We start from the raw sequence: 112,193 nt of genomic DNA, 5'->3' as shown, positions 1-112,193 counted from the left end.
CGCCGTTTCCTGCTTCTTGTCCGCCTTCTTCTTGTCGGTCGGCATGTCGGCGGTCTTCGGCTGGTCGGGGGTCTTTTCCGGCGGCTTTTCGGCGGGCTTCTGCGGTTCCGGCGGCTTCACCTGCGGCTTGGCGACGGGGGTCGGCACATTGTCCGGCAGTGCCTCGGCCTCCGGCTTCGGCGGTTCCTCAGGCTTGGCCTGCTCTTCCGGCGGCTTTTCCTCCGGCTTCGGCGGCGTCACTTCGACGGGCTTCGGCGGCGGTATGGAAGCGACCTCCTTCGGCTGCTCGACTTCCGTTTCCTCCTTGACGATGTCCTTGACGTCGTTCGGCTTCGGATCGGTCTTCGGCATCGGCTTTTCGCTCGAATTCGCCGCGGCGGCCTCGCTGTTGCTCGGCTTGGCGTTCGGCACCGGCGGCGTCTTCAGGTCGACATTGTTGTCGCCGGCATTCTCGGCCGGCTGTGCGATCGGCGGACGTGTCGTCGGTACCGGCGCAGACGTCTCCTTCTTCGGAGCCTTCTTGTCGCCCTGCTGCATCTGGGTAATGGATTCCACCGGCACGAGATCGACCGGCATCGCCTCGAAATCCTCCACCTTGAAGGATTCCGGGGCGCTAAGCGACACCATCGCCCAGGTAAGCACCAGGCAGTGCAGAACAGCAGATGTGACGACGCTGGTCTTCATCTTGAACGCTATTGGTCCTTCTTCTGCTGCGTCACGAGGCCGATATTCTTGAAGCCTGCGCCCTGAATACGGGCCATGACGTCGGCGATGACGCCATAAGGCGCTGTCGCGTCACCACGCACGAAGATCCGTTCGTTATAGCCTGTGGTGGCGATCGCCTCGAGCTTGGCGGCAATCTCGGCGGCCGGGATCGGCGTTTCCTGCAGGAACACTTCGCCGTCGTTCTTGACGGAGATGGTGATCGGCTGCGTCTCGGAATTCAGCGCCTTGGCCTGCGTTTCCGGCAGGTCGATCGGCACGCCGACGGTCATCATCGGTGCCGCGACCATAAAGATGATCAAAAGCACCAGCATGACGTCGACGAGCGGCGTCACGTTGATTTCGGAAATCACGGCCCTGTTCCGACCGCCGCGACGGCGGCGTCCGCCGCCCCCGCCGCCATTGCCTCCAACAGCCATACCCATGTCAGTATACTCCGCTGGTTACTGAGCTGCAGCGCGCGGCTGCAGCTTCTCGTCGATCTGGCGCGAAAGTATGGCGGAGAATTCATCCGCGAAACCTTCCATGCGGCCCGAGAGCTTGCCGGCATCGGCAGAGAACTTGTTGTAGGCGATAACCGCCGGAATAGCGGCAACGAGGCCGATGGCGGTTGCAAGCAGCGCTTCGGCGATACCGGGCGCAACGACCGCAAGATTGGTCGACTTCGAACCAGCGATCGCCTGGAACGAGGTCATGATGCCGACGACCGTGCCGAAGAGGCCGATGAACGGACCGGCCGAACCGATCGTCGCCAGCGATCCGAGGCGAGCGCCGAGAAATTCCGATTCGCGTGAAAGCGTCACGTCCATCGCCCGGTCGATACGCATCTGCAGGCCGATCGGCGAACGGGCGCCGCGCTCGAAGGATTTCTTCCACTCGCGCATCGCGGCCACGAAAATCGCCGCCAGCCCCGTATTGTTGCGTTCCGACAGCGAGCGATAGAGTTCTTCCAGCGACTGGCCCGACCAGAACACCTGCTCGAACTTGTCGAACTGGCGCCGTGCGCGGCCATAGGCCAGGTATTTGTCGATGACGATCGCCCAGGTCCACACCGAAGCGGCGATAAGCCCGAGCATGACGAGCTTGACGACGATACCGGCCTGCATGAAAAGCGACCAGAGGCTGACGTCCGTCGTTGCTGCTGCCAATCCTACTTGTTCCATTGATCCAAAATCCCCGAATCCAAACGCCCGGTGCTGGACCGGGCGGCACAAAGTGATCTCGCAAGAAGTGTCCGGCGGCCGCCGCCCAAAGCCCTGGTCAAACTTCCAAGCTCATCTTCCGCCTTCTTGCCGTCAAATTTGGTCAAAGGAAGGCGTGCACCGCACAAACTCCGACTTTCCCAGTAAGACACTATTATGGTTAATAGATCGTTAGTGCCTGACTGTGACAGTAAGCCTGTGTTTGGAAGATTTCGTTCCATGGTTTACTTGACCGGAGTAAGATCCGGCTGCCGAAAGAGCGCTCATCCTGCAGCGCGGGAATTCCTTCACATAAAGCTCAAGTTTTGACAAGCCTGAATTCCGCGCGATTCGCGCCTATAGCGGCGTGCTGCCTTCCAGGAATTTCGCCGCCAGCGTTTCCGGCAGCCGCCGCGGCCGCCCCTTGGCGTTGATGACGGCGATGATCACCTTGGCTGATATCAGCAGCGTTTCGCCCGAGCGGATCTGCTGATTGAGCACCATCTTGGCACCGCCGGCTTTTTCCGTGTGGGTCAGGATGGTCAGCACGTCGTCCATGCGCGCCGGGCTCTTGAAGTCGATCTCCATGCGGTGGACGACGAAGACGAGGCCCTCCTCGTCGGCGCTGACGAGTTCGCGCTGCTCCACGCCGAGGCAACGCAGATAATCGGTGCGGCCGCGCTCGAGGAAATGCAGGTAGCGGGCGTGGTAGACCAGACCGGAGAAGTCGGTATCTTCATAATAGACCCGTTGCACGAGGCGGTGTCCGGCCTCGGTCAGCTCCCCCGAAATGGAAAATGGGCGCTCCGTCATAATTTTCTCCAAACTGCGGTGCCCTCTTTGGCGCAACGCTTCCCGACAGGCAAGCACTGAATGACCGGTAGGCAGGCATTGAATGCCCCGCCGGTAGGCATTGAATGATTGTCATAATTCCTAACTATTCCCGATATTGAGCGACAGATCAGGAGACGATGTGATGAAGATTGCGGTTATGGGCGGAGACGGTTTCATTGGCTGGCCAACGTCGCTGCACCTCTCCGATGCCGGGCATGACGTTCATATCCTCGACAATCTCTCACGCCGCTGGATCGACACGGAACTTGGCGTTCAGTCGCTGACACCGATGGATTCGATCCAGGAGCGCACCCGCATCTGGCATGCCGAAACCGGGCGCCGCATCCACTTCAACCTGATCGATCTCGCCAAGGACTATGAACTACTGAAGAACTGGCTTTCCGAACACCGCCCGGATGCTGTCATCCATTTCGCCGAGCAGCGGGCCGCGCCCTATTCCATGAAAAGCGACCGCCACAAGAATTACACTGTTAATAACAACGTCAGCGCCACCCACAACCTCTTAAATGCGCTGACCGAGCTCAATCTCGACGCCCATCTCATCCACCTCGGCACCATGGGCGTCTACGGCTATTCGACGGTGGGCGCAGCAATCCCCGAAGGCTACCTGCCGGTCGGCATCGAAACCGCGGCCGGCGAGACGGTCAGCCAGGAGATCCTCTATCCCTCCAATCCCGGCTCGATCTACCACATGACCAAGTGCCTGGATCAGCTTCTCTTCCAGTTCTACGCCAAGAATGACGGGTTGAGGATCACCGACTTGCACCAGGGCATCGTCTGGGGCACGCATACCGAGCAGACGCGCCGCCATGCGCAGTTGATCAACCGCTTCGATTACGACGGCGATTACGGCACGGTGCTGAACCGCTTCCTTATCCAGGCGGCGATCGGCTATCCCTTGACGGTACATGGCACCGGCGGCCAGACCCGCGCCTTCATCCATATCCAGGATTCGGTGCGCTGCATCGAACTGGCGCTGAAAAACCCGCCCGCCCGCGGCGCCCGTGTCGAAATCTTCAACCAGATGACGGAAACCCACCGGGTGCGCGACCTTGCCCAGATGATCGCGGGGATAAGCGGCGCCGACATCGCCTGGCTGCCCAACCCGCGCAAGGAAGCCGCCGAGAACGAGCTGATCGTTCAGAACGAGAAATTCCGCATTCTCGGCCTCGAACCGATCACGCTGGAAGCAGGCCTTCTCGGCGAGATCGTCGACGTGGCGAAGAAATTCGCCTATCGCGTCGACCGCTCGCGCGTGCCGGCCGTCTCCGCCTGGACCAAGGACATCGCCGCGACGATCAACCACGATCCGGAAGGCAAGCGACTGAAGTCAGTGTCATGAGTGATGGTTTGCTATTGAGGCGCCACCAGTCCAACGATCTCTCCCTCATTCCTGTGCTTGTCACAGGAATCCAGCGCGCCCAAGTCTTTGGGCGCTGGAGAATCATTCACGGCGCGGACGGGCCGTGGCTGGATTCCTGTGACAAGCACAGGAATGAGGGCGTGCAAGGAAGTCGCCGGCGCCGATGACCTCTACCTCAAACCTCGCCTATGTCACCCTCGTCACCAATCCCGACTACGCCATGGGCGCCACCGCCCTGGCGAATTCTCTCCGTCGCACCGATACCAGCGCCGACATCGTCGTCCTCCACACCGGCGGCGTCGATGCAACCGCCCTCGCCCCGCTTGAAACTCTCGGCTGCCGCCTCATCGAGGTCGAGCACCTGCCGCTCTCCGATGCCTTCAACGAACGCCACGCCCGCGGCCAACTCCATTCCGCCGCCCCCTTCACCAAGGGCCGCAAGCCGGACTTCCATTCGCCGCTCGACAATTTCTGCAAGCTCAGGCTGTGGCAGCTCGTCGAATACGAACGCTGCGTCTTCATCGACGCCGATGCCCTCGTGCTGAAGAACGTCGACAGGCTTTTCCTCTATCCGGAATTCTCAGCCGCGCCCAATGTCTATGAAAGCCTTGCCGACTTCCGCCGCATGAATTCCGGCGTCTTCGTCGCCACCCCATCGCATGACACATTCCGGCACATGCTCGAAAGCCTCGACAGGCCGGGCGCCTTCTGGCGGCGCACCGACCAGACCTTTCTCGAGACGTTCTTCCCGGATTGGCACGGCCTGCCGGTCTATTTCAACATGCTGCAATATGTATGGTTCACCATGCCGGAGCTTTGGGACTGGAAGAGCGTTTCGATCCTGCACTACCAATATGAAAAGCCGTGGGAAAAGGATCATCCGAAGGCAGCGCGGCTACAACCTTTGATCGATTTGTGGCACCGTTTCCACGATGGCGGCGATCCGCCCGAGATCGCGGCGCTGGCCAATCCGGAAGGAGCAGCATGAAGGTACTGGTATCCGGCGGAACGGGTCTCGTCGGCCGCTATGTCGTCGAGGAACTTTTGAGCGCCGGTTATCAGGTGATCGTCGGCGGGCGCCGTGCGCCGCCACCTCGTCTCTTCTCCCGCCCGGTTGAGTTCGCGGCACTTTCGCTCGATCCCAATAAGGATCAGATCGACATTTTCGACGACGCCTATTTCTTCGTCCACGCCGCCTTCAACCATGTTCCGGGCAAATATCGCGGCGGCGAAGGCGACGATCCAAAGAGTTTCCACAGGTTGAACCTCGACGGCACCGTCCGCCTTTTCGACGCCGCCAAACGCGCCGGCACGCGCCGCTGCATCTTCCTCTCCAGCCGCGCCGCCTATGGCGAACATTCTGAGGGAACCGAGCTCGCGGAAACGATGCTGGCCAAGCCGGAAACGCTCTACGGCCAGGTCAAGCTGGATGCCGAACGCGCGCTTGCCCACCTCTCCACTCCAGGTTTTGCCGGCGTAAGCCTGAGGGCGACCGGCGTCTACGGAGATCTCTCGCCGAACAAGTGGGACGGCCTCATCGCCGATTACCTCGCCGGCCGGCCGGTGGTTTCGCGTGTGGGGACGGAAGTTCACGGCCACGACCTCGGGCGTGCGGTACGGCTGATGCTGGAGACGGAAAGCACCCGCATCTCCGGCGAGGTCTTCAACGTCTCGGACATATCAGTCGACACGCGCGACATCCTTTCAGCCATCCGACGCGAGACCGGCTGTCGGCACGTGCTGCCGCCACTCGCCGACAGGGCGGCGCTCAATCCCATGAGCACGGCGAAAATCCGCGCGCTCGGCTGGATGCCGGGCGGAGCCCCGCTGTTCGAGGAAACGATGCAACGGCTCGCCGCGGCGCTGCCGGCGGCCCCGGAACACAGGTCCACGCAAGTCTGACGTTGCAGAATGCGCCGAATTGCAATCGGGGACCCGGACTGTCGGGAATTGTCCATGCAGGTCGCAACCACCTCTGCCTCCAACATCTTGCGCGGCACGTCTTCAGCAACGGTCATCTCTGCTGCCGGAGACGAGAGCGATCAGAGTGTGCTGAAACTACAACGTAGCACCCAGACGCTGCAGCAGATGCGGCAGACTCTGGCGAATTCCGGGGACGAAGCCAAGACGAAGGCAGAACGCAAGCTCGAAGAGGCGAAGCAGCAATTGGAAATGCTGCGCAGCTCCAACATGCCGCCCGAGGTGGTCGCCCGTCTGGCCGCTGAACTCGCGCGCAAGCTCGGCACCGTCGCCTCCGAATTCGCATCGACCGTCGCGACTGGCAGCCCGGCAGCAGTCGCTTCAATGGATACAACCACGGATACAACGGCCGCCGCGACGAGTGGGATCGAGGCTGCGCCGGCGGATGCCTCAGAAAAAACCGCGGACGAAGAGACCGGCTCGCAAGAGCCGGACGACGCCGCCAACGCCCGCAAGGCCTATCAGAGTGTTGCCGAGGACACCCCACAATTCTCGGGCATCTCGGCCGATGATCGAGAAACCATGGAGGATTTCAAGGCGGTCGTGCGCGAACTCAAGCAGTTGCTCGAAAACGCAATGCACGATCTGCGGCAGCAGAACCGGCAGGCCGGGGCGAACGCCGTTCCTGACATGGCAGCCTTCTCCATCGCCACCACGACAATACCGACAAGCATCGTCGTCTGACCTTCGGCCGCATCCCGCGACAGGGCGTGAAACGGGCGCAGTGCTGTCGCATCCGGCATTTGCATCGGACACCCAGCCGTCTATGCTCGCTCGACCTTTTCCATATCCGGCGGATGGAATGACCGTGAAAGACCTGAAAGCGCAGCTGCGCAACGAACGACTGTCGGCACGCGACGCCATGTCTCCTGAGAACCGCGCCTCCAAAAGCCTTGCGATGGCCGATCATGCCGGCGAGGCGGTTGGCTTTGCGCTGGGCACAATTGTCTCCGGCTTCCTGCCGATCCGTTCGGAAGCAGATCTCAGGCCGCTGATGGCGCGCTTTGCCGTGCGCGGTGCGCGGCTCTGCGTGCCGGCGATCCTCGACCGGCAGACCATCGTCTTTCGCGAGCTCGCGGAGGACGCCCCGCTTGTCGATACCGGTTTCGGCACGGTCGGCCCTTCGGCGGATGCCGCTATTCTCGATCCGGAAATCATGCTGGTGCCGCTTTCAGCTTTCGATGACCGCGGCCACCGCATCGGCTACGGCGCCGGCCATTATGACCGCGCCATCAGCCGGCTGAGGCAAAAAGGCCTGCATCCGAAGCTGATCGGCATTGCATTCGACTGCCAGGAAGTGGCACATGTGCCCGACGAGCCGCATGACATAAGCCTGGATGCCATCCTGACAGAAAGCGGCCTTCGCTTTTTTGCCTCTTGGATTGGATAGGGAATGCGGCTGCTTTTTCTGGGTGACATGGTCGGCAAGACGGGACGCTCGGCGGTCTGGGACCGCCTTCCCGGCCTGATCTCCGACCTCAAACTCGATTTCGTCATCGTCAACGGCGAGAATGCCGCCGGCGGGTTCGGCATCACCGAGGACATCTTTCTGGAAACGATCAATGCCGGCGCCGATGTGGTGACGACGGGCAATCACGTCTGGGACCAGAAGGAAGCCGTGGCTTTTGCTGGGCGCCACGATCAATTCCTGCGGCCGGCCAACTATCCGCAAGGCACGCCCGGTCGCGGCTCCGGGCTGTTCTATGCCAGGAACGGCGCGCGCGTGCTCGTCGCCAATGTCATGGGCCGGGTCTTCATGCATCCGGAACTCGACGATCCGTTCAAATCGGCGGAAGTGATCCTCGACGCCTGCCCGCTGAAGGAGCAGGCCGATGCGATCATCTTCGATTTTCATGCGGAAGCGACCAGCGAGAAGCAGTGCTTCGGACATTTCGTTGATGGCCGCGCCAGTTTCGTCGTCGGCACCCACACGCATGTGCCGACGGCCGACGCGCAGATCCTGAACGGCGGCACCGCCTATATGTCGGATGCCGGCATGTGCGGCGACTACGACTCCTCCCTCGGCATGGACAAGGAAGAGCCGCTCAACCGCTTCATCTCCAAGATGCCGAAGGGCCGCATGGAAGCCGCCAGCGGGCCGGCGACGATCTGCGGCGTCGGCGTGGAGATTTCCGACAGCACGGGCTTGGCCGAAAAGATCGCGCCGCTCAGGCTCGGACCGCGGCTGGCCGAGACAGTGCCGGAGTTCTGGCGCTAGCCTCTACCCACCGCCAACACGCAATCGTGAGCATCCCTCGTCTGGACCGCTGCGACCTCATGCCGCATCCTCCCGCCGCTACTTTCAAAGTGGTAGAGCGCCGGAGGGCCGGTATGAAGCCGCAATATCTCGTCCTCGCTATCGCGTGCCTTACGGCCTTCGCTGCGGCAGATCCTGCCGGAGCGCAGGAACAGCGAACACCCGTCAGCCACTGCCAGGCAATCGCTAAGAATATCCCCAAGGTCACCTTCGCCAGCTTTTCCGGCGCCGCGCCGCTGACGCCTGCCGTCTCCGAGGGAGAAGAGGTCAAATTCACCTTCCTCGGCCATTCCACCTTCGAGATCGACACCCCTGGCGGCATCGTCATCGCGACAGACTATAATGGCTGGTACAGGCCGGCGACGATGCCGGATGTCGTGACCATGAACAAGGCGCACACGACCCACTTCACCTTGGCGCCCGATCCAGGCATCAAACATGTACTGCATGGCTGGAGCGATATTCCGGGCGAGAAGGCCAACATCAATCTCGTCGTGGGCGATGCCTATATCCGCAATGTCCCCACGGATATCCGCTTCAGCTACGGCCTCGGCGGAGCGCATGAGAATGGCAATTCGATCTTCATTTTCGAGATCGCAGGTCTGTGCATCGGCCATCTCGGCCACCTGCACTACGAACTGACAGATGTCCAATATACGGAGATCGGCCGCCTCGACGTCGTCATGGTTCCTGTCGATGGCGGTCTGACCATGGGCGCCGACAGCATGAGCCGCGTCATCAAGCGGCTGCGCTCTTCACTTATCCTGCCGATGCACCGGCGCGGCCCGCCGGTCGAAGCATTCGTCTCGATGTTCGGCAAGGATTTCGACGTCGCCTATGCCCCTGACGACAGCGTCACCGTCTCCATGCGGACGCTACCGAAAAGCCCGCTGATCTATGTGCTGAAGGGTGTGCAGTAAAAAGCCCGGCGGTTTGCTTCCGGGCTTCGGCGCGTTAGGCGAATTGCAGGTGACGCTTGATGCCGACATCAGGCACCTTGTCGTCATCGAGATTGGCCTTGGCAATCTCCCAACCGAATTTCAGCTTGTTGCCCGTCGAGACCCATATCTCGGCATCGTCGACATGCAAAGCAAGCATGGTGAGCTTCGGATCCTTCTTGCCACCATCATACCAGGCAGCGACGATCGAACTCCAATATTCCTCAATCTTGGCAGGGTCGGGACGCACATCGATCACACCGGCAAGGCAGGCGTGATAATCGTGATCCTTGCCGATGACGCAGAAATGCGCGCGGCTGCCGGGCTTGATGGCGCGGACGATATCGGCATCGGTCTTGGTGTAGAACCAAATCGTATTGGTGGTGGGATCGGCATGCGGCGCCATCGGCTGCATGTGCATGTCGAGCCCGGAAATTCCGAGCATGCCGGCATGAACATCGTTGACCTGATCCCAGAGCTGACGTGCTGGCTGTTCCTGCGCATCGCTGAGACTTGCCATGACCGTTCCTTTCCGTTGGATGGAGTTCTTGAAACGTCATCCCCTCACCTTTGTTCCAAACTGCTTTTTCCTTGAAAGGGCGCGGTTTCGCTCTTATAAGGCGGCCCATTCCGAACAATGAGACGTGAACAGGGGTGCCATGGCTGGCCATTCACAGTTTAAAAACATCATGCACCGCAAGGGCCGTCAGGATGCCGTGCGGTCGAAAATGTTCTCCAAGCTTGCGCGCGAAATCACCGTAGCCGCCAAGGCCGGCCTGCCCGACCCGATGATGAACGCCCGTCTTCGCCTGGCGATCCAGAACGCCAAGGCCCAGTCCATGCCGAAGGACAACATCGACCGCGCCATCAAGAAGGCAGCTGGCGCCGACGGCGAAAACTATGACGAAGTCCGCTATGAGGGTTACGGCCCCGGCGGCACGGCGATCATCGTCGAGGCCCTGACCGACAATCGCAACCGCACCGCTTCCAACGTCCGCTCGATCTTCACCAAGGCCGGCGGCGCTCTTGGCGAAACCGGTTCCGTTTCCTTCTCCTTCGACCATGTCGGCGAAATCACCTACAAGCTTTCCGTCGGCGACGCCGACAAGGTGATGGAAGCCGCGATCGAAGCCGGCGCCGATGATGTCGAGACCGACGAAGAGGGCCACTACATCACCTGCGCCTTCGAAGCCCTTGGTGAGGTCTCGAAAGCGCTGGAATCCGGCCTCGGCGAAGCTGAAACCGTCAAGGCAGTCTGGCGCGCTCAGAACAATGTGCCGGTGGACGAAGAAAAGGCCCAGTCGCTGATGAAGCTCATCGACAGCCTGGAAGACGATGACGACGTGCAGAACGTCTATTCCAACTTCGAGGTCTCGGAAGAAGTGCTGGCCAAGCTCTCCGCCTGATTCTCTTAAAACGATCTTGTATGGAAAACCCGGCGGTGACGCCGGGTTTTTTGTGCCAAGGCGCTCGTTGCGAACCTATGCGGCCACCCGCATGAAGTTGCCGAGGCCCGCGAACAGTTCCACCGATCTCAGCCGCGTCTCGATATCATGGATCGGCATGGAGATGATCACCTCGTCGGCCTGTGTTTCCTTGAGAAACGTCGTCAGTTTCGCCTCCGCCGTCGTCGGCGAGCCGACCACGGCACAACGCAGGGTGTGTTCGACATTCATCTTCTCCATCGGCGACCAGAAGCCCTCCATATCGGCCAGCGGACGCGGGAACGGGCCGCGGACATTGCGGCGCAAGTTGACGAATTGCTGCTCGGCGGAGGTGAAATGATAGCGCGCCTCCTCATCCGTCGCCGCCACCGAGCCCATGACGCCGACCATCACATAGGGCTTGTCGAGCGTCGCCGAAGGCTGGAAGCGGTCGCGGTAGATCGCGATCGCGTCGAGCAGCATGTCGGGCGCGAAATGCGAGGCGAAGGCATAGGGGAGCCCAAGCATCGCGGCAAGCTGGGCGCTGTAGAGGCTGGAGCCGAGCAGCCAGATCGGGATATGCGATGAATTCCCGGGAACCGCGAGGATCGCCTGGTTCTCGACCGGCGTGCCGAGCAGTTGCTGCAGTTCCACCACATCGTTCGGAAAGCTGTTGGCGGCGGCCTCGAGGTTGCGACGCAGCGCCTGCGCCGTGCGCATATCCGTTCCCGGCGCGCGCCCGAGGCCGAGATCGACGCGGCCGGGAAGAGCGCCTCAAGCGTGCCGAACTGCTCGGCGATGACGAGCGGCGAATGATTGGGCAGCATGATGCCGCCAGAACCGATGCGAATGCGCTTGGTGGCGGCGCCGACATGGCCGATGACGACTGATGTGGCCGCACTGGCGATCCCCGGCATGCCGTGATGTTCGGCGAGCCAGAAGCGCTTGTAACCGAATTCCTCGGCCTTGCGAGCCATCCGCGCCGAACTCTCGAGCGACTGGCTAACGGTGCTGCCGTCGGCAACGGGGGAAAGGTCGAGTATGGAGAAGGGAACCATGGGAAACCTGCCGGCCAGTTGAAGGATGCAGCCTATGTAGGTTCGCGCCCGCACCATTCCAAACCGTGCGTGCAAAGAAAAAGGGCCGCGCCAGCGCGACCCTTTTGCCATACCGTCAGATAGTGGTTACCGGTCAGATAGTGGTTACCGGTGACGCCGCAGCACGTGCACCTCGGCGCTGGACTGGTGGTGGCCAGACGGCAGCGTGAAATTGCCGAGCTGGCGGTCCATTTCCAGGGCTTCCGTCGCCAGCCTGTGGATCGCCGCCGTCGTTTCCTCGACCATCGAGGCATTCTGCTGCGTCATCGCGTCGAGTTCGGCCACAGCGCTGTTGATCTCCCGCAGCGTATCGGCCTCCTCGCGGGTCGCACCCATGATGTCGTGGATCTGCCCGTTGATCGCCTCGACATGGGCGCCGATTCCGGTCAGCGCCACTCCAGCCCTTTCCACAAGCGCCACACCGCTTTCGACCTCATGCGTCGATTTCTGCAGCAGGCTGGAGATCTCCTTGGCCGCGCTCGACGAGCGCTGGGCGAGTTCGCGCACTTCCATGGCGACGACAGCGAAGCCCTTGCCCGATTCACCGGCGCGCGCTGCCTCGACGCCGGCATTGAGCGCCAGGAGGTTGGTCTGGAAGGCGATGTCGTCGATCACCGAGATGATCGTGTTGATCTGGCGCGAGGAGGCCTGGATCGCCTCCATCGCCGCAATCGTCTCGCGCATGATCTGGCCGGAGCCGGTCGTCTCCTTCTTGGCGTCGCGGGCGATGCGCTCGGCCTGTTCGGCCCGCTCGATCTGCCGCCGGACGGACTGGGTGATGGCGCTGATCGCATTCGCCGTCTCGGTGATCGAGCCGGCCTGGCGCTCGGTGCGCCCCGCGAGCTCGTCGGCGCCGGTGCGCATTTCCTCGGAGCCGGCGCGCACCGCCATCGAATTTCCACCGATGGCCGTCATGGTTTCGCTGAGCGTCGCGAGCGCCTCGTTGAAATTGATGCGCAGGCTTTCGAGCTCGTTCGGGAAGCGCGTATCGATCTGATAGGCAAGATCGCCGCTGGCCAGATGATGCAGGCCTTCGTCGATCGCTTCGACCACCTGCTGCAGCGTCTTTGCCTCGGCCTCGCGCTCGGCCAGATTCTGCTGGCGATCCTGCTCGGCCTGCAGGCGCGTCTCTTCGCTGGCGGCTTCCAGTTCGCGGCTTTCGATCAGCGACTGCCGGAAGCGGGCGAGCGCATTCGCCATCGTGCCGATCTCGTCCTTGCGGTTCAGGCTGCCGATCTCGCTGTCGAGCTTGCCGTCGGCGACGTCGCGGGTCACACCGGCAAGCCGCGCAAGCGGCGAGAACAGGAAATTGGTGACCAGCCCGGTGGCGACTGCCATGACGACGAGCACGCCGATGCCGATCATGGTTAGCAAAGTGGCGATCTCGATCGAACCGGCATTGAGCTCACTGAGCAGCACGCTCTCGACGACAAGGAAACGGTCGCCGCGATAGTCAATACCGCGGACATAGGCGCGGGCCGCCCCATCCGCTCGGCTGAAATCGGCAACCGTCATCGCCGAACTGGCAAGCGCGTCCTTGATGAAAGTGAAGGGTGTCGCGTCGAGCGTCGCAAGCCTGCCGTTCGCGTCGAGCCCGATGGCCGACCCATCGCCGGAAACTATCGCCGCCCGCGCCGTGCTGCCCTGGACGATGCCTTTGGCAAGGATGCCGGTGACGATGTCGTCGCGCACCTTGAACAGGATGATGCCCTTGGCCGCCCCGAGCTTGACGATCGGCACGGCATAGAAGATCGCCGAATTGCCGCTGGCGGCATCGACGCGAAGGCCGGAAAAACCTGTCGGTGCGGCGTCATCGGTCGCTTTGGCGGTATTCTCGATTGCCTTGGCGAAAGCGATACCGGCGCCGGTTGGCTTCCACGCGTCCGTCTTCAGATTCTCGGCGAAGTCGTCTTGCTTCTTGTAGGAATAGAGGACGGTGCCGTCGAGATCGGCGATCAGCAGATCGCTGAAGGCGGTATCTGCGAGGTCGCGGGCGACTTCGCCCTGCGTCTTCTCGTGGTTCGAATAATAAAAGCCGCTCGGCCCTTCCGGCTTCATCAGTTTCTCGCGCTGATCCGCCGGGTTGGGATTGCTGGAGATGAAAATCTTCTTCAACTCGGCGCGGGCATCGCCGGAGGTCTTCTCGATCGTCTTCCAACCGCTTTTCAGGCTGGTGATCGACATCTGCAGCGCTTCGATGCGCGCAATCGACGTTGCCTGGTTTTCAAGCTGCGTCAGTTGATCCTGCAGCATGTCACCGCGAAAGATCAGCACGCTCTCCTTGGCTTTCAGCGCCTGCTCGTCGGAGATCCGGCTGCTGGCGAAATAGGCAAGCACGTCGATTACTGCGATCGACAGCACCGTCAGCAGAATGAATGTGGCGATGACCTTGAAGGACAGGGATTGAAATCTCTGTGCCATGTACGACGAACCCCTCTGAACACGCCTGCCGGCGTTGGCACGCAGCGCATGCCTGATCGACCGATCTTTTAAACAGAACATCGGGGCTCCTTGCGACACGAGACCCCCTTCGTATTTGACACTAGAATTCAAGCATCTGTTTTAATTCGCGGTAAATGGACCGGCTTAAAACCGAGAATGTTTTTGTTTTGTTCACATATCGGTGGCAGTTATTTCGTAGTCGCTATAGGTTGAAGCATGCAAAATACGATTCGCATCGTCGGCATCGATCCCGGCCTTCGCCGCACCGGCTGGGGAATCATCGACACACTTGGCAATTCCCTGCGCTTTGTCGCCTCCGGAACCGTGACATCCGACGGTGACATGGACCTTGCCTCTCGCCTCTGCCAGCTGCATGACGGCTTGGCGGAGGTCGTCCACACTTACAAGCCGGATGAAGCCGCCGTCGAACAGACCTTCGTCAACAAGGATGCGGTGGCGACCCTGAAGCTTGGCCAGGCCCGCGGCATTGCCATGCTGGTGCCGGCCCGCGCCGGTCTGCGGGTCTCCGAATATGCTCCGAACGCCGTGAAGAAGGCCGTCATCGGCGTCGGCCACGGCGAAAAGCACCAGATCCACATGATGTTGAAGATCCTGATGCCGAAGGTCGAATTCAAAGGCGATGACGCTGCCGACGCCCTGGCGATCGCCATTTGCCATGCCCACAATCGCGGCAGCAACCGGATGCGGGAAGCGCTGGCCGGCTAATCTGTTCTTGACTTGTTCCAACAGTAAGGATAATTCTTACTTCGAAGGAGCAGCAAGATGCGCGTGACGTCCAAAGGCCAGGTCACCATTCCTCGCGATCTTAGAGAGCTTGCGGGCATCAAGGCCAACAGCGAGGTCATCTTCTCGATCGAGAACGGCAAGCTCGTTCTCTCGCCGAAGAACGGCAAGCAGGAGATCGAGGATCGGGGCCGGCTGGACCGTTTCCTGCAGACGATCCGTCGGCTCGAGGGAACTGGCGATCAGGCGATTGATGCCGAAGACCTCATGTCGATGACCCGTGATCGCTGATGGCGACGCTTGTCGATACAAACATACTCGTCGACCTGGCTGTGGCCGGTTCGGACTGGCACGGTTGGTCGCGTCGGAAAATGCTCGACGTCTTTAAAGATGGACCGGTCCTCATAAATCCGATCATCTATTCCGAGTTTTGCGTTCGCTACGACGATATGGATGAAGTCGACCAACTGCTTCCGCAGGATGAATTTCGCCGCGAGAACCTGCCTTGGCCGGCTGCCTTCGCCGCGGCGCAAGTCTTCCGGCTTTACCGTCACGCCGGCGGCGGACGCGAACAGATATTGCCTAACTTCTTCATCGGCGCCCATGCGGCGATAAGGGGCTACAAGATTTTGACCCGCGACCCCAGCGGATACCGATCTTATTTTCCCTCCGTTGAACTTATCACGCCCGAAACCCACCCTTGAGAGACCGCGCCCTATGATCGGCAAGCTGAAAGGCACAATAGACGAGATCGGCGAAGACTATGTGCTCGTCGATGTGCACGGCGTTTGCTACGTCGCCCATTGCTCGGCCCGCACCCTGTCCAAGCTTGGCTCGGCCGGTGAGGCCTGCGTACTGTTCATCGAAACCTATGTGCGCGAGGACCAGTTGAAGCTGTTCGGCTTCATGACCGCCTTGGAGCGGGAATGGTTCAATCTGCTCCAGAGCGTCCAGGGCGTCGGCGCCAAGGTGGCGCTCGCGGTGCTCTCGACGCTGACGCCGGGCGAACTCGCCAATGCGATCGCCCTGCAGGACCGCGCCGCCGTCTCCCGCGCGCCGGGCGTCGGCCCGAAAGTGGCCATGCGTCTCGTCACCGAACTCAAGAACCGGGCGCCGGCCTTTGCCGGAGAAGCGATCAACATCGCCCTCAAGCAGGAGCTCGGCGAAGGTGTCGCGGCCGCACCCGTTGCCGACGCGGTTTCCGCCCTGACCAACCTCGGCTACAGCAGAGACCAGGCGGCAAATGCGGTTGCCGCGGCGATGAAGACGGCCGGCGAAAACGCCGATAGCGCCAAGCTGATCAGGTTGGGCTTGAAAGAACTGGCGCGGTGAAGCCAGGAAAACCGATGATAGGATGTCGAGGCGGCCGATTTTTGGTGTATTGCTGTGACAGGTTTCAAAACGGAATGAGAGCATGAGCGAACCCGCCCGCCTGATATCGCCGGAAAAGCGGGGCGAAGATCTCGACATCACCCTGCGCCCGCAATCGCTGGACGAATTCACCGGCCAGGCCGAAGCCCGCGCCAATCTCAAGGTCTTCATCGAGGCGGCGAAGAACCGCGGCGAGGCACTGGACCATGTGCTCTTCGTCGGTCCGCCCGGCCTCGGCAAGACGACGTTGGCGCAGATCATGGCGAAGGAACTCGGCGTCAATTTCCGCTCGACGTCAGGCCCTGTGATTGCCAAGGCCGGCGATCTCGCCGCCCTCCTCACCAATCTCGAGGAGCGAGACGTGCTCTTCATCGACGAGATCCATCGCCTCAACCCGGCCGTCGAGGAAATCCTCTATCCCGCCATGGAAGATTTCCAGCTCGACCTGATAATCGGCGAAGGCCCTGCCGCCCGCTCGGTAAAAATCGATCTCTCGAAATTCACCCTGGTGGCGGCTACCACCCGTCTCGGTCTGTTGACGACGCCGCTGCGTGACCGCTTCGGCATCCCGGTGCGCCTGAGCTTCTACACCGTCGAGGAGTTGGAACTGATCGTGCGCCGCGGCGCGCGGCTGATGAACCTGCCGATGACCGAAGAGGGCGCTCGCGAAATAGCAAGACGCGCCCGCGGCACGCCGCGCATCGCGGGTCGGCTGCTGCGGCGCGTGCGCGACTTCGCCGAGGTGGCAAGGGCCGAGGCGGTGACGCGTGAGATCGCCGACGAGGCACTGACTCGCTTGCTCGTCGACAATGTCGGCTTCGACCAGCTCGACAAACGTTACCTCAACATGATCGCCGTCAATTTCGGCGGCGGCCCGGTCGGCATCGAGACCATCGCCGCCGGCCTTTCCGAGCCGCGCGACGCGATCGAGGACATCATCGAGCCTTACATGATCCAGCAGGGTTTCATTCAGCGTACACCGCGCGGCCGTGTTCTGACCGCAATCGCGTGGAAACATCTCGGAATGCAACCGCCCAAGGAAATGGAGGCTGCGCAGTTCCGGCTGTTCCAGGAGGACAACTGAGTGATTACCCGCCGCGGATTTTTCAAGGTTCTTGGCGGCGGCATTGCAGGCGTCATGTCGCTTGGTGGGTACGCCTTCGCTTATGAACCGCTGGCGCGGCTCGGCATTGCCCGTTACCGGTTGACGCCGCCGGGGTGGACACCAGGGCTGAAGCTCCGCGTCGTCGCGCTCGCCGATATCCATGCCTGCGAACCCTGGATGTCGGCAAGCCGCATTGCCGCGATCTGCCACAGGGCCAACGAGCTCGAAGGCGACGTCACCCTCCTTCTCGGCGATTACGCCGCCGGCATGAATATGGTGACGCAATATGTGCATTCGAGCCAATGGTCGAAGGCGCTCGCCACCCTGCAGGCCCCCCTCGGCGTCCATGCGATCATGGGCAACCACGACTGGTGGGAGGACAGGACCGCCCAGAAGAACGGCGGAATGGAGACATTCGGGCACCGGGCGCTTGGCGATGTCGGTATCCCTGTCTACGGCAACCGCGCCGTCCGGCTCGAAAAGGATGGCCGCGGCTTCTGGCTCGCAGGCCTCGAAGATCAGCTGGCGCTATTGCCCGGAAGGAGATGGGGCCGCACGCATATGCTCGGCCTCGATGACCTCGAGGGAACGCTGACTCAAGTGACCGACGATGCCCCCGTCATCCTGCTCGCCCATGAGCCCGACATCTTTCCGCGCGTGCCCGAGCGGGTGTCCCTGACGCTGTCTGGCCACACCCATGGCGGCCAGATCCGCTTCCTCGGCCGTTCGCCGATGGTCCCCTCGCGTTACGGCAATCGCTATGCTTATGGCCATATTGTCGAGGAGGGCCGCAATATCATCGTCTCCGGCGGCCTCGGCTGCTCCATCGCACCGGTGCGCTTCGGCGTGCCGCCGGAAATCGTCGTGATCGATCTCGGATAGAATGACATGAGCAAGCGCACTCTCATCCGCCTGACGGCAGGCGCTGAGCGTTTCAATTACCGTATCGCCGGCCTCGGCTTTCGCGATGGCCACGTGCTCGTTCATCGCGCCGTGCATGAGCCTTTCTGGACCTTTCCGGGCGGCAGGGCGGAAATCGGCGAGACGTCGGAGGAAACGCTGAAACGGGAGATGGTGGAAGAACTCGGCCTCGAAGTCACCGTCTCCCGCCTGCTCTGGGTCGTCGAGAACTTTTTCCGCTATGAACAACGCGACTGGCACGAACTCGGCCTCTATTACCTGATGGACATCCCCCCGGAATTCCCCTTTCAGCCGGGTGAAATCATCCACCGCGTCGAAGACGGTGACAACCACCTCGAATTCAAATGGGTGCTTGCGACGCGCCAGGCCCTGACCGACCTCGACATCCCGCCCTATTTCATCGCCGATGAGATCGAGAATCTGCCTGTCGCCCCCCGTCATCTCGTCTGGCGGGACGGCAATCTCGATGAGAAAAACTGACGCAAGCCAGTCCGAAAGCACGCGAAGAGGAGATGCGCCGATGCCGACCTTCGATCCCATCAGGTCATTTCGCAAGCTCGCCTATAACAACGCCCTTGCCAACCACCGTCTGCTTCAGGCCTGCACGGCATTGAAGCCTGGTGAATTCGAAGCGCCGCGCACCAGCTTCTTCCCCTCGATCAAGGAAACCTTGAACCACATCATCACGGTCGACTGGTTCTATGTCGACGGCCTGGAAGGCGGCACGCTCGGCTACCAAGCCTTCGAGATGGACGAACCGTTCGATGATATTTCATCGCTGGCGCAAGCTCAGGCCAGGGTCGATCAGCGCCTGGTCGCACTTTGCGAGGCTCTAACGCCGGAAAGGCTAGTGTCGGCCGTCCGCCTCCATCGCGGCGACCGCATCCAGGAAGAGCGGATGGACGACGTCCTCGCCCATCTCTTCCAGCACCAGACGCATCATCGCGGCCAGGTGCATGCAATGCTCTCCGGCACCAGCGTGGCTCCGCCGCAGCTCGACGAATTCATTGTCGCCGGCGACGCGCGGTTCCGCGGTGAGGAACTCGCCGAGCTCGGATGGAGCGAAGAAATGCTGATGCGTTAGAGCCTTTCCTGGTCAGATTGAAGCATTCTGTTGGCTCAAACGGAGTCGGATGGTCGACCGGCCGGCGCGTCGTAGCAAAGCTCCACGGCCAAGCCGGCCGGTCGATCAGCCGGCCCGTTTCAGCCAGCCCTCCCGCAGATTTGCCAGGCAAATCTGCAAGACTTGGGAATCGCCGGACGCACTTATCGCTTCGCCACGGCGAATCGGTGCGGTCGGTGGGCCGGGCATCTCTCCGCCAGGATCAGAGGCGATCGGCTCGAGCGTACCAACGGGTATGCCCTTCGCCAATCGCCTCTGCCCTGACGAAAACCGGCTCCGGCAGAATGCTTCAATCTGACCAGGAAAGGTTCTAATTCCGCAGCCGCTTTTTCAGTCCGTCGATGATCGTCTTGGTGAGAAGATCGTAATTCTCGTCGAAGTGATGGTCGCCGGGCAGTTCGACCACCTCCGCGCCGCTATCTTTCACCGCCGGACAGGCGACATCGTCATCGTCGTCCTTGCCATAGATGCATTGCACAAGTTTCGGATCGATATTCTTCAGATCGGCGACGGGATCGCCTCCAGCCCCTTCCGTCTTCTGGCCAAGCCAGCCGAGAACGGAGATGACGTAGTCGACCTGGTGCGAGAGCGACAGCAGCGACAATTGCGCCACCGCCGACTTTTCGGCCGGCTTGAGGAGCTGATAGGTGGCAGGCACAACGTCCGCGCCGAAGGAATAACCGACGAGCAGCACATGCTTCACCTTCCACTGCTTCCGGTAGAAATCGATGATCTTCGAAAGATCGGTGGCCGTCTCCTCCGGCTTGCGCTCCGACCAGAAATAATGAAGCGAATCGACGCCGACGACCGGAATGCCTTCCTTCTGCAGCGTGCCGCCGACCTCCTTGTCGATGTCGCGCCAGCCGCCGTCGCCGGAATAGATCACCGCCATCGTATCGAGGGCAGGCGTCGCCTCCAGGATCGCCAGCGGCAGTCCGAGCGGATTGCCGAAGGCGCCGGAGGCGGTAACGAGATCGTCAAGCGTATCGGCAAGCACCGTCTGCGCGTCGTCGGTGGAATCGCGAATTTCGATTGCGGAATGGGTCTTCTTCAGTGCCTCGACATGCGCCCGGCCGTCCTTGTCGGCCTTGGGCGTGAAGACTGACACAACAGGATCCGGCAGAGGCCCCTCGCTGAGGCCATACACCGTGCGTTGGCCGACCACCTGCTTGGAAGCCGGCGTGCAAAGCTCCTTGGCAAGCGGAATGCCGGCGGCCGGATCGACGGCAAGCGTTTGGCCGATCGTCGCATCCGGCGTCTGCGCGGCGATCGCCAGCGCCAGGGCTCCGCCCTCGCCGATGCCGGCAACGATCGGCAAGTGATAGGCGTTGTTGCCGGTCGCACGCTGCACCTGCTGGCTCAGCGATTCGATATCCGAAACCATGTAGAGACAGCCGTCATTGAGGCCGACATCGTAGCGGTCAAGCGCCTGGATATAGGAGGGAAAATCGACGCCGATGACGACGGCGCCTTCAGCGACCAGCCTGTCGGCCTCCCCCTTCTCATAGTCGCCCCAGCCGGCGGCATCCGAGATCAGCATCACCGTGCCCTTCACCTCTCCTTCCGGCAGGAAGATGTGCGGCGACGGGATGAGCCCGGTTTCGAAGCTCTGCGTGGTCTCCTCGGCGGCATCAGCCGATGCGGCCGCGAGCATGCAGACGCATGCCGTGGCAAGTAGGATTGTCCTGATCATTTTCTCACTACCCCTTTCAATCCGCCCCCGATCAGAAATGTCGCGTCCATCAACGCGATCATCGGATTGCCCCCTCCGGAGACCGCAAGATAGCGCGGTTGCCAGTGCGGATGAAATTTTGATTTGAATGCCCGAAGGCCTTTGAAGTTGTAGAAGCGCTCGCCGTGTTCGAAAACGGTGCTGCCGATGCGGTCCCAGACGGGCGCCGCCTCGCGTTTCGACATGCCGGAGAGAGGCGCCATGCCGAGATTGAAGTGGGTGAAACCCTGGCCGCGCAGATATTCCATGATCTGCACGAAGAGAAAGTCCATCGAGCCCTTCGGCGCGTCCGGCGAAAAGCGCATGAGATCGATCGTGCCCTCCTGCCTGGATTCGGTGACGAGGATATTGGCGAAGGCGACTATCCTGCCGTCCTTTTTCAGAATGCCGACCGGCTGGGAACAGACGTAATTGGGATCGAAGGCGCCGAGCGAAAAACCCTTTTCCTTTGCGTTGTGATGCTCGAGCCAGGCCGTCGAAACGGCGGAGAGATCATCGATGACCGAGGGCACGTCCTCAGGTTCGACAACGGCAAATTCCAGCCCGTCGCGCTGGGCGCGGCTCGCCGTCTGGCGAAGGTTTGCCCATTTGCCCCCCTTCATCTCGAAGGTTCGAAGATCGGTCACGGCCAGTTCGCCGAGCTTGAAGGCGCGCAGGCCGGCATCGGCGCAATGGGAAAGCAGCGACGGCGAGATCTGATAGAACACGGCCCGGCAGCCGGCGGCGCGCGCTGCTTCGACGAAACGCCAGACAAGCTCCTGCCCGGCGCGATGTTCGCCGACCGGGTCGAATAGCGCGATCCAGGAACGGCCCTGCCGGCCGTACATGATGAAGGCGTCGCCCTTTTCCGAGAACATGATGCTCTTGTCGCCCATGCGCACCAGATTGGCGTCGGCATTGCCCTGCTTGCCGACGATCTCGACGGCACGCGCCAGCGCCTCCTCCGTCGCCGGTTCCGGCCGGAATGTCGCCGGCCGGAGCAGGCTGAAGATGGCGATCGCCGACGAGATGATGGTGATGCCGAGGACGGCGCGTAGGCCCCGCGGCGCTTCGGCGGTGAACTCGAACTGCCACCAGAGCTGGTTGCTGTATTCGACATCGCGATAGACGAAGAGCAGGATGACGACGGCGCCGACGACGATGACCGCGATCGCCATCAGCCAGGACGCCGTGAGCGCCTGGTTGAGCAGCGAGGCATGGCGGGTAAAGAGCCGCCGGCTGACGAAGAGCCCGAAGATGAGGAAGGCAAGAAAGGCGGCTTCGACGAGCGCGATCGCTTTCAAGAGCGACAAAGTCAGCGCCGCAAGGGCCGAAAATACCGCCACCCACCAGGCGCCGTCGAGTCGCTGGCCGAGGCCGCGCGCAGCAACGACGAGCGCGAGCCCGAGCAGGCTGGAAAGGAAATGCGCCCCTTCCACCATCGGCAGTGGCAGATAGTTGGAGAGGAATTCGAGGTTCTGGTCCGGTGTCGGCGTGACGCTCGAAAAGATCAGCATGACGCCGAGCAGCAGCGCAAGCGCCGATAGCAGCTGCGGCATCAGTCGTCCGCCGATGCGCCGGACGCTGGAGGCGGCCGGATGGTCGACGAAACGGCGCAGCTCCGTCGCCGAAACCGCAAGCACGGCGATCAGCAGCGGCAGCACATGATAGATCAGCCGGTAGAGCACTAGCGATCCGAGCACCGCATCAATGTTCACCGCGCTGCCGAGCGAGGCGATGATCACGGTTTCGAACACGCCGAGCCCGGCCGGAACGTGGCTGAGTACGCCGAGACCGACGGCGATCGCATAGACGGCCAGGAAGACCGGCCAGCCGATGGCCGTCTGCGGCAGCAGCACGTAAAGCACGGACGCCGAGGCGGCGATATCGAAGGCGGTGACGAGGAACTGCCGTGACCAGGTGCGCGAATCCGGCAGGCGGATTGCCACAGGGCCGAGATCGAGTACGTGGCCATCACGGCCGATGATCATCACTGCACTCAGAATGGCAACGATCGAGCCGGCGATCAACCGCAGCAGGAAGGGGCTGACACCGATTAGCGGGCCGATCTCGTCGGCGATGATGATGAGGGCGATCGCGCCGACTCCGGCAAGCCCGAGACCGAAGGAAAGCGTGACGAAGGCGATGATGCGGCCGATATCTTCGGGCGAAAGCCCGAGACGCGTATAGGCGCGGTAGCGGATCGCGCCACCCGAAAGCGCACCGAAGCCGGCGGTATTGCCAACCGCATAGGCACTGAACGCCGTCAGCGCCACATGCGGAAAGGGCAGCTTCTTGCCGATATATTCGATGGCGTTGAGATCGTAGAAAACCAGCGAGAGGAAGCTGAGTGCGGTGAAGAACAGGGCAAGCAGGATGGCGCTCGGCCTGGTCGCCGCCAGCGCATCGACGACATCGTCATAGCGCACTTCGTTGGTGAGCTGCATGATCGCGTAGCCGACGAGGCAGAAGACCACGAGTGTCGCCGCTGCCGTCAGCGGTGTCCTGTAACGTCTGAACAAACCACGAAAAGAAAATCCTTCCGCGTCTTCGATCTCTTTCAAATTGTCGTGACCCGACATCTCTTATCCTGCTGCAATTGCCAGCTCGGCGGGAATCATTTTGAAAGACGTAACATGAGAGGCATACAAGCTCTATGAAGACATGCCGCCGCAACCCCAGCCCGCCGCTCGGGCCTCCATCACTCTCAATTGGGGCGAATTTGCGCAGGTGAGCGTAACGGCGCATTGCATTTTCGTAAGCTTCGGACGAGCTTTACCCGCGACGGCGAATTGAAACACAGGAGAACGGTTCGATATGCAGGATGGTCCGGCTCTGATGATGATCGTCCTCGGCCGCCTGTTGCTGGGCGGCCTCTATGTCGCTGGCGGCATTCATCATTTTTTCGTCATCGTGCCGCTGACCGATGCGATCGAAGCCCGCGGCATCCCTTTTGCGAAATGGGTACTGCTTTCCGGCAGCATGTTCCAGGTCCTGGCCGGCACGCAGCTGATGTTAGGGCTCTTCGTGACCGCAGCGGCATTCGGTCTTATCCTCTTCACCCTTGCCGCCACTATCATGCTGCTGAATTTCTGGGACATGCAGGGAACGGCCCGCGAAAGCGCGATCAATACCTGGAAAACCAACATGGCGATCATCGGCGGTCTGCTGATCGCCGCCGCCGGCCCGATGTGAAGCGGCTTATGCCGCCGGTTCGCCATTCGCCCGCGCATGGGCGGCGTAGCGCGCCACGGCGGCATCCACCTCCGCATCGCGATCACCCGCCACCTGCACTGTCGGCACGGCGAATTCGATGCCGTTTTCCTTGAAGGCGTTGCGGATCATCGCCAGCGCATTGCGGCGGATGACGAATTGCTCGCCGGGCTTCGTCATCATCGACAGCCGGATTTCGATCGCGAATTCGCCGAACTGCTCGACACCCTTCATCTTCAGCGTCTCGATGATATGAGGGCCGAATTCTGGATTTTCGAGCAGCGTCTGGCCGATTTGCTTGATCACCTTCTTCGCCTTGACGAGATCGGTGTCGTATTTGACGTTGAGGCTGATCTTGTCGATCGTCCAGTCGCGGTTGAGGTTCTTCACCGCGCCGAGTTCGCCGAACGGCACCGTCGTCAGCGGCCCGCGATGATGCCTGAGCTTCACCGAGCGCAGGCTGAAAGCCTCGACCACGCCCTTGTGGCTGCCGCTTTCGATATATTCGCCGATACGGAAAGCATCATCCCAGAGATAGAACATGCCGCTGATGACGTCCTTGACTATCGTCTGCGCGCCGAAACCGACCGCCACGCCGACGACACCGGCACCGGCGATCAGTGGCCCGATCTCGATGCCGAGGCCGGAGAGCACCATCAAAACGGCGATGACGGCGATGACGACGGCCAGGATATTGCGGAAGATCGGCAACAGCGTCTGTATCCGTGCGCGTCTGGCCCTCTCCTCATCCGTTGCTCCGCCATCCACGGAAGAATCGAGTAGCTTGCCGTCGATATAGGCTTTGACGACATGCCAGAGCAGATCGGCGGCCAGCAGGATGACGATGCCGCCGATGACACCGCGGGCGATCTTGTCCACCATGGTCTCGCCGGCGGCCATCGTATCGGCGCCGACGCCGAGCATATGCCCGAGCCAGATGGCAGCAACGGCAATGATCAGCGCCCGCACACCCCGGTCGAGAAGCACGGTCGCAATGCGGCGCGTCGCCAGGAAGCTCGCTTCAGTCTGCTGCAGCGATTTCACCGCAATCGTCGAAACGGCAAGCACGCGCGGCAGCAGCAGTACGTAGATGCCGAGCCAGAGCAGCCAGTTGAAGCCTGCGACCCAAAGGCTCCAAAGCAATAGGAAATAAACGGTGAGCGCCCAGGAGGTCCCGTGACCGCGCTTCTCGTCCTTGTGCGGCCGCGACCAGACCGCTTCGATCGCAATCAGCAGCAGGCCGATACCGAGGATGTAGCCGACGAGGAGCCGCGCACTCGGGGAATAGCCAAGCGGCTCCATCGACTGGATCGCCGCCCAGCCAAGCATGAAATAGATGACGAAGATCGCGCAGCGGCGGTACCAGAAGAGTGCAACGACATGCCCTGGCATGGTGGGAGCGGTGATGCCCTGCCTCTCCTCCTCGGTCCGCGCCAGCCCGATGAGATCGACCAGCACACCGCCGAGGCAAATGGTGAAGCGTTGGACGATGAGCGCGACGACGCAGACGATCGCGATACTCTGGCTGAGCGGCGGCCAGCCGAGGCTCAGAAGCGCAAGCACCGTTGACGCCGCGAAGATCAGCGCCGGTATGACCCGCGGCGCCAGATGCATGCCGGCCATCTCGGCCAGTCGACGACGGCGGCGGCGGAAGGCATAACGGGCAAGGCTTTCGACAATCGCGCCGAGCAGGAAGATGGCCAGGAACTGCGCCACCATGCGCGGCCAGCCGTTCGCGGCGATTTCACCTAGCAACAGCGAGGACGCATTGCCGATCTGAAAGGGCAGCGTCATCGCCGCATCTGAGACCATCGCGACGTGCCGGCGGGCATGCTGCAGCAGGCCTGACAGCACCGACATCTGATCCGCAGCCGCCGAACCGCCCGCAGGTGCCGTCGCCATCTGGGTCGACATCCACTGCTTGACTTCGGGCGTCTGCATGAGCTGCATCATCTCACGCACCTGCGCCGGAGGAGCGGCCGCGGCCGGGACTTGCGCCGGCGATGTCTGGGCAAAGCTTGGCGAGATCACCCCGAAGAAGTACGATGAGTGCCAATATTCCCGATATGGCGGCCTTCAAGACCCCTGCCCCGTCACGCTCCATCACCGCCCTCCAATGGAGTGTCGGCCGCTTGGACGAAGCAGCCCCGACATTTCCCGTTCGGCAATGGATACTCGCGACCGCTGCCGCCAGCAAGCGGTAGGAACCCCATACCGATGGCTAGAGCCTTTCCTGGTCTGGAAGGCGCCGAAAGCCTCTGGCCTTCAGGATTTCGGAGCCGGCTTTTCCACGTGGCCGCCAAAGCCCGCCCGCATCGCCGACAGAACCTTATTGGCGAATTCGTCGTTGTCGCGCGAGGAGAAGCGGCCGTAGAGTGCGGCACTCAGCACCGGCGTCGGCACGCTTTCGTCGATTGCCGCCATGATCGTCCAGCGCCCTTCGCCGCTATCGGAGACACGCCCGGCATATTTCGCCAGCGCCGGATCGGCATGCAGTGCATCGGCCGTCAGATCGAGCAGCCAGGAGGTGATGACGCTGCCGCGGCGCCAGACTTCGGCGACGTCCTGCAGATTGAAGTCGTATTGAAAATGTTCAGGATGGGCGAGCGGCGCGGTTTCCGCGTCAGCCTCATGCGAGGCTGCTCCGATATTGGCATGTTTCAGGATGTTGATGCCCTCGGCATAGGCGGCCATGAGACCGTATTCGATGCCGTTGTGCACCATCTTGACGAAATGGCCGGCGCCATGCGGGCCGCAATGCAGGTAGCCCTGTTCGGCGGTGCTCGCCGCAGCCGCTTCGGCGGTGCGGTTCGGCGAGGCTTCCGTTGTGCCGGCGCCGGGCGCCAGTGTTGCGAAAATCGGCGAAAGGTGCTGAACGGTGCCCTTCTCGCCGCCGATCATCAGGCAGTAGCCGCGCTCCAGGCCGAACACGCCGCCACTGGTGCCGACATCGACATAGTGGATGCCCTTGGTGATAAGGTCGGCGCCGCGGCGGATATCGTCGTGGTAATAGGAATTGCCGCCGTCGATGACGATGTCGCCATTCTCAAGCAGCGGCACCAGGTTCGCGAGCACCTTGTCGACGATCGCCGCCGGCAGCATCAGCCAGATCGCCCGCGGATGCGAGAGCTTCGAGACGAACTCTTCGAGCGAAGCACTGCCGGTCGCACCGAGGCCTGCGAGTTCGGCAACGCTTTCCGGCCTGGCGTCGTAGACGACGCATTCGTGACCGCCCCGCATCAGGCGCTGGACCATGTAATTGCCCATGCGGCCCAAACCAACCATGCCAAGCTGCATAATGAAATCTCCTGGAAATCGAGATGAAGTGTCGATTCCGGAAACTAGCACCCGCAGTGTGACAGGCAAGCGAACTCTCGCTACTCTTGGCGAATGCGACGATTACGCCGCCGATCTCCTTGAAGCCGACTTGCCGGTCAGGCGTCCGGCGCGCTGGCCGGCTCTCCCTTCATTTCGCTGAGGAACATGCCCTCGCGCAGATTGATGCCGTATTCGACGAAAGCCTTCATGCAGCAGAGCATCTGCGTCCAGCCTTCACAGTTGAGATAGGTGCCGCGCCGGCCGGCATCGTCCTCACGCCAGCCGCTCTCGGCGATGGTCACCAGCGTGCCGCCATCTTCGAGCGGCTTGAAGTTCATCTCCACCGACGTCTTATAGGTCTTCTTGTCGTCGCCCGTGCCGCCATCCCAGCTGAGCACGATGCGACTTTCCGGCACGAGTTCGACCACCTCCACCTGGGCGTCCTTCCACCAGGTCACAGTGGTGCCCTTGACCAGCGGCGCGCTCGCCCCGCCGATCGTGGTGAAATAGCTGCTGAGCTTCTTCGGGTTGACGACAGCGTCGAATACCTCTGCGACGGGTCGGCCGATACGGCCTGAAACGCGGATTCCGAGAGACATGGTCCTTCTCCTCTTCTCCATTGTGTGAGTTTCCATTGTACTCGGCGCCATTATGTTATAAAAATATAACATGTCAAGCGAATCGACCGACGACCCCGTTTTCAAGGCGCTGGCGCATCATCGCCGGCGCGAAATTCTCGACCTGCTCAAGGATGCCCCCCGCACGACGGGGGCGCTTTGCGAAATGTTTCCGCAGATGGACCGCTGCACCGTGATGCAGCATCTGAAAGTGCTGGAAGAGGCCGATCTGGTCATCGCCAGGAAGGAGGGCCGCGAACGCTGGAACCACCTGAACAGCCTGCCGATCAAGCACATCCATGACCGCTGGATCAGCGCCTATGCCGGACACGCTCTATCGATCCTCGACCGGTTGAAAAACGATCTCGAAGGCCAGCCGGAACAATGATCCGGCCTGCAGCTTTCCTGCACCCCCATGCATAATTTATGCGTTGCCTGGCAATCCCGGCCTTTATAGCCTCCGGCGCCGAAACACTGAAGAGGCGGTGCGATGACGATACTGGTGACGGGAAGCGCTGGCCATCTCGGCGAGGCGCTGATGCGTAGCCTGAGAGGTGAAGGCCGGCCGGCGCGCGGCATCGATGTCAAGCCGTCGGCTTTCACCGACATGGTCGGCTCGATCGGCGATCGTGCTTTTGTCAGACAGGCGATGTCGGACATTCGCCACGTCGTCCATGCCGCGACCCTGCACAAGCCGCATGTGGCGACCCATGGAAATTGCGATTTCCTAGACACCAATGTCGGCGGCACGCTGAACCTGCTCGAAGAGGCGATCGCCGCGGACGTTGCAAGCTTCGTCTTCACCAGCACCACCAGCACCTTCGGTGCGGCATTGACGCCGGCCGCGGGCCAGCCGGCCGCATGGATCACCGAGGAGGTACTGCCGGTTGCCAAAAACATCTACGGCGTGACGAAACTCGCTGCCGAAGGCCTGTGCGAACTCTTCGCCCGCAAATCCCGCCTGCCGGTCGTCATTCTCAGGACCTCGCGTTTCTTCCCCGAACGCGACGATGATCCTGATATTCGCGGCGGCTATTCGGCAGAGAATGCACAAGCCAACGAGCTTCTTCACCGCCGCGTCGACATCGCCGATGTGGCCGGCGCCCATCTGCTGGCGCTCGATAAGGCACCGGCAGTCGGCTTCGGCCGCTACATCATCTCGGCCACGACGCCATTTTCGTCGGACGATCTCGCCGAGATCAGGCGCGACGCGCCTGCCGCCGTCGAGCGGTTGTTTCCAGGTGCGGGTACGCTCTATGCCGAGCGCGGCTGGAAGATGTTCCCGAGCCTCGGTCGCGTCTATGTCAACGCCCGCGCGAGGCGGAAACTCGGCTGGCAGCCGCGCTATGATTTTCGTTTCGTGCTCGATTGCCTCAGCGACAAAAGGGAATGGCGCAGCCCGCTGGCGCTCGATGTCGGCTCGAGGGGCTACCACGACGAGGTCTTCACCGAAGGACCTTACCCGGTCGATCAGGCAACGGCCTGAATTGCAGGCTCTCCCGCATAATTCCTTCAATCGGAACCGATTTAAAGATAAAATCATGCAGCACTTCAAAAGTGCTACAACGTCCTTAGCGCGTCCTTTCAGACGCGCGGCGCTGTAGGAGCGTCATCCAGATATCACGATCCCATCCTAGACCGTTAGCCGGGGATATGGGGGACGAGATCCAGGACGTGTTCTCTCTGCGGATCGATCCCAAGGCCGAGGGTGTCATTTGAAGCGGTGTCCAGCCTGCGGGCGGAAGCCGCTGCAGGAACGCTTTGACCGAGAGGGTATTTCATGAACAACGTCAAATCATACGCATCGCGGCTGTTTGCTGCGGTTCTCGCGGCATCCGCCGCCATTCCGGCCGCAACAAGCGCGGAGAATTCCGCCACCGTCGGCAGCCTTACCTTCGTCAACAAGGGCCTGGTCGGCATCGGCCGCATCCCGGCCAATCAGCGCGACAAATTCGGCGAAACCTTCGGCTCCGGCTCCGGCATGGCGATCGATTCCGCCGCCTGGAGCCGCGATGGCGCCGGTTACAAGGGCACGCTCTACCTGTTGCCCGACCGCGGTTACAACGCCGTCGGCACCGTCGACTATCGGCCGCGCCTGAACACCATTGCGATCGGCCTGACACCGACCGCTCCGGGTGCGGCGCCAGAGAACGGCAAGGAGCAATCCGGGGTCGATGCGAAACTTGTCGATTCCACCCTGTTTGTCGATGACAAGGGCGGCGACATGACCGGCCTCGACCCGGAATCCGGCGTCCGCGCCGCCGCCGGCGACTTTCCGCCGCTGCCGCAGGCTGTAAACGGCAAGATCGCGCTCGACAATGAAGCCATCATCCACATGACCGACGGAAGCATGTTCGTCAGCGACGAATACGGCCCCTATATCTATCGCTTCGCAGCCGACGGTCACCTGCTCTCGGCTACCCAGCCGCCGAAGGCGCTGTTGCCGATGCGCAAGGGCGCGCTGAGCTTCGCCTCCAACAATCCCGGCCCCGGCGTATCCGCTCCGGATCCGAAGGACCCGGAGACCGGCCGCCAGAACAACCAGGGCCTTGAAGGCATGGCGATGACGCCGGACGGCAAGTTCATCATAGCAGTGCTGCAGTCGGCAGCCCGCCAGGATGGCGGCGATTCCGGCTCGACCCGCCAGAATACCCGCGCCATGATCTATGACGCCGCCGATCCCGATCACCTGAAGCTGGTGCACGAATATGTCGTGCCGCTGCCGGTCTTCAAAGATGCCAAGGACAAGACGGTGATCGCGGCAGAAAGCGAAATCGTCGCCCTTTCCGACAAGACCTTCCTGATGCTTGCCCGCGACAGCGGCAACGGTCAGGGCCTGAAGGGCGACACCTCGCTCTACCGCAAGATCAACATCGTCGATCTCTCCACTGCGACCGATATCGCCGGCAGCAATTTCGATGCCGGCAAGCCGATCGCGCCGAAGGGCGTCGTCGATCCTTCGCTGACGCCGGCGACGCTGACGCCTTTCATCGACATCAACGACAAGGCCGAGCTTACCCGCTTCGGCCTGCACAATGGCGCACCGAACGACAAGAACAACCTGTCGGAAAAATGGGAAGCCATGGGTCTTGCGAGCGTTCTCGATCCGAACCTGCCGGACGACTATTTCCTGCTTGTCGCCAACGACAACGACTTCCTGACGCAGGATGGTTTCCAGGTGGGCGCAGCCTACAAGGCGGAGGGCGGCGCCGACGTCGACACCATGTTCCAGGTCTTCCAGGTCACCCTTCCCGGCTTGAGGAAGTAGCCGTACTCGACGAAGGGCGGACAGCCATTCAAAGTGCTACAGCGTCCTTTGCGCGTCTGAGAAAGACGCGCGGCGCTGTAGCCGCCTTCGCCCGCTTGGTCCGGCGTCTTCGCTGAAGATGGAAGGGAAAGTGCGATCCACGGCAACCGATGGATGTTTACGATCCTGGGTGCCTACAAACGTAGGTGGGCGCCGTGTGTCCAGGCCCACGGGCCTGGCCAGGGACAGCTCCCTTTGGATCGAGTATGGCCCCAGGGATTGTGGTTCCTGTCGAGAGGCGCAGACCGCATCGCGATATATAAGGTCGTTTGCGCCGACGCGCCAGTGGCGGCTGCAAGTCGTCCTTATTTAATTGAAGATCAATTGAGTTCGGGGGCTGGCCGGCCGTTCAGCTTGTCGGTGATGCCGCGAATGCGGGATGAAACCTCGCTGAGCGCCGCCGCGAGGTTCTCCTCGGTGCGGGCGGTAGCGGCAAGCACCGTGTCGCGGTTGCCGCGCAAGGATTCGAGTTCGGATTCCAGCCCTGTGACGCGGCGCGTCAGCTCGGCAATCTCGTCCATGATCATGATACCGGCCATGACCGTAATCCTGAGATCGCCGATTTCCCCGAACTGCCCCTTGAGATGGCCGACATAGCGGTCGAAACGGGTGGCGAGATCGGTCAGGTGATCCTCCTGCCCTTCCTCGCAGGCCATGCGATAGGCTTTGCCGTCGATCGTTACCGTCACCTGCGCCATGCCAAACTCTTTCTATAAGAGCATGATGCCGAAAAGTGTGAGCGGCTTTCGGACGACGTCATGCTCTAACTCTTTCAATGAGAACAGGATCTAGATTTTGGGCCAACCTGGCCTGAAACCATCCTGTTCTAGCGATCCAGAACCGCCCGGATCGTTTCCATGGCCGTCACCAGCCGCCGCGATACCTCGCGGTTGACTTCCTCAAGCCGGTTGGCGCGGAATTCGGCCTGATCAAGCTCCTGCGCCAACCGGGAGCGATCGGCGTGCACGCGCCGCACCTCGCCCTCGATCTCGCCCTGCTCGCGCTCCCGCTCGACGCGCACGTCGACGGCGTTTTCGAGACTCGAAATCGCCTGTCTCAATTCGTTGAGCGCTGCTTCCATGGTTTTGCCTGTGGGCATCATGCCTTCCCGATTCCCGCGCAGGATACGCGAATCGGCACGCCGCGCCGGTCCTGCGATTTCAAAAAGGATATGCAGCTCGCCGACGGCCCGTCAATAAATCCTGTCACTTGCCCACCGGCCTATCTTGTGGATGAGCGTTTTAGAGATCCTCGCCGAGCAAGATTTGTCTTTTGTACAATCGCGCGATCAAATGTCAAAAATCGCGGCGACCCACCCGGATTTGGTGTCCCATTTGTTGACTTGCTAGCGCCAACTGCTATGTGTCTGCCGCTTTCACTCGATGGTCTTGGAGGCTCTAGGCCATCCCCCGACACCCGGAACTTGCGGAAAAGCCATGACCTCTCCCGAACAACATGACCGGATGGCGAATGCGATCCGTTTCCTCGCCATGGACGCCGTCGAAAAGGCAAACTCCGGCCATCCGGGCATGCCGATGGGCATGGCCGATGTGGCGACGGTCCTGTTCACCAAATATCTGAAGTTCGATCCGAAGAAGCCGCATTGGCCGAACCGCGATCGCTTCGTGCTCTCGGCCGGCCACGGCTCGATGCTGCTCTATTCGCTGCTGTATCTGACTGGCTATCCCGACATGACGATCGAGGATCTGAAGCAGTTCCGCCAGCTCGGCTCGAAGACCGCCGGCCATCCGGAATATGGTCACGCCACCGGCATCGAAACGACGACCGGCCCGCTCGGCCAGGGCATTGCCAATTCCGTCGGCATGGCGATTGCCGAACGCAAGCTTCGCGAGGAGTTCGGCTCCGATCTTCAGGATCACTATACCTATGCGATCTGCGGCGACGGCTGCCTGATGGAGGGCATCAGCCACGAAGCCATCGCGCTCGCCGGCCACCTGAAGCTCAACAAGCTCGTTCTGTTCTGGGACAACAACTCGATCACCATCGACGGCGCCGTGTCTCTGTCGGATTCCACCGATCAGATCGCCCGTTTCAAGGCCGTTCACTGGAACACGATCGAGATCGACGGTCACGATCAGGCCGCCATCGCCGCCGCGATCGAAGCCGCCCACAAGTCCGACCGACCGACCTTCATCGCCTGCAAGACGATCATCGGCTTCGGCGCGCCCAACAAGCAGGGCACCCATAAGGTCCACGGCAACCCGCTCGGCGCCGAGGAAATCGCCGCAACCCGCAAGGCGCTGAACTGGGAATCCGAAGCTTTCGTCATCCCGTCGGACGTCCTGGACAGCTGGCGTGCAGCCGGCGCCCGCTCCGTCGATCTCGTCAACGCCTGGGAACAGGGTCTGGCCAAGGCTCCGGCCAAGGCCGAGTTCACCCGTCGTATGGCAGGCGAACTGCCGGAAGGCTTCGATGCCGCGATCAGCACCTACAAGAAGAAGCTCGCCGAGACCAAGCCGACGGTTGCCACCCGCAAGGCTTCGGAAGACGCCCTCGAGGTCATCAACGGCTTCCTGCCGGAAACGCTCGGCGGCTCGGCCGACCTGACGCCGTCGAACAACACCAAGACCAGCCAGATGCATTCGATCACGCCGACGGATTTCGCCGGCCGTTACATGCATTGGGGCATCCGCGAGCACGGCATGGCTTCTGCCATGAACGGCATTGCGCTGCATGGCGGCCTCATTCCCTATAGCGGCGGCTTCCTGATCTTCTCGGATTATTGCCGCCCGCCGATCCGCCTCGCTGCGCTGATGGGCATCCGCGTCATTCACGTCCTGACGCATGACTCGATCGGCGTCGGCGAAGACGGTCCAACGCACCAGCCAGTCGAACAGCTCGCTGGTCTGCGCGCCATCCCGAACCTGATGGTCTTCCGTCCGGCCGACGCCACGGAAACGGCGGAATGCTGGCAGATCGCCGTCAAGACGCACAATCGTCCTTCGGGCCTTGCGCTGACACGCCAGAACCTTAGCCCGGTCCGCACCGAATACAGCGAAAAGAACCTCTGCGAACAGGGCGCTTATACGCTGGCCGGCAATGCCGACGCCAAGGTGACGATCTTCGCCTCCGGCTCGGAAGTCGAAATCGCCGTTGCCGCCCGCGCAGCCCTTGAAGCCAAGGGTGTCACGGTGCGCGTCGTATCGGTTCCCTGCACGGAACTGTTCTTCGAGCAGCCGGACGCCTACCGCAAGGAAATCCTTGGCAACTCGCCGATCAAGATCGCCGTCGAAGCCGCCGTCCGCGAAGGCTGGGATGCTTTCATCGGACCGGAAGGCACTTTCGTCGGCATGAAGGGCTTCGGCGCTTCCGGCCCGGTAAAGGACGTTTACAAGCATTTCGGCATCACTGCCGACGCCGTCGTTGCGGCCGCGGAAGCAAAGCTTTAATGAGGGCGCCTTGAGGCGCTCTCCATCTCCTCAATTCCAGGCCCTTTCTATCGGGCTCTATTCTATCGGGAGTGAATGAACATGACAGTCAAGGTTGCCATCAACGGTTTCGGCCGCATCGGCCGCAACGTTCTCCGCGCTATCGTCGAATCCGGCCGCACCGACATCGAAGTCGTCGCCATCAACGATCTCGGTCCGGTCGAGACCAACGCCCATCTGCTGCGCTACGACTCGATCCACGGCCGTTTCCCTGCAACCGTAAAGGTCGAGGGTGACACGATCATCGTCGGCAACGGCAAGCCGATCAAGGTCACCGCGATCAAGGATCCGGCAACGCTTCCGCACCGCGAACTCGGCGTCGACATCGCGATGGAATGCACCGGCATCTTCACGGCGCGCGACAAGGCCGCCGCTCACCTGACGGCCGGCGCCAAGCGCGTCATCGTTTCGGCGCCTGCAGACGGTGCCGACCTGACAGTCGTCTTCGGCGTCAACCATGACCAGCTCACCAAGGAGCACATGGTCATCTCCAACGCCTCCTGCACCACCAACTGCCTGGTGCCGGTCGTGAAGGTGCTCGATGACGCCGTCGGCATCGACCATGGCTTCATGACGACCATTCACTCCTACACCGGCGACCAGCCGACGCTCGACACGATGCACAAGGACCTGTATCGCGCCCGCGCCGCCGCCCTCTCGATGATCCCGACCTCGACCGGCGCTGCCAAGGCCGTCGGCCTCGTTCTGCCGCATCTGAAGGGCAAGCTCGACGGCACCTCGATCCGCGTTCCGACCCCGAACGTTTCGGTCGTCGACTTCAAGTTCGTCGCCAAGAAGGCGACCAGCGTCGGCGAAATCAACGAAGCCATCCAGGCGGCTGCAAACGGCAAGCTGAAGGGCATCCTCGGCTACACCGACGAACCGCTCGTCTCGCGCGACTTCAACCACGACAACCACTCCTCGATCTTCGCAAGCGATCAGACCAAGGTCATGGAAGGCAACTTCGTGCGCGTCCTGTCCTGGTACGACAACGAGTGGGGCTTCTCCAGCCGCATGTCCGACACGGCCGTTGCTTTCGCCAAGCTCATCTGAGCGCTGTTAAAGCATCGACAGACAAGCGGCCCGGGAAACCGGGCCGTTTTTTGTTGCCATGTCGCAAACGAAACCAGTCTACCCCGGACTGGTATCTTTTCGCTCATGGCCGGGACGAGATCTGTTAGAATACTCACCTGGACATTCCACAATGCCCAGTTCCTCGCGCCGCATCGGCCACCGGCCAGGCGCGGAACGCCAATACCGTGCGGCAGCGCTGTCGCCAATATGAGAGAGATGGATGGATTATTTTACCGTAGAAATCGCCGGCCGCGCCGTTGCCAGCTTTCGCTCCGAAAATAGCGAGGATGCGACGCATTTCTTCGAGGCGGAAGACTTTCGCGACGACCTGACCATCCTGGAGTTCCGAGGGTAAACCCCTGTGGGACCGCAAGGCCGCGCTGAGCCTGCGCAAGGCGACCGCCGAAGAGGCAAGCGAAGTTGAGCATGCCTATGAATTCGACGACGACCCCGAAAGAACAATCGAGGACGAGTTCGTCGTTTTCCTTGTGCCGGTCGCGGATCTGACCGACGAGGGCGAGGACACTGAAGACTGACTCCGGCTTCGAAAGCCACATCGAAGCGACGGCTTCGGTGTGGCGTTGCCGTCGCAGGCAAGGCTGGATGACGGGTTGGCAATCCGCTGACCAAGCGTGATAGATTGAGGATATGCACTGGCGCTGCACAATGCTGAAATGATCCAAGTGGAGGCGATACATGGCAGAGGCACAAAAACGCTCGTCCCACACTACCCTCAAGCGGCGGCAGCGGTTTCACCCCAAGCGGGACGTCAGACCTGCCGTGCTGGCAAAGGCCAACCGTCTGGTCATCTGGGTTGCAGCGTTCATCGGCCTCACATTTCTCGCCATCATCATCCTTCAGGCAGTGTTGTGATCGCAGGGCAGCGGCCGACCGGCAGGAAAAATCCGTGCCTGTCTTTTTTGCCCTGCTCTCGCCTGATTTTCTTATACATTCTTTGTAGAGAATTTCTCCCGTGGCATTCCGTGGCGGTCGGCCGTCCGGCAGCCGTTCAGCAGCATGATGCAGCATCGCGACGAGGTTAAGCCGCAAGGCCTACCCTTCTCTGGCGTTTTGCCGTTTACTAATGGGCCGCCGCGCGTGAGGAGGGGTTGGATGAAGACGGATCGGCCGGGTGGCCGTATTCGTGAAGCAGTCGATGGAAAGGGGTGGGCATGGAAGCGTTCTATATCGTGGTGCTGGTCTCGACGGCGCTCGTGCTTCTTGCCGCTTTTTCAAGCCTGCTCGCCTTCCGGTTCGGCGCCCCGCTGCTGCTGCTTTTCCTGATGATCGGGCTTGCCGCCGGCGTCGACGGCCTCGGCATCGAGTTCAGCAACAATTACCTCGCCTATATTCTCGGCTCCATCGCGCTCGCCGTCATCCTGTTTGATTCCGGCTTCGGCACGCCGATGCATGCCTTCCGGCTCGCGGCCGTGCCCTCGCTGGCGCTCGCCTCGGTCGGCGTGCTGATTACCGCCTCGCTCTTTGCCTTCGCCGCCATGTGGCTCTTGAACTTCACCTGGCTGGAAGGTCTGCTGCTCGGCTCGATCGTCGCCTCGACGGACGCCGCCGCCGTCTTCTTCCTGCTGCGCATCGGCGGCATCAACATCCGCGACAAGGTGCGCTCGACTCTGGAAGTCGAATCCGGCACCAACGACCCGATGGCGATTTTCCTGACCATCGCCCTTGTCGAGGTGCTGGCAAGCGGCGAGCGCTACGCCGGCATCAATATCGGCATGCTCGCCATGTTCGTCCAGCAGATGGGCCTCGGCGTCATTCTCGGCCTGCTCGGCGGCATGATGATCGTGCTGATCGTCAGCAAGCTCGACACCGATCGCGGTCTGACGCCGATCTTCGTGCTCGCGCTCGCTCTTCTCGTCTTCTCCTTCACCGGCGCCGTCGGCGGCAGCGGCTTCCTCGCCGTCTATGTCGCCGGCATTTACGCCGGAAACCGCAAGATGCAGGCGATCGGCACCATCAAGCGCTTCCAGGACGGCATGACCTGGCTGGCGCAGATCATCATGTTCCTGGTGCTCGGCCTGCTCGCCACGCCGTCGCAATTCCCGGTGATCATCGTGCCGGCCATTCTGCTTGCCCTCTTCCTGATCTTCGTCGCCCGGCCGCTGGCGATCTGGCTGTCGCTGCTCCCCTTCGATTACACGCAGCAGGAAATCGGCTTCGTTGCCTGGGTCGGCCTGCGCGGCGCCGTCTCCATTCTGCTTGCCATCATGCCGATCCTCGGCGGATTGGAAAACGGCCAGATCTATTTCAACACGGCCTTCATCATCGTGCTGGTCTCACTGCTCGTCCAGGGCTGGACGATCAAACCCGTCGCCAAGAAGCTCGGCCTGATCATTCCGCCCCGCATCGGCGCGGTCGACAAGGTCGAGGTCGACTTGCCGGGTGCTGCCAATCACGAACTGCTCTCCTACCGCGTCATCAAGGATAGTCCGGTGCTGCGCGGTGAGCGCATTCCGCGCTGGGCCACACCTTCGCTCGTCATCCGCGACGGAAAATCGATGCGCTATCAATATGCCGGGCGGCTGCGCGAGAACGATCTCGTCTATCTCTTCATCGTGCCGAGCTACTCCCGCCTTCTCGACCGGCTCTTCGCCAGCCGTGCGCCTGTCGATGAAGACGATGCCGAATTCTTCGGCGCCTTCGCGCTCTCGCCCGCCCGCCCCGCCGCCGATCTCGATGCCGCCTACGGTCCCGGCCTGCTAAACGAATCCGAAAAAGGCCTGACCATCGCCGAATTGATGCGGCAGCGCCTCGGCGGCAAGGCCGATTATGCCGACCGCGTCCGTCTCGGCTCGATCATCCTGATCGTCCGCGATCTCGATGAGCACGACCATGTCGCCTCCGTCGGCATGTCACTCGAAGCCGTCGAACCGGCCATCACGCTGCCGATCTTCATTAATCTCAAGGACATTATCGAGCGGATCCGCGACCGGTTGAAGGGGCGCCGGAGGCGAGAAGCGGCGGCCTCCGAAGCCGCTCCGAAAACAGCGGTCGGACGCGACGAAGGCACACACGAAAACGGTCGTTGAACGCCTTGCGTCTCGAATGATCCTTGCTATGGTCGGCGCAATTTCCGCCAACCAAGACTGGATCTCCCCATGCCTTTCTTCAAGACCCTCGACGATCTTTCCGACATCCGCGGCAAGCGCGTTCTCGTCCGCGTCGATCTCAACGTCCCGGTCAAGGACGGCAAGGTCACCGATACGACGCGCATCGAGCGTGTGGCGCCGACGATCCTCGAACTGTCCGAGAAGGGCGCCAAGGTAATCCTGCTGGCCCATTTCGGCCGGCCGAAGGACGGCCCGTCGCCTGAACTGTCGCTGTCGCTGATCGCCCCTTCCGTCGAGGAAGTACTGGATCATGCCGTGTCGACGGCCTCCGACTGCATCGGCGAGGCCGCCGCCTCCGCCGTCGCCGCGATGAATGACGGCGATATCCTGCTGCTGGAAAACACCCGTTTCCACAAGGGCGAGGAAAAGAACGATCCCGACTTCACCAAGGCGCTCGCCGCCAACGGCGACATCTATGTCAACGACGCCTTCTCCGCCGCCCACCGCGCCCATGCCTCCACCGAGGGGCTTGCACACCATCTGCCGGCCTATGCCGGCCGCACCATGCAGGCCGAGCTGGAGGCGCTGGAAAAGGGCCTGGGTGATCCCGCCCGCCCGGTGGTCGCAATTGTCGGCGGCGCCAAGGTCTCGACCAAGATCGACCTGCTGATGAACCTAGTGAAAAAGGTCGATGCGCTGGTCATCGGCGGCGGCATGGCCAATACCTTCATCGCGGCCCGGGGCACCAATGTCGGCAAATCGCTCTGCGAGCATGATCTCGCCGAAACCGCCAGGCAGATCATGATCGAGGCGGCGACATCAGGCTGCGCCATCATCCTGCCGGAAGACGGCGTGATTGCCCGCGAGTTCAAGGCGGGTGCCGCCAACGAGACGGTCGATATCGACGCCATTCCCGCCGATGCCATGGTACTCGATGTCGGCCCGAAATCCGTCCAAGCCATCAGCGCCTGGATCGAGCGCGCTTCGACCCTTGTCTGGAACGGCCCGCTCGGCGCCTTCGAGATCGAGCCCTTCGACGCCGCAACCGTCGGCGCCGCGAAATACGCAGCCGAGCGCACCGCGGCTGGCAAGCTCACCTCCGTTGCCGGCGGCGGCGACACGGTTTCTGCGCTGAACCACGCCGGCGTTGCCGACGATTTCACCTATGTCTCCACAGCCGGCGGCGCTTTCCTCGAATGGATGGAAGGCAAAGAGCTTCCCGGCGTCGCCGTCCTCAACGCCGCTCGGTAACCTGCCCCACGCATCGGCCCGACAATCGGGCCGATGCGTCCGTTTAAAATGTTGGCAGCGTCCTTTGCGCTCGCAAAAGGCGCGCGGCGCGGCAAGCCCGATTTGACAGGTTTTACATGTGGATAGACCGCGGCGGCGAAGAGCCTTTCGCGGTCTTTTGCTCACGCGTTGGAAAAATTCCCATTTTTCCAAACGATTGAATTGATTTCAATCGTTTCAGTGACTTAGGCTTCCATTTTCCTCTCTATAAACTTCTGTTATCGCCGTCCTATATTCTTAAACCGCCGATGTTTAATGCTGTGGAGAGAACGAGAATGAGCGAACGACTGGAAGACATTGCAGTGCAGATGGTTGCAGGCGGCCGGGGACTGCTTGCGGCAGATGAATCGACCTCCACCATCAAGAAGCGTTTCGATACAATCAACCTGGAATCGACCGAAAGCAGCCGCCGCGATTACCGCGAGATGCTCTTCCGCTCCGACGAGGCGATGAAGAAATATATCTCCGGCGTCATCCTGTTCGAAGAGACGCTTTTCCAGAAGGCCGCCGACGGCACGCCTTTCGTCGATATCATCCGCGCGGCCGGTTCCATTCCCGGTATCAAGGTCGACACCGGCGCCAAGCCGATGGCCAAATATCCGGGCGAAACAATCACCGAGGGCCTCGATGGTCTCGGCGAGCGCCTTGCCAAGTATTATGACGCCGGCGCCCGTTTCGCCAAGTGGCGCGGCGTCATCGCCATCTCCTCTTCGCTGCCGACCCGCGGCTCGGTCCGCGCCAACGCTCAGGCGCTTGCCCGCTATGCCGCCCTCTGCCAGGAGGCCAAGATCGTACCGATCGTCGAGCCGGAATGCCTGATGGACGGCAAGCCGGGCGACCACAACATCGACCGCTGCGCCGAAGTCACCGAAGCCACGCTGCGCGTCGTTTTTGAAGAACTGGCCGATGCCCGCGTCAGCCTCGAAGGCATGATCCTGAAGCCGAACATGGTCATCGACGGCAAGAACGCCCGCAAGGCCTCGGTCGATGAAGTTGCCGCGCGCACCGTCCAAGTGCTGAAGCGCACGGTTCCGTCTGCTGTTCCCGGCATCGCCTTCCTTTCCGGCGGCCAGACCACGGAAGAAGCGACCGCGCATCTTTCCGCGATCAATGGTTTTGACCTGCCCTGGCTCGTCACCTTCTCCTATGGCCGCGCCCTGCAGGACAGCGCGCTCAAGGCCTGGAACGGCAAGCCTGAGAACGTCGCCGCCGGCCAGCGCGAGTTCACCCACCGCGCCGAGATGAACAGCCTCGCCGCCAAGGGCAGCTGGAAGAAGGACCTGGAAAAGGCCGCCTGATTTTTCGGCAGCCTTAACTCAGATGAAGAAGGGGCGGCAACACATCGTTGCCGCCCCTTCTTGCATTGTCACGGCGACAAGAAACCGGCTCGCCTCGCCGGAAAATCGTGATTATCCATAGCCGCAGCCGCAACAGGAGCCGCCATGGACACCCTCTCCTACGTCACCGTCGATGTCTTCACCTCCACCCGCTTCGAGGGCAATCCGCTTGCCGTCATCTCCGATGCGCGGGGCCTGAGCGATGCGGCGATGCAGAGGATCGCCACCGAGTTCAACTACTCCGAAGTCACCTTCGTCCTGCCGCCGGAAAATCCTGAAAATTCCGCCCGCGTGCGCATCTTCACCCCGACGATGGAAGTACCCTTCGCCGGCCATCCGAATGTAGGCACAGCCTATGTGCTCGGCCAGCAGGCGGAGATCTTCGGCAAGCCGGTCGGCGAGAAACTGCGCTTCGAGGAAAAGGCCGGCATCGTCGAGGTCAGCCTGAAACGCAACGGCGGAAGGGTCGCGGCAACAGCCATCCGCGTGCCGCAGCCGCTGACGGTCGGCAATACCATCGCCGAGGAAACCATCGCCCGCTGCGTCTCGCTCGAATCTCGCGCCGTCGTCACAACCACCCACGCTCCGGTCTTTGCCTCGGTCGGCCTGAACTTCGCCATTGCCGAAGTGGGCGGGCTTGAAGCGTTGGCAGCCGCCCGTCCCAACCTTGCCGGCTTCCAGGCGGCCGCCGGCCGCCAGACGACGAGCGGCCACGACTTCTCGCTCTTCGTCTATGCCAGAACATCCGAAAATCCGTGGCATATTCGCGCCCGGATGTTCGCACCGCTCGACAACGTGCCCGAGGACCCGGCAACCGGCAGCGCTTCAGCTGCGCTTGGCGCCTATCTTGTCTCGCTTGCGCTGGACGCCGACATGAACGTCCGCATTACCGTCGAACAAGGCGTCGAAATGGGCCGGCGCAGTATCATCTCCCTCGATGTCTCGAAATTCCGCGGCACCGTCACCGATGTGGTTATCTCGGGCAGCTGTGTTCCCGTCATGCGCGGAGAAATCATCCTGCAGGACTGACGATCGCAGGCCGACGACAGGCCTACATCAGGAAATCGCGCAAAAGCAGGTCAAGTGCCCAGATCCCGAAAGCGATCAGCGCGATCTTCCAGAAATCCATCCGCCGCCTGAGGCCGGGGAGCCCGAGCGGCTTGATCAGCTGTATCGCCATGGCAAGGATGAGCAGCAAGGCTATCAGCTTTGTCATGCTTTATTTTTTCCATTTTTCGGAATGTCACAGGACGGACATTTTTCCGCGCCAACACAGGTGCTTCGCACGCCGTAAAGACATTCCGGGGCACAATCAATCATCTTGAGGCTGGGCTGACGCAGGTCATGCCTTATGTCCATTCCAAAATCACTGAGACCGAGTTCTGGGGAAATGAAGAGAAACCTTCTGTCCGTCGCCGCGCTGCTGTTTGGCACGCTCTTCCTTTTCATGGGCAACGGCCTGCAGGGCATCCTGCTTCCCGTGCGCGGCAATCTCGAAGGCTACGCCACCACGACGCTTGGCCTGCTCGGCACTTCATGGGCCGGGGGCTTCGTCATCGGCTGCCTGGTGGCGCCGAAACTGGTGCGCCGCGTCGGCCATGTCAGAGCCTTCTCCGGCTTCATCTCGATCATCGCCATCATCGCCCTGGTGAGCGGCATCATCATCCATCCGGTCTGGTGGGTGGTTCTGCGCGCCGTTACCGGCTTCTCGACCGCCGGCACCTCGATGATCATCGAAAGCTGGTTGAACGAGCGCGCCAGCAACGAGAGCCGCGGCGCGATCTTCTCGCTCTATATCGGCATCACGCTGCTCGGCGTCGTCGGCGGCCAGATGATGATCCCGCTCGAGGACGTGCGCACGCCGGTGCTGTTCATGATCTGCGGCATTTTCTATTGCATCGCCATGCTGCCGACGACGCTTTCGACCGCCGCTTCGCCGCAGCCGCTGAAGGCAGTCCGCCTCGACCTGCCGGCGCTCTATCGCAATTCGCCGGTCTCCTGCCTCGGCATCCTGCTCGTCGGCATCGCCAATGGCGCCTATGGCACGCTCGGCGCCGTCTTCGGCGCCGGCGCCGGCCTCTCAGACACCAGCATCGCCATCATGATGAGCGCCACCATCTTCGCCGGCGCCATGATGCAGCTGCCCGCCGGCCGGCTTTCCGATCGTATCGATCGGCGCTATGTGCTCGCCGCCATGTCCAGCGTGGCCGCCCTTGCCGGCTTGCTGATCTTCATACTCCACCCGACGTCACCAGCCTTGCTGATCGGGCTCGTTGTCCTTTACGGCGCGGTCGCCAATACGCTCTATCCGATCGCCGTCGCCCACGCGAACGACTTCGCGGCATCGGAGGATTTCGTCAAGGTCTCCGGTGGCCTGTTGCTGCTCTACGGCATCGGCACGGTGATCGGCCCGACGATCGGCGGCCCCGTCATGTCGGTGATCACCCCGCATGCGCTTTTCCTCGTCACTGCCATCGCCCACGTGCTGATCACCGTTTATGCCATCATCCGGAGCCGCATCCGCGCCGCCGTCCCGGCCAGCGACCGCGACGCCTACACGACGATCCCGACCGGCACCTCGCCGATGCTGACGCCGCAGAGCATGTCGCTTGCCGATCGCGGCGCAGGCAAAGCGGCTGAAACTGGCAAATCTCCCGAAAGCGGCGATCCTGCTGTAAAGTTCGGCTAATGCATGTCGCCCGGAGCTGTGCAGCGGTTCCGGGATAACGACCTGCATAAAAACAAGGGACTAAAGGATGAATTTAGCCCGGATTGGCCTAAATTCCGATTCCTTACCTTTCGGCATGATGCTCCAGGCAGCAATGGAGGAGAACCCATGAGCTTCATCGATGACGACCGGCCGCAGAAGAAGATCGCCCACGAGATCGGTTCCGATCTCTCCATGCTTTCGGTGGATGAGTTAAAGGCGCGGGTGGATTTGCTGAAGGCGGAGATCGCCCGTCTCGAAACCGAGGCCACCCGCAAGGCCTCCGGACGGCAGGCAGCGGAAAGTTTCTTCCGCTCGTGATCCGATAAACCCCAAAAAACAAGGCTATAGGCGGATAAATGAACCCGCCTCAAGTCTTAGTTCGGCACAATGTTAATAAAATATTAAGCTTTATAAGATATTACTGTACTCATCCGGATTTTCTCTGGATCTCAGACAGTTTTCCAAGCGGTGAATTGGTCTGATTTTTCTCCCTGTTTTACCTTGAGAGCCGCTTTTGCGGCTCTTCTTTTTCCTTGTGCCCGGCGCTTCTCCACGAAACTGTGGAGATTAACCCTTTCTTAAGAAACGGCTTGCGCATTTGGGCTAATGATACCATCTTAAAGTCATAAAGACCGGGCTCGGAAACTTTTCCGTCGGTGCCCGCGTTACCTGAACATATGTAGCTGCGTGCAACAGGGACTATTGCGATGTCGGAAGTTGGATTGAACACGATCAGTTTTGCAGGTCGCGCGGCTGCATCCTCGCAGTTCAAGGCACTTTATGCGGAAGGCATGTCGCTGGTCGAAGAGACCGCCGCCTATCTCGACGGCCAGGGCCGCGCCGCGTCCAAGGTTCTGCCGCGGATGGCCTCGGTTCTCTATGCAGCAGAATCGATGCGCCTCACCACCCGTCTCATGCAGATGGCCTCCTGGCTGCTGCTGCAGCGCGCCGTCAACAATGGCGAAATGTCCCGTGACCAGGTGCTGGCAGAAAAGAACAAGGTTCGCCTCGACGGCTTCAACGTCGACCGCGCCGCGCCCGGCTGGGGCGACCTGCCGGAATCCTTCCGCGACCTCGTCGAGCGCTCGCTGCGTCTGCAGAACCGCATTGCTTTGCTCGACCGCGAGATTTACCGCCCGTCCGAAGCCGTGATCGTTCACGACAATCAAAACAGCGTCCAGGCCCAGCTTTCCCTGCTGCAGACCGCCTTCGGCAACAACTGACCAGATCTGCGGGAATTCCATACAAACCGGCCGCGTCCGACGCGGCCGGTTTTTCTTTGCCTGAAAACGCCCCTTCCCGACAACGCAAAAAAGCCCGGCAAAACCGGGCTCTTTTCGAATTCCATCGAGCAGAAGGGATTAGAGGCCGAGGCCGCCGAAACGCTTGTTAAACTTGGAAACGCGGCCGCCGCGGTCCATGAGCTGCTGGTTGCCGCCGGTCCAGGCCGGGTGCGACTTGGAATCGATTTCGAGGTTCATGACAGCGCCTTCCGAACCCCAGGTCGAACGGGTTTCGTATTCGGTGCCATCGGTCATGACCACCTTGATCATGTGATAGTCGGGATGGATGCCTGCCTTCATAACAATCTTCCTGCGATACCGGAGTTCAATTTGCCGCATGCAGTTGCGGCCACCGAACCGATTGAATAAATGAAGCCGCAGTCGTGATGGCTACGGCTTCCCATTAGGATGGCGTGCCTATACATGAAGAGCGCCTAGATAACAAGAGCCAACAGGCCGCATTGCGCGGGTCCTGAGGGCGATCGGAGACAATTTGGCAGAGCAGGCACGGGCTGAGGAAAACAAAAGGCGGTCGCTACGGCCGCTCGGTAGGCTGATGCCCTACGTCATGCGTTATCGCGGCCTGGTGGCCGGTGCGCTGACGTCGCTGGCGCTTGCCGCCATCACGTCGCTGGCGCTGCCGCTCGCCGTGCGTCGCATGATTGACCACGGCTTCACCCAGTCCGACGGCCGCTTCATCAACAGCTACTTCGCCATGCTGATGATCATGGCCGTCGTGCTCGCTGTCGCAAGCGCACTGCGCTATTATTTTGTCATCACCATCGGCGAGCGCATTGTCGCCGATCTTCGCCGCGATGTCTTTTCTCATGTGACAAGGTTGTCGCCATCCTTCTTCGACGTCAACCAGTCCGGCGAGATCGTCTCGCGCCTGACCGCCGATACAACGCAGATTAAATCCGCCGTTGGCGCCACGGCCTCGGTGGCGCTCAGAAACCTCATCCTCTGTATCGGCGCGATGGGTATGATGATCGTCACCTCGCCGAAGCTTTCGAGCCTCGTCATCGGGGCGATCCCGCTGATCGTCTTCCCGCTCGTCGCTTTCGGCCGCTCGGTGCGCAAGCGCTCCCGCGCCGCCCAGGATACGCTCGCCAATGCCTCCGCCTTCGCCAACGAGACGATCGCCGCGACCCGCACCGTCCAGGCCTTCAACGGCGAGGATGCCGCAGCGACACGCTACGGCAGCGCCGTTGAATCCGCCTATGAAGCGGCCCGTGCCGCCATCCGCTCGCGCGCGCTGCTGACCGGGATCGCCATCACGCTGATCTTCGGCAGCGTCGTCGCCGTGCTCTGGGTCGGCGCCCACAACGTGCTTGCCGGCACGCTTTCGGCCGGCACGCTGGGCCAGTTCCTGCTCTATGCCGTCATCTCTGCCGGTTCGCTAGGCGCCTTGTCGGAGGTCTGGGGCGAACTCTCGCAGGCAGCCGGCGCCGCCGACCGGCTGACCGAGCTTCTCGACGAAGTCTCGCCGATCGCCGCCCCCGACCATCCGCAGGTTCTTCCTTCGCCCGGCCTTGGCCGCGTCGAATTTTCCGACGTGCATTTTGCCTATCCCTCGCGCCCCGGCAAATCGGCGCTGCATGGCTTGAGCTTGACCATTGCGCCGGGCGAGACCGTTGCCATTGTCGGCCCTTCCGGCGCCGGCAAGAGCACCGTCTTTTCGCTGCTTCTGCGTTTCTACGATCCGCAACAAGGCAGCGTGACGATCGATGGTGTCGACGCGCAGCTGACGACCCCCGAAGAACTGCGCCGGCGCATAGCCATCGTGCCGCAGGATGTCACTATCTTTGCCGCCTCGATCTATGACAACATCGCCTTCGGTCGTCCCGGAGCCTCGCGAGACGAGGTCCGCGCCGCAGCCCTTGCCGCCCAGGCCGACGAGTTCATCACGCGGCTGGATCAGGGTTATGAGACCGAGGTCGGCGAACGCGGCATTACGCTCTCCGGCGGCCAGCGCCAACGCATCGCCATCGCTCGTGCCATCCTGAAGAACGCGCCCGTGCTGCTGCTCGACGAGGCCACGTCGGCGCTGGATGCGGAAAGCGAGACCCTGGTGCAAAAGGCGCTCGACGGCCTTGTCGACGGCCGCACGACGCTCATCATCGCCCATCGCCTGGCAACCGTATTGAAGGCCGACCGCATCCTCGTGATGGATCAGGGCCGCGTCGTCGAGGAAGGCACCCATCAGAGCCTGATCCGCCACGGCGGCATCTATGCACGATTGGCGCGGCTGCAATTCGATGCCGCCAACGAGGATGTGCTCGCCGCCGCGAAATAGGCGGCCATCCGCTTCTCCGCGACTAAAGTCTGACCCCTCCACGGTTGTCATTCGCGTCTTCCGCACTACCCTCTTCATGCCCCGGGGTGGGGATATCGCTGTTGAGATTCTTGGGAGGAGATAGGAATGGCGCCTTTCGATATGACGCGACGTGCGAGCCTTGCGCTCGGCTTCGGTATGCTTGCGGCCTTTGCATCAGGCGCATCCGCCGCTGCTGCCGATTTTCCCGATCGCGCGATCACCATGGTCGTGCCGTTTGCGGCCGGTGGCTCGACCGATGTCGTTGCGCGCATCGTCGCGCAGAAGATGTCGGAGGATCTGGGCCAGCAGGTGATCGTTCAGAACGTCGCCGGTGCCGGCGGCAATCTCGGCGCCGGTAACGTCGCCCGCGCCGAACCCGACGGCTACACGATTCTGATGGGCACTGTCGCGACCCACGCGCTCAATCCGCTGATCCTCAAATCGACCCCCTATGATCCCGAGAAGGATTTCGCGCCGGTCTCGCTGCTCGTCGTCGTGCCGAACGTGCTGGTCGTCAATCCGGAATTGCCGGCAAAGACCGTGCCGGAGCTGATCGCGCTGCTGAAGGCCGAGCCCGACAAATACAGCTATGCCTCGTCTGGCAACGGCACGCCGCTGCATCTGTCCGGCGAACTTTTCAAATCCATGGCCGGCGTCAGCATGCAGCATATTCCCTATAAGGGCGCTGGCCCGGCCTTGAATGACGTCATCGGCAATCAGGTGCCGATCATGTTCGACAACCTGCCCTCGTCATCGAGCCATATCAAGGCCGGCACTTTGCGGGCGCTGGCGGTGACCACGGCCGCGCGCGCGCCCTCCTTCCCCGATGTGCCGACGGTCGCCGAGTCAGGCATACCGGGTTACGAGACCTATACCTGGAATGCGCTTTTCGCCCCGGCCAAGACGCCGAACGAGGTGGTGATGCGTCTCAACGCCTCGGCCAACAAAGCGCTTAAAGACCCGGCCGTTGCCGAACGGATGAAAGAATTCAGCGCCACCATCGTCGGCTCGACGCCGGATGAACTCGCCGCCCATGTCAAGGCCGAGCTCGCCAAATGGGGACCGGTGGTCAAGGGCGCGAACATCCAGATGGAATGACGTCGGCGGCGCAGACCCCTCCGGTTGCGTCCCTGGGAACGGCGACAATTGGACGCCGAGCATCCAATTCTAATTAAGGCAGTGGAAAAGCTCGCCATTTTGATCTAGCCTCCCTAACGCTGATGGTTGCAATTCAGCGTTTCGGGAGACATCCAATGTATAAATTCGAAGTTTATAAGGATAAGGCCGGCGAGTTCCGCTTCCGCTTCAAGGCATCGAACGGGGAAACCATGTTCCTTTCCGAAGGCTACAAGGCGAAGGCGTCCGCCATGAGTGCCATCGAATCGATCAAGAAGAACACGCCAAGCGCTGACGTCGTCGACCAGACGAAGGCCGAGGCCTGAGCAAAATGGCGGCGGCGGCGTAAAGCGCCGCCCTGCCTCTCCGCGCGCCGATGAGCGATGCGGCACCTCGCGCCCGGCCTGTTTCCTTGTGATCTCCGCGCCATTTTTCTTTTTTGCAGATTTCTTGAAAACCATGTCGAAATGACCGCTGGTCGCGCCTCATTGTCTCGGAACGGCTGAACCGCTCCACCGGGCGTCACGGCTTTCGGAATATTCCCGATATGGCGATGCCCGGATCAACGCCACAAAGAGATCAGGAGTTTCCCATGCAATATGCTCTCATCATTCGCGAAGCCGCCGAGGATTTCGCCAACCGCAGCGATCCCGCCTATCGCGACGGCTGGGTCGCCTACAGCAAGGCGCTTGCCCAGGCAGGGATCATGACCGGCGGAGCCGGGCTGACGGCACCGGAGACCGGTACGATCGTGCGCCGCAAAGGCGAGGATCACGACGTTCAGGACGGCCCATATCCGGAAGGCAAGGAACAGCTCGGCGGTTTCTATCTGATCGAAGTCCCCAACATGGACACCGCGCTCGAATGGGCAACACGCGTTCCGATCTCCGACAGGGGTTCGGTCGAGGTGCGTCCGCGCCTGCAAATGTGAAACGGCGATGCCGCCCGATGCGGGACGCGCCGCCGAACAGGTGGCGCGTCAGTCCTACGGCAAGCTAATCGCTTTTCTGGCCGCCCGCTCGCGTGACGTGCCGGCGGCGGAAGACGCATTGTCGGAAGCGCTGGCGTCGGCCCTTCGCGTCTGGCCGGAGCGCGGCGTTCCCGACAAGCCGGAAGCCTGGCTGCTGGTGGCCGCACGCCGCAACCTGATGCAGGCGGCCCGCCACCGCACCGTCGCGGCCAACGCGCAGACGACGATAACCGTCGCCTTCGAGGAGGCGGAGGAACGCATGAACGAGGCCGGCAAAGCCGTCTTTCCCGATGAGCGGCTGAAGCTGCTCTTCGCCTGCACCCATCCCGCCATCGACAGCTCCGTGCATACGGCGCTGATGCTGCAGACGGTTCTCGGCATCGAGGCGAAAACCATAGCACGGGCCTTCGTCGTTTCACCGGAGGCGATGAGCCAACGGCTGGTGCGGGCCAAGGTGAAGATCCGCGATGCCGGCATTCCCTTCGCCATTCCCCCTCGCTCCGCTCTGCCGGAGCGGCTCGCTGCCGTGCTTTCGGCGATCTATGCCGCCTACGGCCTCGGATGGGACGGTCTCGACGGCGAGGAGGAGCGCCATTCGCTTGCCGGCGAAGCGATCTGGCTCGGCCGCGCGCTTCTGGCGGTGCTGCCTGATGAACCGGAAGCGATCGGCTTGCTGTCGCTGATGCTTCACTGCGAGGCCCGCCGCAGCGCCCGGCGCGACCGTAATGGCCGATACGTGCCGCTCGACGAGCAGGATACGGCGGCCTGGAACGTGATCATGATCGCCGAGGCGGATGCGCTGCTGCGCAAGGCCGGAGCTTTCGACCGTTTCGGTCCCTTTCAGTGCCATGCTGCGATCCAGTCCGTGCATGCAACGCGCCGGGTTTCGGGAATGACCGACTGGCCGGCGCTGACAACGCTCTACGCGGCGCTGGTAAAGATAAAACACACGCTCGGCGCACGCGTCGCCGAAGCAGCGGTGATCGGCAGGGCCTTGAGCGCCACCGCCGGTCTGGAGCGGCTCAATAGGCTCGATCCGCGCGATGCCGCGGCCTATCAGCCCTATTGGGCCGTGCGTGCCTTTCTTCTCGCACGCGCCGGCGACGATGCCGCAGCAGTCGATGCCTACATAACGGCGATCGGCCTCAGCGACAGCCCCGCCGTGCGCGATTTTCTCGCCGACCGGCTGAAGGAGGTGCGACAAGCCACGCCACGCTGATTATTTCTCTGTCAGCTTCAGCTCGATGCGGCGGTTGGTGGCGCGCGCATCCGGTGTTTCGCCGGGCGCAATCGGCTGGAACTCGCCGAAGCCGGCGGCAACCAGCCGGTCGGCCGGCACGCCCTGCGCAATCAGGAACTTGACAACCGAAATCGCGCGCGCCGAGGAGAGCTCCCAATTGTCGCGATAGCGGCCCGTCCCGGCCAGCGGCACATTGTCGGTGTGGCCGTCGACACGCAGCACCCAGTTGATCTCCGGCGGAATTTCCTTGGCGAGATCGAGAAGAGCGGCGGCGAGCTTGCCCATCTCGGTCTGTCCCTCCGGGTTTAGATCGGCGCCGCCCGAGGGAAACAGCACTTCCGACTGGAAGACGAAGCGGTCGCCGACGATGCGGATATTCTCGCGGTCGGAAAGGATCTCGCGCAGGCGCCCGAAAAAGTCGGAACGATAGCGGTTCAACTCCTGCACGCGCGCGGCGAGCGCAACGTTGAGGCGGCTGCCGAGATCGGCGATCTTGGTCTGCGAGACCCGGTCTTTCTCCTCCGAAGCCTGAAGAGCGGCTTCGACGGCGGCGATCTGGCTGCGAAGTGCTGCAATCTGCTGGTTCAGCAGCTCCACCTGGCTCAGCGCCCGCTCGCTGACCTGCTTCTGCTCGTCAAGCTCCTGCGTCATCGCGCCAATTCGCTTCTGCGCCGCGTCCTGCCCGCCGGACCCGGCATTTAGCAGCGCCTGCAGCCGCGATCGATCGCCCTCGGCGCTGGCAAGCGAGGCCTGAAGATTGGCGACCGAATCCTGGAGGTCCTGATTGCTGCCCTTTTCGAGCGCAAGAAGCTGCGTCAGCTCGTCGATCTGGCTGTTGAGGCGACTGAGCACCTCATCGCGTCCGGTGATCTCGCGGCTGAGGATGAACTGCCCGACGACGAAGACCGTCAGCAGGAACATGATTGAGATGAGCAGCGTCGACAGCGCGTCAACGAAGCCCGGCCAATAATCCACCGTGCGTTCACGGCGCCGGTTGCGGGCAAGAGCCATGGCTTACTTGCCCTCGCTCTTTTCTGCCTGACTGGCGCGGTCGCGCACGCGCTCGCTTCGGTCGCCGGCGCGCTCCTGAACGCCGATGCGTTCGGCCAGCCGGTCGAGCGTGCGGCGCATCGCTTTGGCCTCGTCCTGTTGCGCCTCGATCCAGTCGCGCAGCATCTGCTGCTCGTTGCGCATGTTCTTGACGAGACCCTGAATGCCTTCGGCAAGGCTCGCCATGGCGGCGACCGAGCGCTGGCTGCCGGCGCCCCCCTCCTCGGAGACCTTGCGCAGATAATCGGAGAGCGCACGCATATCGTCCGAGGAAGCGCCGGCAACGGCGTCGAGGGCCGGCGCCAGGTCGGAGCCGACATCAGTGACCGAGGAGAGCCAGTTTTCCAGCTCCATGTAGAAGCGGTTCTGCGCGCGGCCGGCCTGAAGGTCGAGGAAGCCGAGAATGAGCGAGCCGGAAAGGCCGAGCAGCGAGGAGGAAAAGGCCTGGCCCATGCCCGAAAGCGGGGTGGAAAGCCCTTCCTTCAGCGCCGCAAGCACATCTCCCGTGCCGTTCGAGCCGGCATCGAGCGACTGGATCACCATGCTGATCGAACCGATCGTGCCGATCAGGCCCCAGAAGGTGCCGAGCAGGCCGAGGAAAACCAGAAGGCCGATCAGGTACCGCGAGACATCCCGCGATTCGTCGAGGCGGGTGGCGATGGAATCGAGGATCGAGCGCAGCGCCGTCGTCGATAGCGCCACCGAAGATTTGCGGCTGCCGATCAGCGCCCGCATCGGCGCGAGCAGCCGCGGATTGCGGTTGACCTTGTCGGCGCTGCCGGCGGCGCGGAAGGAGTTGAACCAGCGCACTTCGGGGCGAAGCGCCAGCACATGGTTGAAAACAAGAATGATTCCGACTGCGAGAACACCGACGATCAGGCCGTTGAGGCCCGGATTGTGCATGAAAGCGGTCTGCGTCTGCCGGAAGAGGATGGCGGCGATAAAGCCGACGATGACGAGGAAAAGCAGCATAGTCCAGAGGAAGGGCATGGGGCTCGAAAGCCTGTAGGCATAACCGCTGGCCGTCTTTTCGGTGGAGCCGATCTCCGCCACATTCACATTTTCCATAGGGTCCGCTGCCTCCGGAGTCATTGCTGGCGGAGACTAGAGCAACATTGTGCCGAATTGAAGTATGCCGAGGCGAAAACCGTGACTTTACAACAGCCGGATTTTCGTCCGCTCACTTGGCGGGAATTGGCCGCTTGACGACTTCGATCAACGCCTTATGGATGATCTCGTTGCCGGCGACGATCGTGCCGCTCTCCAGCATCGTTGCACCACCGTCCCAGTCGGTGGCGAAACCGCCGGCTTCGCGGATGAGCAGGATGCCGGCCGCCATGTCCCACGGCGCAAGCTCCGCTTCCCAGAAACCGTCGAACCGCCCGGCAGCGACATAGGCAAGATCGAGCGTCGGCGAGCCCAGGCGGCGGATGCCCGCAACTTCGCCCATCACGTGGCGAAGCTCGACCAGGAACTTGCCGTGATTGCGCTTGCCGAGCGCCGGCACACCGCAGCCGATGACGCAATCCGACAGCGCCCGGCGCGCGGCGACGCGCAGGCGCCGGTCGTTAAGGAAGGCGCCGCCGCCGCGCTCGGCGGTATAGAGCTCGTCGGTCGCCGGATTGAAGACGACGGCGGCAACGATCTCGCCATTGCGTTCGAGCGCGATCGAGACCGCGAAGGCCGGGATGCCGTGCAAAAAGTTCGTCGTGCCGTCGAGCGGGTCGACGATCCAGCGATGCGCGCCGTCGGTGCCCTTGATTTCCTCGCTCTCTTCGCCGAGGAAGCCATAGGTCGGACGCGCCTTGAGCAGCTCTTCCCTGACGATCTTTTCGGCCTTGCGGTCGGCGGTGGAAACGAAATCGCCCGGCCCCTTCACGGAAACCTGCAGGTTCTGCACTTCGCCGAAATCACGTCCCAGCGACTTTCCTGCCTTGAGGGCAGCCTGAACCATGACATTGAGAAGAGCTGAACGGGCCATCGGCGCATTTTTCCTTGGGACTGATACGGGGCGCGCGCGCTGCCAGGGGCGGGAAGTGTCCCTGAACATGCATGACAGGCAGCGCTGCGAAGATTGGCGGCCTCAAGACCACAAAATCAGGGAAATTTCAAGGGGAGGCGCGCATGGCTGCCCTGCGGCGCCGGAAACCATAAATTTATTCTGGACAGATTAGTCCAATAAGAGTAGAAGCCTCGTCATGGCACGACACAAGGAATTCGATCGCAACACCGCCCTTCATGCCGCCATCGGCGTATTTTCCGAGCACGGCTATGAAGGCACCTCGACCGAGGAATTGCTGACGGCGATGAAGATCAGTCGGCAAAGCATGTACGACACCTTCGGCGACAAGCGCGGCCTCTATCTGGAAGCGCTGAAGCGCTACAATGTGGAGAGCATCGACAAGATCATCGCCGATCTTCGCCGCGAAGGCCGGCCGATCGAGGCGCTGGAAGGTGCTCTCGTCGCCTTCGCCTCGCGTCCCGCTGCCGAGGCGCGGCGCGGCTGCCTCGGTGTCAGCGCCATCTGCGAATTCGGCCGCACCGATGCCGAGGTCGCAGCTCTTACCGACAGCGCCGGCCACGCGCTTCACGCGGCGATCGAGAGCCTTCTCGGTGAGGCTCGCAGGACCGGAGACCTCGCAACAGATATCGATATCGCCAACGCCATTCCGTTTCTCGGCGCTGCCCTGGCGGGCATGAAAGTCAGCGCCCGAAACGGCGCCCCACCCGAGACGCTCCGCGCTATCGCACGCATGGCAATCAGAAGCCTTCGCTGACGACGGGGCAATTCCGAACCGGCCTTTCCACGGCCAATTCTAGACTGATCAATCCAAAACAAAGGAAACCTGCATGTCTCAATCCCTTTCCACCAAGATCGCCCTCGTCACCGGCGGTTCGCGCGGCATCGGTGCCGCCATCGTCCGAAGGCTCGCCGCTGACGGCGCCGCCGTCGCCTTCACCTATTCCAGTTCCGAGCACAGGGCGAAGGCAATCGTCGCCGAGCTGGAGACTGCTGGCGGCAAGGCGCTGGCGATCCGAGCCGACAGTGCCGATGCGAAAGCCGTAAAGGATGCCGTTGCGCTGACAGCCGAGACCTTTGGCGGTCTCGACATTCTCGTCAGCAATGCCGGGATTCTCATCCTCAACCCGCTCGACGACTATTCGCTCGAAGATTTCGACCGGATGTTTGCCGTTAATGTCCGCGCCGCCTTCGTCGGCATCCAGGCAGCGGCAAGACATATGAAGGAAGGCGGCCGCATCATCACCATCGGCAGCGTCACCGCCGATCGCAGCGGCTTTCCGACCTCCGCAGTCTACAGCATGACGAAGGGCGCGATCGCCTCGATGACCCGCGGCCTCGCCCGCGATCTCGGTCCACGCGGCATCACCGTCAACAACATCCAGCCCGGCCCGACGGCGACCGACATGAACCCCAATGAAGACGATCATGAACGCCTCAAGCCACTGATGGCGCTTGGCCGCCTGGGTGAGGACCGCGAGATTGCCGGCCTCGCCGCCTATCTCGCCAGTGCCGAGGCCGCCTTCGTCACCGGCGCCAGCCTGACGATCGACGGCGGTTATCTCGCCTGAAAGAGAATCTGCAGGGTGATAATCAAAAGCCGGCGGCATCTTGCGATACCGCCGGCTTCAGCCGCTTCCGTTGAAACCGACTTAAAACTTCTGCTGCGTTATCAGCACTTCGCGAGCGATCTGATCGAGCGGCAGGATACGGTCGACGCCGCCTTTGGCGATCGCCTCCTTCGGCATGCCGAAAACGACCGAACTCGCCTCGTCCTGCGCCACCGTGTAGGCGCCTGCCTCATGCATTTCCAGCATGCCGCGCGCACCATCGTCACCCATGCCGGTCATGATGATCCCCATGGCGTTCGAGCCGGCCGAGCGCGCCGCCGAGCGAAAGAGCACGTCGACCGAAGGCCGGTGCCGCGACACCAGCGGCCCGGTCTTTACGCTCACATAATAGCGCGCACCCTGGCGTTCGAGCAGCATATGCTTGTCGCCTGGCGCGATCAGCACGTGGCCGCGCAACACGGGATCGCCGTCGACGGCTTCCTTGACCTCCACCTCGCAGAGCCCGTTTAGCCGCTTGGAGAAGGCGGCAGTGAATTTCTCCGGCATATGCTGGACGATCACCATGCCGGGCGCATTGGCCGGCAGTTCCTCCAGTAACTCGCGCAGCGCTTCGGTGCCGCCGGTGGAGGCGCCGACGCAGACCACCATCTCGGTCGTCTTCGCCATCGCCCGTCCCGTCGGCGGCGGCAGCATCGCATCCGCCGTCAGCTTTTTGGTCGGTCCGTCGGCCGAAGCCGAGCGGATGGTTCCGGCAGCGCGGCGGACGGTGGTAAGCCGCGCATGCGAGGCGCTCTTGACGATTTCGCGAATGCGTATCGCATCATCGGAAAGACTGTCGGCGGCCCCGATCTTCGATTTCAAAATGACGTCGACGGCGCCGGCCTCCAGCGCCTGGATCAGCGTTTCCGAACCGGCTTCCGTCAGCGACGAGCACATCACGACAGGGATCGGCCGCTGCGCCATCAGTTTGCGCAGGAAGGTGATGCCGTCCATGCGCGGCATCTCGACATCGAGCGTGATGACGTCGGGGATTTCCTCCAGCAGCTTGCGCGCGGCCACGAAGGGGTCGGACGCCACCGCCATGATCTCGATATCGGGATCCTGCTCCAGCACATGCGTCAGCGTCTGACGGATGCTGGCGGAATCGTCGATGATGAGAACGCGGATTTTCTTAGCCATGAAGCCTCTAAATGCGCTGAAACACCGTGTTCGAGACCTGCTTCAACGGCAGATCGAAGCCGGTGATCGATTCGGAATGGCCGATGAACATGTACCCTCCCTTCGCCAGGCAATCGCAGAGGCGGTTGAGCACGCCGGCCTGAGTTTGCTTGTCGAAGTAGATCAGCACATTGCGGCAGAAGATCACGTGCATCGGCTCGCCGATCGGATATTTCTCGTCCATCAGGTTCATGCGGGCAAAACCGATCCTGCTGCGCAGTTTCGGCGTGATGCGCACCTCCCGCCGATCCGGTTGCTTGGCCGTCAGCACATATTTGCGCTGCAGGTCGCACGGCACCGGCGCGATGAGATCTTCCGGGTAGATGCCCCGGCGCGCCGTCTGCAAAACGTCGGTGGAAAGATCGGTCGCCAGTATGCTGTAGGATACGTCGTTGCGGCCTTCGGTGAATTCCGCCAGCACCATCGCCATCGTATAGGGTTCGGCTCCCGTCGAGCAGGCCGAACTCCAGGTGCGAATGGTGCGGACGCCGCTGCCGGCAATCGCCGGTAGCGCCACGCTCTGCATATAGTCGAAATGTTTGGCTTCGCGGAAGAAGTCGGTCTTGTTCGTCGTCACTACGTCGATCAGGTAGACGGTTTCCTGGGCAAGACCGTCCTGATTGAACAGGAAGTCGCAATAATCGTCGAAGGTCGCGTGATTGGTTGCCCGAAGGCGGCGCCTCAGCCGCCCCTCGAGCATCGTCAGCTTGGTCGGCGGCATCTTGATGCCGCTATAGTCGTAGATGAACCGGGCAAGCTTGTCGAAATTGCGCTTGCTGATCCGGTCGCCCGGCAATTGGGTTTCCACCGCTGTTGCCATACTCATAAAACGTAGTACTCCGAGTGACGAAGCGGTCAGGCCGCCGATTGCAGTGCAGAGGCGTCCTCGCGCGACAGCAACCGCGCCAGATCGATGATGACGACAAAGCCGTTTTCACGGCGAACGACGCCGGCGATATAGTCCGAACGCCAGCGCACGCCGATATCGGGCGCCGCCTCGATCTGGTCACGCCGAAACGGCGTGACCTCGAAGACGCGGTCGGCAACAAGGCCGAGGGTGAGAAGCCGGCTTTCCATCGGCACGTCGAGGACCAGCACCCGCGTATGCGGGGTCGGCTCGGTCTTCGTCATGCCGAGCTTCAATCGAAGATCAATCGTCGGCACGCCCTGCCCGCGCACATCGCGCAGGCCGAGCAGATAGTCGGGACCATTCGGAATCTTGAAAGCTTCCGCATAGTCGAGGATTTCCCGGACGACCTCAACCGGCACGGCGAAAATCTCCTCGCCGAGGCTGAAGGTCACGAATTGCGCTTCCAGAGATGTTGGAGCCATGATCAGGCGCTTTCCTTGAATTCGACGTCCCCATCATCGGGACCGCCCATGGAGAGATCGAGTGCGAAGCCCTTTGCCCGCGCCTGCTGACCGGCGATGCTGTTGGCGGCGAGCTTCCTGCCGCCGAGGCTGCGGCCGGCGACCGGCGCCGGGTTGCGGACCGTTACCCTGGCGGCCGGCAGGCGGGATTGGCGATCACCTGCCGTATCGACCTTGAAGAAAGCGATCGACGTCTGCAGCTCTTCCGCCTGGCTCGCAAGCTCTTCCGAGGTCGCAGACATTTGCTCGGAGGCGCCGGCATTCTGCTGGGTTACCTTGTCGAGCTGCTGGATCGCCTCGTTGATCTGCGCCGCGCCGATATCCTGTTCGCGGCAGGCCGCACTGATCTCGGAAACCAGCTCGGCCGTCTTGCGGATGTCCGGCACCAGGCGGCCAAGCATTTCGCCCGCTTCCTGGGCGGCCGTTACCGTATCGCTCGACATCGAGCTGATTTCGGCGGCCGCCGATTGGCTGCGTTCGGCAAGCTTGCGCACTTCCGAAGCGACGACGGCAAAGCCCTTGCCGTGTTCGCCGGCACGCGCGGCTTCCACGGCGGCGTTGAGCGCCAGCAAGTCCGTCTGGCGGGCGATTTCCTGGACGATGCCGATCTTTTCGGCGATGGTCCGCATCGCCTGCACGGCGCGCGACACCGCTTCGCCGCTCATCTCAGCATCCTTGGCCGACTGGCGGGCGATCTTCTCGGTCTGCGCGGCATTGTCGGCATTCTGCTTGATGTTGGCGGCCATTTCCTCCATCGAAGCGGAGGCCTCTTCGGCCGAAGCCGCCTGTTCGCTGGCGCCCTGCGATACCTGCTCCGAGCTTGCCGAAAGTTCCTGGCTGCCGGCCGAAACATTTTCTGCAGCCACGATCGCATCGGCGACGACACCGCGCAGGCGCTCGACCATCTGTTCGAGTGCAATGCCCAGCGTATCCTTGTCAGACAGCGGCTTCGGGGACACCGTCAGGTCGCCGCCGGCGATCTGCGCGGCGATGTCAGCGGTGACGCGAAGGTTGTCCGTCATCGTGTTGATCATTTTGACCAGATCTTTGATCTCGTCGTTGCTCTTAATCTCGACCTTCTGATTCAGGTCGCCGATTGCGACGGCGCCGGCAACGTCGATGATCTTGCGCAGCCCGCTGTTGATGCCGAACGCGATCCACAGCGCAGCGGCAAAAGCGATGACGGAGGCGCCTATTGCGAGACCGATCAACATGTTCTTCGTGGAACTATAAAGAACATCGGTGTCGTTATCGGCCTGCGCCATCGCCTTCTGCTGTAGCCCGACGAGTCTTCCGAAAACCTCTTCCATTTCCGCGACGAGGGCGCGAACCTCCCCTGAGGAAAGCGCCACGGCGCCTGCTCTGTCGCCACTTTCCTGTATGGAGGCGACTTTGTTGGAGCCTTCATCGAAACGTTTGGCAAGCTCGACCAGCCTGTCCCAGCTAGGCTTGCCCTCAGCGGTTGCCAGCTGTAGGCCGCTTGTCACCAGCGTGAGCATTTCATCCACGCTTTTTGCCGAATTCTGATAGTCTTTCCTGGCGATTTCGGGGTCCATTTCCAGAAGAGCGTTCTTCTGCCAACGAACAGCGTCGAGCTCGGCAGTTTGCGCTTCCAGAGCCAGTTCCAGCCTCTTTGCAGGACCGGCAATGAGATCGCTGACGGCATCGTTCAGCGAGCTGAGGCTGAAGATCCCATAAACCGCGCTGCCCACCAGCAATAATATGACAAAGCCGAATGCAGCCGCGAGTTTGAGTTTGATCGTAATACGCATCTCAATATTCCTCTCAGAGAGCGAAGCAATAAATATGGTCCAAGTGGCGCGGCATCATGCAGCAAAGAAATTCCCATCCGGCGAAACCGACGGAGGACATGAATAAACTTCCGTGTCGCTTCCCCAAGCGCCGAAAGCCTGCGTCACGGGCCATTCTGGCTGGCCCATCACAGTTGCGAAGGGGATAGCGCTCATGCGCTTTCCCCAGAGAGTACCTACGCGCTCTCCCGAAACTCGTCATCGGCCATGTCCGGACCGCCCATCGACATGTCGAGGGCAAAGCCCTTCACGCGGGCCTGCTGGCCGGCGACCGTATTGGCCGGCGTCTTGGTGGCCGGCTTGCGCGGGGCGGCCTGAGGCCGGCTGCGGGCGACAGCCTTTGCCACCGGCGCGCGCTCACGGTGTCCGCCCGCCATATCGACCTTGAAGAAAGCGATCGACGTCTGCAGCTCTTCCGCCTGGCTCGCAAGCTCTTCCGAGGTCGCAGACATTTGCTCGGAGGCGCCGGCATTCTGCTGGGTTACCTTGTCGAGCTGCTGGATCGCCTCGTTGATCTGCGCCGCGCCGATATCCTGTTCGCGGCAGGCCGCACTGATCTCGGAAACCAGCTCGGCCGTCTTGCGGATGTCCGGCACCAGGCGGCCAAGCATTTCGCCCGCTTCCTGGGCGGCCGTTACCGTATCGCTCGACATCGAGCTGATTTCGGCGGCCGCCGACTGGCTGCGTTCGGCAAGCTTGCGCACTTCCGAAGCGACGACGGCAAAACCCTTGCCGTGTTCGCCGGCACGCGCTGCTTCCACGGCGGCATTGAGAGCCAGCAGATCGGTCTGGCGGGCGATCTCCTGAACGATACCGATCTTCTGGGCGATCGTGCGCATGGCATCGACGGCGCGGGAAACGGCCTCGCCGCTGGCTTCCGCATCCTTGGCCGACTGGCGGGCGATCTTTTCCGTCTGAGCCGCATTATCTGCATTCTGCTTGATGTTCGACGCCATCTCTTCCATCGAGGCAGAAGCTTCTTCGGCGGAAGCCGCCTGTTCGGTAGCGCCCTGCGATACCTGCTCGGAGCTTGCTGAAAGCTCCTGGCTGCCGGAAGAGACATTTTCCGCCGCTGAGATCGCATCGGCAACGACGCCGCGCAGGCGCTCGACCATCTGCTCCAGGGCGAGGCCCAGCGCATCCTTGTCGGAGAGCGGCTTCGGGGACACCGTCAGGTCGCCGTTTGCGATCTGATCGGCGATGCCGGCGGTGGTTCTAAGGTTGGAGATCATGCTCTGCATGGCGATGCCGAGCGCATCTTTGTCCGACAGCGGCTTTGCATCGGTGCTGAGGTCACCCATGGCGATCTGGTCGGCAAGGGCCGCCGTGGCGCGCAGATTGGCGGTCATGGCGTTAACCGTATCGATAAGATCCTTGATCTCGTCGTTGGTCTTGACATCGACTTTCTGGTTGAGGTCACCGATTGCGACAGCGTTTGCGACCATCGTGATCTTTCGCAGACCATGGTTGATTCCAAGGGTGATCCACAAGGCGGCGCCGAGCGCGATGAGCACTGCAAATCCGGAAGCACTGCCGAGGATCAGCTTGGTCGAGCCATAGAGCTCGGTGTTTGACGCGGCGGTCGCCTTCATTCCTTTGCGCTGGATTTCGACGAGAGCCGCGATTGCGGTGCCCATATCGTCGGTCATTGTTCTCAGCTCACCCAGTGAAAGCGCCAGCGCGCCGGCTTGGTCACCTCTTGCGTCAAGTTGCTGCAGTTCGGCGGATCTTTCGCGGAACTTCGCGCCAATCGTCTGCAACTTCTCCCAATATGGCTTCCCCTCCGGCAAGGCGATGGCAAGGCCGCTATCGACAGCTCCGAACATCTCCTGCAGGTATTGGTCGGCGTCCTTATAGAAAGCGGCAGCAGTTTCGGGATCCGTGGAGAGAAGTGCGTTCTTCTGGGAACGAATGGCGTTGACTTCGGCAACATTGGCGGTCAGTGCCAGCTCCAGACGACGGACTGAGCCGTTGATCATCTGGGCGCTTGCATCATTCAAAGTTCCGAGACTCATGCTTCCGTAGACGGCGATGCCGATCAGCAGCAACGTCATGATGCCGAAGGCAAGGCCTAGTTTGAGTTTGATGGTGAAACGCATGTGATACCCCCGATTTGCGGTCAAAACGAATGGAGAGAAACATGTCCCCCTGGCGGGACGTCGAGCTTGGAAGGATGTGTCTGAAAGGGGACAAGCGACTCATTCGCTTCCCGGTGGCCGACATCTATCGATCGCAGCACCAACGCCTACACGCGTTGGGGGTATTCCCGCCTCGGGTCGCTGGGGCAACCCGAGGATCACGTTGGCGAAAGCACTTATGCGCTTTGGGGAGCGCCTATGCGCTCTCCCTGAAGTCGTCATCGCCAGCGTCTGGACCGCCCATCGACATGTCGAGAGCAAAGCCCTTGAGACGCTGCTGCTGAGCCGAAACCGTCTGGCCGCGGCCCTGGCCGTAGGCCTGCGGAGCGGACTTGCGGACAGAGGCAGAGGAAAGGAGACCCTTGGGCGACGCTTTTGGCTGCACCTTGTTGATGCCGGGCCGCGGGCTGCCCGCCGTATCGACCTTGAAGAAGGCAATCGAGGTCTGCAGTTCTTCGGCTTGGGAGGCGAGTTCCTCTGAAGTTGCCGACATCTGCTCGGAAGCGCCGGCATTCTGCTGCGTCACCTTGTCGAGCTTGCTGGATCGCTTCGTTGATCTGCGAGGCGCCGATGTCCTGTTCGCGGCAGGCCGCACTGATCTCGGAGACCAGTTCGGCCGTCTTACGGATATCGGGTACCAGACGGCCGAGCATGTCGCCGGCATCGGCAGCGGCCTTGACCGTATCGCTCGACATCGAGCTGATTTCGGCCGCGGCCGACTGGCTGCGTTCGGCAAGCTTGCGCACTTCCGAAGCGACGACCGCAAAGCCCTTACCGTGTTCGCCGGCACGCGCCGCTTCGACGGCAGCATTGAGCGCCAGCAGATCGGTCTGGCGGGCGATTTCCTGGACGATGCTGATTTTCTGGGCGATCGTGCGCATGGCATCGACAGCGCGCGTCACCGCCTCACCGCTCATCTCGGCATCCTTGGCCGACTGGCGGGCGATCTTTTCCGTCTGAGCGGCATTGTCGGCATTCTGCTTGATGTTGGCGGCCATTTGCTCCATCGAAGCGGAAGCCTCTTCAGCCGAAGCGGCCTGTTCGGTGGCGCCCTGCGACACCTGTTCCGAACTTGCCGAAAGCTGCTGGCTGCCGGAAGAGACGTTGTCGGCAGCCGACAAGGCGTCGGCGACGACACCGCGCAGGCGTTCGATCATCGTGTTGACGTTGCCCAGAAGCTCGCCGATTTCATCGTGGCTGGTGATATCGGCCATCTTCGTCAGATCACCTTCCGACACTTCGCGCACCACGATGTTGGCGCGGTTGAGGCCCTTGCTGATCGAGTTGGCGATCCAGAAGGCGGTGACGGCGGCAATCAGCAGAGCTGCGGCGGCCACCGCAACCATCGTCGTGCGCGTCGTCATATATTGCGCTTCGGCACCGTCGTCGGCAGCCTTCATGCGCTGCTTTTCAAGGGTCAGGATTTCGCTGAGCGTTGCGTCGATGTCGTTGGCAGCGGCCCGCGCCGTGGTGACGGAAATCGTATTCGCGCTTTCGGCATTGCCGGCTTTCACATAGTCACGGATCTGATCGTCGGCTGCATTGAAGGTCTTGGAAAGCTCGGCGATGCGCGCCCAGCGCGCCTTGCCCTCTTCCGTTGCCAGCGCCAGCACCTGGCCGAAAGCGTCGGCGAAGTCCTTGCGGGCCTGATCGCCCTTGGCAATCGAACCGGCCGTCTCATTAGCGGTCCGGGCGGTGAGCAGGTTCTTCTGCTGGCGGATGGCCTCAAGCTGGGCAATGTTGATCTGCTGCGCGAGATCGAGACGAGCTGCCGGACCGGAGAGAAGTCTATCGATCGTGTCGTTCAGCGATCCAAGGCTGAGGACACCGTAGGCGGCGGTACCCACCAGCATCAGAATGATGAACGTGAACGCCGTCACCAGTTTCGTCTTAATTGTCATTCGCATCGTCAAACCCCCAAGTTTGAATTCATCCGGGTCAACTGGCGGCTCCCGCCGCCTTGTGCCTCGATGAAAAAATGGCCTGCAGGTTCGGGAGAATGATAAACTCTCCGCCCCTCTTCACCAGGCAGTTGATGTAGTCGGCGCGCCAGCGCATGCCGATGCTCGGCGGCGCCTCGCTCGCGGATTTTGCAAGTGTCGTCACCTCGTTCACCTTGTCGGTTCTGAGGCCGACGAGCGTCTGCTCGCCCTGCAGGTCGATCTCGATGACGATGATGCGGCTGTCGATCGTTGCCTCTGCTGCTTCCATCCCGAAGGCGAGACGCAGATCGGCGAGCGGAATGACCTTGCCGCGGAAGTTGATGACGCTGGCGACGAAGGGCTGGCTGCCCGGCACCGCGGTCTCAGGAAGCAGGTCCAGGATTTCCTGGACGATGACCGCTTCCAGCGCGAAGGTTTCGCCATTGAGATCAAAAGTCAGGACTTCGACTTCCTCGGCATAGCTCCAGTGATTGTCGAATCGTTCGGCTGTTGCTGCTGCACTCATCCTGCTACACGCAATTGCGCCTCCTGTTGCTGACCCGCGGCAACCAGGTGCCCGACGTCGAGAATGAGAGCGACGCTGCCGTCGCCGAGAATGGTCGCGCCCGAGAAGGTCGCGACGTCGTTATGCAGTTTCGACATCGACTTGATGACCGTCTGGTGGTCGCCGATGATCTGATCGACGACGAGGCCGACACGTTCCGTGCCGGTCGAGATGACGACGACCTTCTGGTGCACGTCGGGTTTGGTGCCGGTGCGGAAGAGGTCGCGCAGGCGCAGGAACGGCACCAGGCTGTCGCGCAGCGAGATGAAGCTGCGGCCCCGCGAGCGGAGATCTTCCTCGAGCGACAGCTCTAGGCATTCCTCGACCGCCGAGAGCGGGATGACGTAACGGCCGGAACCGACACGCACCAGCAGGCCGTCGATGATGGCAAGCGTCAGCGGGATGCGCAGCGACACTTCCGAACCCTGTCCCGGCACGCTGACGATGTCGATCGCGCCGCGAAGCGCTTCGACCGTCTTCTTGACCACGTCCATGCCGACGCCGCGACCAGATAGATTGGTGATCGCCGCCGCCGTCGAGAAGCCGGGAGCGAAAATCAGCTGCAGCAGCTCGGAATCGGAGAGTGGCTGGCCGGGATGAATAAGGCCCGAGGATTCCGCCTTGGCGCGAACCCGTTCGCGGTTGATGCCGCGGCCGTCGTCCTTGATCGAGATGATCACCTCGCCGCCGGCCTGGCGAGCCGAAAGGATCACCGTGCCGGCTTCGGTCTTGCCGGCGGCAAGGCGGTCGGCAGGCGTTTCGAGACCGTGATCGATCGAGTTGCGCACCAGATGCACCAGCGGATCGGCCAGCCGCTCGATGACGGTCTTGTCGACTTCGGTGCTCTCGCCCTCCGTCACCAACTCGATCACCTTGCCGGTTTCGCGGGCGAGATCGTGGACGAGGCGGCGGAAACGGGAGAACAGGGTGGCGACCGGCACCATGCGCAGCACCATCATCGTGTCGCGCAACTCGCCGGAAAGGCGTTCGATTTCTTCCGAGACGGAGCGTAGCGCGATATCGGCGCTGGCGCTGGCAAGCTGGCTGAGACGCGATTGGGCGATGACGAGCTCGCCGACGCGGTCCATCAGCTCGTCGAGACGCTCGGCGGGAACCCGGACATTCTCAGCCGCCTTCGCCTGGCTGACGGCGGCGGGCGGCTCGCGCCTCGCCGGCACCGCCTCGACGGGACGAAACTCGGGAACAGCCGCAGAGACTGCGGCGACGGGGAGACGTGCTGCCTTTTGCTCGATCGGAGCAACATCTACCGTGGCCGGCCCGTCGATCTCCTCGACACTGAGTTCCATATCGTCGAGCACGAAGATGAAGACGTCGTCGATCGCCGAGCGGTCCTGTTCGCTGGTCAGCATCACGTCCCAGGAGATATGGAGTTCCATCGGCGTGAGCTCGCCAAGAGGCGGAATGGCCGAGGTGTTGGCGCGCACGGTGCATTCGCCGAGGTCGCGCAGCTCGTCCAGCAGGCCAAGCGGGTTGGTGCCGTTGGCCATCGAGTTGGCCGGCAGGCTGAAGCGGATGCGCCAGCTGCTTTTCTTCTTCGTCGACACCTCACGCACGATTGCGGGTGTGGCAACAGCGGCCGGCGCCGCCGGCCTGCCGCCGACGGCCGCCTGCAGCTGCGCCAGAAGCTTGCTGCCAGTATCGCCGTGATCGGCGTCTGGCTGGTCGACGAGGGCGCGCATATGGTCCTCGGCGGCAAGAACGGCGGCGACGAGTTCGCTGGTCGCCGCGACCTCGCCCTTGCGGACGCGGTCGAAGGCGGTTTCGCAATGATGGGTGAAGGCGGCGAGCGCCTCGAAACCGAACATCGCGCCGGAGCCCTTGAGCGTGTGAAGCCCGCGGAACACGGCGTCGACGAGATCCTTGTTGTCGAGCTGGTGGGTCAGGTCGAGAAGACCCGCCTCAATCGCTTCAAGGCATTCGGCAGCCTCCATGCGGAACACGGCAACGGGATCGAGCGTGCTCATCGTCCGAGAACCTTCTTCACGATCTTCACGAGATGTTCGGGGTCGAACGGCTTGGTCAGCCAACCCGTAGCACCCGCGGCCTTGGCGCGAGCCTTGAGATCCGCATCCGATTCCGTCGTCAGGAAGATGATCGGGACGCCGGCCTGCCCGGGCAGTTTCCGCAGTTCCTCGATCATCGTCAGGCCGTCCATGACCGGCATGTTGAGATCAGTCACGATCAGATCAAAGCGGCCACCCTTGGCCGTCGCCAGGCCCTCGGCCCCGTCGGCGGCTTCGGTGACGCTGTAACCGGCATTGCTCAGCGTGACCTTGGTGGTCAGGCGGATGCTAGCGGAATCGTCAACAGTCAGGATATTTGCACTCATAACCTTACACCTCTTTATGCAACCAGAACTTGGAATCTTCTTGATCGAAGGATTCGATGAAACCTGCGCGTTCAAGTACCTTCAGCACCGAGCCGCTTGCAGGCGTAGATAGTTTGAATGTCTTCCCCTCAGCTTTTGCTTGACGGCGCGAGGACTCGATGAGTTGAACGAAACTCAGATCCGCTTCCGCACTTTCGGGAATGCTAACTGTGATTGCATCGTTGGCGCGAATTGCGTCAGTAAACTTTGAATATAGTTCGGACGTCGTACGAATACTTAGCCCATCAGGCAAATTTATAGATTCGCAATATTGCTTAGGAGTATCCAATGCAGCCCCCTTGGCCGGAGAAATACTTGACGACCTTTAAAGGACTTCTCACGGTAGCGTTAATGCAGGGTAAACAGCGGTTGTATGAAACTGTCGTATAACGAGTCCTCGGAACTTCCAATTTCTCATCCGGAATAAGTTGTATTTTTTTCTCAAAAATTAGAGATAAATGAAATAAAAGCAACAAGTTAAGCAATATTAACTAGATGTTCGATTTGGACCGACGCCCATCCACATCTTTCGTTAATCACAACGGTGACGAGTCCGGCGCGTTTACCGGACGTTTTCATCCTGCCCGTAAAACGAGAGTCGAATATGCCTGTGTTTAAGAAAAGGGATAAATGTTGGCACACGCTCTGGTATCGCCGACCGCTGCAGCCTGCACATCCGGACGGGACATCGGCCGGACCCTGGAATCCGCCCGCAGCCGGGTCGAGGAACGTTTTCTCGAAGGCGGCAGGGTACTGCTCTCGGTGATGGATGTTCTCAACCATCTGTTGAATTCTCTTGAGAGTGTCACCGCCGCGCTCGACAATGGGGAGTCGAGCGATACCGGCGCCGATCTCCGTGTCACGGTGGAGAACCTGACGGCGCTGCCGGTCACCGAGGAAAACCGCCAGGAGGCACTCGTCTCGCTGGCGCAGACCGGCAGGGAACTGCGCAAACATGTCTCCGACATGCAGGAGACGATGCGTTATCTCAGAACCTTCGCCGTCACCGTGAAGATCACCGGCGCCGGTCTTGCGGAATTCTCCGGCTTCGCACAGGAGATCCTGGAGCGAATCTCATTCCGGCACCGATGAAGTCAACCGTTTCGCCACCCAACTCGACAGCCTCGACAAGGAGGTCAAACTCGCCGCCTCCTTCGGCGCCAGTGTCTCCAAGGGTTATGCCGATACCGTTCCAGCCGTCGCCGCCGCCCTGCGCGACGATGCCGCCAAGATCGCCGAACACCGCAAGCATCTCGGCGTCGTCGCCCGCGAGGTCGGCGCGATTGCCCGCGGCGTCCAGAGCAAGGTCGCCTCGACGCTCTCTGCCCTGCAGATCGGCGACATCACCCGTCAACGCATCGAGCATGTGCAGGCCACCCTTTCGCTGCTTGAGGAATTCTTTGCCGGCGAGGAGGGCGCAAAGCTCGATGCCGGCGCGCGCAAGCGCCTGCAGAACGTCATCCACCATCTCACAGCAGCGCAGATGAGCGACATGTGCGCCAATTTCCAGCGGGATTCGGAGAATGTCGTCAAGACGATCGCCAGTTTCGACCACGACATGCGGGAGATCCTCAAGCTGCGCGATCAGATGAGCGGTGAGAGCGGCGAAGCCGGCGGCAATTTCATGCGCGCGCTGGAATCCAGCGTTTCGGCCGCCCACGAAATCGTCAAGCAGGTCGACACGACAAGCCGCCAGGCCGACCAGGTGAGCCAGTCGACGATCGGCACGGCAGCCAAGCTCTCCGAAGCGATCGCCAACATCCGCGCCGTCAAGACCGACATTCACTATATGGCTTTGAATACCAACCTGCGTTGCAGCCGCCTCGGCGAGGAAGGCAGGTCCATCAACGTCGTCACCGCCGAAGCTGCGCATCTTCGCCGGCAAGCTCGACGAATCTGCCGACGCTATCGTCACCGGCCTGCCGGCACTCGAGGCCGCGGCCGGGCGCGTCGCCCCCGCCGCCGATGTCGGGACCGGCGGTCTCGGAGAAAGCCTGACATCAGCTGTCGGCAATATCCGCTCCGCAGCCAATATGATGGAAAATGAGCTGAAGGTGCTCGCCGAGAACGGCCGCGAGGTCGCCACCAAGATCAGCCTGCTGATCGGCAAGCTCGATTTTCAGCGCGATCTCGGCGAAGTCTTTGCCAGCTGTGCCGATCTGCTCGAAAGCGCTGCCGGCACCGAGGTCGCCGATATCTCCGATCTTACCGATGCGATCGCTCCGCTCGACCGCAAGATCTTCAAACACTATACGATGGTCCAGGAGCGCAGCATTCACCGCGACATCATCCCGGCGAGCGAAGACAGCGCCCCGGCGCCCGCCGAGACCGTCAAAGCCGAAAGCGACGAGGATCTTTTCGCCGACGCGCTGTTTTAAAAACGTTCCCGCTTGGGACGCGCAAAAGATGCTGTAATCTATCGCCGCCGGAACTTGTTGGCGGCCTCGATCGCCGCCTTCTGCTGATCATCCTCAATGCCGAGATAGAAATCCTCGAGCGAGGGATCGGCGAGCCCTGCCCGGCGCGACAGGACGTACCACTTTGCCGCCTCGACAGGATCCGGCGCCGTGCCGATAGCGTTGATATAAAGATGGGCGAGCTTGTTCTGAGCAACGACATTGCCGCCATTGGCGGCAAGCTTCAGCCATTCGAAGCCCTTGACGTAATCCTTCGGCCCGCCGACGCCGTTGACGAGCCAGATGCCGAGATCAAGTTGAGCGGTGTCGAAACCGGCGCGCGCCGCACGTGCCATCCACTCGCGGGCGAGCTGCTTCTTTTCCACAGGCAAGTCCTTCAGCGTCGCATAGATCTGCGCCACGGCATATTGCGAATCGGCAATGCCCTGCTCGGCCGATTTCTCGTAGAATGGCAGCGCGAGCTTCAGTCCCGTCTCGCCGGGATGATCGGCGATGACAAGCTGCGCCCAGTTGAACTCCGCCGAAGGATTGCCGGCCTCGGCGGCCTTACGCATGTAGTCGTCGGCCTTGACCTTGTCGCGCGGCACGCCCTGGCCTTCCATCAGGATCAGCGCATATTTGAACATTGCCGCCGCATCGCCGCCTTCGGCCGCCTTGCCGTACCAGAAGGCGGCGTTCTTGATGTCCTTCTTGACACCAAGCCCCTGCGAGAGGATTTCGCCGATCAGCGTCTGCGCCGCTGCATCGCCGAGCTGGGCGCGTGGCAGCGCCTTGTCCATTGCCGTCAGGTAATAACCGCGCTGGAAGGCGCCGTAAGCCTCGTCGACAGGTCCCTTGTAATCCTTCTCCGGCGGCAGGTCCGGCAGCTTCGCACCCATGCGGTCGAACACGCCGACACCATCGGAGGGCCGCACACCCGGGACAGAGGGGCGGTCGGTGCGGAAGGTCGATGCTGGCGCCGAGCCCGGCTGGCTGATGACGCTGTCGGTGGCCTGCGCCAAGACGACACCCGGCCCGGCCGCAACCAAGGCGGCCATGCTGGCAAGGATAAGATTCAACAGGCGGGCGGTGGGGATCGGCATGAGCGCGATTTCAATCCTCAAACCGTGGCGCTTTTTCGTCGAGAAGCGCGTTGACTTCGGCGACGATAGACGGCGCCCGGTTGGGCTCGCCGAAGACAGCCAGCCGCAGCGCCACGAATTCCGCTCCGGTCTCGGCGACGGCAAGCGCCGAGGCCGGATCGGTGCCGCCCATGACGATGCAGGGAATCTCGATCATCGAGGCCCACCATTCGCCGAGCGCAAGGTTCTTCGGATGTGCCTCCGGCTTGATATCGCCGTCGAGCTTGCCGAAGAAAATATAGTCCGGCCTGGCTTCGCCGATCTCCAGCGCATTGTGCCGGTCGGCTGCGTTACCGCCGCCGACGATCAGCTTCGGCGCATGTTTTTCGATCGCTTCCGAAAGTGCCTCGGCATTGCCGGAAAGGTGCAGGCCGTCGGCCTTGGCCCGTCCCGCAACGCGGCTGTCGCCTGCAATCAGGGCGGCCGCCCCGGCATCCTGGATCAGCGGCACCAGTTTCTCCGCATGTTTCTGGAAGGTACCGTCGTCGAGCCCGTACTGCGGCACGATCACCGAAGCGACATCGCCGCCCTTCAGCGCGCCGGCAACGATCCTTGCCTGCTCATCGGCATCGGCAATATCGGGTACGATGAGCACAAGGCGGCAGCGGTTTTCCGGTTCGGTCATCAGGTCTTCCCGTTTCCTCGCGAATTCCTCGTTGAGATGAGGGATCCGCACTCGTTTTGTGTGAGTAGTTCCGTTAGACGAGGCTTGCAAGAGGAGGACGTCGAAAGCATGCCGCAGGATTTATCATTCTACTACGCCGCCGTGCCCGCGGTTCTGCTGGTGGGCCTCGCGAAGGGCGGCATGGGCGACGCTTTGTCGCTGATCGGCCTGCCCTTCCTCGCCCTCGTCGTCTCGCCGGTCGAGGCGGCGGCCATCCTGCTGCCGATCCTGGTCTTCATGGACATGATCTCGCTCGTCATCTGGCGCCAGCACGGCGACTGGGCGACGCTGAAGATCATGCTGCCAGGCGCAGTCTTCGGCATCGCGATGGGCTGGGCGACCTCGGCGCTCGTTCCGGGCAACATGCTGCGCATCGTCATCGGCGCTGTGACCATCCTCTTCTGCCTGCGCTATTTCTGGAACAATTACGGCCCGGGCGCCGGCAAGATCGTCCCGCCGCGCGGACAGCGGCCGGTGGCCGCCGGCCTTTGGGGTACATTTTCCGGCTACGGCAGCTTCGTCGCCCATGCGGGAGGCGCACCCTTTCAAATCTATGCCCTGCCGCTCAAGCTGCAGCCACGCGAATATACGGGCACCAGCGTGCGCTTCTTCGCGATCCTCAACGCCATCAAGCTCATTCCCTATTTCGCACTCGGTCAGCTCGACACCCAGAATCTCGCGACCTCCGCAACGCTTCTACCCTTCGCCCCGCTCGCCACCCTTGCAGGCGCCTGGTGTGTGCGCCGCATGAAGCCGGCGATCTTCTACCCCTTCATGTATGCGATGGCCCTCATCGCCGCCTTCCTCATCGTGCGCGAGGGTCTTGGCTGGTAGGGCAGCCCTGCTGCATCTTCCTTCAATCGGAACCGACCTGAAGAATTATGCAGCAATTCTAAGTGTAACCATCCTTGGCGCGTCTGAAAGACTACGAGGCCGTAGTACGCTGCAATGCACAATTTCCTTGCTGGAACGTCCGGTTTGACGTAGCTTTCCCGCTATGTCGAACACGGACCCCTTCTCTGCGATTGCCGATCCGAACCGGCGGTTTCTGCTGGAGGAATTGCGTCGTGCGCCGCGGACCGTCAACGAACTGGCTGAGGGCCTGCCGATCAGCCGCCCCGCCGTGTCGCAACATCTGAAGGCGCTGCTCGACAGCAACCTCGTCTCGGTGACCTCGGAAGGCACGAAACGCATCTACACGGTCAACAACCGCGGTTTCGACATGCTCAATTTATGGCTGGATCAGTTCTGGGCTTGAAGCCGGCTCACATGACAGCCCCGCCCCTCGTATGGCTGTGACTTGAAGCGCGGCGCTCGCAAAAGCGCCAGCCGCGATGCCGCTGGCATCGGGCTGGCGCAATTCTGGTGTGAACTCACCGGTTCTTGCTGATTTCAGGCGGAATGGATGGATTTACCTTTTCTTTCGCAAGATGATCGACCGGCGACCCTTGGGAAGATCAGTGGACGGATGACTTGAGACGCATAATCTCGTCCTTGATGCGCAGCTTGCGGCGCTTGCATTCGGCAATTTCCGTATCGGAGATAGAGGGAGCTGTTCTGAGCGCGTGCAGCTCCTCTTCGAGAGCGACATGCTTTTTCTGGAGTGATTCAAGATGAGCTTGAACTGTCATTTGACCCTTCCTTCCTCTTACCCTCCCCGGCCAACATCGTCGGGGATCAAGGTGTCAACGCGGCGGACTGTGACATATTTTTGAAGGCTTGTCGAAGGCCAAAAGATGAAGACTGGATGGCAATTTCATGATCAAGACTAACTAGCCGTTACCCGTATTTGGTGATAGGAGCTTGCGGAAATCATCGGCAGATCGGACAAAGTCCGGGGACGATAACGGGGAATGCATATGGCCGATCAGGAACAGGCGGAAATCAGGCTCACCGTGGCGCGGCTGCGCCAGGAGCACGAGGATTTCGACGCCGCGATCAACGCCATGATCCTAACCGGATGCGATGCTCTGCGAATCCAGCGCATGAAAAAGAAAAAACTCGTTATCAAGGACAAGCTCTCCAAGCTGGAAGATCAGATCATCCCTGACATCATCGCCTGAGAGGGAAGAGCAGCAACGATGACAGACAGACCACCCGTCGCCATCATCATGGGAAGCCAGTCCGACTGGGAGACCATGAAAAACGCAGCCGACACGCTCGAGGCGCTGGAAATTCCCTATGACGCGCGCATCATTTCGGCGCACCGCACAGTCGACCGGCTGGTCAATTTCGCCAAGGGCGCGCGCGCGGAGGGCTTCAAGGTCATCATCGCAGGCGCCGGCGGCGCCGCCCACCTGCCGGGTATGACCGCCGCGATGACGCCGCTGCCGGTCTTCGGCGTGCCGGTCCAGTCCAAAACCATGTCCGGCCAGGACAGCCTGCTTTCCATCGTGCAGATGCCGGCCGGCATTCCTGTCGGTACGCTCGCCATCGGCAAGGCCGGCGCGGTCAACGCCGCCCTTCTCGCCGCCGCGGTGCTTGCCCTTTCCGACGAAGAAGTCGCCGACCGGCTAGACGAATGGCGCGAGCGCCAGAGTGCTGCCGTCGCCGAATACCCGATGGACGATCTATGACGGCAAGAACGATCGGGATCATCGGCGGCGGCCAGCTCGGCCGCATGCTGGCCATTGCCGCCGCCAGGTTGAATTTTCGCACGGTCATCCTCGAGCCGCAGGCCAACTGCCCGGCCGCCCAGCTCGCCAACCGGCAGATTACTGCCGCCTATGACGATCCGGCTGCGCTGGCCGAACTCGCCGACATATGCGACGTCGTCACCTACGAATTCGAAAACGTGCCCGTCGCAGCAGCCGAAAGGCTCTCGGCGAGCGTGTCCGTCTATCCGCCGCCGAAGGCGCTGGAAGCCGCCCAAGACCGCCTGGTCGAGAAGCGCTTTCTCAATGGCTGCGGCATAACCACTGCCCGCTTCCACACGATCGACAGCCAGGCCGATCTTGAGACGGCACTGAAGGATTTCGGCGGCCAAGGCGTGCTGAAAACCCGCCGTCTCGGTTATGACGGCAAGGGCCAGAAGGTTTTTCGCTCGGCGGCAGACAGCCCGGATGGCGCCTATGCAGCCCTTGGCGGCGTGCCGCTCATCCTCGAAAGCTTCGTCGCCTTCGAGCGCGAGGTCTCGATCATCGCCGCCCGCGCCAGCGACGGAACGGTCGTCTGCTTTGATCCCGCCGAGAATGTCCACCGCAACGGCATCCTCCACACCTCGACGGTTCCCGCTGCGATCTCTGCGCCGGCGGCGGACGCCGCGCGGCAATCGGCCGAGAAAATCCTTGCCGCATTGAATTATGTCGGCGTCATCGGCATCGAATTCTTCGTGCTTGCCGATGGCGGTCTGATCGCCAACGAGATGGCGCCGCGTGTTCACAACTCCGGTCACTGGACGGAAGCCGCCTGCGTCGTCAGCCAGTTCGAGCAGCATATTCGCGCCGTCGCCAGCCTGCCGCTCGGCAATGCCGAGCGCCATTCCGACTGCGTCATGCAGAACCTGATCGGCGACGATATTCTTGCCGTTCCGGACTGGCTGCGGCGCCCCGATACACTGGTTCATCTCTATGGCAAGACCGAGTGGCGCCCCGGCCGCAAGATGGGCCATGTCACCACCTTGACGCCGAAATCGCCGGTTTTGGCCTGAGAAAACACCCCGTTGCCTTGGGAAAAACACCTTCATGTGGTTGACACGGAAAAGGTGACGGGGTATCTGCTCCCCACCTAAACAGCGCGCCCGATGGCGCGCTTTTGATTGTTAAAAGATACGGGCGAATGTGAATTCCCCCATAGAGATCGCGGATCAGAAAAATGAAGATCAAGAATTCGCTCAAGTCGCTCAAGGCTCGTCACCGTGACAACCGTCTGGTTCGCCGCAAGGGCCGCATCTACATCATCAACAAGCTGAACCCGCGCTTCAAGGCTCGTCAGGGCTGATTTCGCGCGTCCGGATCGCCCTGCCGCGTGAGCTTGCGCTGGCAGATATATCCGGTGGGTCGCTGCGGTGATCACGTCAAATTTGTTTGATCTTCGGCGCTGGCGGGCTAATATGCCCGCCATGCGCTTTTTTGCTTTGACATCAGCGGCGCTGCCGCTTGCCCTCATTCTGCTCACCTCCTCCTTTCCGGCCGCCGCCGCGGAAAAGCCGGCCGCCGCCACGAAAAAGGAGGTTATCGTCGAGCCGGCGGATGCCAACAATTCGCCGAAACAGCACCTCGACCAACTCTTCAGCCAGCTGAAACGCGAGCGCGACCCCGACAAAGCCAGCGGCATCGCCAATGAGATCCGCATCGAATGGAACGATTCCGGCAGCGCCACGATCAATCTGCTGATGCAGTGGGCCGACAAGGCGATCGAGGAAAAGCGCAATCCCGCCGCCCTCGATTTCCTTGACGAGGCGATCGCGCTGAAACCCGATTATGCCGAAAGCTGGAACCGCCGCGCGACGCTGAACTTCGTCATGGGCAATTATCGCAAGTCGATGTCCGATATCGAACGGGTGCTCGATCTCGAGCCGCGCCATTTCGGCGCGCTCTCCGGCATGGCGGCGATCCTCAGCAATTCCGGCAACGACCAGCTGACCTTGAAGGCCTGGGAGCGTTTTCTTGACATCTACCCCGCCGAACGCACCGCGCAGGAACAGGTCAACACGCTTGCTGAAAAACTTGCCGGCAACCGCACCTGATCCTCGGGCGTTGATCTTGACCTCCGGCCAAGCCGCGCAATTTAGAACTTTCAGACGGGAAACGACGCAGCGCGTCCGCTCTCGGCAAAACCGCCGCAACTATCGCCCGTTAAGATCATGCTTGCAGAAGTTTCCGCTCTTCTCGCCCCGCTCGCCGCCGCTATCGGTTACTCCTCCTACAAGGCGCGGCAATTCGAACAGACCTATCCGAATATCGGCGAACTGACGGATGTCGGCGGCTACCGCATGAATGCCGTCCATATCGAGCGTCCCGAAGGCGCCGACCTGCCGGCCCTCGTCTTCATTCACGGCGCCAGCGGCAATCTGCTCGACCAGGTCGTCGCCTTTCGCGCAGCACTCGAAGGCCGGGCCGAGATGCTCTTCGTCGATCGTCCCGGCCACGGTTATTCCGAACGCGGCGGCCCTGACAACGCTGTCCCTTCCGGTCAGGCCGATGCGATCGCCAGCCTGATGGAAAAGCGCGGCATCGAAAAAGCTGTCATCGTCGGCCATTCCTTCGGCGGCGCAATCACCGCCGCTTTCGGTCTGCGCCATCCCGACAAGACCTCGGGCCTGCTTTTCCTCGCCCCCGCCACCCACCCCTGGCCGGGCGGCATCGACTGGTATTATCACGTCGCAACCGTGCCGGTCCTCGGCTGGCTCTTCAACCACGCGATCGTCGTGCCGCTCGGTCTCAGCCGGCTGGAACGCGGAACGCGGAACGTCTTCCACCCCAATCCGCGCCCCGCCGATTACATCGAAAGGACCGGTCCCTCGCTGGTGCTGCGGCCCGACGCTTTCCACAACAATGCCGCCGATTTCAAGAGACTGCTTGCCTATGTGAAGGAACAGTCGCCGCGCTATTCTCAGATCACCGCGCCGACCGTCATCATCACAGGCGACAGTGACGAGATCGTCTGGGAGCACCTGCATTCACGCGGCCTGGCCCGTGATATAGCAGGCTCCGAACTCATCACCGTTCGCGGCGTCGGCCACAAGCCGGATTATCTCGCAACCGATGTCGCCATTGCCGCCATCGAGAAGATCGCCGGCATGCCGCGCGACCTGCAGGCGATCGCGCGCCGGGCCGAAGAGAGGCTCGCCGCCGCATCACGCGATCGAACGCTTGCAGCCGTGCCATCGTTGCGGCCAGGCGCCCTTCACGGCGCATAACCTCTACGGCTCGAGTTTCCGCCGGTGAAACCATCGGCAGCAACACCGAAACCCGCATCAGGCGCTGAGACGCACACCGCCGTCGCAGGTGATCACGTGGCCACTCATGAAGCCGTTTCCGATCAGGAAGGCGATCGCCTCCGCGATATCCTCCGGCCTGCCGACGCGACCGACCGGCGTGCGGCTGGCGAAGTCCGCAAAGACGTTGTCACGCTGCTCCGAGGGCAGGAAACTCCACCACGGCGTATCGATGACCCCAGGTGAAACGCCGTTGACACGCAACGGCTTCAATTCGGCGGCCAGCACCGGCACCATTGCCTCGATGCCGGCATTGACGGCAGCAAGCCCAGCCGTACCGGGCATCGCGGCCTGCGCACTGACCGCCGAAACGAAGGTGATGCTGCCGCCCGGCTGCAACAGCGGCAGCGCCGCCTGGGCTGCCGCGGCATGCGGAATGAGCTTGGTCTGGAACCCGGCCAGCAGATCAGCCATGTCGAGTGTAGCAAAAGGCCCGGCGCCGTGACCGCTGCCCATCGCCAGCACCAGATGATCGAACGCGCCGATCCCGGAAAAAGCCTTTCCGAGTGCGGATAGCTTCGCCGCATCGAGCACGAGGCTGCGCAGATCACCGTCGAGCGATGCTTTTGCCGCGGCAAGTTTGTCACCATCACGGCCCGCAATGGTGACCGTATATCCCTGTTTCAAAAGTAGTTTCGCCGTAGTAAGGCCGATGCCGGAAGAACCGCCGATGACGACGACATGCTGTAAAGACATGATGCTGCTCCTTGATTAGAGCATGATGCCGAAAAGTATGAGCGGTTTTCGGACGACATCATGCTCTAACTCTTGAATTTGGAACAGGATTCAGACTTTAGGCCGACCGGGCCTAAAATCATCCTGTTCTAGTCGAGCCGCAGGCGCTTCAATCACCCGCGACGCCTGCATCATGCGCCGCCTGGAAATGTCAAACAGTTCCATTTTTATCCTGGTATCAATACTGATATGATCCCCGGCATGGACCAGAGAGCCGATACATTCGAAGCCCGCCGCCGTGAATTCGCAGCCTTCCTGCGTTCTCGTCGCGAGCGGCTGGCGCCGTCCGAAGTCGGCTTGCCGGAGGGTTTTCGCCGGCGCACGCCAGGTCTGAGGCGTGAGGAACTCGCCATGCTCGCCGGCGTCGGCACCACCTGGTACACATGGCTGGAACAGGGCCGTGACATCAGACCCTCGGCACAGGTGCTCAATGCCCTTGCCGATGCGCTGCACCTCGACGAGGCCGAGCGCCAACATCTCTTCACCCTCAACGACCGCCAGACGGCGCAGACAGTATCCAGCGCGCCCGAATTCGTCGACGAACCGCTGAAGCGCATGCTCGCCAACCTCACCCACCAACCGGCCTATGTGCTTGGCCGCCGGTGGGATGTGCTCGCCTGGAACCGCGCCGCCGAAGTACTCTTCGGTGGTTATGACACACTCGACCGTGACGAGCGCAACACTATGCATCGCCTCTTCGCCGACCCGGCGCATCGCCGGCTGCTCGTCGATTGGGAGGCGGTTGCCCGCGTCTCACTGGCGATGTTTCGCGCCGACAGCGCGCGTTATGCCGGTGATCCGGATTTCGAGCGCCTAATCGCACTGCTGAAACAGGCAAGCTCTGAATTTCGTGATTGGTGGCAGCGCCACGAGGTCGTCAGCCCGCTGTCGGGTATCAAGCGCATCGATCATCCGGTTAAAGGCCGCATGTCCTTCGAGCATACAGGGCTGACATTGACGAGCTCGGCCGGAGATGAAGCTCGTTGTCTACACGCCGCTGGACGATGAAGACACCAACCGGAAACTCGCCGAGCTTCTTGCCTAAAGCTAATCCCTTGCATTGCCTCGGGCCGTCGCAGCCCCATATGTTTTCCATCATTGTCCATAGGAGGGGAAATCATGGACCGCCTGCATATCGGCACGATCTCCGTCATTTCGGCACTGTCGCTGAGCCTGACGTCGGCCTTCGCCGCCTCGCCCGCGCCTGTCGAGGCCGAGCACGGCATGGTCGTCACCGCCCAGCATCTGGCGACCGATGTCGGCGTCGAGGTGCTGAAGGGCGGCGGCAATGCCGTCGATGCAGCCGTCGCCGTCGGCTATGCGCTGGCGGTCGTCTATCCCTCGGCCGGCAATCTCGGCGGAGGCGGCTTCATGACCATCCGCCTGAAGGACGGCACCAAGACCTTCCTCGATTTCCGCGAACGCGCGCCGCTTGCCGCCACGAAGACCATGTATCTCGATGCCAAAGGCGATATCGTGCCGCGCGCCAGCCTCGACGGCTATCTTGCCGTCGGCGTTCCCGGTTCCGTCATGGGCTTCGAAACCGCGCGCGAGAAATACGGCACAAAGCCGCGCCAGGATCTGATCGCACCGGCACTTCGTTTCGCCAGGGAAGGCTACACGCTGGAACAGGGCGATGCCGCAAGTTTCGCCGGCAGCGCCAAACGGCTCGCCAAGGACGAGGCGGCGGCGAAGATTTTCCTGAAACCCGATGGCAAAGCCTATGCATCGGGTGAAAAGCTCCAGCAGCCCGACCTTGCCGCGGTCCTGGCGGCCATTTCCGAAAAAGGTCCTGACGCCTTCTACAAGGCTGCGCCCGCCGAGGCGATCGTCAAGGCAAGCCAGGCCAAGGGCGGTATCCTCGCCAGGCAAGATTTCGAGCAATATGCCGTGCGCGAGTTGAAGCCGGTCGAATGTAATTATCGCGGTTACGACATCATCTCCTCGCCGCCGCCTTCCTCCGGCGGTGTCATAATCTGCGAGATCCTCAACGTTCTGGAAGGTTATCCGCTTTCCTACCTGGGCTACGGCTCGGCCGACACCGCGCATGTGATGGTCGAGGCCATGCGCTACGCCTATGTCGACCGCAACGCTGCGCTCGGCGATCCCGATTTCGTCGAGAACCCCGTCGCAAAGCTCATCGACAAGACCTATGCCAAGGAGATCGCTGCCAAGATCGATCCCTACAAGGCCGGCACGTCGGCCAACCTTAAACCGCTCGGCGGCAAGGAAAGCACCGAGACGACGCATTATTCGATCATCGACGACGAGGGCAATGCGGTCGCCGTCACCTATACGCTGAACGGGTCTTTCGGCGCCGCGGTCGTCGCGCCCGGCACCGGCGTCCTGCTCAACAACGAGATGGACGATTTCACCTCCAAGCCCGGCGTGCCGAACCTTTATGGCCTCGTCCAGGGCGAGGCGAACGCCATCGCTCCGAAGAAGACACCGCTCTCCTCGATGAGCCCGACGATCGTCACCAAGGACGGCAAGCCCTTCATGGTGATCGGCAGCCCCGGCGGCTCGCGCATCATCACCATCACGCTGGAGGCGATCCTGAACGTCGTCGATTTCGGCATGGATATCAGCCAGGCGGTGAATGCGCCGCGTATCCACCATCAATGGCAGCCCGACAAGGTCTATCTCGAACCCTATGCAATTTCGCCCGATACGGAAAAGACCCTCGCCGCCATGGGCTACAGCTTCGACGGCGGCAATGATGCGCCGCTCTGGGGCCAGGCCGCCGGCATCCTCGTCGGCGGCAAAAGCCTCGCCGCCATCGAAAAGGGCGGTGGTGCGCGCTATAACGGCGCCATGGACAGCCGCGCGGCGGAAGGCTCGGCGAACGGCTACTGACGGTCGCCAGCAGCGGGCGGCAAATGCGACAGGCCATTCATGTCACGGTGACAAAGTCGCCGTTCACAAATGGCTGGCCGCGCCCTAAGCATGAGCGAACCCGCAAGCAGGACGATTCCCGAATGGCCAGCATTGAAATGATTGTCGCCGCCCGCGCCCGTCTGCGCGGCCACGCGAGGCGCACGCCGCTTCTCTCCTCTCCCTTCCTGAACGAGATCGCCGGCCGGCGTCTGTTCGTGAAGGCCGAATGCCTGCAGCATTCCGGCTCGTTCAAGTTTCGCGGCGGCTGGTCGGCCGTCTCCGGCCTCGATCCGGCAGTGCGCGCGAAGGGCGTTATCGCGTTTTCCTCCGGCAACCATGCCCAGGGTGTCGCCCTTGCCGCCAAGCTGCACAATGTGCCCTCCGTCATCATCATGCCGAGCGACGCGCCGAAGCTGAAGATCGCCAACACCCGCGCCTTCGGCGCCGAGGTGGTGCTCTACGACCGCGTCAACGAGGACCGCGACGAGATCGGCGCGAGGCTGTCGGCCGAGCGCGGCCTGACGCTGATCAAGCCCTTCGACGAACCGCTTGTCATCGCCGGCCAGGGCACGACCGGCCTCGAAATCTCCGAGCAGGCGGAAGAGGAAGGCGTGACATCAGCCGAAGTCCTCGTGCCCTGCGGGGGCGGCGGATTGACCTCCGGCATCGCGCTCGCGCTTGAAGCCAGCGCCCCCGGCTTTCGCGTCCGGCCCTGCGAGCCCAAGGATTTCGACGACACCGCCCGCTCGCTCGCCTCCGGCAGGATCGAGCGCAACGTGGCGATATCAGGCTCTATCTGCGATGCGATCGTCACGCCGCAGCCGGGAAATATCACCTTCCCGATCCTCAAGCGCCTCGCCGGCGCCGGCATCGTCGTCACCGACGAAGAGGCGCTGCGCGCCATGGCGCTCGCCTTCGTCAGGCTGAAGATCGTGGTCGAGCCGGGCGGCGCGGTGGCGCTCGCCGCCGCCCTCTTCCATGGCGAGGCGCTGGAAAGCGACACGGTGGTCGCCGTCACCTCCGGCGGCAATGTCGATGCAGATATCTTCGCCATGGCGTTGGAACGCTTCGGCTGAGGGCATCGTGAGGCATCCGGCTCTCTTGAGCCGAATGCCGCATTCAACCGTCAGATGGAGTGAAGCGCCCGGCGGATTGCTATCTCGACCGGCGAATAGACGCCGTCCTTCCGCTCAAGCCGAAGCGGTTCGGACGGTGCAAGGCCGGGCTGTCCCATGAAGCGCGGTTCATTGCCGCCATGCTTTTGTGCTGCATGGATCAGGAATGGATGGCACAGATAGACCGTGCCGGCCTGCCCCGTCGCCAAGGCCAGCGGCCGGGCTTCACCGACATGCTCCAGCCGGAGATGGGCCATACCCGCCTCACCCGCCGGTGCCAGAAGGCGCGCGACATCCTTGTGCGAGCCGATACGGATGCGGGTCGGCGCATCCTCTTCCCCGACATCCGAGAACAGGAAAAGCATCAGCAGCGCCCGTCCGCGCGAGGTGATATTCACCCGCCAGGCGGAAAAGTCCCGCTGCTCGTTCGGATCGGAACCCCCACCGGGAAAGCTCAGATCGACATGCCAGCCGGCATCGCCGGGATCGTCCGGATGGGGAAAGCGCACCGGGAAACTGCCAAGCCCGGTGCGTGGCTCCCAGCGCCCTCTGCCGACAAGCTGGTCGAACGCCGAATGCAATACCGGTGTGTTGACAGCTTTCTCGAACGGGCCTCCACCATAACCGGCAAGCCGCACGACCGGTTGCGTCCATGTTCTTGGATCATCCGCACCGAAGGGAATATCGCACCACATGATGGCACGAGCTTCCTGGGCCAATTCGCGGGGAAAAGCCTCGTCGATCCGGATAAAGCCATCCTCGATGAATTGCTCGATCTGCGCGGCGCTCAGCGCCGGTGGGTAAACATTCGATGTCATGAAATATCTCTCTATCGCCAATCCTGCTGGCTCTTTCCTTGGCCAGATGCAGGGTGGTTGCAGTCCACGGCAACGCGCCAGCCGCGAAGGTTGGCAAGCGGCCGCATATTCCGATGCCCGAAGGCAGAGCTTTAAAGGCTCAAGAAGAAGGCCGTAGCGATATTGAGAGTGATCGTCTTCATAGCAGTCCGAAGCTATAGCCACGCGATCGAAGGGTCAATGCGGCAATGTCAGGCCGCCGTCCCGCGAAGCGCGCCATTCACCGACTGCAGCACGAGCTCGGCAAGCCGGGCCGCCGCCGGCTGCGGTTCGGCTTCGGCCCGATGCAGGACCAGCCCGAGCTTCGGCAAATCAGGCAAGCCGATCGTCTCCGGCGCCAGCGGCCGGACCTTTGCCGGCAATCCGATCGGTGTGCGGATAGTGATGCCGAGGCCTGCAGCCGCCGCTGCCCAGAGGCCGCCGAGGCTGGAGCTGACGAAGGCGAGACGCCAGGAAATGCCGGCCTCGTCAAGTGCCCGGGTCGCCGCACTGCGCATCAGGCACGGCGCCTCCAGCGAGGCGAGCGGTATCGGCTCGCCACTTGCCGCATGCCAGCCGGGCGATCTCTCGGCAGGCCCGATCCAGCGCATCGACACCTCGCCGATCCGTTCGCAATGTGCCGTCACCGTACCGTCGCTCCAGGCGAGCGCCAGATCAAGCTTGCCTGAGGTGACGCGCTCAAGCAGTTCGACATTGCGCACCACCCGCGCCTCGATGCGGACCTTCGGATGCGCCCGCGCGAAGCGGCCGAGCACCTCCGGCAGCAGGGTCTCGCCAAAATCCTCCTGCAGGCCGAGCCGCACCCAGCCTTCCAGCTCGATGCTGTGCACGGCCGCAGCCGCCTCGTCATTCAACTCCAGCAGCCGCCTGGCATAACCGAGCATCGTCTCGCCGGCATCGGTGAGCGCCAGCCCGCGCCCCGCTTTGCGGAAGATCGGCGTGCCCGCCTGTTCCTCCAGCTTCTTCAGCTGCGCGCTCACCGCCGAGGTTGAACGTCCGAGCTTTTCGGCCGCCTTGGCGAAATTGCCGAGTTCCATGCCGGTCGAAAAGGCTCGAAGCACATCGAGATCGAAGATCGTCCGTCGCATCATACAATCCCATTTTTTAGGATTATCAGTTCATAAAATTCTGATTTTCGGTACCATCGTGTCGTGCGATGGTGCTGTTGTCAAGGCCGACGAACGGCCCAAACCATGGAGCCCCCCGATGCCCTTCGTTCGCATTTCTCTCCGCAGAGGCAAGTCGCCGGAGTATCTTACGGCACTCGCCGACACCATCCAGCGCGCCCTGGTCGAAACCTTCGACGTGCCGGAAAACGACCGCTTTCAGGCCATCCATCAGCATGATGAAAACGAGCTGATCTTCGACAGCAGCTATCTTGCCGGGCCGCGCTCAAACGATTTCGTCTATATCTCGATCACCATCGGCCGGCCTCGCACGGTCGAGATGAAGGCGGCGCTCTATCGGCGGCTCGCCGATCTGCTGGCGCAGTCACCGGGCCTCCGGCCCGAGGATGTGATGATCGTCATCAGCACTAATGCCCCGGAGGACTGGTGCTTCGGCAACGGCATCGCCCAGATGACCGACCCCGATTGGCGGCTGCGGGCGGCCGGAGGCCAACGATGAGCGCTTTGAACCCGAAGGCCATGACGGTCAGCCGCCCCGGAAGGGCGGTGCGCTCGCCGGAGGGTGTCGCCACGGCGCCTTTCTGGGTCGAGATGCTGCTCGAAGGCAGCGCCGATGGCGAAAACACGGCCATGCGCGCCACACTCGATCCCGGGACCATCACCCGCTGGCATACGCACCCTCGAGGCCAGTTGCTCTATGTGCTTTCGGGTCATGGGCTGGCGCAGAGCGAGGGTGGTCCCGTCGCGGAACTGCGCGCCGGCGACGCCGTCTGGTTTGCGGCCGGCGAGCGTCACTGGCATGGCGCGGCCCATGACAGTCCCTTCGGCTATCTCAGCATTCAGGCAACGGAAAACGGCAGCATCGTCGAATGGCTGCAGCCGGTGGAGGCACGATCATGATCGCCATGCAATACAGCTTCACCCTGCCCGCCGATTACGACATGTCGATCATCGACCGCCGAATCCGCGACAAGGGACCGCTGCTCGACGGCTTTCCCAATCTCGGCTTCAAGGCCTATCTCAGCGCCCGCCATGGCGAATTCGCCAGCCCCGACAATCTTTATGCGCCCTTCTACCTCTGGCAAAAGCCGGAAGGGGCAAGCGACTTCCTCTGCGGCCCCGCTTTCCAAACGCTCGCCGGCGCCTTCGGTTGGCCGCAGGTAAAAACCTGGATCGTCTGGCAGGCGGAAATCTCGCCCGATATTGCCGCAGCCAGGTTTGCCACACGCGAAGTCCTACAAATGGACCCTCACGCACCGCTTGCTGATATTCGCGACGCCGAAAGCGCTGAGGCTGAAGCAGAGGTTCGGGCAGGCGCCCTCGCCTCCATCCGCGGTTTCGAGCCGACGACATGGACACGGGTGCGCTTCAGGCTATGGCGAGAGATCCCCGAGAGCGCTGAGCACATGCAGGCCTATCGCGTCGGCCACCTATCCCTGCCTTAAGCCTGACCTTAAACGGTGGCCCGGCGATAGAAGGCGAGCGAGCCGGCAAGCGCCAGCAGCGCGCCGCCGCAGGCGCGCTCCAGCCATAGGGCGCCCGAGGTTTTCAGGAAACGCACCGCCTGCGAGCCGAAGAAGGCGTAGCCGAACATAATGAGGAAATCGAGCACGGCAAAGGTGAGCGCGAGCAGCCCATATTGCGTTACCTGCGGCAGCGCCGGATCGATGAACTGCGGCAGGAAGGCCGAGAAGAACAAATAGCCCTTCGGATTGGTCGCCGCGACCATGAAGCTCTTCAGCCCGATCGAGAAAGTCGACGTCGTCCCCGCCGGCGCACCTGCTTTCAACGCCGCATCGATCCCGCCCTTCGAGCGCAGCAGCATGATGCCGAGAAAGGCGAGATAGGCGGCACCGGCCCATTTCAGCATCGAGAACCAGAATTCCGATGCCGCCAGCAGCGCACCGAGCCCGACCGCCACAGCACCGATCAGCACGAAATCGGAGAGGACGGCACCGATCATGCCGGCCATTGCCCGGCGCAGGCCATGCCGCGAACCGTTGGTCAGCGCCAGCAGCACTGTCGGGCCCGGCGTGGCGATACCGACAAAGGAAACGGCTGCAAAAGCCATAAGCGTAACGATATCCATGATGATCCCTCCGAACCTAGAGCATGTCTCGCAAAAGTGTGCAGCGGTTTTGCTATAAAGACATGGGCAAAAACAAAGACCTAAAGCGTGACAAGCGAATCTGAAAGATCGCGACGCGCTTTAGCGCTATAGGGGAGGAAACTTGCATGCACCGGCGCCCTTGGCAATGCCCCGGCCATCAACGAAAAAGCCCGCCGCTTCTTTGAGGCGGCGGGCTTTCGAAGGGATGCGATCGGATCAGATGCCGCTCTGGCCGTCGGAACCGATATAGGCGATGCGGATCATATTCGTGGCGCCGGGTGTGCCGAGCGGCACGCCGGCCGAGATGATGATGCGGTCGCCGGGCTTGCCGAAGCCTTCGTCGGCGACGATGCGGCAGGCGCGGTTGACCATGTCGTCGAGATCGGTCGCGTCATGCGTGACGACGCAATGCAGGCCCCAGACGACGGCAAGACGGCGTGCCGTCTTGATGATCGGCGACAGCGCCAGGATCGGCACCTGCGGACGCTCACGTGAGGCGCGAAGGCCTGTCGTGCCCGACGAGGTGTAGCAGACGATCGCTGACAGCTTCAGCGTCTCGGCGATCTGGCGCGCAGCGAGCGAGATCGCATCGGCACCGGTCGCTTCCGGCTGGGCGCGCTGGGCATAGATGATGCCCGGATAATGCGGCTCGCGCTCGATGGCGGTGGCAATCGACGCCATGGTCGAAACGGCTTCGACCGGATAGTCCCCCGAGGCCGACTCGGCCGAGAGCATGACGGCATCGGCGCCTTCGAAGACGGCGGTTGCGACGTCGGAAACTTCCGCGCGCGTCGGCACCGGCGCCGAGATCATCGATTCCAGCATCTGCGTGGCGACGACCACCGGCTTGCCCGAACGGCGGCAGGCGCGGATCAACTGCTTCTGGATGCCGGGAACCGATTCGAGCGGCATTTCGACGCCGAGATCGCCGCGAGCGACCATCAAGGCATCGGAAAGCTCGATGATTTCCTCGATACGCTCGAGAGCCTGCGGCTTTTCGATCTTCGACATCAGGCCGACACGGCCGCGGGCGATCTTGCGCACTTCGGCAAGGTCGTCAGGACGCTGCACGAAGGAAAGCGCCACCCAGTCGACGTCGTCGGTGGCAAGCACGGCGTCGAGATCGGCGCGGTCCTTGTCCGTCAGCGCACCGACGCCGAGCAGCGTGTCGGGAAGGCTGACGCCTTTGCGGTCGGAGATGCGCGTGCCCGAAATAACGGTGGTAACGATGCTTTTGCCATCGCATTTTTCGGCGCGCAGCGCGAGCTTGCCGTCGTCGATCAGCAGGCGGTGGCCGGGCTGCACCGATTCCAGGATCTCGGGATGCGGCAGATAGACGCGGTTCTGGTCGCCGAGCGCTTCGTTGTTGTCGAGCGTGAAGGTCTGGCCGGGTTTCAGGTCGACCTTGCTGTCGACGAACTTGCCGACTCGCAGTTTCGGTCCCTGCAGGTCGGCGAGAATGCCGATCGGCCGGCCGGAGCGCGCCTCGACCGAGCGGATGCGCTGGATGAGCGTACGCATCACGTCGTGGCTCGCATGGCTCATATTGATGCGGAAGACATCGGCGCCGGCCTGATGCAGCTTCTCGATCATCGATTCCTCAGCGGAGGCGGGCCCGAGGGTGGCGAGGATTTTAATTTTGCGATTACGCTTCATCAATTCTGGCTTTCTTGCGTCCCTGGGGTGTCGGAGAGTTGAACCATCCAGCTGCCCTGGCGGCCCGTGTCATATTCCTTGAAACCCATCTTCTGGTAACCGCGGGCATAACAATCCTGCACACCCGAGATCTTGAACTCGTTTTCCGCCACGCACATCTGCACGTCCCCCGTCCATCGTCCTCCCCGGGCGGCGTCCTCTGCGTAGAGGTAATAATAACGCGATTGCAATTCTCCCTCGATCAACACGGCGCAGGTCGTTGCCGGCACCTGCCACCAGCCTTCCGTCATCCAGCCGTCCTTGGCCCGATAGCCGATCGCCACGCCGACGAGATTTTGCGTTCCGTTGCAGACGCGAAAATCGGCGCGCGCGGCATCTGCGATGAAGAACGGCATAAAGGCTGCAAGTGCAAACAGAGCGAGACGGACCAGCGGTCCGGACCGCGTGAGGAAACTTGGCGCGGCTTGGATCAACACGGCTCCCAAATAGCTCCACGGTTATTCGTATGCTTGTCTTCTTGCGCCGCCGTCAAGCGAAAGTCAACGCAATGCTAATCGATTATATTTCCTTTCACAAACCGCCCGTCGAGGGTCGGCTCAACCTCTGTCCGCCTGCGGCGCTTGAACCTGGCGCGGACGCATGCGATCACTGCCCGACTGCGCAATGACGAACGGCAATTCCTGATGGACGACTTCCAATCCTTCGAAATCCTATCCGGCAAACATGACAAAGGCATGGTGATCCTCGCAGATCACGCGGTGAACCGCCTTCCCGCACACTATGGCCGGCTCGGCCTGCCGGAGGCGGCCTTCACCCGCCACATCGCCTATGACATCGGCATCGAGGGCCTGACGCGGCAGCTTTCGGAAAGCCTCGGCGTACCCGCGGTGCTCGGCGGCTTCTCGCGCCTGCTGATCGACCCGAACCGCGGCGAAGACGATCCGACCCTGATCATGAAAATCTCCGACGGCGCCGTCATATCCGGCAATCATCCGATCACGCCGCAGGAGTGGGAGAACCGCATCGAAACCTTCCATCGCCCCTATCACCACGCCGTCGCCGCAACGATCGACAGGGTGGCGAACGCCACCGGGAAGGCGCCGCTGGTGCTGTCGCTGCACTCCTTCACGCCCGCCTGGAAAGGTATTCCCCGCCCCTGGCACGCCGCCGTGCTTTGGGACAGCGATCACCGCGCCGTCGGCCCGCTACTGGACATGCTGCGCGCCGATCCCGATCTTATCGTCGGCGACAACGAACCCTATGATGGCGCACTGAAGGGCGATACCATGTACCGCCACTGCATGATCACCGGCATTCCGCATGCGCTGCTCGAAGTCCGTCAGGACCTGATTGCAGACGAGGCCGGCATAGCGGCATGGGCCGAGCGCCTCGCGCCGATCTTTGCGGCAATGAACGCTGATCCCGCCTTGCACGAATACGACGTCCACGTCTCGCGCACAGGCCCCTATTGAAAGGAGAGCGAGATGACCGCGCTCAGCAAACAACAGCAGACCGAATTCGAGGCCGCCGCATTCCGCCGCCTTGTCGCGCATCTTCGCGAGCGCAGCGACGTGCAGAATATCGACCTGATGAACCTCGCCGGCTTTTGCCGCAACTGCCTGTCGAACTGGTATCGCGAGGCAGCCGAGGCCGACGGCGCGCCCGTCACCAAAGACGAATCGCGCGAGATGGTCTACGGCATGCCCTACGAGGACTGGAAAAAACTCCACCAGAACGAGGCCTCACCTGTGCAAAAGGCTGCTTTTGAACTGAACAACCCAAACAAATAGCCTGGCCGACCCCGAACAGGCTTGACCGTGACGCCGCTTCGCGGCAGTCACGTGCCTTCGAATTGATCATCCCCAATCAGGAGAACACGATGTCTGATGCTCATGGCGTCGCCCGCGACCAGCTTCGCGCTTTCATCGAGCGCATTGAACGGCTGGAAGAAGAAAAGAAGACCATCGCCGACGACATCAAGGACGTCTATGGCGAAGCCAAGGGAATGGGCTTCGATACCAAGATTCTGAAGAAGGTCGTGGCGCTGCGCAAGAAGGACGAGCAGGAGCGCATGGAAGAGGAAGCGATCCTCGACACCTACCTGCACGCACTCGGCATGATCGAGTCGCCGCCGGAAGGCTGATCCGCCCTTCATTGCTGATATGTCGACAAGCCGCCGGACCGCCCGGCGGCTTTTCTTTTGCCCAATGCACGTCGCCCGGAAGTGTGCAGCGGTTCCGGGATAACGATATGCATCAAAACAAAGAGCTGAAGCGCGTCGCATGAATCAAGTTTGCTGCGACGCGCTTTAGGCTGCACAGCCATAATGGCTGTCCGCCGCTGGTCGAAGCAGCCAAAAAGGAAAACCGCCGGATCGCCCCGACGGTTTTCGATATTTCATGATGGCCGGCTCAGTTCGTGTTGAACTTGCGCACTTCCATGAAGTTAACAGCCGTGCCGCTGAAGCGGGCCGGGTCGACCGAAGCGGTCTTGACGTTGAAACCTTCGGTATAAACGGTAGTCGGCTGCGCGCGCATCGTCTGGCTGACGAAACGTGGCGCCTTCACCTGCTTGGAGGCCATTTCCAGACGGGCATTGGTCAGCGCCCACTGCGAAATCATCTTCTGCGTCAGCTTCGGCTCGGTGCGAACCGTCGCGCGGCTGGCGTCCGCCGCGGCGGCTTCCTTGTGCGTCGGGCGGCCGCCCTTGGTGGGCAGGCCCTGCGCCACGGCGTTTTCGGCGGCCGGTTCATCAAAGCCGTCGCCGAAGCTTGCCGATTTGGTCATGGGCGCCAAGGCTGCGAGCTCAAGCGGCGGTTTTGCGGCAGGCGCCTTTTGCGTCATCGCGGCGTTGATTGCCTGCTCCACCGTCATCTCAGGCGCATGCCCGGCGACCTGGTTTTCTCCACCCTTGTTCTGCTGGTCGAGCGCATCGGCGACGGCGGGAGATAGTCCGCCGTCCTGATCTGCCTCGTCGGCCTCTGCTTCCGGATCGGCATTGGCCGCAGCCAGAAGGTTCTCGGCGACGGCAGGGCGTTCGACCGGCGTCGGAACCGGCATTCCGGTCAGCATGTCAGGATCGGTCGATGCGAGCTCAGCATCGCCCGGCGCGCGGCGCTGGCCGAGTAGTGAGGGGACCGGAATGCTATAGGCGCTGAGATCGGCGAATTGCTGCGGCTGGGCCTGATCGGCCGGAAGCGCCGCGACAAGGGCCTGTTGCGCGGCATTACCCGAAGGCGGTGCGACGAGCGCACTCGCCACGTCGCTGCCGGCCGGCTGATTGCTGAATGCCGGGCGAACCTGCGGCACCGGCGCGTTCAGATCGGCGACTTCGGTCTGCTGCGGCTCGACAGGAGCAGGCTCGGGCGCTGCCTTCGGCGGCGTTGCCTTGGCGACGGCAACAGGCGTCGAATCGTCCGAATCGTCTTCCTGCTCGTCCGCTCCGCCGCCAAACAGCGCAGCAAACAGCGTCTTATGCTTCGGCGCCGATTCGGAAGCGCTGGCGATTTCTATCTGCGTACCGCTGACGCGGCGCTTATAGTCGGCCATTGCCTGCTGATAGCCGGGCAGCGGCTTGCCGTCAGCCGGGATATGAATGGTGTTGCCGTTCGGGAAAAGCCGGACCAGTTCGTCGCGGCTCATGCGCGGCCAAGCGCGGACGCCGCCGACATCCATATGCACGAAGGGCGAGCCCGATTTCGGATAGAAGCCGACGCCGCCGACCTGCATTTTCATGCCGATCCCGCGCAATGTCGCAAGCTTGACGTCCGGAATGAAGAAGTCCATCGCCTTGCCGAGCATATGCTGGCTCTTTTCGGCAACGCCCGAGTTGCGCGAGCGGCCGCGGAGCATCTCGTTGGTACCCGGTGAACGGAAACCGCAGACGACGTTAATATAATCCCGCGAACCGCTCTGGCGATAAACTTCCCAGATCAGGTCGAACAGGCGCGGGTCCATCTTCGTCGGCTGGTTCTTGCGCCAGTCGCGCAGGAAGCGGTTCAGCTGCTCCAGACCCTTGGGATCGAACTTGCCGTTGCGCTTGTACGTGATGACGGCTTTTTCGCCGGTATGGATGAAATAAAGCTTGAGGCTGCGGGTGTCGCCCGCTGCCTCGGAAGGTGTACTAACGAATACCGGTGAGGAAACCGCGAGCGCAAGAAGGGCGGCCGCTGCCGTCCTTGCTGCCTTTCCGCAGATGTCGGCGCACAACATACGCCAGCTCAAGCGCGAAGGCTTGGAATTCCCATTCAGATTCGGCAACTCGATCCCCGTCAGACAGACAATGTCCCGTACTGTCTCAGATGACTGTCAAATGCGGTCACACGATGGCAAAAATGCCACACATGATCAACCTTTTCTTTACATAGTGAACGAGCCACTAACAAGTGGTTTATGATCAGTAACAAATCGTGGTTGCCTTAGTCTTAATAAAAAGCGCTTAAGCCGCATCTTTCTGGGGATTATCGGGGTCTATGCCGTAATCTTTGAGCTTGCGATAAAGTGTGGACCGGCCGATGCCAAGTTTGCGCGCCACTTGACTCATCTGCCCGCGATAGAATTTGAGCGCGAATCGGATGAGCTCCTCCTCGACATCGGCAAGCCTGCGCACATCGCCGGCCGGATTGACGCTGGCGATCGCGTTTTCGGAGACTTCGGACAGACGGTGGTGCACCTCTCCCGAGATCGACGCCCTGAACTCCTCCCCATAGCTGTCGTCGGGATCGAGGCCGGTATTGTCGGCGACCAGCGCCAGGTGATCCACGACTTCGTATTCCGGAAGCTGGGCGGCGATCTGCGGGAAGTCCCCTTCCGTCAGCTCCGGCCCTTCGGCCAGAACGACTGCGCGGAAGATCGCATTTTCGAGCTGGCGGATGTTGCCCGGCCAGTCATAGGCGGTCAGCAGCGCCAGTGCGCCGGCGTTGACCGTCATGCGGCGGCCACTCTTCTGCTCGCTGGAGAAGCGTTCGGCAAAGACGCGCACCAGATGCGGAATATCTTCCTTGCGCTTGCGCAGCGCCGGGATAGTGATCGGGAAGACGTTGAGGCGATAGTAGAGATCCTCGCGGAAATGGCCGTTCTTGACCTCCTCGATCAGATCCTTGTTCGTCGCGGAGATCAGCCGGACATTGACCTTATGCGCGGTCCGCGCACCGACGGTCTCGATCTCGCCCTGCTGCACGGCGCGCAACAGCTTCACCTGCACCTCGAGCGGCAGGTCGCCGATCTCGTCGAGGAAGATGGTGCCGCCGTCGGCTTCCATGAATTTGCCGATATGGCGCTCGGTCGCGCCTGTGAACGCGCCCTTCTCGTGGCCGAACAGAATGCTCTCGACGAGATTGTGCGGGATCGCTCCGCAATTGACCGTGACGAAGGGTTTGTTCGCGCGGTCGCCGCCGGACTGGATGGCACGCGCCACCAGTTCCTTGCCGACGCCGGATTCACCTTCGAGCACGACCGGAATGTTGGACTGCGCCGCCCGCTGGGCGAGATCGATGACGCGGATCATCGCCGGGCTTGCCGAGACGATGTCGTCGAAGCCGACCGAGCCCGACCGCGACCGGCGTCCGGCCCGCGCCTTCACCTCGCGCTGATCGAGCTTCATCGCATTCGAGATCGATGTGGCGATGCGTTCGGGAGAAACCGGCTTGACGACGAAATCGAAGGCGCCGGCGCGCATCGCCTGCACCACGGTCTCGATGCCGCCCTGGCCGGTCTGAACGATGACCGGGATCTGTGTGCCGAATTCATGAAGTGCGTCGAGGAATTCGAGGCCGGTCATCTCCGGCATCATCAGGTCGAGCACGATGACGTTGAAAAGGCCGCTGTCGCGTTTGACCATTTCCAGGCCGATGCGGCCGTTTTCCGCCTGGTGCACGACATGGCCGTGACGCTCGATTGCGTTCTTGAGCAGGCGGCGCTGCACGGGGTCGTCCTCGACCACGAGAATTTGCCCTGCTCCCTTGAGCTCATTGTAACCGGTCATTGTCGCCTCACTTCATGCGAAACCATGAAGCGCACTCTGACAGAAAGGCTTGAACATCCTGTTTTGAGAAATAATTGCATTTTAACGATTGGAACGGGTCGTTTTCGTACCGAAGCGAGGCCTTTCATGCGCCGAAAGGCCCTTGATGCGGCGCCTTCTCACGCTTATTCAAACAGACCTGTTATGAAAGTGGAGAGGAATTGCCCCATGAAAATCGAGCTCCCGCACGCCCGCCTTCTTTTGTCGGCAGCAGCGCCAGCCGGGGCAGCCAATCCGGCGCTCGGCGATCTGCCGGTCTGGAAGCTGCAGGATCTTTATCCCTCCGCCACCTCGACCGCCTTTGTCGCCGACATGGAAAAGGCCGGCAAGGCTGCTATCGCCTTTGAGGAGAAGTGGAAGGGCAAACTCGCCGAGGCCGCGACGAAGACCGGCACTGAGGGCATCGGCGCGGCGCTGAAGGAATATGAGGCGCTGGACGATATCATGGGCCGCCTCGGTTCCTTCGCCGGCCTTACCTATTTCTCCGACACCACCGATCCGGCAAACGGCAAGCTCTACGGCGACGTGCAGACCAAGATCACCGAATTTTCCGGGCACCTGCTGTTTTTCGCACTCGAACTCAACCGCATCGATGACGCGGTGATCGATGCGAGCATGGCAAACGACCCCGCCGCCGGCCACTATCGCCCCTGGTTGGTCGACCTCAGGAAAGACAAGCCTTACCAGCTCGACGACCGGCTGGAACAGCTCTTCCTCGAAAAGTCGATGACATCGGCCGCCGCCTTCAATCGCCTCTTCGACGAAACCATGGCCGAACTGCGCTATGAGATCGATGGCGAAAAAGTGCCGCTCGAAGTGGCGCTGAACATGCTGCAGGAGAAGGATCCGGACGTCCGCCGCAAGGCGGCCATGGCGCTTGCGGCAACCTTCAAGGCCAATATCCGCATCTTCACGCTGATCACCAATACGCTTGCCAAGGACAAGGATATTTCCGACCGCTGGCGCGGCTTCGAGGATATCGCCGACGCCCGGCATCTCGCAAACCGTGTCGAGCGCGAGGTCGTCGATGCGCTGGCCGCGGCCGTCCGCGAAGCCTATCCCCGCCTTTCGCACCGCTATTACAAGATGAAGGCGAAATGGCTCGGCATGGAGCAGATGAATTTCTGGGACCGCAACGCGCCGCTGCCGGAAACCTCCAGCGCCGTTATTCCCTGGCCCGAGGCGAAGGACACGGTGCTTTCGGCCTATGGCAATTTCGCCCCCGAGATGGCTGATATCGCCAGGCGCTTCTTCGACGAACAATGGATCGATGCACCCGTCCGCCCCGGCAAGGCGCCCGGCGCCTTCGCCCATCCGACGGTTCCCTCGGCCCACCCCTATGTGCTCGTCAACTATATGGGCAAGCCGCGCGACGTGATGAGGCTTGCCCATGAACTCGGGCACGGCGTGCACCAGGTTCTCGCCGGCGCGCAAGGGGCGCTGATGTGCCAGACGCCGCTGACACTTGCCGAAACGGCGTCGGTCTTCGGCGAGATGCTGACCTTCCGCGCGCTTCTGGAAAAGACCAGCGACAAGCGCGAGCGCAAGGCGATGCTCGCCCAGAAGGTCGAGGACATGATCAATACGGTCGTCCGCCAGATCGCCTTCTATGAGTTCGAGCGCAAGCTGCACACCGCCCGCAAGGCAGGGGAACTCACAGCCGACGACATCGGCGAACTCTGGATCTCCGTCCAGTCGGAAAGCCTCGGGCCGGCGATCAGCATTTCGGAAGGCTATGAGACCTATTGGGCCTATATCCCCCACTTCATCCACTCGCCCTTCTATGTCTATGCCTATGCCTTCGGCGATTGCCTGGTGAATTCGCTCTACGCCGTCTACCAGAAGGCCGAGACCGGCTTCCAGGAGAAGTATTTCGAACTGCTGAGGGCCGGCGGCACCAAGCATCATTCGGAACTTTTGAAGCCCTTCGGCCTGGACGCCACCGATCCGTCGTTCTGGAGCCAGGGCCTGTCGATGATCGAGGGGCTAATCGATGAGTTGGAGGCTTTGGATAGGGCGTAAGGCTCGGCCAGACTTGAAACGAACGAGTGTCGTTGTGAGTTATCAGGCCGCATTCTGCAACGTCCACGAGGAACCATGACAGCAGCCCCCTCTGCCTCATTCCTGTGCTTGTCACAGGAATCCAGCGCGCCCAAGTCATTGGGCGCGGGAGGCTCTTTGTCTGTCGGAAGTGAGTCATTCACGGCGCAGACGCGCCGTGGCTGGATTCCTGTGAAAAGCACAGGAATGAGGGAAGTGGGTGTTGCTGCAGTCTTCGCATCGCCACCCATGTCAAAGCCCAGAACCGTCGCAAGCATCGGATAACCAAGCAAGATGCGGCGCAATCATGTCTGACCCCTATATTCTCTTCCGCGACGACACATCAGGCCAGGTGATGCTTTTCACCGAACCGGCAGAGATCATCGTCGCGCGAACGCGCGACGAATTCTTTGCCGGCCTTCTCAGGATGGAAGAGGCCAAGGCCGAGGGCAAATGGCTTGCCGGCTACATGGCCTACGAGGCCGGATATCTGTTCGAGGAGAAACTCGCCTCCTTCGCCAACGAGAACCGCGAAACCCCGCTCCTCTCCTTCGGCGTCTTCGATGCTCCGAAGCCGGACACACACCCGCTTGCCCAAGCGAAACAGCGCCTTGAGAACGAGGAATTCCTCACCGCCCCGAAGGCCGCCTGGGATTTCCCTCTATATAAAGAGCGCTTCGACCGCCTGCATGAGCATCTGCGGCTCGGCGACGCCTATCAAGCGAACCTCACCATGCCGGTCGAGGCCCGCTGGAACGGCGATCCCCGTGCCGCCTTCTGGTCGCTGATCGAACGCCAGCCGGTCAAATACGGCGCGCTGGTCGATCTCGGCGGTCCGCTCATCCTGTCGCGTTCACCGGAACTCTTCTTCCGCACAGATGAGGAGGGCTGGATCGAGACCCATCCGATGAAGGGCACGGCGAAACGCGGCGCCACTGCCGCCGAAGATGCCGAAATCGTCGAAGCCATGCGCCGCGATATCAAGACGCAGGCGGAAAACCGCATGATCGTCGATCTCTTGCGCAACGATATCTCCCGTATCACCGAAGTCGGCACGCTCGATGTGCCGAAGCTCTTCGACATCGAGACCTATCCGACCGTCCACCAGATGGTCAGCCATGTGCAGGCAAGGCTGCGCCCCGGCCTTTCGATCCGCGACATCTTTGCAGCCCTCTTTCCCTGCGGCTCGATCACCGGCGCGCCGAAGATGCGGGCGATGGAAATCCTGCACGCGCTCGAGAATGCTCCCCGCGACGCCTATTGCGGTGCGATCGGCATGATCTCGCCAAGCGGCGTCATGCGCTTTTCCGTCGCCATCCGCACCATCACGCTTTTTGACGGCGGCAGGGCCGTCTTCAACGTCGGCGGCGGCATCGTCTTTGATTCCACAGCCGAGGCCGAATATGAGGAATGCCTGCTCAAGGCCCGCTTCGCCGTCGGCGACCAGTGGATTGCGCGATGATCGATTTTTCGCTGATCGAAACGCTGCGCTGGCAGCCCGGCGACGGCTTCATCCGCCTGCGGCTGCATCTCGCCCGGCTTTCCCGCTCCGCCCGTCGCCTCGGCTTCCAGCAACCGATCGATGCGGTGGCCAGGCTTGACGCAGCCGTTGCAAATGCCGCGGGTCCGCTGCGCGTCCGCCTGACCTTCGACGCCCAAGGCCGCATCGAGGTGACAAGCGCGGCTTTCGTCCCGCTGGCGCCCGACACCAACTGGACCGTCCGCATCGCCGAGACCCGTCTCGACTCCACCGACAAGCTGCTGCGTTTCAAGACGACGCGACGCGCCGTCTACGAGGCCGCGCGCGCCGAATATACCTCTGCCGAGGCCGATGACGTCATCCTCTTGAACGAACGCGGCGAAGTCTGCGAGGGTACCATCACCTCCATCTTCCTCGACGACGGGAACGGCATGCTGCGCACCCCGCCGACTTCTTGCGGCCTGCTCGCCGGCGTGCTGCGCACCGAACTCATCTGCGCGCGCAAGGCTCGTGTCGGCCGCCTCACCCTTGCCGATCTCGATGCAGGCACGCTTTATACCGGCAACTCGCTGCGCGGCCTGATCCGCGCCGACCTTCTGAGGAACTGACCATGTTCATTCTCTCCCTCACCTATCTCAAATCCAACGACGAAGCCGACAAGCACATGGAGCCGCATATGGCCTGGGTGAAGGAGGGTTATGCCAAGGGCTGGTTCCTCGCCTCTGGCCGCAAGGTGCCGCGCACCGGCGGCGCGATCCTCGCAATCGGCGACCGCGCCGCAATCGAGGCCTATGTCGCCGCCGATCCCTTCACCCTCCACGGCGTCGCCGAATACGACATCACCGAGCTTGCCGTGACGACGACGGTCGCAGGACTGGAAATCCTCAAACGCTGATTTTGCAGGAGGCCGGTCAGATGACCTCGCCGACCTCTCGCCCGCCCGATATTTGAGCTTTCCCCCTCAACACTCTTTATTGTGACGCCGATTTGTGGTTAGAGCCGGTCACCTCGCAATTTCTGCGGCAATTTCAAAAGAATTCTTCAGGCTGAACGCCTTCGTCCTCTTCCACAGGAGAAAAGAATGACGGAACAGAACTATCCGGTATATGCCGAAATTACCGGTCCGATCGTGATGATCGGCTTTGGCTCCATCGGCCGCGGCACCCTGCCCCTGATCGAGCGCCACTTCAAATTCGACAAGAGCCGGATGGTCGTCATCGACCCGCGCGAAGAGCCCTCCGACATGGAAATCCTCAAGAAGCACGGCGTTCGTCATATCAAGGAATATGTCACCAAGGACAATTACAAGGAGCTGCTGAAGCCGCTCTTGACCGAAGGCGAAGGCCAGGGTTTCTGCGTCAACCTCTCGGTCGACACCTCCTCGCTCGACCTTATCAAGCTCTGCCGCAAGCATGACGTGCTCTACGTCGACACCGTCGTCGAACCCTGGCTCGGCTTCTATTTCGATAAGGGCATGAGCAATGCCGACCGCACTAACTATGCGCTGCGCGAAACCGTGCGCAAGGAAAAGGCAAAGAACCCGGGCGGCGCCACCGCCGTTTCCACCTGCGGCGCCAATCCGGGCATGGTCTCCTGGTTCGTCAAGCAGGCGCTCGTCAACCTCGCCAACGACACCGGCCTAAAGTTCGACGAACCGGACCAGCACGATCGCGAAGGCTGGGCCAAGCTGATGAAGAAGCTCGGCGTCAAGGGCGTCCACATCGCCGAGCGCGACACCCAGCGCACCAAGCACCCGAAGCCGCTCAACGTCTTCTGGAACACCTGGTCGGTCGAAGGCTTCATCTCCGAAGGCATGCAGCCGGCCGAACTTGGCTGGGGCACGCATGAAGAGTGGATGCCGAAGAACGCCAAGAAGCACAAGAAGGGCAACAAGGCGGCGATCTATCTGGAGCAGCCGGGCGCCAACACCCGCGTGCGCACCTGGTGCCCGACACCCGGCCCGCAATATGGCTTCCTCGTTACCCATAACGAGTCGATCTCGATCGCCGACTACTTCACGGTTCGCGACAAGGACGGCGAAGTGACCTTCCGCCCGACCTGCCATTATGCCTACCATCCGGCCAACGACGCCGTGCTCTCGCTGCATGAAATGTTCGGCAATGGCGGCACGCCGCAGCCGGTCCATCACGTTCTCGATGAAGACGAGCTGGAGGACGGCATCGACGAACTCGGCGTCCTGCTCTACGGCCACGAGAAGAACGCCTACTGGTTTGGCTCGCGTCTGTCGCTTGAGGAAACGCGCCGCATCGCACCTTATCAGAACGCCACCGGCCTGCAGGTCACATCAGCCGTTCTCGCCGGCATGGTCTGGGCTCTGGAAAACCCGAAGGCCGGCATCGTCGAAGCCGACGAGATCGACTACAAGCGCTGCCTCGAAGTGCAGATGCCTTATCTCGGCCCGGTCGAGGGGCATTACACCGACTGGACCCCGCTCGATGGCCGCCCGGGCCTCTTCCCTGAGGATATCGACACCAAGGATCCGTGGCAGTTCAGGAACATTCTCGTTCGCTGAGATCGCTCGCGCGAGTTTGAAGATGCCCGCCGCAAGGCGGGCATTTTTGTAACGCCTGCTGTCTAAATGCCGCCCAGCACCCCGCCAAGGCTTGCCTTCGCGGCGGGCGCGCGCCATGTTTTGCCCGAACTTGGCGGGTGACCGCCACGCCGAATCGCCGGGAGAAGCCTTATGAAAATCAGAACTGGTCTCGTTCTTGTCGGTGCCGCCGCCGCGCTTGCCGCCTGCGTTTCGCCAGAGCCGCGCAGCCTGCCGGTTGCAACAGCACCGGCCGCCACCGGCGTCGAAGGCAACTGGAGCGATCCGAACGGCATCGTCTCCACCTTCCAGGGCGGTAGCTTCACCACCCGCACGACCGACAGTAACCAGCTTCTTGCCTCGGGCACCTATATCAATACCTCGCCGACCTTGGTCGAGATCAACATGACCTCGCTAGTGCGCAAGACCCAGTCCAAGGTCAATTGCGCCCTCGTCAACCCAAGCCAGCTCAATTGCACCTCCGATTCCGGCGCGCAGTTCACACTTTCCCGCCGAGGCTGAAGATAAGGCGATAGGCTAAGCACACCATGCGCGCCCTCGCCGTTTACCTCGCCCTGCTGCTCGCGCTGCCGCTTGCGACGCTTGCCATCCTTTTTCCGGCCAACGTCTATCGTGCCCAGGGCATCGCCGCTCTCGATTGCGACGGACCGGGCCAGGTGCTGATGTTGGCCGTGCCGACAATATTGATCTATGGCGCCGGCGCGCTCTTTGCCTATCGGGCTGGTCGGCGCTTTCACCGCCTCGTTTTTCTTCTTTGTCTGGTCATCGCCCTCGCCACCGTTCTGAATATCGCGGAGGCCGTGCACGAACTCTATCGAAACGCCGCCGACGGCGAATGCCTGTAGTAGCCAGCCGCTTTTTTGCCCCGCCCCCTTGGAAAGCGCCCGGCCTGGCCCAGCTTTCTCTTGCGGTCGTCCATCGTCTGATGGAACATCCGCAGGCCGGGAACCGCCCCGGCGGATTAGGAAGGGATCGGCGAGGATCAGGGGGATCTCTCGCCTCAATCAGGAGAACAGGGATGACGAAGTCTTTCAGCTTCGGTCTTTTGACCGCGTCCATGCTGGCGCTTGGCACGGGCGCCGCTTTTGCGGATTACGAACTCAATATTCTTCATATCAACGATTTCCATTCGCGCATCGAATCGATCAACAAGTTCGACTCCACCTGCTCAGCCGAGGAAGAAGGCAAGAAGGAATGCTTCGGGGGTGCTGCCCGCCTGAAGACCGCGATCGACCAGCGCCGCCAGGCGCTCTCCGGCAAGAATGTCCTCCTGCTGAATGCCGGCGACAATTTCCAGGGCTCGCTGTTCTACACGACCTATAAAGGCGCGGCCGAAGCCGAATTCCTCAACCTGATGAAGTTCGACGCCATGACCGTCGGCAACCATGAATTCGACGACAGCGAGGACGGGCTTGCGACCTTCCTCGACAAGGTGCAGTTCCCTGTCGTCACCGCGAACGTCAAGGCGGCCGCCGCCTCCAAGCTCGGCGACCGCATCAAGCCCTCGCTGGTGCTCGATGTCGGCAGCCAGAAGATCGGCATCGTCGGCGCCGTCACCAATGACACGGCCGAACTGTCATCCCCCGGCCCGAACGTCACCATCGCCGACGACGTCCAGGCGATCACCTCGGCCGTTCAGGATCTGAAGGGCCAGGGCGTCAACAAGATCATCGCGCTGACCCATGTCGGCTACCCCCGCGATCTCGCCTTGATCGCCAAGATCCCGGATGTCGACGTCGTTGTCGGCGGCCACTCCCATAGTCTGCTTTCGAACACCGACCCCAAAGCCGAGGGCCCCTATCCGACGATGGTCGACAATCCGGGCGGCTACAAGGTGCCGGTCGTCCAGGCAGCTTCCTACAGCAAGTATCTCGGCGATCTCGTCGTCAATTTCGACGATAGCGGCGTCGTCAAGGATGCCAAGGGCGATCCGATCCTGATCGATTCCAGCTTCACGCCCGATCCCGCCGTCGTTGCCCGCATCGCGGAACTCGCCAAACCGATCGAGGAACTGCGCAAGAAGGTCATCGGCTCCTCCGAAGCCCCGATCGACGGCGACCGCAAGGTCTGCCGCGTCAAGGAATGCTCGATGGGCAATCTGGTGGCCGATGCCATGCTCGACCGCACGAAGAACCAGGGTGTTGCTATCGCTTTCCAGAACGGTGGCGGCCTGCGCGCGTCGATCGACGGCGGTGAGGTCACCCAGGGTGAAGTCATCACCGTCCTGCCCTTCCAGAATACGCTCGCCACTTTCGAGGCCACCGGCGCGGATATCGTCAAGGCGCTCGAAAACGGCGTCAGCCAAATCGATCAGGGCGCCGGCCGCTTCCCGCAGGTCGCCGGCCTGAAATTCTCCTTCGACCAGTCCAAGCCTGTCGGCAGCCGCGTTAGCGATGTCCAGGTGAAGGAGGGCGACAACTTCGCTCCGATCGACCAAGCCAAGACTTACAAAGTCGCCACCAACAACTTCATGCGGGCCGGCGGCGACGGCTATTCGATCTTCAAGGAAGGCAAGAACGCCTATGATTTCGGTCCGGATCTTGCCGACGTGACTGCCGAATATCTGGCAGCCCACTCGCCGTATAAGCCCTATACCGACGGCCGCGTCACCGAAAACGGTGCGGCTGTTGCGCAGGCACCGGCTGCCGAACCGGCCGCTCCAGCACCGGCAACGCCGGCAGCCCCCGCACCGACCACCGAACCTGCTCCCGCCCCCGCTGCACCTGCAGCACCGGCACCAGCCACCGAGCCTGCCCCAGCAACGCCAGCAACACCCGCGCCCGCTGCGGAACCCGCACCGGCAGCCTCCGCGCCTGCCGAAACGACGCCTTCGACCCATGTCATCGCCGCGGGCGACACCTTCTGGGATCTGGCCGTGACCTTCTATGGCGACGGCACGCTGTGGCGGAAGCTTTCGGAGGCCAACGGCAGTCCGAACCCGCGTCACTTGGCGGTCGGCAAAGAGATCGAGGTTCCCGCCAAGTAGACGATTTGTCCCGATTTCCACGGCCGGCCCGGGCTTTCCCGGGCCGGTTTTTCTTTCTATAGGGTGAACCACGATTTCGGGGCTGCGTATGAGCCGACGAGACAAAAGAGCGTTGGGACCAGAATGACAGCAGATACTTCACTCCGCCCGGCAGACCATCCGGCCGTCAAGTCAGGCAAGGTCGGCGTCCTGCTGGTGAATCTCGGCACGCCCGATGGCACCGATTACACGTCGATGCGCCGCTATCTCCGGGAGTTCCTGACCGATCGCCGCGTCATCGAATGGTCGCCCTGGAAGTGGTATCCGATCCTATTCGGCATCGTGCTCAACACCCGCCCGCAGAAGGTCGGCAAGGCCTATGAGCTGATCTGGAACAAGGAGAAGAACGAAAGTTATCTCCGCACCTATACGCGCAACCAGTCCGAGCTGATGGCCGAGCGCCTGAAGGACCTGGCGACGGTCAAAGTGGATTGGGCGATGCGCTACGGCACGCCGTCGATCGCCTCGCGCATCGAGGCGCTGAAGCAGGAAGGCTGCGACCGTATCGTGCTCTTCCCGCTTTATCCGCAATATGCGGCGGCAACGACCGCCACCGTCAACGACAAGGCGTTCCAGAAGCTGCTTTCAATGCGCTGGCAGCCGGCATTGCGCACCGTGCCCGACTATCATGACGACGAGACCTATATCGAAGCGCTCGCAAACTCCGTCGAAAGGCATCTTGCGACGCTCGACTGGAAACCGGACATGTTGCTTGCTTCCTTCCACGGCATTCCGATGTCCTATTTCAAGCAGGGCGATCCCTATTACTGTCAATGCCAGAAGACCGGCCGGCTGCTGCGCGAGCGGCTGGGGCTGACGAAGGAAAATTTCATGGTTACCTTCCAGTCCCGCTTCGGGCCGGAGGAATGGCTGCAACCCTATACCGACAAGACGGTAGAGAAGCTCGCCCAGGACGGCGTCAAGCGCATCGCCGTCATCAATCCGGGCTTCGTCTCCGACTGTCTGGAAACGCTGGAAGAGATCGCCGAACAGGCGGCCCATTCCTTCCACGAGAATGGCGGCGAGAAGTTCGCACATATCCCCTGCCTCAACGACGGCGAGGACGGCATGAAGGTGCTGGAAAAGGTCGTCCGCCGCGAATTGCAGGGCTGGATCTGAGAGATCCCACCCTGAAAAATCCGCCCTGACTCATCCTTCTTTTCCTTGGAGACGGGACCTTCGTGGGTCATTTCTTCCTCGCAAAGAACATGCTACCTCACCACATCAGTTGTGAGGCGCGCATGCATGCGCCGATAGGAGGAATTCATGCTGTTCGGCGGCTTCGACATCGTCGTGATCGTGCTGGTCATCTTCGTCATCCTGGTACTCTTTGCCGGGATCAAGACCGTGCCGCAGGGCTATCGCTATACGATCGAGCGCTTCGGCCGCTACACCCGCACACTGGAGCCGGGCCTCAACCTCATCACCCCCTTCATCGAGCGTGTCGGCGCCCGGATGAACGTGATGGAGCAGGTGCTGAACGTGCCGACCCAGGAGGTGATCACCAAGGACAATGCCTCGGTTTCGGCCGATGCCGTCGCCTTCTATCAAGTGTTGAACGCTGCCCAATCCGCCTATCAGGTCGCCAATCTTGAAAACGCCATTCTCAATCTGACCATGACCAATATTCGCTCGGTCATGGGCTCGATGGATCTCGACGAACTGCTTTCCAACCGCGATGCGATCAACGACCGGTTGCTGCGCGTCGTCGACGAGGCCGTGCAGCCCTGGGGCATCAAGGTCACCCGCGTCGAAATCAAGGACATCCAGCCGCCGCGAGACCTCGTCGATGCGATGGCCCGGCAGATGAAGGCCGAGCGCGAAAAACGCGCGCAGGTACTGGAAGCCGAAGGCTCACGCAACGCACAGATCCTCAGGGCCGAAGGCGCCAAGCAATCCGCCATTCTCCAGGCCGAAGGCCAGCGCGAGGCCGCCTTCCGCAATGCTGAGGCCCGGGAGCGCCTGGCCGAGGCCGAAGCCAAGGCGACGAAGATGGTTTCCGAAGCGATTGCCGCCGGCGACATTCAGGCAATCAACTATTTCGTCGCGCAAAAATACACCGAGGCACTCACCTCGATCGGTTCGGCATCCAATTCCAAGATCGTGATGATGCCGATGGAAGCCTCTTCCATCCTGAGCTCGCTCGGCGGCATCGGCGCCATCGCCCGCGAAGTGTTCGGCGATGCCGGCAACAGCCCGGCAACGCCGCCACCCGTGCCGCGTCCCCGCCCGGCGCCGGTGCGCTCGACGCCGCCGATCAACCCGTCGACCCCCAATCCTTTCAATCCCGATCAGGAGCGCTAAGCCATGCTGGCGAAGATCGTCGCCGAACTTGGTGCATGGAGTTGGTGGGTCGCAGGCTTGGTGCTGCTCGCCGCGGAAATGATCGTGCCAGGCTTCTTCCTGGTCTGGATCGGCCTTGCCGCCTTGATCGTCGGCGCGCTGTCGCTCATCTTCTGGGACAGCGCTTTCTGGGTCTGGGAACTGCAGGCGATCCTTTTTGCGCTGCTTGCCGTCGCCACGACCTTCGCCGGCCGCCGGCTGACGCTGCGCAATTCGACGACCGACGAGCCCTTCCTCAATCAGCGCGGCGCGAGCCTCGTCGGCCGCACGGCGACGCTGCACGAACCGATCCGCGAGGGCCGCGGCCGCATCCGCCTCGACGATACGCTATGGCAGGTGATGGGACCCGACCTGCCGGCGGGAACGCAGGTGAAGGTGGTGTCGAGCAACGGCCGCGACCTGACAGTCGAGCCCGTCTGATGGATCAGCTCTGATCAGATGACCCTGATCAGGCGACGCCGATCCGCAGCAGATCGTGGAAATGCACCAGTCCGACCGGCCTGTGGTCGTCGTCGATGACGATCAGCGCGCCGATGTGATGCTGGTTGAGCAGCGCCAGCGCAGCGGTCGCCAGCATCGTCGGCTTCACCGTCTTCGGCGTCCGCGTCATGATGTCGTCGACGGCAAGCTCTGAAAGATTGCGGGTCAGGTTGCGCGCCATGTCGCCTTCGGTGACGATGCCACAGAGCCGCCCATCCCCGTCGAGCACGCCGACGCAGCCGAAATGCTTGCGCGACAGCACCGTGATCGCCTCCGGCATCGCCGTGCCCTTGGCCACGAGCGGCAGCCGCTCGCCGGTATGCATGATATCCGCGACATGCATCAGGCTCGCACCCAGCTTGCCGCCGGGATGGAAAACGTGGAAATCCGTGGCGGTAAAGCCGCGCGCCTCCAACAGCGCCACGGCCAGCGCATCACCGATCGCAAGCTGCATCAGTGTCGAGGTCGTCGGCGCCAGCCCATTCGGGCAGGCCTCCTGCTCGTTCGGCACGAGAAGGACGATATCGGCGGCTGTTGCAAGCGAGGAACGGTCGCTGCAAGTGATCGCGATCAGCGGAATGGAGAACCGCCGCGTGAAGGAAATGATGCTCTTAAGCTCGGCGCTCTCGCCGCCTTTGGAAATCGCCAACACGACGTCGTCGGTCGCGATCATACCCAGATCGCCATGATTGGCCTCCGCCGCATGCACGAAAAAGGCAGGAGTCCCCGTTGAAGCGAACGTCGCCGCGAGCTTGGCGCCGATATGCCCGCTTTTGCCGACGCCGGTGACGATGACACGCCCGGAGATATCTCCGATGGTTTCGACGGCGCGGGTGAAAGGACCGGCCAATCCATTGTCGAAGGCCTGTTCGAGCGCTTCAAGGCCGCGTCTTTCGGTCTCTATCGTGCGTTTTGCCGATTCGAGCACGCTGTTTTCAACGAGGTTTATCGCTCTTCTGTTCATGAAGCTGCGTTAGACCTTTTCACTTTCCAAGTCCACCCCGCACTCTTTCCGAAATGTGAACGGCGCCCGCCGTCGGCAACGAATGATTAACCACGAGGCTTTACCTTTGGGTAAGAACCGAAAGCATGTCAGGCGCGAATTGCATGGGCCAGCCAAAACAGACGAGCAGAGTGACGCCGCTCCGCGCCATAAGCCGTGCCGTCTCTTTTGCTGCGTTCAGTGGCCTGCTTCTCAGCCAGACGGCAGCCCTGGCGGAGTCCGCTTCGCAACAGCCGTCAACGACGGCAAATAGCCGCTCTACGGTCTCTCAGGACAGCACCACGAACGCCGCCGCCGCTTTCGATGACGGCACCGACGATAGCGCCACGACGGCGGCAAACGGCACGACCGCAAACCCGGATGATACCGGCCAGAGGCCGGCCATACCGGATGCGCAGGCCGGCGACGACGTGACCGGCTCCATCCTCGATGAGGATATCCGCCGGCTGAACACCCGCGAAGCACCGATCGACGAAACACTGCCGCGGCGGCGGGCTGCCGAAAGCGCCTCGACGGCCGAAACGCCGGGCATTCCGATCGGCACCTTCGTGCTCCGCCCGAGCGTCACCCAGAGCATCAACACCGAGACCACCAAGGACGGCAGCACCACGCAACGGCGCGCCTTCCTCGAAACCGATGCAGCCGCGACGCTCACCTCCGGCTGGGGCCGGCATCAGCTGAGCGTCACCTCGGAGGGCGCCTGGCAGCGGAATATCAGCGGCGAGGGTGAGGAGCAGCCGTCCTTCAAGGTCAACGGTGACCTCCGGCTGGATCTTCCCGACGATACGGTCGCGCATCTCACCGCCGGTTACAATTTTTATCGCGAGGATACGGACGACCCCGATGCGATCGCCGACGCCACGCAGCAGTCAGACGTGCAGGAATTTTCGGCTGGCGCTTCCGTCCAACGCGATTTCGGCGTCCTGCGCGGCACGACGGCGCTGGCACTGACCCGCTCGATCTATTCCGACGCCACGCTTGCCAATGGCACGACCGTTGAGCTCAGCGACCGCAATCAGACGACCGGCACGCTGCGCGGCCGCGTCGGTTACGAGCTGTCCCCCGCACTCATCCCCTTCATCGAGGCGACGATCGGCCGGACCCTCTATGACGAGACGCGCGATTCGGCCGGTTACGAGCGTTCGGGCCACAGCTACGGCGCCAAGGCAGGCGTCGAGGTCGACCTCGGCGAAAAGCTGAAAGGTGAAGTCGGCGTCGGCTACGAAATGGCTGATTTCGAAGACAGCCGCCTGTCGTCGATCGATACCGCGACACTCGATGCGAGCCTGCTCTGGTCCCCGATCCGCGGTACCGATGTCAATCTCGACCTGCAGACGAGCATCCAGCCCTCGACCACGGCGGGCGAAAGCGGCTACGTCTCGCACGCGCTGACGACGACGGTCACCCACCAGCTGCGCGACAATCTGGTTGGCACCATGATCGGCGGCGTGACGTGGCGCGACTATCCCACCGACAGCACCATCAACGACGAACTCGTCTATACCGCGGCGACCGGGCTGACCTGGAACATCAACCGCTATCTCGATTTGACCAGCACGCTCGGCTACGAGCTGACCGCGCGCAAGGAAGGCACCGATTCGCAGCAATGGCGCGCCGGCGTTGGTCTCAAGCTGAAACGCTAAGCCTGACGCCGAAAAGTGTCAGCGGTTTCGGCATCAGGGTACAACACTTGATAAAAAGCGCCGCGCATCCGATGGGAGGCGCGGCGCTCTAACATTGATATAATGTGCGGAAAACTTACCTCAGGCCGGCAAGCAATTCCTTGAAGCCGCCTTCGACGGTCGGGCGGATATCGGCGCGTTCAAGAGCGTAGGCGACGTTGGCCAGAATGAAGCCGTCCTTGGCGCCGCAGTCATAGGTCGTGCCGCGGAAGTGATAACCGGCGAAATCCTGTTCCTTCAGCAGCTTCAGCATGCCGTCGGTGAGCTGGATCTCATTGCCGGCGCCGCGCTCCTGGGTTTCGAGGATCCGAAAAATCTCCGGCTGCAGGATGTAGCGGCCGTTGATGAAGAAGTTGGAAGGCGCCGTTCCCTTGGCGGGCTTTTCCACCATGCCGGTGATTCGGAAGCCCTCGCCGATCGCTTCGCCGACACCGACGATGCCATATTTATGGGCCTGGTCGGGCGCACATTCTTCGACGGCGATGATATTGCCGCCGCTCTGGCCGTAAAGGTCGATCATGCCCTTCATGCAACCCTTGTCGCCCTTCATGATCATATCGGGCAGCAGCAGCGCGAACGGCTCGTCGCCGACGATCTCGCGGGCGCACCAGACCGCGTGGCCGAGGCCGAGCGGCTCCTGCTGGCGGGTGAAGCTCACCGTGCCGGCCTTCGGCAATTGCTGGGCTAGAAGAGTGATCTCGGCCTTCTTGGCACGCTCCTTGAGCGTCTGCTCCAGCTCGAAATGGATGTCGAAATAATCTTCGATGACGTGCTTGTTGCGCCCGGTGACGAAAACCAGATGTTCGATCCCGGCCTCGATCGCCTCATCGACGACATATTGAATGATTGGCTTGTCGACGACGGTCAACATTTCCTTCGGAACAGCCTTGGTTGCAGGCAGGAATCGCGTTCCCAACCCGGCAACCGGAAATACTGCTTTACGAACTTTGTTGTGTTGAGCCACACCCGGCCTCCTGCTTCGATCATATCGCTTTGGAAATGGAGCTTTTTAGCTTTAACTAGTATAGAATTGCTACTGTTTTGCAAATGGTGACCGCAGCGGATCGCCATGGTAAAGAATTTGTTGACTCCGTTCCTGTAGTCTCGGGTCTGGGCGGACATGATGCCCCGTTGCGCCAGAAACTGAAGATGACGGATACGACTGTCGATGACCCAGAATCACAAATACTCCCTTCGTGGTCTTGCTCTCGCCTTCATTGTCGCCGCCCAGGTGGGGCTGGTCCCCGACAACGCGAAAGCCGATTCCCGGTTCCAGAAATGGATCGCGGATTTTTACCAAACAGCCGCTCAGAGTGGCATCAGTAAGGCAACTTATCAAAAGGCCTTTTCCGGGGTGAGCGAGCCCGATCCGACCGTGCTCGAGAAGGCGGCCTACCAGCCGGAATTCACTTCGAAAATCTGGGACTACGTCGATTCCCGCGTCAATCCCTATACGGTCAAGATCGGCCGCGAGATGGCCGCCAAGCACGCCAGGACGCTGGCTGCGATCGAACAGCGATTCGGCGTCGACAAGACCATTCTGCTTGCCATCTGGTCGATGGAATCGAATTACGGCGCCATCCTTGATAAGGACGACCGGCTGCATTACGTGCCGCGCGCTCTGGCAACGCTCGGTTACGCCGATCCGAGCCGCGCCAAATTCGCCAAGAAGCAGCTGATCGCTGCGCTGAAAATCCTGCAGAACGGCGACGTGCCGGCACGCGAGATGACCGGCTCCTGGGCCGGCGCCATGGGCCACACCCAGTTCATTCCGACAAGCTACCTGCTGTATGCCGTCGATGCCGACGGCAATGGCCATCGCGACATCTGGAACTCGGTGCCCGATGCGCTGGCCACCTCGGCCAATCTGCTGATGAAGAACGGCTGGGACACCGGTAAGACCTGGGGCTACGAGGTTGTCGTTCCCGCTGCAGCCGCCAAGCAGATCGGCAAGACCCATACGCTCGCCCAATGGGCAGCCCTCGGCCTGACCCGCCCGAACGGCAAGGCCTTCCGTGAGAGCGGTACCAAGGCGGTGCTGAAAATGCCGGCTGGGCCCAGTGGCCCGGGCTTCCTGATGACCGCCAACTTCTTCACCATCAAGAACTACAATGCGTCGGACAGCTATGCACTTGCCGTCGGCCTGCTTGCCGATCAGATCGCCGGCTACGGCGGCATGCAACAGCGCTGGCCGCGCCCGGACGGCGCCCTCGACATCACAGAGAAATTCGAGCTGCAGACCCGTCTGAAGACGCTCGGTTATTACAATGGCGAGGTCGACGGCAATTTCGGCTCGGGTTCGAAAGCGGCGATATCGGCGGTGCAGTCTCGCATCGGCATGCAGCCGGACGGCGAGCCCTCATTGCCGCTTCTGAACGCCCTTCGTCGCTAGAAGCGGCGGAATCGTGACCTAGATAAGAGCGGGTGTGGACGCTGGCCTGTCCTGCGTGCAAGATGCCGGCAGATGCGGAACTGCCCATGACGAAGAAAACTGACCGGACCCCAATCCGTTGGATCGCGCTCGCCCTGGCGGCGGTTTCGCTATGCCTTGGCGCGCTTGCGCCAGTGCATATGGCGGAAGCCCAGGAGCAGCGCTACCAGCGCCGCTCGATCCTCGATTTCTTCCTCGGCCGGCGCTACCTCGACGACGGGCCGCAGGCGCCTGATGTCCCGCAGCCGAGGCGCCAGCAACGCAAGCGCCCGCCGCCGCAGAAAGCCATCGTCAACACCCGCACCGCGCCGCCGATCCGCGCGCCCGTGCAGGAGGAGCCGGTCGTGCAAAAGCTCAGCGACGCCAAGAAGATCCTGATCGTCGGCGATTTCCTGGCCAGCGGCCTCGGCGACGGCCTGACTGCGGCCTTCGAGACTTCGCCGGGGGTCGTCGTCGAAGCCCGCGGCAACGTCTCATCCGGTCTTGTCCGCGACGATTATTACGACTGGCCGGAACAGCTGCCGGCGATGATCGACGAGCTGAAGCCAGCCATGGTCGTCGTCATGATCGGCGCCAACGACCGCCAACAGATGGTGACCGATACCGCCAAGGAGAAGTTCCGCACCGACGGCTGGTTTAGCGAATACCGCCGCCGCGTCCTTTCCTTCGGCAAAGAAGTTACCGACCGCAAGATCCCGCTGCTCTGGGTCGGTCTTCCCGCCTTCGAATCCGATCAGATGACGGCCGATGCCGTCCAGATGAACCAGCTTTACCGCAACCAGGTCGAAAGCATCGGTGGCGAATTCGTCGATATCTGGGATGGTTTCGTCGATGAAAACAGCAACTTCATCGTCACCGGCTCGGATGTGAACGGCCAGCAGGTGCGCCTGCGCACCTCCG

General features: G+C 61.9%; 106 protein-coding genes, 1 other RNA gene and 6 pseudogenes (2 of these 113 cut by a window edge). 70 read left to right on the top strand and 43 right to left on the bottom strand.

Annotated elements, in window-relative coordinates:
• The 4 genes from MF410_RS23075 to ybgC all read right to left on the bottom strand — a co-directional run.
• On the bottom strand, window positions 1-684 hold the 5' portion of the coding sequence (locus MF410_RS23075; protein ID WP_097629245.1) for a hypothetical protein. The gene continues 456 nt to the left of window position 1, outside the view; 684 of the gene's 1,140 nt are visible here — the first part of the coding sequence; it begins with the start codon at window positions 682-684; its stop codon lies off the left edge, out of view.
• An 8-nt stretch (window positions 685-692) separates the two neighbouring features.
• Complete coding sequence (gene tolR, locus MF410_RS23070) at window positions 693-1,148, bottom strand: protein TolR (protein ID WP_003542730.1); 456 nt, start codon at window positions 1,146-1,148, stop codon at window positions 693-695.
• Between the two features lie 18 nt (window positions 1,149-1,166).
• Window positions 1,167-1,886, bottom strand: coding sequence for a protein TolQ (gene tolQ, locus MF410_RS23065; protein WP_003582115.1), 720 nt, complete (start codon window positions 1,884-1,886; stop codon window positions 1,167-1,169).
• Between the two features lie 375 nt (window positions 1,887-2,261).
• Complete coding sequence (gene ybgC / locus MF410_RS23060; protein WP_097629244.1) at window positions 2,262-2,717, bottom strand: tol-pal system-associated acyl-CoA thioesterase; 456 nt, start codon at window positions 2,715-2,717, stop codon at window positions 2,262-2,264.
• Window positions 2,718-2,880: 163 nt separating this feature from the next.
• On the opposite strand from ybgC, the gene MF410_RS23055 reads away from it, so the two are divergent.
• From MF410_RS23055 to MF410_RS23025, 7 genes are all read left to right on the top strand, one after another.
• Window positions 2,881-4,101: an NAD-dependent epimerase/dehydratase family protein gene (locus tag MF410_RS23055; RefSeq protein ID WP_097629243.1), complete on the top strand. Its 1,221-nt coding sequence runs from the start codon at window positions 2,881-2,883 to the stop codon at window positions 4,099-4,101.
• A 184-nt stretch (window positions 4,102-4,285) separates the two neighbouring features.
• Window positions 4,286-5,110 carry a glycosyltransferase gene (locus tag MF410_RS23050; RefSeq protein WP_097629242.1) on the top strand — a complete coding sequence of 275 codons (825 nt, stop codon included), beginning with the start codon at window positions 4,286-4,288 and terminating at the stop codon, window positions 5,108-5,110.
• Window positions 5,107-6,024: an NAD(P)-dependent oxidoreductase gene (locus MF410_RS23045; protein ID WP_097629241.1), complete on the top strand. Its 918-nt coding sequence runs from the start codon at window positions 5,107-5,109 to the stop codon at window positions 6,022-6,024. Before MF410_RS23050 ends, MF410_RS23045 begins: the two co-directional genes overlap by 4 nt.
• 54 nt (window positions 6,025-6,078) lie before the next feature.
• Entirely contained in the window at window positions 6,079-6,786 is a 708-nt protein-coding gene (locus tag MF410_RS23040) for a hypothetical protein (RefSeq protein ID WP_097629240.1), read from the top strand.
• Between the two features lie 118 nt (window positions 6,787-6,904).
• Window positions 6,905-7,492, top strand: a complete 588-nt coding sequence (locus MF410_RS23035; RefSeq protein ID WP_097629239.1) for a 5-formyltetrahydrofolate cyclo-ligase — start codon at window positions 6,905-6,907, stop codon at window positions 7,490-7,492.
• 3 nt (window positions 7,493-7,495) lie between these two features.
• Complete coding sequence (locus tag MF410_RS23030; protein WP_097629238.1) at window positions 7,496-8,320, top strand: TIGR00282 family metallophosphoesterase; 825 nt, start codon at window positions 7,496-7,498, stop codon at window positions 8,318-8,320.
• 113 nt (window positions 8,321-8,433) lie between these two features.
• Window positions 8,434-9,279: an MBL fold metallo-hydrolase gene (locus MF410_RS23025; RefSeq protein ID WP_097629237.1), complete on the top strand. Its 846-nt coding sequence runs from the start codon at window positions 8,434-8,436 to the stop codon at window positions 9,277-9,279.
• Window positions 9,280-9,313: 34 nt separating this feature from the next.
• Here the strand turns inward: MF410_RS23025 and MF410_RS23020 are convergent, their stop codons facing one another.
• Window positions 9,314-9,817, bottom strand: a complete 504-nt coding sequence (locus MF410_RS23020; RefSeq protein WP_012558848.1) for a pyridoxamine 5'-phosphate oxidase family protein — start codon at window positions 9,815-9,817, stop codon at window positions 9,314-9,316.
• A gap of 139 nt (window positions 9,818-9,956) precedes the next feature.
• On the opposite strand from MF410_RS23020, the gene MF410_RS23015 reads away from it, so the two are divergent.
• On the top strand, window positions 9,957-10,703 hold the full coding sequence (locus MF410_RS23015) for a YebC/PmpR family DNA-binding transcriptional regulator (protein ID WP_003590326.1): 747 nt from the start codon (window positions 9,957-9,959) through the stop codon (window positions 10,701-10,703).
• A 75-nt stretch (window positions 10,704-10,778) separates the two neighbouring features.
• Here the strand turns inward: MF410_RS23015 and MF410_RS23010 are convergent.
• Window positions 10,779-11,779: pseudogene (locus tag MF410_RS23010) on the bottom strand (LLM class flavin-dependent oxidoreductase).
• Between the two features lie 144 nt (window positions 11,780-11,923).
• Window positions 11,924-14,239, bottom strand: coding sequence for a methyl-accepting chemotaxis protein (locus MF410_RS23005; protein ID WP_097629235.1), 2,316 nt, complete (start codon window positions 14,237-14,239; stop codon window positions 11,924-11,926).
• 237 nt (window positions 14,240-14,476) lie between these two features.
• Here MF410_RS23005 and ruvC point away from each other — a divergent pair, with 237 nt between their 5' ends.
• The 8 genes from ruvC (at window position 14,477) to MF410_RS22965 (ending at window position 19,485) form a co-directional block, all read left to right on the top strand.
• Window positions 14,477-14,986 (top strand): crossover junction endodeoxyribonuclease RuvC, encoded by a 510-nt coding sequence (gene ruvC / locus MF410_RS23000; RefSeq protein WP_003590322.1) that lies wholly within the window; start codon window positions 14,477-14,479, stop codon window positions 14,984-14,986.
• Between the two features lie 57 nt (window positions 14,987-15,043).
• Window positions 15,044-15,295, top strand: a complete 252-nt coding sequence (locus MF410_RS22995; RefSeq protein ID WP_097629234.1) for an AbrB/MazE/SpoVT family DNA-binding domain-containing protein — start codon at window positions 15,044-15,046, stop codon at window positions 15,293-15,295.
• Entirely contained in the window at window positions 15,295-15,708 is a 414-nt protein-coding gene (locus tag MF410_RS22990; RefSeq protein ID WP_097629233.1) for a type II toxin-antitoxin system VapC family toxin, read from the top strand. Before MF410_RS22995 ends, MF410_RS22990 begins: the two co-directional genes overlap by 1 nt.
• 13 nt (window positions 15,709-15,721) lie before the next feature.
• Complete coding sequence (gene ruvA, locus MF410_RS22985; RefSeq protein ID WP_097629232.1) at window positions 15,722-16,336, top strand: Holliday junction branch migration protein RuvA; 615 nt, start codon at window positions 15,722-15,724, stop codon at window positions 16,334-16,336.
• Window positions 16,337-16,418: 82 nt separating this feature from the next.
• Window positions 16,419-17,459, top strand: coding sequence for a Holliday junction branch migration DNA helicase RuvB (ruvB, locus tag MF410_RS22980; RefSeq protein ID WP_064840622.1), 1,041 nt, complete (start codon window positions 16,419-16,421; stop codon window positions 17,457-17,459).
• Entirely contained in the window at window positions 17,460-18,362 is a 903-nt protein-coding gene (locus MF410_RS22975; RefSeq protein WP_097629231.1) for a metallophosphoesterase, read from the top strand. It begins immediately after the preceding gene.
• A gap of 6 nt (window positions 18,363-18,368) precedes the next feature.
• Entirely contained in the window at window positions 18,369-18,881 is a 513-nt protein-coding gene (locus MF410_RS22970; protein ID WP_097629230.1) for an NUDIX hydrolase, read from the top strand.
• Window positions 18,882-18,921: 40 nt separating this feature from the next.
• Entirely contained in the window at window positions 18,922-19,485 is a 564-nt protein-coding gene (locus tag MF410_RS22965) for a DinB family protein (protein WP_097629229.1), read from the top strand.
• 349 nt (window positions 19,486-19,834) lie between these two features.
• Here MF410_RS22965 and MF410_RS22960 read toward each other — a convergent pair whose 3' ends face one another.
• Window positions 19,835-21,217: an AcvB/VirJ family lysyl-phosphatidylglycerol hydrolase gene (locus MF410_RS22960; protein WP_097629228.1), complete on the bottom strand. Its 1,383-nt coding sequence runs from the start codon at window positions 21,215-21,217 to the stop codon at window positions 19,835-19,837.
• Window positions 21,214-23,817 (bottom strand): bifunctional lysylphosphatidylglycerol flippase/synthetase MprF, encoded by a 2,604-nt coding sequence (mprF, locus tag MF410_RS22955; RefSeq protein ID WP_097629227.1) that lies wholly within the window; start codon window positions 23,815-23,817, stop codon window positions 21,214-21,216. Before mprF ends, MF410_RS22960 begins: the two co-directional genes overlap by 4 nt.
• Before the next feature lie 235 nt (window positions 23,818-24,052).
• Here mprF and MF410_RS22950 point away from each other — a divergent pair, with 235 nt between their 5' ends.
• Window positions 24,053-24,430 (top strand): DoxX family protein, encoded by a 378-nt coding sequence (locus MF410_RS22950; protein ID WP_097629226.1) that lies wholly within the window; start codon window positions 24,053-24,055, stop codon window positions 24,428-24,430.
• Window positions 24,431-24,436: 6 nt separating this feature from the next.
• Here the strand turns inward: MF410_RS22950 and MF410_RS22945 are convergent.
• The 3 genes and pseudogenes from MF410_RS22945 to MF410_RS22935 form a co-directional block, all read right to left on the bottom strand.
• Window positions 24,437-26,552: pseudogene (locus MF410_RS22945) on the bottom strand (mechanosensitive ion channel family protein).
• Window positions 26,553-26,713: 161 nt separating this feature from the next.
• Window positions 26,714-27,745, bottom strand: coding sequence for a phosphogluconate dehydrogenase (NAD(+)-dependent, decarboxylating) (gene gnd, locus MF410_RS22940; RefSeq protein WP_097629224.1), 1,032 nt, complete (start codon window positions 27,743-27,745; stop codon window positions 26,714-26,716).
• Between the two features lie 137 nt (window positions 27,746-27,882).
• Window positions 27,883-28,365, bottom strand: coding sequence for an SRPBCC domain-containing protein (locus MF410_RS22935; protein WP_097629223.1), 483 nt, complete (start codon window positions 28,363-28,365; stop codon window positions 27,883-27,885).
• 70 nt (window positions 28,366-28,435) lie between these two features.
• Between MF410_RS22935 and MF410_RS22930 the strand changes: the two genes are divergently transcribed.
• The 3 genes from MF410_RS22930 to MF410_RS22920 all read left to right on the top strand — a co-directional run bounded on the left by MF410_RS22930 (window position 28,436) and on the right by MF410_RS22920 (window position 31,651).
• Window positions 28,436-28,771, top strand: coding sequence for a metalloregulator ArsR/SmtB family transcription factor (locus MF410_RS22930; protein WP_097629222.1), 336 nt, complete (start codon window positions 28,436-28,438; stop codon window positions 28,769-28,771).
• A gap of 102 nt (window positions 28,772-28,873) precedes the next feature.
• Window positions 28,874-29,869, top strand: coding sequence for an NAD(P)-dependent oxidoreductase (locus MF410_RS22925; protein WP_097629221.1), 996 nt, complete (start codon window positions 28,874-28,876; stop codon window positions 29,867-29,869).
• Between the two features lie 294 nt (window positions 29,870-30,163).
• Window positions 30,164-31,651, top strand: a complete 1,488-nt coding sequence (locus MF410_RS22920) for an esterase-like activity of phytase family protein (protein WP_097629220.1) — start codon at window positions 30,164-30,166, stop codon at window positions 31,649-31,651.
• 130 nt (window positions 31,652-31,781) lie between these two features.
• Here MF410_RS22920 and ssrS read toward each other — a convergent pair.
• The 3 genes from ssrS to MF410_RS22905 all read right to left on the bottom strand — a co-directional run bounded on the left by ssrS (window position 31,782) and on the right by MF410_RS22905 (window position 32,792).
• Window positions 31,782-31,940: non-coding RNA, 6S RNA (gene ssrS, locus MF410_RS22915), on the bottom strand.
• A gap of 70 nt (window positions 31,941-32,010) precedes the next feature.
• A complete protein-coding gene (locus MF410_RS22910; protein WP_003590299.1) occupies window positions 32,011-32,388 on the bottom strand; it encodes a cell division protein ZapA in 378 nt (125 codons plus the stop codon).
• A 128-nt stretch (window positions 32,389-32,516) separates the two neighbouring features.
• Window positions 32,517-32,792, bottom strand: a complete 276-nt coding sequence (locus MF410_RS22905) for a DUF4164 domain-containing protein (protein ID WP_037091544.1) — start codon at window positions 32,790-32,792, stop codon at window positions 32,517-32,519.
• Between the two features lie 334 nt (window positions 32,793-33,126).
• Here MF410_RS22905 and tkt point away from each other — a divergent pair, with 334 nt between their 5' ends.
• The 8 genes and pseudogenes from tkt to MF410_RS22865 all read left to right on the top strand — a co-directional run bounded on the left by tkt (window position 33,127) and on the right by MF410_RS22865 (window position 42,937).
• Entirely contained in the window at window positions 33,127-35,100 is a 1,974-nt protein-coding gene (gene tkt, locus MF410_RS22900) for a transketolase (protein ID WP_097629219.1), read from the top strand.
• 81 nt (window positions 35,101-35,181) lie between these two features.
• Window positions 35,182-36,192, top strand: a complete 1,011-nt coding sequence (gene gap / locus MF410_RS22895; protein WP_097629294.1) for a type I glyceraldehyde-3-phosphate dehydrogenase — start codon at window positions 35,182-35,184, stop codon at window positions 36,190-36,192.
• Window positions 36,193-36,433: 241 nt separating this feature from the next.
• A pseudogene (locus tag MF410_RS22890) lies at window positions 36,434-36,749 on the top strand (hypothetical protein).
• Between the two features lie 160 nt (window positions 36,750-36,909).
• A complete protein-coding gene (locus MF410_RS22885; protein ID WP_165503903.1) occupies window positions 36,910-37,086 on the top strand; it encodes a hypothetical protein in 177 nt (58 codons plus the stop codon).
• A gap of 299 nt (window positions 37,087-37,385) precedes the next feature.
• The gene (locus MF410_RS22880; RefSeq protein WP_097629217.1) at window positions 37,386-39,260 is read left to right on the top strand and encodes a potassium/proton antiporter; all 1,875 of its coding nucleotides are present in this window, start codon (window positions 37,386-37,388) and stop codon (window positions 39,258-39,260) included.
• Between the two features lie 69 nt (window positions 39,261-39,329).
• Window positions 39,330-40,532 (top strand): phosphoglycerate kinase, encoded by a 1,203-nt coding sequence (locus tag MF410_RS22875; RefSeq protein ID WP_097629216.1) that lies wholly within the window; start codon window positions 39,330-39,332, stop codon window positions 40,530-40,532.
• Window positions 40,533-40,846: 314 nt separating this feature from the next.
• A complete protein-coding gene (locus MF410_RS22870) occupies window positions 40,847-41,869 on the top strand; it encodes a class I fructose-bisphosphate aldolase (RefSeq protein ID WP_097629215.1) in 1,023 nt (340 codons plus the stop codon).
• Between the two features lie 144 nt (window positions 41,870-42,013).
• Window positions 42,014-42,937 (top strand): PhzF family phenazine biosynthesis protein, encoded by a 924-nt coding sequence (locus MF410_RS22865; RefSeq protein ID WP_097629214.1) that lies wholly within the window; start codon window positions 42,014-42,016, stop codon window positions 42,935-42,937.
• 22 nt (window positions 42,938-42,959) lie between these two features.
• On the opposite strand, the gene MF410_RS22860 is transcribed toward MF410_RS22865, so the two are convergent.
• Window positions 42,960-43,124 (bottom strand): hypothetical protein, encoded by a 165-nt coding sequence (locus MF410_RS22860; protein WP_097629213.1) that lies wholly within the window; start codon window positions 43,122-43,124, stop codon window positions 42,960-42,962.
• 174 nt (window positions 43,125-43,298) lie between these two features.
• On the opposite strand from MF410_RS22860, the gene MF410_RS22855 reads away from it, so the two are divergent.
• From MF410_RS22855 to MF410_RS22845, 3 genes are all read left to right on the top strand, one after another.
• Window positions 43,299-44,597, top strand: a complete 1,299-nt coding sequence (locus MF410_RS22855) for an MFS transporter (RefSeq protein ID WP_097629212.1) — start codon at window positions 43,299-43,301, stop codon at window positions 44,595-44,597.
• A gap of 147 nt (window positions 44,598-44,744) precedes the next feature.
• Window positions 44,745-44,936 carry a DUF1192 domain-containing protein gene (locus MF410_RS22850; RefSeq protein ID WP_097629211.1) on the top strand — a complete coding sequence of 64 codons (192 nt, stop codon included), beginning with the start codon at window positions 44,745-44,747 and terminating at the stop codon, window positions 44,934-44,936.
• 389 nt (window positions 44,937-45,325) lie between these two features.
• Complete coding sequence (locus MF410_RS22845; RefSeq protein WP_003542804.1) at window positions 45,326-45,841, top strand: DUF1465 family protein; 516 nt, start codon at window positions 45,326-45,328, stop codon at window positions 45,839-45,841.
• 138 nt (window positions 45,842-45,979) lie between these two features.
• Here the strand turns inward: MF410_RS22845 and rpmE are convergent, their stop codons facing one another.
• A complete protein-coding gene (gene rpmE / locus MF410_RS22840) occupies window positions 45,980-46,201 on the bottom strand; it encodes a 50S ribosomal protein L31 (RefSeq protein ID WP_003566413.1) in 222 nt (73 codons plus the stop codon).
• Window positions 46,202-46,394: 193 nt separating this feature from the next.
• Here rpmE and MF410_RS22835 point away from each other — a divergent pair, with 193 nt between their 5' ends.
• From MF410_RS22835 to MF410_RS22815, 5 genes are all read left to right on the top strand, one after another.
• Complete coding sequence (locus MF410_RS22835) at window positions 46,395-48,197, top strand: ABC transporter transmembrane domain-containing protein (protein WP_097629210.1); 1,803 nt, start codon at window positions 46,395-46,397, stop codon at window positions 48,195-48,197.
• 126 nt (window positions 48,198-48,323) lie between these two features.
• Window positions 48,324-49,316, top strand: coding sequence for a tripartite tricarboxylate transporter substrate binding protein (locus tag MF410_RS22830; protein ID WP_097629209.1), 993 nt, complete (start codon window positions 48,324-48,326; stop codon window positions 49,314-49,316).
• 155 nt (window positions 49,317-49,471) lie between these two features.
• A complete protein-coding gene (locus tag MF410_RS22825) occupies window positions 49,472-49,660 on the top strand; it encodes a YegP family protein (RefSeq protein ID WP_003566419.1) in 189 nt (62 codons plus the stop codon).
• A 266-nt stretch (window positions 49,661-49,926) separates the two neighbouring features.
• A complete protein-coding gene (locus MF410_RS22820) occupies window positions 49,927-50,265 on the top strand; it encodes a YciI family protein (protein WP_097629208.1) in 339 nt (112 codons plus the stop codon).
• A gap of 7 nt (window positions 50,266-50,272) precedes the next feature.
• Window positions 50,273-51,523, top strand: coding sequence for a DUF6596 domain-containing protein (locus MF410_RS22815; RefSeq protein ID WP_097629207.1), 1,251 nt, complete (start codon window positions 50,273-50,275; stop codon window positions 51,521-51,523).
• Here MF410_RS22815 and MF410_RS22810 read toward each other — a convergent pair whose 3' ends face one another.
• The 3 genes from MF410_RS22810 to MF410_RS22800 form a co-directional block, all read right to left on the bottom strand.
• Window positions 51,524-52,555 (bottom strand): peptidoglycan -binding protein, encoded by a 1,032-nt coding sequence (locus tag MF410_RS22810; RefSeq protein WP_239620078.1) that lies wholly within the window; start codon window positions 52,553-52,555, stop codon window positions 51,524-51,526.
• Window positions 52,556-52,558: 3 nt separating this feature from the next.
• The gene (locus MF410_RS22805) at window positions 52,559-53,662 is read right to left on the bottom strand and encodes a MotA/TolQ/ExbB proton channel family protein (RefSeq protein ID WP_054185080.1); all 1,104 of its coding nucleotides are present in this window, start codon (window positions 53,660-53,662) and stop codon (window positions 52,559-52,561) included.
• A 112-nt stretch (window positions 53,663-53,774) separates the two neighbouring features.
• Complete coding sequence (locus tag MF410_RS22800; RefSeq protein WP_097629206.1) at window positions 53,775-54,575, bottom strand: inositol monophosphatase family protein; 801 nt, start codon at window positions 54,573-54,575, stop codon at window positions 53,775-53,777.
• Window positions 54,576-54,792: 217 nt separating this feature from the next.
• On the opposite strand from MF410_RS22800, the gene MF410_RS22795 reads away from it, so the two are divergent.
• Window positions 54,793-55,371, top strand: coding sequence for a TetR/AcrR family transcriptional regulator (locus MF410_RS22795; protein WP_097629205.1), 579 nt, complete (start codon window positions 54,793-54,795; stop codon window positions 55,369-55,371).
• 73 nt (window positions 55,372-55,444) lie between these two features.
• On the top strand, window positions 55,445-56,185 hold the full coding sequence (locus tag MF410_RS22790; protein WP_097629204.1) for a 3-oxoacyl-ACP reductase family protein: 741 nt from the start codon (window positions 55,445-55,447) through the stop codon (window positions 56,183-56,185).
• An 81-nt stretch (window positions 56,186-56,266) separates the two neighbouring features.
• Here the strand turns inward: MF410_RS22790 and MF410_RS22785 are convergent, their stop codons facing one another.
• From MF410_RS22785 to MF410_RS22740, 10 genes and pseudogenes are all read right to left on the bottom strand, one after another.
• The gene (locus MF410_RS22785; RefSeq protein ID WP_097629203.1) at window positions 56,267-57,364 is read right to left on the bottom strand and encodes a chemotaxis response regulator protein-glutamate methylesterase; all 1,098 of its coding nucleotides are present in this window, start codon (window positions 57,362-57,364) and stop codon (window positions 56,267-56,269) included.
• 7 nt (window positions 57,365-57,371) lie between these two features.
• The gene (locus MF410_RS22780; RefSeq protein ID WP_097629202.1) at window positions 57,372-58,229 is read right to left on the bottom strand and encodes a CheR family methyltransferase; all 858 of its coding nucleotides are present in this window, start codon (window positions 58,227-58,229) and stop codon (window positions 57,372-57,374) included.
• Between the two features lie 29 nt (window positions 58,230-58,258).
• Window positions 58,259-58,735, bottom strand: a complete 477-nt coding sequence (locus MF410_RS22775) for a chemotaxis protein CheW (protein ID WP_003590275.1) — start codon at window positions 58,733-58,735, stop codon at window positions 58,259-58,261.
• A 2-nt stretch (window positions 58,736-58,737) separates the two neighbouring features.
• The gene (locus MF410_RS22770; RefSeq protein WP_131711044.1) at window positions 58,738-60,546 is read right to left on the bottom strand and encodes a methyl-accepting chemotaxis protein; all 1,809 of its coding nucleotides are present in this window, start codon (window positions 60,544-60,546) and stop codon (window positions 58,738-58,740) included.
• Between the two features lie 215 nt (window positions 60,547-60,761).
• Window positions 60,762-62,684 (bottom strand): methyl-accepting chemotaxis protein, encoded by a 1,923-nt coding sequence (locus tag MF410_RS22765; protein ID WP_131711045.1) that lies wholly within the window; start codon window positions 62,682-62,684, stop codon window positions 60,762-60,764.
• 235 nt (window positions 62,685-62,919) lie between these two features.
• Window positions 62,920-64,630: pseudogene (locus MF410_RS22760) on the bottom strand (methyl-accepting chemotaxis protein).
• 31 nt (window positions 64,631-64,661) lie between these two features.
• Window positions 64,662-65,171 (bottom strand): chemotaxis protein CheW, encoded by a 510-nt coding sequence (locus tag MF410_RS22755; RefSeq protein WP_097628786.1) that lies wholly within the window; start codon window positions 65,169-65,171, stop codon window positions 64,662-64,664.
• Complete coding sequence (locus tag MF410_RS22750) at window positions 65,168-67,195, bottom strand: chemotaxis protein CheA (protein ID WP_097628785.1); 2,028 nt, start codon at window positions 67,193-67,195, stop codon at window positions 65,168-65,170. Before MF410_RS22750 ends, MF410_RS22755 begins: the two co-directional genes overlap by 4 nt.
• Window positions 67,192-67,560 (bottom strand): response regulator, encoded by a 369-nt coding sequence (locus MF410_RS22745; RefSeq protein WP_003585726.1) that lies wholly within the window; start codon window positions 67,558-67,560, stop codon window positions 67,192-67,194. Before MF410_RS22745 ends, MF410_RS22750 begins: the two co-directional genes overlap by 4 nt.
• Window positions 67,561-67,564: 4 nt before the next feature.
• Complete coding sequence (locus tag MF410_RS22740; protein WP_131711047.1) at window positions 67,565-67,888, bottom strand: STAS domain-containing protein; 324 nt, start codon at window positions 67,886-67,888, stop codon at window positions 67,565-67,567.
• 344 nt (window positions 67,889-68,232) lie between these two features.
• On the opposite strand from MF410_RS22740, the pseudogene MF410_RS22735 reads away from it, so the two are divergent.
• Window positions 68,233-69,977 (top strand): annotated as a pseudogene (locus MF410_RS22735) (chemotaxis protein).
• A gap of 38 nt (window positions 69,978-70,015) precedes the next feature.
• On the opposite strand, the gene MF410_RS22730 reads toward MF410_RS22735, so the two are convergent.
• Both MF410_RS22730 and MF410_RS22725 read right to left on the bottom strand, forming a co-directional pair.
• Window positions 70,016-71,098, bottom strand: coding sequence for a tetratricopeptide repeat protein (locus MF410_RS22730; RefSeq protein ID WP_097628782.1), 1,083 nt, complete (start codon window positions 71,096-71,098; stop codon window positions 70,016-70,018).
• Window positions 71,099-71,108: 10 nt separating this feature from the next.
• On the bottom strand, window positions 71,109-71,762 hold the full coding sequence (locus tag MF410_RS22725; protein ID WP_097628781.1) for a thiamine phosphate synthase: 654 nt from the start codon (window positions 71,760-71,762) through the stop codon (window positions 71,109-71,111).
• Between the two features lie 108 nt (window positions 71,763-71,870).
• Here MF410_RS22725 and MF410_RS22720 point away from each other — a divergent pair, with 108 nt between their 5' ends.
• Both MF410_RS22720 and MF410_RS22715 read left to right on the top strand, forming a co-directional pair.
• Window positions 71,871-72,635, top strand: a complete 765-nt coding sequence (locus MF410_RS22720; protein ID WP_097628780.1) for a sulfite exporter TauE/SafE family protein — start codon at window positions 71,871-71,873, stop codon at window positions 72,633-72,635.
• A gap of 163 nt (window positions 72,636-72,798) precedes the next feature.
• Window positions 72,799-73,059, top strand: coding sequence for a metalloregulator ArsR/SmtB family transcription factor (locus tag MF410_RS22715; RefSeq protein ID WP_097628779.1), 261 nt, complete (start codon window positions 72,799-72,801; stop codon window positions 73,057-73,059).
• A 199-nt stretch (window positions 73,060-73,258) separates the two neighbouring features.
• Here the strand turns inward: MF410_RS22715 and MF410_RS22710 are convergent, their stop codons facing one another.
• On the bottom strand, window positions 73,259-73,432 hold the full coding sequence (locus MF410_RS22710) for a DUF465 domain-containing protein (protein WP_003566443.1): 174 nt from the start codon (window positions 73,430-73,432) through the stop codon (window positions 73,259-73,261).
• Between the two features lie 228 nt (window positions 73,433-73,660).
• Here MF410_RS22710 and MF410_RS22705 point away from each other — a divergent pair, with 228 nt between their 5' ends.
• From MF410_RS22705 to MF410_RS22680, 6 genes are all read left to right on the top strand, one after another.
• Window positions 73,661-73,864: a DUF465 domain-containing protein gene (locus tag MF410_RS22705; RefSeq protein ID WP_097628804.1), complete on the top strand. Its 204-nt coding sequence runs from the start codon at window positions 73,661-73,663 to the stop codon at window positions 73,862-73,864.
• Window positions 73,865-73,882: 18 nt separating this feature from the next.
• Window positions 73,883-74,377 carry a 5-(carboxyamino)imidazole ribonucleotide mutase gene (gene purE, locus MF410_RS22700; RefSeq protein ID WP_097628778.1) on the top strand — a complete coding sequence of 165 codons (495 nt, stop codon included), beginning with the start codon at window positions 73,883-73,885 and terminating at the stop codon, window positions 74,375-74,377.
• Window positions 74,374-75,450, top strand: coding sequence for a 5-(carboxyamino)imidazole ribonucleotide synthase (locus MF410_RS22695; RefSeq protein WP_097628777.1), 1,077 nt, complete (start codon window positions 74,374-74,376; stop codon window positions 75,448-75,450). Before purE ends, MF410_RS22695 begins: the two co-directional genes overlap by 4 nt.
• 164 nt (window positions 75,451-75,614) lie before the next feature.
• Entirely contained in the window at window positions 75,615-75,740 is a 126-nt protein-coding gene (gene ykgO / locus MF410_RS22690; protein WP_003566454.1) for a type B 50S ribosomal protein L36, read from the top strand.
• A 112-nt stretch (window positions 75,741-75,852) separates the two neighbouring features.
• Entirely contained in the window at window positions 75,853-76,488 is a 636-nt protein-coding gene (locus MF410_RS22685; RefSeq protein WP_097628776.1) for a hypothetical protein, read from the top strand.
• Window positions 76,489-76,605: 117 nt separating this feature from the next.
• On the top strand, window positions 76,606-77,661 hold the full coding sequence (locus MF410_RS22680) for an alpha/beta hydrolase (protein ID WP_097628775.1): 1,056 nt from the start codon (window positions 76,606-76,608) through the stop codon (window positions 77,659-77,661).
• A gap of 57 nt (window positions 77,662-77,718) precedes the next feature.
• Here the strand turns inward: MF410_RS22680 and MF410_RS22675 are convergent, their stop codons facing one another.
• Complete coding sequence (locus tag MF410_RS22675; RefSeq protein ID WP_131711048.1) at window positions 77,719-78,435, bottom strand: SDR family oxidoreductase; 717 nt, start codon at window positions 78,433-78,435, stop codon at window positions 77,719-77,721.
• A gap of 228 nt (window positions 78,436-78,663) precedes the next feature.
• Here MF410_RS22675 and MF410_RS22670 point away from each other — a divergent pair.
• From MF410_RS22670 to MF410_RS22660, 3 genes and pseudogenes are all read left to right on the top strand, one after another.
• Window positions 78,664-79,519: pseudogene (locus tag MF410_RS22670) on the top strand (helix-turn-helix transcriptional regulator).
• 74 nt (window positions 79,520-79,593) lie between these two features.
• A complete protein-coding gene (gene ggt, locus MF410_RS22665) occupies window positions 79,594-81,330 on the top strand; it encodes a gamma-glutamyltransferase (RefSeq protein ID WP_097628774.1) in 1,737 nt (578 codons plus the stop codon).
• Window positions 81,331-81,452: 122 nt separating this feature from the next.
• A complete protein-coding gene (locus tag MF410_RS22660; RefSeq protein ID WP_097628773.1) occupies window positions 81,453-82,427 on the top strand; it encodes a threonine/serine dehydratase in 975 nt (324 codons plus the stop codon).
• 50 nt (window positions 82,428-82,477) lie between these two features.
• Here MF410_RS22660 and MF410_RS22655 read toward each other — a convergent pair whose 3' ends face one another.
• A complete protein-coding gene (locus MF410_RS22655) occupies window positions 82,478-83,284 on the bottom strand; it encodes a phytanoyl-CoA dioxygenase (protein WP_097628772.1) in 807 nt (268 codons plus the stop codon).
• A gap of 230 nt (window positions 83,285-83,514) precedes the next feature.
• Window positions 83,515-84,411 carry a LysR substrate-binding domain-containing protein gene (locus MF410_RS22650; protein WP_097628802.1) on the bottom strand — a complete coding sequence of 299 codons (897 nt, stop codon included), beginning with the start codon at window positions 84,409-84,411 and terminating at the stop codon, window positions 83,515-83,517.
• Window positions 84,412-84,529: 118 nt separating this feature from the next.
• Here MF410_RS22650 and MF410_RS22645 point away from each other — a divergent pair, with 118 nt between their 5' ends.
• The 3 genes from MF410_RS22645 to MF410_RS22635 are packed head-to-tail and all read left to right on the top strand — an operon-like array spanning window position 84,530 to window position 85,895.
• Window positions 84,530-84,949 carry a tautomerase family protein gene (locus MF410_RS22645; RefSeq protein WP_097628771.1) on the top strand — a complete coding sequence of 140 codons (420 nt, stop codon included), beginning with the start codon at window positions 84,530-84,532 and terminating at the stop codon, window positions 84,947-84,949.
• Window positions 84,946-85,350 (top strand): cupin domain-containing protein, encoded by a 405-nt coding sequence (locus tag MF410_RS22640; protein WP_097628770.1) that lies wholly within the window; start codon window positions 84,946-84,948, stop codon window positions 85,348-85,350. The genes MF410_RS22645 and MF410_RS22640 overlap by 4 nt, the downstream gene beginning before the upstream one ends.
• Window positions 85,347-85,895 (top strand): DUF4865 family protein, encoded by a 549-nt coding sequence (locus tag MF410_RS22635; protein ID WP_097628801.1) that lies wholly within the window; start codon window positions 85,347-85,349, stop codon window positions 85,893-85,895. The genes MF410_RS22640 and MF410_RS22635 overlap by 4 nt, the downstream gene beginning before the upstream one ends.
• An 8-nt stretch (window positions 85,896-85,903) precedes the next feature.
• Here the strand turns inward: MF410_RS22635 and MF410_RS22630 are convergent, their stop codons facing one another.
• The 3 genes from MF410_RS22630 to MF410_RS22620 all read right to left on the bottom strand — a co-directional run bounded on the left by MF410_RS22630 (window position 85,904) and on the right by MF410_RS22620 (window position 88,701).
• Window positions 85,904-86,539 carry a LysE family translocator gene (locus MF410_RS22630; protein ID WP_097628769.1) on the bottom strand — a complete coding sequence of 212 codons (636 nt, stop codon included), beginning with the start codon at window positions 86,537-86,539 and terminating at the stop codon, window positions 85,904-85,906.
• A gap of 237 nt (window positions 86,540-86,776) precedes the next feature.
• Window positions 86,777-88,216 carry a pyruvate kinase gene (gene pyk, locus MF410_RS22625; RefSeq protein ID WP_003585763.1) on the bottom strand — a complete coding sequence of 480 codons (1,440 nt, stop codon included), beginning with the start codon at window positions 88,214-88,216 and terminating at the stop codon, window positions 86,777-86,779.
• Window positions 88,216-88,701 carry a DUF1036 domain-containing protein gene (locus tag MF410_RS22620; RefSeq protein WP_088930282.1) on the bottom strand — a complete coding sequence of 162 codons (486 nt, stop codon included), beginning with the start codon at window positions 88,699-88,701 and terminating at the stop codon, window positions 88,216-88,218. The genes pyk and MF410_RS22620 overlap by 1 nt, the downstream gene beginning before the upstream one ends.
• Before the next feature lie 198 nt (window positions 88,702-88,899).
• Between MF410_RS22620 and MF410_RS22615 the strand changes: the two genes are divergently transcribed.
• The 3 genes from MF410_RS22615 to MF410_RS22605 all read left to right on the top strand — a co-directional run bounded on the left by MF410_RS22615 (window position 88,900) and on the right by MF410_RS22605 (window position 90,359).
• Window positions 88,900-89,688 carry an N-formylglutamate amidohydrolase gene (locus MF410_RS22615; RefSeq protein ID WP_097628800.1) on the top strand — a complete coding sequence of 263 codons (789 nt, stop codon included), beginning with the start codon at window positions 88,900-88,902 and terminating at the stop codon, window positions 89,686-89,688.
• 12 nt (window positions 89,689-89,700) lie between these two features.
• Window positions 89,701-90,006 (top strand): DUF1244 domain-containing protein, encoded by a 306-nt coding sequence (locus MF410_RS22610; protein ID WP_097628768.1) that lies wholly within the window; start codon window positions 89,701-89,703, stop codon window positions 90,004-90,006.
• An 89-nt stretch (window positions 90,007-90,095) separates the two neighbouring features.
• On the top strand, window positions 90,096-90,359 hold the full coding sequence (locus tag MF410_RS22605; RefSeq protein WP_003585771.1) for a DUF2312 domain-containing protein: 264 nt from the start codon (window positions 90,096-90,098) through the stop codon (window positions 90,357-90,359).
• A 268-nt stretch (window positions 90,360-90,627) separates the two neighbouring features.
• On the opposite strand, the gene MF410_RS22600 is transcribed toward MF410_RS22605, so the two are convergent.
• Window positions 90,628-92,475 (bottom strand): DUF882 domain-containing protein, encoded by a 1,848-nt coding sequence (locus tag MF410_RS22600; RefSeq protein WP_097628767.1) that lies wholly within the window; start codon window positions 92,473-92,475, stop codon window positions 90,628-90,630.
• Window positions 92,476-92,653: 178 nt separating this feature from the next.
• Window positions 92,654-94,198 (bottom strand): sigma-54 dependent transcriptional regulator, encoded by a 1,545-nt coding sequence (locus MF410_RS22595; RefSeq protein ID WP_097628766.1) that lies wholly within the window; start codon window positions 94,196-94,198, stop codon window positions 92,654-92,656.
• Between the two features lie 207 nt (window positions 94,199-94,405).
• Between MF410_RS22595 and MF410_RS22590 the strand changes: the two genes are divergently transcribed.
• The 11 genes from MF410_RS22590 to MF410_RS22540 all read left to right on the top strand — a co-directional run bounded on the left by MF410_RS22590 (window position 94,406) and on the right by MF410_RS22540 (window position 106,117).
• Window positions 94,406-96,259, top strand: a complete 1,854-nt coding sequence (locus tag MF410_RS22590; protein WP_239620075.1) for a M3 family oligoendopeptidase — start codon at window positions 94,406-94,408, stop codon at window positions 96,257-96,259.
• A 325-nt stretch (window positions 96,260-96,584) separates the two neighbouring features.
• Window positions 96,585-97,739: an aminodeoxychorismate synthase component I gene (locus tag MF410_RS22585; RefSeq protein ID WP_097628764.1), complete on the top strand. Its 1,155-nt coding sequence runs from the start codon at window positions 96,585-96,587 to the stop codon at window positions 97,737-97,739.
• Entirely contained in the window at window positions 97,736-98,365 is a 630-nt protein-coding gene (locus MF410_RS22580) for an aminotransferase class IV family protein (protein WP_097628763.1), read from the top strand. Before MF410_RS22585 ends, MF410_RS22580 begins: the two co-directional genes overlap by 4 nt.
• Before the next feature lie 2 nt (window positions 98,366-98,367).
• Window positions 98,368-98,652, top strand: a complete 285-nt coding sequence (locus tag MF410_RS22575) for a YciI family protein (protein WP_097628762.1) — start codon at window positions 98,368-98,370, stop codon at window positions 98,650-98,652.
• A gap of 186 nt (window positions 98,653-98,838) precedes the next feature.
• Window positions 98,839-100,290, top strand: a complete 1,452-nt coding sequence (locus MF410_RS22570; RefSeq protein WP_097628761.1) for a homospermidine synthase — start codon at window positions 98,839-98,841, stop codon at window positions 100,288-100,290.
• A gap of 171 nt (window positions 100,291-100,461) precedes the next feature.
• Window positions 100,462-100,830 (top strand): outer membrane lipoprotein Omp10, encoded by a 369-nt coding sequence (gene omp10 / locus MF410_RS22565; protein WP_071090891.1) that lies wholly within the window; start codon window positions 100,462-100,464, stop codon window positions 100,828-100,830.
• 26 nt (window positions 100,831-100,856) lie between these two features.
• A complete protein-coding gene (locus MF410_RS22560) occupies window positions 100,857-101,174 on the top strand; it encodes a hypothetical protein (protein ID WP_097628760.1) in 318 nt (105 codons plus the stop codon).
• Between the two features lie 173 nt (window positions 101,175-101,347).
• The gene (locus MF410_RS22555) at window positions 101,348-103,315 is read left to right on the top strand and encodes a bifunctional UDP-sugar hydrolase/5'-nucleotidase (protein WP_097628759.1); all 1,968 of its coding nucleotides are present in this window, start codon (window positions 101,348-101,350) and stop codon (window positions 103,313-103,315) included.
• A 123-nt stretch (window positions 103,316-103,438) separates the two neighbouring features.
• The gene (gene hemH / locus MF410_RS22550; protein ID WP_097628758.1) at window positions 103,439-104,473 is read left to right on the top strand and encodes a ferrochelatase; all 1,035 of its coding nucleotides are present in this window, start codon (window positions 103,439-103,441) and stop codon (window positions 104,471-104,473) included.
• Between the two features lie 147 nt (window positions 104,474-104,620).
• Window positions 104,621-105,658 (top strand): SPFH domain-containing protein, encoded by a 1,038-nt coding sequence (locus MF410_RS22545; RefSeq protein ID WP_097628757.1) that lies wholly within the window; start codon window positions 104,621-104,623, stop codon window positions 105,656-105,658.
• Between the two features lie 3 nt (window positions 105,659-105,661).
• Window positions 105,662-106,117, top strand: coding sequence for an NfeD family protein (locus MF410_RS22540; RefSeq protein ID WP_097628756.1), 456 nt, complete (start codon window positions 105,662-105,664; stop codon window positions 106,115-106,117).
• A 28-nt stretch (window positions 106,118-106,145) separates the two neighbouring features.
• Here MF410_RS22540 and MF410_RS22535 read toward each other — a convergent pair whose 3' ends face one another.
• Complete coding sequence (locus MF410_RS22535; protein WP_097628755.1) at window positions 106,146-107,141, bottom strand: KpsF/GutQ family sugar-phosphate isomerase; 996 nt, start codon at window positions 107,139-107,141, stop codon at window positions 106,146-106,148.
• Window positions 107,142-107,284: 143 nt separating this feature from the next.
• On the opposite strand from MF410_RS22535, the gene MF410_RS22530 reads away from it, so the two are divergent.
• Window positions 107,285-108,823 carry an outer membrane beta-barrel protein gene (locus tag MF410_RS22530; protein WP_097628754.1) on the top strand — a complete coding sequence of 513 codons (1,539 nt, stop codon included), beginning with the start codon at window positions 107,285-107,287 and terminating at the stop codon, window positions 108,821-108,823.
• A 115-nt stretch (window positions 108,824-108,938) separates the two neighbouring features.
• Here MF410_RS22530 and galU read toward each other — a convergent pair whose 3' ends face one another.
• Window positions 108,939-109,826, bottom strand: a complete 888-nt coding sequence (galU, locus tag MF410_RS22525) for a UTP--glucose-1-phosphate uridylyltransferase GalU (protein ID WP_097628753.1) — start codon at window positions 109,824-109,826, stop codon at window positions 108,939-108,941.
• A gap of 204 nt (window positions 109,827-110,030) precedes the next feature.
• Between galU and MF410_RS22520 the strand changes: the two genes are divergently transcribed.
• On the top strand, window positions 110,031-111,254 hold the full coding sequence (locus MF410_RS22520) for a lytic murein transglycosylase (protein ID WP_097628752.1): 1,224 nt from the start codon (window positions 110,031-110,033) through the stop codon (window positions 111,252-111,254).
• A gap of 62 nt (window positions 111,255-111,316) precedes the next feature.
• On the top strand, window positions 111,317-112,193 hold the 5' portion of the coding sequence (locus tag MF410_RS22515; RefSeq protein ID WP_179867171.1) for a DUF459 domain-containing protein. Its footprint extends 359 nt past the window's final position; the window shows 877 of its 1,236 coding nt (coding positions 1-877); the start codon lies at window positions 111,317-111,319; its stop codon lies off the right edge, out of view.

The organism is Rhizobium sp. C104, from assembly GCF_022354505.1.
GTDB classification, from domain to species: Bacteria; Pseudomonadota; Alphaproteobacteria; order Rhizobiales; family Rhizobiaceae; genus Rhizobium; species Rhizobium redzepovicii.
Note: the sequence above shows the minus strand (reverse complement) of the source record. Positions and strands in the feature narration are given on the sequence as shown.

Excerpts from the sequence above, each read along its gene's own strand:
- ggt (WP_097628774.1), top strand. The coding sequence starts at position 79,594 with ATGGACCGCCTGCATATCGGCACGATCTCCGTCATTTCGGCACTGTCG.
- MF410_RS22805 (WP_054185080.1), bottom strand. The coding sequence starts at position 53,662 with ATGGAAAATGTGAATGTGGCGGAGATCGGCTCCACCGAAAAGACGGCC.
- MF410_RS22585 (WP_097628764.1), top strand. The coding sequence starts at position 96,585 with ATGTCTGACCCCTATATTCTCTTCCGCGACGACACATCAGGCCAGGTG.
- rpmE (WP_003566413.1), bottom strand. The coding sequence starts at position 46,201 with ATGAAGGCAGGCATCCATCCCGACTATCACATGATCAAGGTGGTCATG.
- MF410_RS22530 (WP_097628754.1), top strand. The coding sequence starts at position 107,285 with ATGGGCCAGCCAAAACAGACGAGCAGAGTGACGCCGCTCCGCGCCATA.
- MF410_RS22590 (WP_239620075.1), top strand. The coding sequence starts at position 94,406 with ATGAAAATCGAGCTCCCGCACGCCCGCCTTCTTTTGTCGGCAGCAGCG.
- MF410_RS22770 (WP_131711044.1), bottom strand. The coding sequence starts at position 60,546 with ATGCGTATTACGATCAAACTCAAACTCGCGGCTGCATTCGGCTTTGTC.
- MF410_RS23025 (WP_097629237.1), top strand. The coding sequence starts at position 8,434 with ATGAAGCCGCAATATCTCGTCCTCGCTATCGCGTGCCTTACGGCCTTC.
- MF410_RS22810 (WP_239620078.1), bottom strand. The coding sequence starts at position 52,555 with ATGGCTCTTGCCCGCAACCGGCGCCGTGAACGCACGGTGGATTATTGG.
- MF410_RS22605 (WP_003585771.1), top strand. The coding sequence starts at position 90,096 with ATGTCTGATGCTCATGGCGTCGCCCGCGACCAGCTTCGCGCTTTCATC.
- MF410_RS22970 (WP_097629230.1), top strand. The coding sequence starts at position 18,369 with ATGAGCAAGCGCACTCTCATCCGCCTGACGGCAGGCGCTGAGCGTTTC.
- MF410_RS22965 (WP_097629229.1), top strand. The coding sequence starts at position 18,922 with ATGCCGACCTTCGATCCCATCAGGTCATTTCGCAAGCTCGCCTATAAC.
- MF410_RS22715 (WP_097628779.1), top strand. The coding sequence starts at position 72,799 with ATGTCGAACACGGACCCCTTCTCTGCGATTGCCGATCCGAACCGGCGG.
- MF410_RS22535 (WP_097628755.1), bottom strand. The coding sequence starts at position 107,141 with ATGAACAGAAGAGCGATAAACCTCGTTGAAAACAGCGTGCTCGAATCG.
- ruvB (WP_064840622.1), top strand. The coding sequence starts at position 16,419 with ATGAGCGAACCCGCCCGCCTGATATCGCCGGAAAAGCGGGGCGAAGAT.
- MF410_RS22850 (WP_097629211.1), top strand. The coding sequence starts at position 44,745 with ATGAGCTTCATCGATGACGACCGGCCGCAGAAGAAGATCGCCCACGAG.
- MF410_RS22750 (WP_097628785.1), bottom strand. The coding sequence starts at position 67,195 with ATGAGCACGCTCGATCCCGTTGCCGTGTTCCGCATGGAGGCTGCCGAA.
- MF410_RS22930 (WP_097629222.1), top strand. The coding sequence starts at position 28,436 with ATGTCAAGCGAATCGACCGACGACCCCGTTTTCAAGGCGCTGGCGCAT.
- gap (WP_097629294.1), top strand. The coding sequence starts at position 35,182 with ATGACAGTCAAGGTTGCCATCAACGGTTTCGGCCGCATCGGCCGCAAC.
- MF410_RS22820 (WP_097629208.1), top strand. The coding sequence starts at position 49,927 with ATGCAATATGCTCTCATCATTCGCGAAGCCGCCGAGGATTTCGCCAAC.
- tolR (WP_003542730.1), bottom strand. The coding sequence starts at position 1,148 with ATGGGTATGGCTGTTGGAGGCAATGGCGGCGGGGGCGGCGGACGCCGC.
- tolQ (WP_003582115.1), bottom strand. The coding sequence starts at position 1,886 with ATGGAACAAGTAGGATTGGCAGCAGCAACGACGGACGTCAGCCTCTGG.
- pyk (WP_003585763.1), bottom strand. The coding sequence starts at position 88,216 with ATGAAGCGTAATCGCAAAATTAAAATCCTCGCCACCCTCGGGCCCGCC.
- MF410_RS22765 (WP_131711045.1), bottom strand. The coding sequence starts at position 62,684 with ATGCGTTTCACCATCAAACTCAAACTAGGCCTTGCCTTCGGCATCATG.
- MF410_RS23040 (WP_097629240.1), top strand. The coding sequence starts at position 6,079 with ATGCAGGTCGCAACCACCTCTGCCTCCAACATCTTGCGCGGCACGTCT.
- MF410_RS22680 (WP_097628775.1), top strand. The coding sequence starts at position 76,606 with ATGCTTGCAGAAGTTTCCGCTCTTCTCGCCCCGCTCGCCGCCGCTATC.
- MF410_RS22830 (WP_097629209.1), top strand. The coding sequence starts at position 48,324 with ATGGCGCCTTTCGATATGACGCGACGTGCGAGCCTTGCGCTCGGCTTC.
- MF410_RS22995 (WP_097629234.1), top strand. The coding sequence starts at position 15,044 with ATGCGCGTGACGTCCAAAGGCCAGGTCACCATTCCTCGCGATCTTAGA.
- MF410_RS23045 (WP_097629241.1), top strand. The coding sequence starts at position 5,107 with ATGAAGGTACTGGTATCCGGCGGAACGGGTCTCGTCGGCCGCTATGTC.
- MF410_RS22580 (WP_097628763.1), top strand. The coding sequence starts at position 97,736 with ATGATCGATTTTTCGCTGATCGAAACGCTGCGCTGGCAGCCCGGCGAC.
- MF410_RS22865 (WP_097629214.1), top strand. The coding sequence starts at position 42,014 with ATGGACACCCTCTCCTACGTCACCGTCGATGTCTTCACCTCCACCCGC.
- MF410_RS22640 (WP_097628770.1), top strand. The coding sequence starts at position 84,946 with ATGAGCGCTTTGAACCCGAAGGCCATGACGGTCAGCCGCCCCGGAAGG.
- MF410_RS22540 (WP_097628756.1), top strand. The coding sequence starts at position 105,662 with ATGCTGGCGAAGATCGTCGCCGAACTTGGTGCATGGAGTTGGTGGGTC.
- MF410_RS22775 (WP_003590275.1), bottom strand. The coding sequence starts at position 58,735 with ATGGCTCCAACATCTCTGGAAGCGCAATTCGTGACCTTCAGCCTCGGC.
- MF410_RS22630 (WP_097628769.1), bottom strand. The coding sequence starts at position 86,539 with ATGGATATCGTTACGCTTATGGCTTTTGCAGCCGTTTCCTTTGTCGGT.
- hemH (WP_097628758.1), top strand. The coding sequence starts at position 103,439 with ATGACAGCAGATACTTCACTCCGCCCGGCAGACCATCCGGCCGTCAAG.
- MF410_RS23020 (WP_012558848.1), bottom strand. The coding sequence starts at position 9,817 with ATGGCAAGTCTCAGCGATGCGCAGGAACAGCCAGCACGTCAGCTCTGG.
- MF410_RS22990 (WP_097629233.1), top strand. The coding sequence starts at position 15,295 with ATGGCGACGCTTGTCGATACAAACATACTCGTCGACCTGGCTGTGGCC.
- MF410_RS22860 (WP_097629213.1), bottom strand. The coding sequence starts at position 43,124 with ATGACAAAGCTGATAGCCTTGCTGCTCATCCTTGCCATGGCGATACAG.
- MF410_RS23055 (WP_097629243.1), top strand. The coding sequence starts at position 2,881 with ATGAAGATTGCGGTTATGGGCGGAGACGGTTTCATTGGCTGGCCAACG.
- MF410_RS22710 (WP_003566443.1), bottom strand. The coding sequence starts at position 73,432 with ATGACAGTTCAAGCTCATCTTGAATCACTCCAGAAAAAGCATGTCGCT.
- MF410_RS22950 (WP_097629226.1), top strand. The coding sequence starts at position 24,053 with ATGCAGGATGGTCCGGCTCTGATGATGATCGTCCTCGGCCGCCTGTTG.
- MF410_RS22595 (WP_097628766.1), bottom strand. The coding sequence starts at position 94,198 with ATGACCGGTTACAATGAGCTCAAGGGAGCAGGGCAAATTCTCGTGGTC.
- MF410_RS22545 (WP_097628757.1), top strand. The coding sequence starts at position 104,621 with ATGCTGTTCGGCGGCTTCGACATCGTCGTGATCGTGCTGGTCATCTTC.
- MF410_RS23015 (WP_003590326.1), top strand. The coding sequence starts at position 9,957 with ATGGCTGGCCATTCACAGTTTAAAAACATCATGCACCGCAAGGGCCGT.
- tkt (WP_097629219.1), top strand. The coding sequence starts at position 33,127 with ATGACCTCTCCCGAACAACATGACCGGATGGCGAATGCGATCCGTTTC.
- MF410_RS23030 (WP_097629238.1), top strand. The coding sequence starts at position 7,496 with ATGCGGCTGCTTTTTCTGGGTGACATGGTCGGCAAGACGGGACGCTCG.
- MF410_RS22695 (WP_097628777.1), top strand. The coding sequence starts at position 74,374 with ATGACGGCAAGAACGATCGGGATCATCGGCGGCGGCCAGCTCGGCCGC.
- MF410_RS22880 (WP_097629217.1), top strand. The coding sequence starts at position 37,386 with ATGGAAGCGTTCTATATCGTGGTGCTGGTCTCGACGGCGCTCGTGCTT.
- MF410_RS22790 (WP_097629204.1), top strand. The coding sequence starts at position 55,445 with ATGTCTCAATCCCTTTCCACCAAGATCGCCCTCGTCACCGGCGGTTCG.
- MF410_RS22885 (WP_165503903.1), top strand. The coding sequence starts at position 36,910 with ATGGCAGAGGCACAAAAACGCTCGTCCCACACTACCCTCAAGCGGCGG.
- MF410_RS22910 (WP_003590299.1), bottom strand. The coding sequence starts at position 32,388 with ATGGCGCAGGTGACGGTAACGATCGACGGCAAAGCCTATCGCATGGCC.
- purE (WP_097628778.1), top strand. The coding sequence starts at position 73,883 with ATGACAGACAGACCACCCGTCGCCATCATCATGGGAAGCCAGTCCGAC.
- MF410_RS22555 (WP_097628759.1), top strand. The coding sequence starts at position 101,348 with ATGACGAAGTCTTTCAGCTTCGGTCTTTTGACCGCGTCCATGCTGGCG.
- MF410_RS23050 (WP_097629242.1), top strand. The coding sequence starts at position 4,286 with ATGACCTCTACCTCAAACCTCGCCTATGTCACCCTCGTCACCAATCCC.
- MF410_RS22615 (WP_097628800.1), top strand. The coding sequence starts at position 88,900 with ATGGACGACTTCCAATCCTTCGAAATCCTATCCGGCAAACATGACAAA.
- gnd (WP_097629224.1), bottom strand. The coding sequence starts at position 27,745 with ATGCAGCTTGGCATGGTTGGTTTGGGCCGCATGGGCAATTACATGGTC.
- ybgC (WP_097629244.1), bottom strand. The coding sequence starts at position 2,717 with ATGACGGAGCGCCCATTTTCCATTTCGGGGGAGCTGACCGAGGCCGGA.
- MF410_RS22745 (WP_003585726.1), bottom strand. The coding sequence starts at position 67,560 with ATGAGTGCAAATATCCTGACTGTTGACGATTCCGCTAGCATCCGCCTG.
- MF410_RS22725 (WP_097628781.1), bottom strand. The coding sequence starts at position 71,762 with ATGACCGAACCGGAAAACCGCTGCCGCCTTGTGCTCATCGTACCCGAT.
- MF410_RS22870 (WP_097629215.1), top strand. The coding sequence starts at position 40,847 with ATGAGCGAACGACTGGAAGACATTGCAGTGCAGATGGTTGCAGGCGGC.
- MF410_RS22935 (WP_097629223.1), bottom strand. The coding sequence starts at position 28,365 with ATGTCTCTCGGAATCCGCGTTTCAGGCCGTATCGGCCGACCCGTCGCA.
- MF410_RS22845 (WP_003542804.1), top strand. The coding sequence starts at position 45,326 with ATGTCGGAAGTTGGATTGAACACGATCAGTTTTGCAGGTCGCGCGGCT.
- MF410_RS23005 (WP_097629235.1), bottom strand. The coding sequence starts at position 14,239 with ATGGCACAGAGATTTCAATCCCTGTCCTTCAAGGTCATCGCCACATTC.
- MF410_RS22560 (WP_097628760.1), top strand. The coding sequence starts at position 100,857 with ATGCGCGCCCTCGCCGTTTACCTCGCCCTGCTGCTCGCGCTGCCGCTT.
- MF410_RS22855 (WP_097629212.1), top strand. The coding sequence starts at position 43,299 with ATGAAGAGAAACCTTCTGTCCGTCGCCGCGCTGCTGTTTGGCACGCTC.
- MF410_RS22905 (WP_037091544.1), bottom strand. The coding sequence starts at position 32,792 with ATGATGCCCACAGGCAAAACCATGGAAGCAGCGCTCAACGAATTGAGA.
- MF410_RS22730 (WP_097628782.1), bottom strand. The coding sequence starts at position 71,098 with ATGCCGATCCCCACCGCCCGCCTGTTGAATCTTATCCTTGCCAGCATG.
- MF410_RS22755 (WP_097628786.1), bottom strand. The coding sequence starts at position 65,171 with ATGAGTGCAGCAGCAACAGCCGAACGATTCGACAATCACTGGAGCTAT.
- MF410_RS22635 (WP_097628801.1), top strand. The coding sequence starts at position 85,347 with ATGATCGCCATGCAATACAGCTTCACCCTGCCCGCCGATTACGACATG.
- MF410_RS22705 (WP_097628804.1), top strand. The coding sequence starts at position 73,661 with ATGGCCGATCAGGAACAGGCGGAAATCAGGCTCACCGTGGCGCGGCTG.
- MF410_RS22795 (WP_097629205.1), top strand. The coding sequence starts at position 54,793 with ATGGCACGACACAAGGAATTCGATCGCAACACCGCCCTTCATGCCGCC.
- MF410_RS22825 (WP_003566419.1), top strand. The coding sequence starts at position 49,472 with ATGTATAAATTCGAAGTTTATAAGGATAAGGCCGGCGAGTTCCGCTTC.
- MF410_RS22815 (WP_097629207.1), top strand. The coding sequence starts at position 50,273 with ATGCCGCCCGATGCGGGACGCGCCGCCGAACAGGTGGCGCGTCAGTCC.
- omp10 (WP_071090891.1), top strand. The coding sequence starts at position 100,462 with ATGAAAATCAGAACTGGTCTCGTTCTTGTCGGTGCCGCCGCCGCGCTT.
- ruvC (WP_003590322.1), top strand. The coding sequence starts at position 14,477 with ATGCAAAATACGATTCGCATCGTCGGCATCGATCCCGGCCTTCGCCGC.
- MF410_RS22875 (WP_097629216.1), top strand. The coding sequence starts at position 39,330 with ATGCCTTTCTTCAAGACCCTCGACGATCTTTCCGACATCCGCGGCAAG.
- ruvA (WP_097629232.1), top strand. The coding sequence starts at position 15,722 with ATGATCGGCAAGCTGAAAGGCACAATAGACGAGATCGGCGAAGACTAT.
- MF410_RS22570 (WP_097628761.1), top strand. The coding sequence starts at position 98,839 with ATGACGGAACAGAACTATCCGGTATATGCCGAAATTACCGGTCCGATC.
- MF410_RS22675 (WP_131711048.1), bottom strand. The coding sequence starts at position 78,435 with ATGTCTTTACAGCATGTCGTCGTCATCGGCGGTTCTTCCGGCATCGGC.
- MF410_RS22645 (WP_097628771.1), top strand. The coding sequence starts at position 84,530 with ATGCCCTTCGTTCGCATTTCTCTCCGCAGAGGCAAGTCGCCGGAGTAT.
- MF410_RS22780 (WP_097629202.1), bottom strand. The coding sequence starts at position 58,229 with ATGAGTATGGCAACAGCGGTGGAAACCCAATTGCCGGGCGACCGGATC.
- MF410_RS23035 (WP_097629239.1), top strand. The coding sequence starts at position 6,905 with ATGACCGTGAAAGACCTGAAAGCGCAGCTGCGCAACGAACGACTGTCG.
- MF410_RS22920 (WP_097629220.1), top strand. The coding sequence starts at position 30,164 with ATGAACAACGTCAAATCATACGCATCGCGGCTGTTTGCTGCGGTTCTC.
- MF410_RS22655 (WP_097628772.1), bottom strand. The coding sequence starts at position 83,284 with ATGACATCGAATGTTTACCCACCGGCGCTGAGCGCCGCGCAGATCGAG.
- MF410_RS22520 (WP_097628752.1), top strand. The coding sequence starts at position 110,031 with ATGACCCAGAATCACAAATACTCCCTTCGTGGTCTTGCTCTCGCCTTC.
- MF410_RS22800 (WP_097629206.1), bottom strand. The coding sequence starts at position 54,575 with ATGGCCCGTTCAGCTCTTCTCAATGTCATGGTTCAGGCTGCCCTCAAG.
- ykgO (WP_003566454.1), top strand. The coding sequence starts at position 75,615 with ATGAAGATCAAGAATTCGCTCAAGTCGCTCAAGGCTCGTCACCGTGAC.
- MF410_RS22685 (WP_097628776.1), top strand. The coding sequence starts at position 75,853 with ATGCCCGCCATGCGCTTTTTTGCTTTGACATCAGCGGCGCTGCCGCTT.
- MF410_RS22720 (WP_097628780.1), top strand. The coding sequence starts at position 71,871 with ATGCCGCAGGATTTATCATTCTACTACGCCGCCGTGCCCGCGGTTCTG.
- MF410_RS22785 (WP_097629203.1), bottom strand. The coding sequence starts at position 57,364 with ATGGCTAAGAAAATCCGCGTTCTCATCATCGACGATTCCGCCAGCATC.
- MF410_RS22960 (WP_097629228.1), bottom strand. The coding sequence starts at position 21,217 with ATGATCAGGACAATCCTACTTGCCACGGCATGCGTCTGCATGCTCGCG.
- MF410_RS22925 (WP_097629221.1), top strand. The coding sequence starts at position 28,874 with ATGACGATACTGGTGACGGGAAGCGCTGGCCATCTCGGCGAGGCGCTG.
- mprF (WP_097629227.1), bottom strand. The coding sequence starts at position 23,817 with ATGTCGGGTCACGACAATTTGAAAGAGATCGAAGACGCGGAAGGATTT.
- MF410_RS22575 (WP_097628762.1), top strand. The coding sequence starts at position 98,368 with ATGTTCATTCTCTCCCTCACCTATCTCAAATCCAACGACGAAGCCGAC.
- MF410_RS22610 (WP_097628768.1), top strand. The coding sequence starts at position 89,701 with ATGACCGCGCTCAGCAAACAACAGCAGACCGAATTCGAGGCCGCCGCA.
- MF410_RS22650 (WP_097628802.1), bottom strand. The coding sequence starts at position 84,411 with ATGCGACGGACGATCTTCGATCTCGATGTGCTTCGAGCCTTTTCGACC.
- MF410_RS22660 (WP_097628773.1), top strand. The coding sequence starts at position 81,453 with ATGGCCAGCATTGAAATGATTGTCGCCGCCCGCGCCCGTCTGCGCGGC.